This window comes from Chryseobacterium jejuense (genome assembly GCF_017877355.1).
In the GTDB taxonomy this organism is placed as follows: domain Bacteria; phylum Bacteroidota; class Bacteroidia; order Flavobacteriales; family Weeksellaceae; genus Chryseobacterium; species Chryseobacterium jejuense_A.
The window spans coordinates 1-115343 of record NZ_JAGIPR010000003.1 but is presented as its reverse complement, the minus strand read 5'-3'; the positions used below and the strand labels follow the sequence as shown (position 1 = coordinate 115343).

Below are 115343 nucleotides of genomic sequence, written 5' to 3'. Positions count from 1 at the left end.
GGTAGGCCTAATGGCAATATTTCCTGAAAGCCCTCCGGTTCCGATCAGCATATGATTGGCTGAAATACCGATAGTCTGTTGGGTATTTCCTTCTGGATTTTTCTTTTTAAACCATTTTTTAGGAAGGAAAATCTCAGTGTATTCCATATAGACGCCCATAAATTCCTTGGGTCTTCCGTCTGCATCGGCTTCAGCAATATTTTCCGTTTTGCTGAGGTCAATTTTAAGGTTGTGAATATCGATTATAAAGCCTGTGTTTCCAATCTGAGCAGGATTACTCATATTCAGCACCAGGTCCATATTATATCCGAAACCTTTTTCAGTATCCGCATAGAATAAAGCTTCACCGAAGCTGAGGGTTACTTTTTTAGTTTCATCTTCAATGACTTCCAAAGGAGCAGTCGGGTGCTTTAATGGGTTTACAGGCTTTAAAATACTTCTTGGAAACTCAATCGCTGCCGACAGCATTAAGGTTGCTTTAAATTTCGGAATGGCTACTTCTTTGATGAACTCATCAATATCCTGCGGCATTAAAGCTTTGAAGAAGGTTTTTACCTTTTCTGATGTCTCCTGCATGTCATTGGAAAGCAAGTAGGTTGCAAAAGCAACTAATGAAGCATACTTTCCTGCCGTTTTATTAAAAATATCCTGTACGACTTCTGTAACTGTCGTAGCATCGGATGGTAATGTAAGTCCCAAACTATGTGAGTCATTAATATCCTTCACAAACTGCATCAGAGGCGTGACATTCTGATTAGCTGGTGAGACAAATGTGTTCACAAAGTGCGCGATGGCCTGTTCTTCCGTTACGTTGAGTACCCTAAGGGCTACCTCGAAGATCTGCTGAGGTTCAAAGGAAAAGTTTCCTAAGCTGAAGTAGCGTAAATACGCCAGGATCTTCCATTGGTATTCAACGGTAATAGGAAATGCGGAGATAGCGGAATCATCTGTTCCGTTCAGGACCAATGAAATCCCTGTTCCCGGAATTTCAATATCGATTCTCTTGGAAACGACAGATAAGCTGTAAAACGCTGAATCTCCTTTCGGCCCTTTACTATACTGTAAATCTTTATAATAGATTTTATCGAGGAGGTTAGTAATCCCCGGTTTTAAGAATCCCAGAATATCCGGGATGTCGTCTTTTGTAACCACAGAGGATAACCTCGGGTAATACCTGTGTGTTACCGGTGTTTGATTTGACATAAAAATAATTTTGTGTTTGGGTGAGTGGAAGGCTTTCGTTTAGGCAAACAAAAGCCTTATTAAGTAGGGTTTACTTAATTTCCCGTGGGGTTTGACTGTTTTCCGATAAGCTGACTATTTTATCAACTTGCTAGAAATAGCATTTATAATTTATTATCATAGTTATATGATATACTTAGTAATAACTAAATAATCAATCTTTCTTGTCTTAAATAGAATTACTCGTTGGTAAAAAAGGTAATGCTGAATGAAAATATGGGTGTTGATCCCATGGAAATAACCCAACATTAGTATCTACAATTATAAGCTCTTCTTTATCCATTGGCCATCCTCCTCCAAGCCCCCAACTATCTTTTCTATCTAATATATATGATAAATTGTTTTGCTCATTATATTCAAACAGTAAAATGGGCTCTGTATCATCACCTTTGAAATACCTTTTTGTTGCCCTTCTCATTTGATTACTTGATAAATCAATAGAACAATTAAAAATTTCTCTATTTTTTACATCAAGTACTCTTTTTCCTTTAAATATTATAGCCCCAGTATTATCAATATCGACCCAATTCCATAAACTATAACCAAATGAAGAAAATTCTTTTGTATGAAAAATCCATCTTTGTCCAGCTTCTACACAAAACTCTTGTATTTTTGATTGAAGATTTTCAGTATCATCTAAATAATATGTTCCTATAAAATACTTAGAAGTAATATCTTCAATCTTTTTAAGTTTCCCATCAAGCAAATATTTAATATAAAAATCATTTATCTGACTTGCTTGTTTTTCGGTAATTTCTTGGAAATATTGGTTGTAAAATTTTTTTTCTAAACTCATAACAATAACTTTTAATCAATATATGGTAATTTGGGTTTCATATCATATTTTCCAATGATTTTATTACCCGTGATTTGCCTTTCATTTTTTATTATTTTATTCTTCTTAACAATTGCAAAGTTAATTTTTTCCTCACCATTAACTGGTATAAAATCAGTATACTGCTGACATGAATTTCTAAATCCTTTTGTAAAATTAGAATTACCTGTTGGGAGCAGTTTAAAAAATTGATAGGTAATAAAATCACCTTCCTTTAAATGAGCTGCTAATGAAGCATAATCATCAGCATCTATAATCCTTCTGTCCTTTAAGTCTTTGATATATTCCTCCATTACTTTGCGGAAATCATCATAATCATTCGCATCTAACATAATATCAATATCAATATCATCAGCTCTCCAGGTAGGTAATTCAACGTTATTTATATTTGGATCATTAATTGTCCTCGGTGCTCTTACAGAACTTCCTTTAACATAAAATTCAAATTTCTCTTCAAAATCGATAAATGATTCATCTAAATTATTTAATGTTTCTATAAAAAAACTTTTAGACTCTTGGCAAAAAGCTCTGTAATTTGCTTTATTTAGAAAGCCAGCAGGAAAGCCTCTTTTTACTACTTCATTTATGTAGTAATTAACTTGTTTTCTTAAGTCAGCATATGAAATAGGCTTTTTAGGTCTATTGGCAGTCACTAAAAAGTCTTCTATTAAAATATTATCGGTTATCCTTAATTCAGTTCTGCAGAAATTAATAAAAGTAGTTAGAATAGCATCTGTATATTCTGCTTGTAAAATGAAATTTCTTTTATTTATTAATTTTTTGACCGCCGCTACAACAGAAAATGTAGGAAGGATCGCCATTTGGGTTGTTCGATAAATGTTTACCGAAGCTTCTGCAAGTACACTATCCGCAGTATTTGGATGAAGGTTCTTTAATTTATTCTTAACATTCTGAATTATTTCAGCTTCACTAGAGCCGCCCGCACTATATACAATTTTATCTGCAGAATTCTTTAATGCAAATGTTGTTATATTATCTGCAGCTGTAACAGATAATGTAGCTAGCTGCAATAACATGATATAATTTTTCATATTTATGCAGAACTCGTCATTCGTACTGCATTCTACAAAATTTGCAAAAAAACCTAATACACCAGAAGTAAATTCAATTCCACCTAAGACTACTCTAAGTCCGGCCTTTGTTAATAATCCTGTTGTTTCCACTCCCATAGCAGCCCATCTTAGATGTCGTAATTTTAAAGCATTTCCAATTCCTGAAAATGTAAGAACCCCATCTAGCATATAGCCAATCACTGTTTCCACATCACTTCTATCACCAAGGTCATCTATCATTTTTAAAACAAAGATTGGAATCAAAGAGTTTATGGTAAGTGAACCATTTCCAATCTGTGTTGGATTACCATACAAAGTTGGTATTGGTACTTTTGTTTCAACATTATTATTTATCAATGTTACAGGTTGATAAATATGATACGTCCCAAATAATGCGTCCTTATAAGCATTCTCATATTTATTTATGATATCTGCTGGAAGTGTTGGTAAATCTTTGTGATAAGCTTCTATCTTACCTTCCTTAAAATTAAATGAAAAATTATCAAAATAGATCCCAATACTTTTATCTGATGTATAAGGCATTGTAATAGGTGCAGCATCTGGATAATCAATTGGATATTCAAATGATGGAGGACTTGTAGAGTTATTTTTCTTCAACTGATATGCAGTCTCATAACTATATTGATAAACTACTGAAGGAGGGACAGCTGTAGTATGGTCCTCTACAAAAAATTTATCACTATTTGCAGGTTTACCAGAAGTTGGATTTAAAGATTTTATATAGAAAATATTCTGCTTGTATGATCCGTCTAAGTTATAAGGGTTATATTTACTATTTAACCAAAGCCCATAGATTGCATGAGTGAAAGCACTTTTAGTCTCTGTAGGTTTAAAATTAGTTTTAAAAATGACATTGGAAAATTCTAGTAATCCAACCGAAATATTATAACTCTGGCTAAGGTTCTCATAAATTACTTCATATAATGTTTTCTTCTCTTTAAAAATAAGTCCATCTTCTAAGGTATTTAACATTTTATCCAAAAACTCATCTACCTCAGTATCTTTTACAGAATAAACCAAGTTCACTATAAATTGTTCTAGAACTTCCCCACTAAACGTTCTACCATTGGCAAATAATCCACCAATATGAATTGGACTATTGTTATTCTCATTACTTAGAGCATTTCTAAAATTATTAATATATTTTTTACTGCAAAGATATTTGAGAATCTTAATTTTTAAGTCCGCAGGAATTAGCTGAAGTACTACAGGACTAAAAGGGATTGCTATATGGATAAGCTTTTCGATATCCTCAGCTTTTGAGTTGTTGGGATCACTATGATTTAATATGAAGTTTCTGAAATTACAATATTGATCATAGTATTGATCTAAAATTACATAATTTTTAGTGTAAATTTCCAATAACTCTTTTAGTGTATGATTCCCCGCTACATTTACAAATACATTTCTCCAAAATATGTCCTGTCTATTTTTGATATTTATAAAAACATCTTTAATTAAAGGATTATTTATATCAATTTCTATAAAAGCTTTAAAAACACTATCTCCAATATTCTTTATTAACTGTGTAATATTAGCAATTGTTTCAATTAATTTTTTATTTATAATAGGTTCAGAATTGGTAACTGAAGCCATTACGATATTTAATTTAAAATATGCTAATGCTGTAGAATTAGCTCCGAAATATGCTTCGTTTGCAAGTTCTGATTTAATTTGAAATCCTGCTGTTGGAATTCCATTTGGGGAATAGCTTTCTCCTGAATAAGTTTTTTCACACTCTAACCATTTGTATTTATTATCATTAGCATGGTTATTATAATCAGCAGAAACATATAAAATTTCTCTTTTTCTTATTTTTATGAAATCTCCCTTTTGTGCAATTCTCCAACTATTAAAAATTTCTACATTTTTAAGGTCTCTTGTCTGGTTTCTATATTCTACGTATTCTTTGTAGTTAGCATAATTACCTTCGTCTGTATAATGAAAGTAAATACCACTTTCTGAATGAAATCCAATCAGATATCCACCAGAATCTGGAATAGGATTTTTAATTCCTTCAAGCCTAACTACTATACCATCTTTTCTTATTACTGCGTCCATATTGCTCCGGTAATTATTTTAAAATCATTATAATTCAATTCAGGCAGCCACTTCGAATAATCATTAGAAGCAAAAACCAAATTATCAGTAGTCGTTACAAAAATTTCTTTATCAGGAAATACTATAATTAGTTTTCCCTCCTGATCTTCTCCCAGTATAGATAAACTGTATCTTTTATATGTAATACCTTCTGAAGATGTAAAATATTTTTCACCACCATCCAGATCATTCTTGAAGTAAAATTTTGGATTATTAATATGATTGTCTTCAATTTTCGTAATCAATTTCAAATTTTCATCATTCGTAATACCCAATATTTTTTTGCTTGGTAAACCACCTCCCGAAACTTGTAGAGATAAACCTGTAATTGTATTTCCTTCTGTATCTGTAAAAATTTCCGTTTTTAAATAATATGGTTTTTCTGATTGATAAAAATTATTTCTTTTGTCATTATAAGTTACAGTTCCACTATTAGAATTATCTAAATATGCAGTTCTGCTTTCAAAATATCCTCCTGCATTTTGTCTTACATTATTCAGCAACGTCTCATAAGTAACTCTCTTCAAACTGTCTGTATCATTTTTCATGATAAGATCCTCTACCTTCTTTGTAGTCACTGTTGCAATGTCTTTCACTCCTGATTTGCTTTCAAAATCTATAAGCAACAGGTTCTGATCAATAATATAGGTAAGCTCATTTCCACCTTTAGACTGAACTTTAGGGGTCACATTAATCAATCCAAAGATGTCATCAATGTCTTTCAAATCATAACTTGTGCTTATAGCAGGATCACCCGGATTTGGACCAGGAGTTTCAGAAGTAATTTTCACTGTCTTTCCTTCATAAATCAACTGTATAAAAGAAGCAACCGTTTTACCGGCATTTGTTTTATCTAATCTGAAAGTAATAGGCTTCGTAAAATTGGTATCTGCTCCATTTCCTTCTTCCTGCAATAAGTTTTTACCTCTGATAAAATAATCTTCATTGGCTGTATCTGCATGTAAAACACCTTGTTTTACGTACATGGCAGCAGCATCGTTATTATCGGTTGTAAGCTGAACTACCAATGATGGCTGTGCAACCAGCTCTTTTACCGGCCAGCCTGCTTCGAACTGCTCTAAGGAAAGGTTCGCAGTGGTTGATCCAATTTTAATATTCTGGGTACTTCCTTCCAGGTTCTGATTTCCATAGAAATTATAGGATCTTTGTCTGCTGCCCTGGATGTACAGATAGGTTGTATCGGCTGTTTTAAAGCCTGAAATCTGACTGGCAATTTCTTCTACCGTTTGCAGAACAGAATTATCACTCATATGAATCTTCCCTTTTCCCTGCGTATGTAAACCATAAAACGCTGCAATATCTAAGAACTGAGTGGCTGTTTCTCTGATCAGCTTCTTTTTAAAAGCAGTATTTCCAATAGCCTGATCTAAAACGTGGTCAGCACTTCGGGCAAAAGCCAGATTCAACTGAAATGGGCTGGGATCGTTCGCTACTGTATAATCTCCCTCGTTCAATACGATATCAATTCCTACACTTCCTGTAACATTTCCAAGATGGGTTCCTCTTGGGATCATCGGCAGTTCAAAAGCTTTCTTTGTATCTACTTCAGTAGTTGTAGTTCCAGTAGTCTGAACTTTAGAAATCTTAAGGAAATAGTCATCAATAAGATCATCTGGTGACTGAGAAGTTCCTGACGGATATCCGATATGTTGAGCGGTAAACGGAGGCACAGTAATTCCCAACATATTATAAAGACCTGTGAACTCTTTTTTGATAATGTCTACAAAGGCTGTTGGTGTTCCTGATGTGATCAGATCACCTTGGAAGAAATCTGATCTGTTCAGCCCTCTGTATACGATATATTTGATCGCCAGTCCTTTAATCGGTTGATTAAAAGGCTTCAGGATCGCATTTACTTTAGTGGAGCCATCTCCACAAGGTTGTAAAAATACCTGTCCCTGGCAAATAGTATATACTTTGCCAGTATAACCGTTTATTTTGGAAGTGGTCCTGAATACGGTACCATTGGCTCCAAATTTTTCGGCTGGGCTCTGCGAGAACGTTTTTCCTTTTTCCAGGAAAAAGAAAGACTCCGGCAACAGATCTGGCCGTACGTTAAGCCCTTTGCTGTCGAGAGCTGTTGATAAGCTTCCCGATGGAATATTTTGTGGCATTTTTGTGATTTTTGGTGTTAATAAAAGATAAGACGGTGGTAATGATCAGTCTCCTAAAAACTGAAAAACATTCTGAATCATTAAGGTCAATAAGGGCTTTAAGAATACTAAGCCTGGCTGCTTTTTAAGTAATGTTTCCTAAAAAAGGCAATATGATTTTTCTTCATGTATCTTAGCTGCTTCAATAGTTTTATTATTCAGAATTTTTTCAGATTTTACCCACTGTTCAATAAGAAGAGGTCTATTTTTTTTCCGGTAAAGACAAACCCCTTCCTGTACAATCATTCCGGTTGATTGCATTATTGATTTTCACGGTGAAATAATCCCGGGATTATTTGGTGAAAACTACATATCCGTCTTTATCTTTTGGTAAATTTTGTAAGTTTCTCCAGGATGCTTTGATCTTTCGCTCGCCTTTCCAGATGGAGCTTCGTTCAAAATGTGGCAGGTCTTTAAAGGTTTTCCAGTTTCCGCCCCAGTCCCAGCCGTGTCTTGCAAAGATCTTTACACATTCGTACCAGTCGGCTACGCCATCATTATCCCAGTCTTTCGCAGTATCCCAGCTTGCTACTTTTCCGTCGATAATCAGGCAGATATCTACCGCTAATCCGTAATTGTGAATGCTTTGTCCGGCTTTGGCATTGGTGACTTTTTTTCCGGCTTTTGTTCTTCCCTGCGCATATAATGCATCTTGGTCTTTAAAGGATCTTAACCCCTGGGTAATCCTCACTCTTGCTCTCCCGGTAAGGGCTTCATCACATTCTTTTACAATTTGTGTGACTTCTTGCCTTACCAATGGATGGAGATTTCTTATTCTGTTTTCACTTGGTTTATCCATGGATGATTACTATTTTGTGATTTGGTGTTTGATTCTTAAGCAAAGCTATTTCAGGCTGACGCCAAAACTTGACGTGTTATTTTGTATAATTAAAAAATATGAAATTTATTTACTGCCAGGCATGAATCATCAGATAGGTTGGAAATAGTAAATATCATTGGGATAAGCAAGTGTACAGTCATTTATAGTTCGTTGTTTAATTCTGAAACAAAAGTATAGGCCCTCAACGTCAAAACTTGACGCATTATATTTTTTTTCCGATTTTCTAACAGATTCATCAACCACATTTCTAGCTGTTACTGGGGATTCATTATACTAGTCTACTCCCCACAGGCTCTCATATTCCTTACAAGTAGTTTGAAAGATAGACCTATAGAAGATTAAGTATGATAAGGGATAAACAAAAGCCTAATGAAACCGAGGAGAAAAAAAGTGAACTGATATTTCATTTCTCTGAATTAAAGTATAATTTTCCAGAAACAGTTCTATTTTTTAGAAGTCATTTTTATTAAAACGCAAAGAAAAATATTCAGATGTTTTATTTTAAGGGGGCTAAGGTTTGCGGTAAACCGCTGATGAAGCGACAGACTATGCATCTGCGTAATCAGTAGAGTGAAATTATTGGGTAATTATTCGCTTAAAATATGCTTCCATTGTTGTAAAATATCTATAAACTCTTCCAATGGCATATCAATAACAGCTTCATTAGGAAGTAGAGAATTTTCCAGATAAAAAGTTTTGGTATCAACATTAATATAACCTCCGAGATCTTCAAATTTAAAAAATGTAAACCAGTTTCCTCTTACCTTAAAATCCAGGAGATCCTGCCAATCCCAGTAACCACCTTCTTTTTCTATAAATGCTTCTATAACCGCTATATCTTCCCAATTTTCAATCAGGCTTATCAGTTCGGTTAAAAATTGGTTTACAGCTGATATAGTTTTAAAATCGTTATTCAATAAGTTTTCCAGATTGGCATAGTATGGATTTTTAAAACTTATTTGGTGATTGATAACGGTAAAGTCTTTTAATTTCATCATCATTAAAACTGTGCTAAAAATTGATTAAAATGGATCACGATACTTCTTCTTCATATCAATCCTATGATTTATAAAAGCAGATAATCTGCACAAGCACGAAATAAAAGAAACATTGTATTCTTTGCAATACAATTCAGCATGCCGAACTATAGGATCATCATCTTCATCAAGATGAACAAATAAGAAAGATTCTGCAAAATCACAGATTTCAATCACATAGAACGGGTGGTTAATTGCTTTATTATTCTCTTCCATCCATTCTCTGGGCTCTTCCTGAAATTCATTAATTTCAAGAATATTATGTTCCAGCACATAACAGTATTTCCCAGCCAGCAACAAAAGCTCCCGTAATACTTTAGGAAAAGGATTCCCATTATTATAGAGCATCTCATGGTTTTGAATTTCGGAAAAAGATATGGGTTGTATTCTGCCTTCATATTCCTTATTCCCTGGGTAAGCTGCCGGATTGTCTTTTAAATAAGTTAAAATTTCAATTTCCATAGTGTTTAACTTTTAAAATATTCAGTATTATTGAATAGATGAATAGGCTGGTAAGCTACTTTTCAAATTCCCAGTTTACATTTTTTTTCTTTAATCTTAGTCCGACAGTTCCAAACCTTACCTGGTCCTTGGGAAGATCAATCTGAATGTAGGCTCTTTCTCTGCTTTTGTCGAACAAAACTCTGTGGAATGTATAATGTCCTACATAATTCTCATTCTTGACTGCTTTCGTTACTTTTTTTAGATTTTCAGGATATTCTACCTTGCTAAAATCGATCGGAACAGCCTTGTCTGATCTATTTTCAATCTCATTAAAGACATAAGTCTGACGAAGAGCATCCCAGTTATCTTTTGAAATATTCACAGGAACAAGTGTGTCGGACATGGTGAAAGTATATTTCTCATTTTTTCTATAGCTGTCTATAATCGATATAGCCTCAAGGCCGCTTACTTTATATTTGGTTGCCGTATCCGATATTGCTTTTGGATCTAATTCTTTAAAGACATATTTACTTATCGCTAAGTTTAAGATCTTGTATTCATCCTTATCCAATGAATGACAGGAAAAAAATACTAATAAAAACAAATAAAGCCATCAATTTATTTATTCTACTTTCTTTTGAAATTCTCATCTTATTTTTTATAGTTTTCATTTAGTATGAAAGATTTATTTTATCTAAAAATTGGGAACAAGGGGTTCTGCATGGGTATAATAGTATATTTCTTCTTCAGAAAGACCCATTTCCTGAAAGAAATTCCCAGCTGCACGAAAGAATTGGGTAGCAGTATAGGCAAAATCATTACTGAAAAGAAAATCACTTACGTGCACAGCATCTAATTCCCCATCTTCACCAAATCTGAAAAAAATTTCAGAATCTTCATCAAATACTGCTCCTGGTTCTCCCCATGGAATAGATTGATTTCCGAATTTATAGATTTTAAGCCCGCTTTTTACCTGATGAGTAACGCTATCATAAGTTATAATAGCGAGTTCAATTCCTTCAGTATCTGAAACAGTTTTTGAATATTTTGCATCTTGCTGTAAACCAGAGTAAGATTTACAATCCCAAACCGTATAGCCATTGATGATCTGTTTATTATCCTTTAGAGTCCAATTCAGATTTTGCCCCAATGCTATCAACACCTCTGTAACATGCTCTTCAGATGATAAATAATAAACTCCGCCCCAAAGCTGATGTTCTCTATAGGATTCCTCTTTCTTTAAAGCATTGCTGATCCATATATGTTTTGTATAGTTTCCTACCTCCAATGCTTCTTCTTCAGTAAGAAACTCTTCATCATAGGCAGTGGTAAAAAAAATCATTTTTGCGCTCATTTCATTAGTTTTTTATTCGTTGTAGTTTAAGGCTCATTATTCAGGAAGCTCAATTCATTTAAGGGGGCTCTCTATCCTAAAAGTTTTTTTAAAAATAGACGAACTCTCAATCCGCCAGATGGAGTTGTCTTCAGGAAATTCCTCCATTCTGTTACAATTTCTTTAAAATCCTGCAATGGAATACTGATCACATATCCTTTTACATCATCATAAAAATCCACCTCATTCTTGTGCATGATAATATCTACTGTAACAGAATCACTTTCTATCTCCTGACCCGGATTATTCAACGCATCATTAATATCCGGTAATAACGAGTCCGTGATCTGTTCCGCAGAATTCCAACTGTTTAAAAAAGCAGTTAAATATGGATTATTTGTACTTACAATTTTAGTGATCCAGTTCCAATCGTGCACTTTATCTTCAAAGGCAAGCTTATATTGATCTGCTATATTCTGATCCATTATGTTTACTAGTCTTTAATGGTTATTTAAAAAATTTCGCCATGCCAATACAATAGTCTTAAAATTTTGTAAGGGTACTTCCATATCAACATTTCCAGTATTCATGTTGATGAACTTTACACCATCTAATGTCACCTCAATACGTTCTCTTAATGCTACTGTAAGGTCATTATCGACAGAAAATGGATTTCCATTCAGATAATGATCAATTAAAGGTAATACTTCCTCATCTATATCATCCACAGCATTAAAAAATAAAAATAGTTCTTCCATTTCATCTCCTCCTAAAAAATAAGGTGTTTTGCCAAATTGTGTAGAAACATAAAAATTGATATTGTAAAAATCTAAAACTTCTTTTGTTGTCATCATGATAAATCTTTTCAGTTTTAAATACGATCTGTCTCCGGTAAAAAAGGGACTGCCGAGTGAAAATAAGGATGCTGATCCCACGGAAATGCTCCTATACGAGCGTCCATAATAATCAATTCCTCCTTATCCATTGGCCAGCCGCCATCCAATCCCCAGGTATCTTGCTTATCATAGGCATAAGTCATTTCGTTTTGAGAATTATATTTTATACTCAAAAGAAGAATATCGTCACTATCATAATACCATTTTGTAGCTTCTTCCATTTGATTAGTCGAGATATCTGTTGAGCAATTAAAAATCTCTCTGCTTTTTGAGTCAAGTACCTGCTTTCCTCTAAATTTAAGATTCCCTTTCTCTCCAATATCCTCCGAATTCCATAAAGTATAACCAAATGCATCAGATTCCTGAGTATAGAACACCCATCTGTGACCACCTTCTATGCATAATTCCTGTATCTTTTCCTGAAGATTCTCTGTGGCATCCAGATAATATTCTCCCATAAAATAATCAGGGCTGATATGATCTGTTTTTTTAATTCTTCCTTCTACGAAATAGCTGATATAAAGCTCCTCCAATTGATCAGCCTCCTGTTCTGTAATTTCTTCGAAGAATTTGTTATAATATTTTTTATAGTTCATGAGTGTCTTTTATTTCTTGTTCGTACCAGTTTAATCAAAATAAGTCCAGTTCAGCTCCATCTGATAATCTTTATGTTCCCAAGTTCTTTCCAGCATCTGAATAAGGGGATCTATTACGCAAATCAATTCTGCAGCAGGAAAAGGTTTTTTATCAAGAATATATTTTAAAGCAAGGTCACGAGTCGGAATATTCATTAATTCTTCCACAGAGATGAGGCTTCCTTTATTTTGTAATGTTTCTTTTACACTATTCAACAACCGTATAATAATTTGTTCATCAGCCAGTGAATCGATCTCATCAAATAATCTCACAGACATATGGCCTCGGGTATAGTCATCAATATCCCATCTTAGCATCATCAGTAAATCTGACTTATCAGAAATAGGATGTTCATTTTTTTCAATCTCTTCAACGATGTAATGCAGCACCAGCTGCATCATCGATTCGGATATCCAAAATCCTTTATCTTTTTCGTATTCTACCAATGTCTTCCCCATGGTCTAAAGATTTATTTTTCTCATTGCAGCAACTCTGAGTTTTGTATTAATGACCATCTTCTATTTCAGGAAATAGGGGGAAGGCGTAATTATAGTAACTTTCAGGAAATTCTCCGGAAAATCTTCCTCCCTCACATTCCTCAATAATATATACTTTACCAGATAAATCATAATAATATATATATGCAACATCCCCGAAAGCATCATATTTCGTTTTAACAACACTATTTTTTTTTACTTCTCCGGTGTCTGAATCATAAGAGCCAAAGCAAATACACTGTTCCGTAATATGATGTACTATACTAAATGCATTAAGACCACTCACACGATCATTATAAGTAATAATCTCTTCTCTCAGGTAATTCCCCTGTATTTCCTTTCTATGAATAATATCAACAAGTATTGGCGGCGGATATAGATCTAAAATATTAGCAATGGTTTCTGTTTCCTGGTAATAGCTGACCTCAACAACTTCATTTTCCTGATATCCTTCTACGATCTTTGTTCGTCCATTGATCTTGATTTTTTTCACATATTCATTGGAAGCCAACGCCTCTTCTTCTGTGACAGGTTCAAAATATTCGTTTTCGTAACTTATTATTGTGCTCATTTAGATTAATATTATTTCAGGAAATAGGGGTAACACATTATTATAATATGATTCAGAGTATTCATTATATCCTCTTTCACCACTTACCTCTTCAATACGATCTATTTTGCCTGAACTATTATAATAGTAATGATATGCAATATTCAAAAAATGGTCGTATTGTATTTTCATGACACTTTTTAGTATTATATTACCCGTCTGCAAATTATAATCCCCAAAACAAATAGTTTTTCCCGTGAAGGTATTGTCTATATTAAATGAATGCAGTTTTAATCCTTCATTTCTGTGATGACCAAAAATTTCTTCCCTTAAATAATTACCCTGAACGTCTTTCCTCTTTACTATATCAATCCCTTTGAGTTCCGGATACTGATTGAATATTTCATCAATAGTTTCGTCTTCCTGATAAAATAAAACATTATGCAATTCTCCATTGAAAAACTCTTCCTTAGTTTTTATTATAGAATTGATTTTAATAATTCTGGTAAAAACTTGAGTCTTTTGAGTTTCTTCCTCCGTAAGGAACTGACCATGTTCATTTTCATAACTTATGGTTCTCATCTCTATTTTTTACACTTACTGTAATCAGAAATAATCCTGATCAGATTTTCCTCCTTCTTAAGATCAAGACTTTCATTTTTCAGCTGATCGGCAACAGACTTACAGTCTTTAAGATAGTCTGCCAACTTTTCTGAAAGTTTATCGTTTGATCTGTTATCAAGCATCTGCCCTTTGGGCTGAAGGTCTGTTTTGATGACATATTTTTGCAATTCCACAGGATCCTGAAGCAGCATGATTTTATTTTCTTTAGCAATAAGCCTGTAGAAATAAAAATTATTGCCGTGCATGCTTCCATAGTTCTGCAATTTTTTCATGAACTCTCCTTTTACATCCAATCCATAATAACATTCTTCATTTCCATTTGGAGAAACACAGAAATGCACACCGGAATCTGCATCATAGATCTTAGTCGCCATACTGTTCATTCCCGGTAATTGTTTTTTGATGGTAACACGCTGTCCAAAAAAGTCTGCTCCGTCTTCAGGAAGCTTTTGCCCCGTTCTTTCAGTATCCAGCATTTCAAACCAGATGGTGATTCTTCCCTCTGTTTTCTTTCCTGATTTTTCTACCAGGTATCCTGGAACATCATATAAATTGATGCTTCGATTGATGGCATCAGCCACCTTTGCATCCTGCAGTTCCTGATTTTTATAATAAGCCTGGTGTTCCAGTGTATACCCCTGAATAAAAAGATTCGCGATAAACTCATTCACAAAAGCGTAATCCGATTGAGCATAGGGTCTCGTAGCTGTAAAAGTAAACTCGTTCTTATCAAAAGTTCTTACAGCATATGTCTTGATGCCCTGGGTCTGGTACATGGAGGCTACTTTAATCCCATCCAGATCACTTACTTCAAGGCATGGCCCGACATTGCTGAAACCAACACAATTATATCCTTTGGCATAGCCTATTATTTTAGCGGGGTAGGAACCATTATTGATCAAAATCTCCCCTCCTGATCCTAATCTTGGGTTATAAAGACTTCTGATATTTTCCAGTCTACTTTTTCTTGCGTTATCTTCAATAATGCTGTTAGCTTTTGCAGCCAGATATTTATCACCCAGATTTTCTCTTGGGGTAGAAAAGAATTTTTCCAGTTCTGCTTTATCAAAACCATTTTCATTGAAAAGATGGTATTTTGCGGCCAATTGATGAGCTACAATTTTATCCACCTTAAATGAGGTAACGAGTACTTCATAAGGAATCTGAGTCGTTTTTCCATCTGCAGACTTCATATCCAGATAATACAGAAACTGTTCTTTGGCTAGGGTAACTCCTTTTAAGTCGGCATCAAAAACCTTTTCGTTAGCCAGATTATAGAACTCAAAATGATCTCTGTAAGGCGATTTCAGGATTCCTACCTCCTTTTCATTGAATAGAATTTTATCTTTTTTCAGTTGTATTTTTTGTGAAAACACTATACCCGAAAGCATTAAAGTAAGAAATAAGTATATTTTCATAGTCTCGAGTTTAAACAATTAGTTTTAGACATGGAAAATACGAAAAAAAAAGAGAGAGAGGCAGAGGTTGGAAGCTGGAAGAATGAAGCTGGAGGTTACTGTTGCACGGTGAACTCTTATTTGTTGTTTGATGGGATTATTGGATTGTGTATTTTTTCACGCAAAAGTTTATTTTTGTGATGTTTTATTTGGAGAGAGCAAAGGTATCAACTTTGCTACTAATGAAGCTTTATAGATATGAAGTTTGTTTAGAAAGATGAGATTCCTCCTTCGTCGGAATGACAAAGTGCAAAAATAAAAAGACTGAATCATATATTCTGACATCAAGAACTTCCCTCTTCCAGCATCAAGCTTCCTGTCTTCTTAATTCTTCAGCCAGTTCAGACATTCTGTAATCTGCATTTTACTGATAAACACCTCAGCACTCACTTCCGGTTCAGGAGATAGCTTTAGTTCTATTTTCTGGCTTGAATGTTTAATAATTTCCGTAATCGCGTCTTTATTGATGATAAACTTACGGTTCACTTTAAAGAAAACCTGCGGATTCAGCTTCTGAATAATATCCTTTATAGTATCATCAAAAATATAGGTTTGATTATCCATAGTAGTAAGGAAAAGGTATTTTCCGGAAGCAAAGAAATAGGCCGTATTCTGCTCGTCTACAGATTTCAGTTTATTACCTTCTCTTACCATAAAACGTTTCATCATCTCTGCATTTTCTCCCTGACGTAAGGTAGAAATAGATTTCAATAAAGGTTCCGGATCAAAATTATTTCTGATGGAAACAAATTTCTGTAATGCCTGATGTAGATCTTCTTCTTCAAAAGGTTTCAGTACATAATCTATCGTAAAATGCTTGAAAACCCGCATCGCATATTCATCGAATGCCGTGATAAAGATGATGGGGGTAAAAAGCTCTACCTGCTCAAAGATTTCCAAACTCATCCCGTCGCCAAGATGAATATCCATAAAAATAAGATCGGCAGCATTATTTTCAAAGAATTCTATTGCCTTTTTTTTGGAACGAAGAACTACTATTTCCGTCACAGGAATAATGTTTTGTTTATCCAAAAGATCTTTCAGATAATTAACAGCCAGCAGCTCATCTTCTATAATGGCAATTTTCATAAATACAAAAGTACAAAAAAACCGCTAGAACGGTTAAATTCCAGCGGTTTCAAGGGGTGTTAATATGAAGTGTTGTTATAAATTAGGATTATTCTTTCTTGCACTTTGCGGATATGCTATCGTATATCTCGGATCATTTTGTTCAAGAATATATTCTTTTCCACCAACTGTATGAATGATCTTCTTCTGGTTAGCCCTTCTTAGATCAAACCATCTGTGCCCTTCCACTGCAAATTCTCTAAACCTTTCATCCAGAATAAAATTCATGAAATCTGTAGTACTCATTAGAGCAACTTCATTTTGAACAGATGCATATCCTTCTGGAGTATATCTGTTTTTTAAAACTTTCAATAAAGTTTCTTTAGCTTCATCAAGTCTGTTCAATTTCACTAATGCTTCAGATTTGATAAAATACATTTCTGCTGTTCTAAAGGTTACTCTAAAGTCAGAATCTCCTTTTTTAATCACATTATAACGATCAGGAGCTTTTTCAAAATAAAGTCCGAATCTCTTATCTGTTGTTTTGTTATATGCTGAAATAAGCTCTGGAGCAGCAAAAGATAAATTATTCTTTACAGAACCATTGAATGCATTATCCAAAGCCAGAATTGATTCTACAGAAGCATAATGATGAGGAGCTACATTGGTTGTATTTAAATTAATCAAACCATCTTTGATGGCAAGCGCCTGCTGTGAATAATCCAAGGCTTTATTCCAATCTCCCTGATACAGTGCAATTCTTGCCTGTAAAGCTTTTAAAGAAATTTTGGAAAATCTGTAATTATTTCCTGTTGGCTGCTGTTGTTCCTGCATCAATCCTTCTGATTTTGCAATATCAGAATGTACCTGATCATACACTTGTTGCACGGTAGAAGGCTTCAATACTGCTTCCACATCAATTTCTAAACTAATTGGCACTCCCTTGTCGGTAGATGCCGTAGCAGCATTATATTGCTTACCATATAAATTAACCAGATCAAAATATGAATAGGCACGCAATGCATATGCTTCGGCTAATATTTGTTGTTTCTCAGGAGAGTCCGCCATTGTATTCCTCCCTTCATTGATGATCTGATTCAAGTAAAAAATCACTGAATAAAATCTTACCCAAGGGTATTCCCCAGTGTTAGAATCATAACCGGTATCTTTCCACATGGCAAGTTCACGATTATAAGCAAAGCCACTGGCATTTTCATCCAAACTAAGTTCATCTGTACGTAACGCCAATAAAGATCTGTGTTCCGGATATTTTGAATAAGCAGAGGTAAGTACCTTTCTGTAATCTTCTACATTTACAGGAACTACTTTACCTTCTGGTTGTATATCTAAAAATCTATCACATCCTATGCTGGTAAAACTAAGAGCTGCCAACGCGATAAATGTTGTTATTTTTCTCATTTTTTTCAAGTTTTAAAAAGAAACATTAAATCCAAGTGTAACTGAACGGGTAATAGGCTGTGCATAGATATTTCCATAAGTTTCCGGATCGAAATATCCTTTGTATCCATTACTGAATACAAACAGGTTACGTCCTTCTACACTTAGTCTAAGACTGCTGATTCCCATAGGGGCTGTAAATTGCTTAGGAAGTGTATAGCCTAAACGGATACTGCTGATTCTTACATAGCTGATCTCCTTAGCCCAGATATCTAACAAATTGTAAATATTATAGTTGTTATCTGTAAGCCATTTATTTCCCATCCATCCGGGATTGCTATCCATTTCAGGACTTGTAATTCCCGGAAGTGAAGTTCCTGCCTCATAGATATCTCTTGTATAATTTCTTCCCCTATCCAGCTCCATTCCTTTATATGATGGTGTTTTCATAACCGTCTGTTTAAAGTTGAATGTTGCAGAGATCGTTAGGTCGAAATCATGTACTTTAAAGGTATTAATGATACCTCCTGTAAATTTAGGATCTCTATCTCCTACATATGTAAATAGATTTCTCATTTCTTCATTTGATAGCTTTGACTGTGCAAAATAACCAGGAAGGAAATCTACATAAGGATCATACAACCCGAAGAAATCTTCAATTTTTACTTTTTCATTCCCTTTCCAGAACATTGGGTTTCCATTTTCATCTATTCCTGCAGTCTTCAATGCAAAAACAGCATTTACCGGAAGACCTTCTCTGGTAGGAAGACGAGCGTTGTCACGAGGTTGTTCACTCACCACATTGCTTTTGTTATGGGCAAAATTGATTGTGGTTGACCATTTGAAATTATCTTTATTGATATTTCTGGTAGAAATTGCCAATTCAAAACCTTTATTGGTAAGACTTCCCCAGTTTGCCATTGTATATTCGAATCCTGATTCAAGCGGAGTTTCTCTCATACTAATCATATCCGTACCTTTTCTGCTGTAAACATCTGCGGTAAGGTTGATACGGTTTTTGAATAACCCTAAGTCTAGACCAAAATTGATGTTGGTTGTTTTTTCCCAACGAAGTTTATCATTTGGCGGACTGATTACATTAATTACATCTTCTCTCATTCCCGGAAGAATATTAGCATAATTGTATTCACCAATAAAGAATGGTGAAGTATTACGGTCAATATTTCCCTGAAGACCATAAGAAGCTCTCAGCCTAAGATTGGAAACAGGAGTGATATTCTGCATGAAATTCTCCTTCGTTACCAGCCATGATCCGGAAACGGCCCATATTGGTAAATATCTATACTTTTTATTGACCCCAAACAAATTAGTACCATCATATCTCACACTTCCGAAAAAGGTATACTTCTGATCATAGGTATAAGAGGCTGTAGCAAACATCGAAGCATAGGCGTTTTCTACACGAGGCATCTCACGGTAAGTTTCATATTTCTTTTCTGCAGCGTCATTGGAGCTTGGGAAAACAATTGGTGTTCCGGTTCTTGTGGAAGCATTATAACCAAATGCTCTGGTAAGCGTTGTATTATCGTCCGTCTTACGAAGCTCTGTTCCTGCCATCAAATCAATTTCATGTACGGAATTGATTTTAGTACTGTATGTTCCCTGTAACTTCCAGTTATATTGGAAGAAATCATTGTCCCAGTTTTGTTTTATTCCTCCTACAGGCAAATAATAACGGTATTGTCCGTCCTTATAATAACGCGTTCCTTCTCTAAACTTTCTCGTAAAATAAGTATTTTCTGTAGCGTATTTTTCCGTTTTATTGGTATCATATTGAATACCCAACTGAGAAGTAAATTTCAGGCTTTTTGAAACCTTATATTCTAAATCCAGTATCGCTTTCAGAGAGTGATTTTTCAGTGTATAATTGGTATTTTCTCTTTCCTCAAGGAAGTTGAACGGAACATATACATCTTTAAAACCATCTATATCTTTATCATATCTGTAGCTTCCATCAGCATTGTAAGGTGACAGATAAGGATTGGCATTTCTTGAATAATTAACAGGACTTGCCGCAGCATCTGCATCCGTCATAAATGATTCTTTCTCACTCTGAGTACCGAAAACAGAGATCCCAGCCGTTAATTTATCACTTAACTTATAATTGTTTTTTAAAGTCAGGTTATAACGTTTGAATCCTGTACCAATAGTTGTTCCCTGTTCATCAAAATATCCTAAAGAGAAATAGTAATCTGCATTTTCCCCTCCTCCGGAAACACTTACCCCATATTGTCTATTGATTGCATTTCTGTACAACAGTTTTCCCCAATCTGTACTGTTGTTTCTTAATGCATTAATTTGATTACGTGTGGTTGGAGTTAAAGCATCAAGACCACCATTCCTAAAGTCATTAAGCTGGCTGTTTTGAGTTAAAATTCTCATCACTTCTCCTCTATCTGAACGATAAGTAAGATCTGAACGCTTGGCAAGCATTAATTCAAGATCTACTTTCTCTGATGCGTTCATTAGGTTTAATTTATCAAAATCAGGACGGGCTGTTACGAAAGTATCAGCAGAGAAATTTATTCTCATGCTTCCCTTCTTTCCTTTTTTTGTGGTGATGGAAATCACCCCGTTTGCCGCTCTTGCTCCATAGATTGCCGTTGCTGCAGCATCTTTCAGAATGGTAATATCTTCAATATCATTCGGGTTCAATCCTGCAATAGAAAAGTTCTGAAGCTGATCGATATTATCCTTATCGCTGAAGTTAGGAACATCATTTCCTTCCAATGGAAGACCGTCAATTACCCATAGCGGATCCTGCGGACCAGACAAAGAAGCTGTTCCACGGATTCTGATTTTCGCCGGCCCACCCGGAGATCCTGTTTCCGGAGTAACTACTACCCCGGCAATCTGTCCGGATAGCATCTGGTCTACGCTCGCAACACCAGCCTGGCTGATATTATCCATTTTTACCGTAGCAACCGCTGAAGTCTGTTTACGTTTCTCAATCTTCTGATATCCTGTAATGATAACTTCCTGAATTTTATTTTTATCTGAAACTTCAGGCACCAATCTTACAGTATAATTGGTTTTATCTTCATTGATCAGAATAATACGGGATTCATACCCCGGAAAGCTTACCAGGATAGATTTCGTATCTACCGGAATTTCCAGTATAAATTTTCCGTCTTTATCGGCTACTGTACCTACTGATACACTTTCGATAATTCCGGTAAGATCCGTTTTTGTAGAAACTGACTGGGTTTCTATTTTTATAGATGCTCCTGCAATTACGCTGGAAGTATTACCGTCTTCTATCTTTCCTGTAATGGTCTTTTTTTCCTGAGCCAACGCAACCTGGGCCGCTAAAAGAGGTAAAAGGATTAGAGTTTTTTTCATTGCTGTTTATTTGTTTAAAGCCTCTTCAATACGAATGATTAAGTCTGTGTAATGCGCTCTTGAAGCGTCATCACCTCTGTATCTGGTTCCATTCAGAAAGTTCAGAACCTTTTGTAATTCTGCTCTCTTGTATGTTGTTACTTCAGATACTCTCTTCATGGATGAATAATTGATGTTTCTAAGGTTTTTACCTTCTTCATGATAGTTGCAGATCATTGGCATATGTAATGTCTGATCTGTCTTTAATGTTTTTACGGCTGTTTTTTCGAATAATTTGTTCACCGAAACAATCAATGCATCCACGTAGTTCTTCTGTGCCATTTTCTCAAGCACCGTAAGGCTTCCTTTCTTGTTAAAAATGGCTGTTCTTACCTGTTCAAACAGGTTTTCAACAGTATAAATTTCCTCTTTGGATCCTGAAACCTCATGCTTTAACTCGTTCTCAAGGAGTCTAAGCAATCGGTCATCCATAAACAGGGAATAGATATTGGCATACTGCATTCCTCTTGCCAGGGTATATGGTGTTTGTTCAAATGGCCCCATTGGTGAGTTTTTCACCGAATATGTTTTCTCTGTAATGGGGTTAAAGAATAACCATTTCGGAAGGTTGATTGAATTTTTAACCAAATAATCAACCGCTCTTCTCTGGGTTTCAGCAGGAACTGCTTCATAGGCTTTTTTCTTGTTTCCAAAAACCGTATTATTCAAATAAATCCCACCTACATTCGCCATTACATGTCCTGTATACAGATCCCATTGCCCAATAACACCCATGTATAATTTACCTGCATCCGTATAATCTTTACCGTCTTCATAAGTCCATTTTAAAAGATTATTGGCTACAACCTTCAGGTTTTTCATTCCGTATTCACTGGCTTTCATGGCATCATCTCCCAAATCTTCTGACTGCGAACGCGGATCTATGGTTTCCAGGTAGCTCTGCTGTTCACCGTAGAAATACAATGGATCATCTTCATGCTTATCAATCAGGTTTTTTAATGCTCTTTTCTCAACGAATTCATCCGGATACCAACGGTACCCCCATTCAATAGCATATTTATCATAGATTCCGATTTTTGGAGTAATGGCTGTAACACCGTCTTCCGGCTGTGCCACGTAGTTGTAACGTGCATAATCCATAATGGAAGGTGCAGTACCACCCATTTTATCCGTAAATTCTTTGGAACGGAGCGATTCTACAGGGAATGCAAAAGAAGATCCCATATTGTGCTTCAGTCCAAAAGTATGCCCCACTTCGTGAGATGATACAAAACGGATGGCTTCACCCATATATTCATCACTGAATTTATTGGCTCTTGCCTTTGGATCTATTGGTCCTATCTGAATTCTCATCCATTCCTGAAGAGAAGTCATTACATTATGCCACCAGATGATATCTGCCTCAATGATCTCACCACTTCTCGGATCTATTACAGAGGGTCCCATCGCATTAGACTTAGGGGAAGCAGCATAAGTAATCACAGAATATCTTACATCATCAATATCAAAATCTTCATCTTTTTCATCCGGCATCTTAGCAATCACCGCATTTTTGAACCCTGCCTGTTCAAAAGCAACCTGCCAGTCATGAACTCCTGCTATGATCTTCTCACGCCACTGTTTAGGTGTTGCAGGATCTATATAATAAACAATCTGTTTTTTAGGTTCTACCAGTTCACCTCTCAGATATTTTTCCTTGTCTTCATCTTTAGGCTCCAGATTCCAACGAGTGATGAAAAATTTCTCATCCATTTTCTGCTGCTGGTCATTAAAAGACCAATGCTTTTCACTGAAAAATCCTACTCTTGCATCAGCAACCCTTGGTTTCATAGGAACTTTAGGAAGCAATACCAGATTGCTTGTTACTCCAAGTGTTACCGGAAGGTCAACACCTCCTTCATTCACTGAAGTGCTCAGCTGAGATTTCACCACAAGGTTTTCCGGGAATGTTTTTACTCCTTCAATAAAGGAAAGACTTGATTTCACTGATCCACCAAGACCTACATTAGCCAACACATCATTAAAACTTTTCTGATTTCCGTCAAAAACCTTATTCACTTTAATGGCTACCGAAGTAGAATCATTGTTCTGAGCTTCAATATCAAAAACCTCGATTACAGATCCTGAAAAGTTATCTTTAACAGATTTTGTAATGGCATCATTTTTAGGAGAAGACACTTTCGCTTCAGATGTTCTTACCCATACCTTTTTAGCAACTGTGTCTCTGTGAAAAGAAATAATCTTATTTTCATAGTTCATTCCTTTGTTCAGACCCGCCTCATTTACCTGCAATGGTACCTGAGACAACTTGTTCACTACCAAAAACTGGCGTCCCATCAAACTGTCAGGGATTTCAAAATAAAGATCTGTTTTTACCTGAATGGTATTGAAAAGTCCTTTTTTATAAGTTCCTTTCTTAATCAGCTCGTCAATTTTTTTCGCCTTCTTTGATGATGAAACATCTGCTTTTTCGGTTTTGTCCTTGGTTGTTTTTACAGTATCTTTTTTCTGTGCGAGGACGGCCGGCGATGCCATGGCTAATCCAAGATACAGTGCAAGCCTGTAATTCTTCATTAAAATAGTCCGATTCATTCCAAATAGTAAATATCTTAGTTTCAGCTGGCAAAGCTATAGGTATAGTGAATTACATAGTGTGTATTAGGGAGTGAAAGGTGATTATTCGGGAGTGAATGGATTTTTTCATTTTATTTCATTAATGGCAAAAAACATATAAAGTTTTCACCATCTACAGAAATATGAAGCGGATTTTCTCTAAAATACTCATAAACCTGATTCAAATAGTCAATTCCGAATTTCTCTCCCTGCACTCCTTCCGTTTTGGGCTGATATGTATTCTTTACCGTGATCCCTTTCCCTTCTACTTCAATTGTAATTTTCAAGGGTTGATCTATCGTTGCAACATTATGTTTTATAGCGTTTTCTGTCACAATCTGTAGGGATAAATAAGGGATTCTTTTTTTTAAACTTTCAGGATCTTTTATAATGAGCTGGAAATTCAGTTCTTCATCAAACCTGCTTTTTAGAAGCTCCATATATTTCTGAATGAAATCAATTTCCTTGGAAACGGGTACGATATTCTCTTTTGGCGGAACAATCAGATACCTGTAGATCTTGGAAAGGTTCATGGTAAATTTCTGAGCGTTCTCCTTATTAATTCCAATCAGCATATATAAAGAGTTCAAAGAATTGAACAGGAAATGCGGATTGATATTATTCTTAAGCTGCTGCAGCTGATTAATCACTTCTGCTTTATGCATTTTTTCATTCTCTACCAGCAACAGGTTTTTTTCAGACTGTATCTTTTCTTTCTCCCTGTACGCCATGCTTGTAGACCGTTGGAACAGGATAAAAACAGTAACAATCATAAATAAGGCCGCCAGAAATATGTAAACTGTATAGGTTTTTACTTTATTTATATTTTCATCTGTAATAAAGTTGACATAATTAACCACTGCATATCCATCAAAATTATCTGTTTTCAAAGGCTTGATAAAGCGTGTGACTTCCATCGCCAAATATTCTGAGTTGGCAAGCCCTTCTGTATATCCTGATTTCACCTTACTACACAAAGTATCTTTTGCTTTGATATCGGTGAAACTGAAAACATTCTTTCCAATGTATTTTTTTTCAGGATGGGTAATACAAATTCCTTCCTTGGTGAAAACATAAGCATAGGTATTCGAGCTTTTATCTACATTGGTAAAATATTGATGAAGATCATCCAGGCTTACAGTAGAACCATAATACAGCACATTTTTTTCAGGTAATACGAGAGAATCATAACTCACCCAGAACATACTGTCTTTACGGCTTATTAAAAGGTCTTTAAAGTGACCGGAACCCGTATTTTTTATAGCAATAGATCCTTTTTCATCATTTCTCTCTTTGAAAACACCAGACAGAGGATTATTACTTTCGTATTTTCCTGTTTTATTATTGTCGTAATAATACCAACTGTAGGTTAGCAGGTTTCTTTTTTTATTTAAATCATTTAAAACCAAAGAATAACCTCTATAGTTTTTCAATCCGTCTTTTTGAATCAATTCACGAAGCAGATACTGATAATCTTCAATATTCCTAAATTCACTTTCCACAGATTCATACTTCCTGAAGAACGTTTTTTTCGCAAAGTCTTCATTATTTTTACGGTTATCTTCGGCAATTAAGTGACTTAAAACAGCAAAGGCCACTACTGCAATCAGGCAGGTGGACAAAGCGGCAACGTAAATAGATTTTTGGGATAAGGCGTGTTTAAAGCTAATATTCAATTTCTTCTGCATCTTTATTTCCACAAAAAAAAACTGCAATACCTGAAGTAAAGCCTATATTTTCACGATCTCTTTTGTGGATAATTTATTCGTTTGCAAAGATATAACAAAGATCTCAGGACCATTTAGTGAATTAAAATTATCTTAAAATTCACTCTGAATATCACTTATTTCCGATCAAAAATTCAGAATAAAATTACTTTCTTTCTAAAAAACAAAAACTGCCGCACACACAACAGTTTTAAAACATTCAGGGTTTCAGGACTTTCTACAGGTTTTTTAATAATTCTTCAGCATTCAGAATGGTTGCAAACTCTTCATTCAAATTGGCTAATGCCATGAGATGAACCAGTTCCGCTTCATATTTTTCGCCATGTATTCCAATTCTGTCAAAAGCTGCTGTAGCATCCGAAATAACATAGGTTTCATATCCAAAGTTTCCTGCCATTCTTGCAGTTGTAGAGACACAATGATTGGTTGTAATTCCTACAATTACCACAGTATTTATTTTCTGAGCATCTAATTTTTCTTTCAGATCTGTTCCTATAAAAGCACTGTTTACATTTTTGGTGATAATACATTCATCATGCTGAGGTAAGACGTTCTTATTAAATTCAAATCCCGGATCCGATTTATGCAATTTAGACTGCGGATTGGTAGAGCTATGCCGAATATGAAATATGGGTAAATTCAGTTCCCGCCATTTTTCCAGTATTTTTCCGCTTATTTTTTCAGCATCTTTATTATTTCTATTTCCACCCCAATAGTCTTCATCAAGAAATCCTTTTTGAATATCTATAAGAATTAAAGCTGGTTTTTTATCTCGTAATTTCATGTGTTTTATTTTTATTTGAATAGTTTACTCATCAAAAACTTTTTGTATTCATCAGTCAAAGGGCAATCAAAAAGATCGAAAACATGCACTGCTCCGGGAACCACCCATAACTCAGTGGCAACGCCTGCCTGATATAAAAGCTGAGAGAATTCAATACCTTCATCTCTTAAAGGATCAAGCTCACAGGCTACGATGGTAGTTTGGGGCAATGCAGAAAAATTACGATAATGAGTCAGATCTGAATAAGTAAAACTTTTACCCATATTCTCTTTGCCCAAAAAATGCTGCCATGCTATTTCAGCATATTTCCTGCTCCATAATGGTGAATCTGTAAACTCCCGCATAGAAGGAGTATTCAATCCGTTATGAATAACCGGATATAATAAAAACTGATGTTTTATATTATCAATATCCTGGTCTGCTGCCATCTGAGTAACTGCTGCCGCCAAATGCCCACCGGCACTCGCTCCGGAAACAGTAAGGTTTTCAGGATCTATTCCCAATTGAACTTCACCATTATCAATCACCCATTTTAAAGCATCAAAACCATCCAACACAGGTATAGGAAAGCGGTGTTGAGGAGATAATCTGTAATCTACCGATATAATGGTTGCCTGCAATCCGTCTGCTATTTCAAACATTTGAATATCCACCTGCTCTGGCAAACCAAAAACATAACCACCACCATGAAAATAAATCAAAGTTTTATTCCTGTTGAATTTTTCCGGCTGATAAATATGTAATCGTATTTTCTCGCCATCCATTGAACTCGGAATGAAAGTGTCTTTCACTTTAATATGATCCGGCCGTGTAACAGGATTAGCTTTTGTAAATTCTATCCTTTCCTTCTGGATTACTTCAGGAGCATTAAAAAATATATTTTCATCGAGTTCCAACGAATAGAGAATACTTTCAATACTTTCTCTAAGCTCTTTATTAATTCTATTTAAATCCATAACATTACCATATAAAAAATCTATAATAAAAGGCTATCAAATCAGGCTATACATCCTATATTTCATCTTTTATTTGTAAATTTAAATCATCAATGCTGTACAGTACAAGTGTACAAAAGATTGTATGGAGCGAACAAAAATGTTAGTATGAGTATTAAAGAATCATCCACCAATAATGAGAATAAAAAAACAATGGAATCCTGTTGTTCCGAAATATATGCTGTCAACCTGATTAGTGGACGATGGATTCTTTCCATCTGCTACCAACTCAAACGAGAAAGATTGAGATTTTTTGAACTGAAAAACAGAATTCCCAACATTTCTGAAAGAATGCTGACACTACAACTAAAAAAAATGGAACATGAAAATCTTGTTATAAAAACAGTTTATGCTGAGGTTCCGCCCAGGGTGGAATATGAATTATCCGAAATAGGAAAAAAATTACTTCCAGTGCTCAGCCAGCTTGAAGTTTGGGGGATGGAGCATAAAGAATCTAAGAAAAAGAATTCATGATTTTTACTGTAATAGAAAAGTGAAGAAACTAACTTCACCCTGCTTTAAAAAATCACGAACCAAAGATGTAAGTCTTAAAATTAGTTAATATCAACATTCAAATTCCGATTCCATCCTTTATATTTTGAAAATTATTTATCTTCGCTTCAAATCTTATTTGAAAATGAAGAAGATCATCTCCGGGATATCTATTGTTTGCTCTATTGTCATCTCTGCTCAAGAGACTATACAGTTTCAGGAACTACCATTTAAAGAAATTATAGCAAAAGCCAAAAAAGAAAAGAAATTGGTTTTTATTGATGCGTATGCTTCCTGGTGTGGGCCATGCAAAATGATGGAAAAAAATGTTTTTCCTCAGAAATCCGTGAGAGAATATTTCAATACCAACTTCATTAATGCAAGATTCGACATGGAAAAAGGAGAAGGAAGAGACCTTGCTGCCAAATTTGGAGTTCGATCTTACCCTACTTATCTTTTCCTGAACGGTGAAGGCGAGCTTGTTTCCAGAAATACTGGTTATATGGAAGAAAGTATGTTTGTAGCAATGGCTCAGGACATCAATTCGCAAGGGAATAAAAAAGGTTCTCTTAAAGAAAGATTTGCCAGCGGAGAAAAAGATCCGGAATTCCTGATCAATATTATGAAGCTTAACTCTGATACAGATTACGAGTTTGCAAAAAAAGCCTCTGAAAGATATTTTGAAAATAAAAAATCTTCTGATCCTCTTTCAAAAGAAGAAATAGGTTATATGTTATTTTTTCTGAAATCTGCTGAAGATTCCAATTATAAAGCCTTTACTTCCAGAAAAGCAGAGATCATCAAATACCTTCCTGAAGAGACATATAATGAATTTGATGGCCAAATAAAGCTATCAAAAATCGTAGAACAGTCCATTGATGATAAAAACAAAAAAATCAATGATGACTATTTTATGAAAATGGCCGAACCATTGGTAGGGAAACAAACAGCAACGACTAAACTGAATCAGACCAAGCTTAACTATTACGAACAAAATGCCAATTTCCCGGAATATGAAAAAGCAGCTTTGGATTACTACAAAAATCCGGATGGATTTAATCCTGATGAGCTTTTAAGAGCTGCATGGGTATTTGTAGATCATGTACAAACACCATCATCACTAAAGAAAGCAACCGAATGGGCGGAAAAGTCTGTAATGAGAGGAGAAACATCAGAAAACACCTACATCTTAGCTAAGCTTTATTTCTTAACAGGAAATAAGGATATGGCCAAAAACTATGCTGAGATGTCTAAAAACATGGCCGTTCAGGCTAACAGAGATTCCAAATTAGCAGAAGAATTATTAAAACAAATAAAATAAACACTTGATGAAATACAGAGTATTAATGGGTGCTTTAGCATTTCTGAGCATAGGTTCACTAAAGGCTCAGGAACAGGAACAAAGCGATGAAAAAAGTTTATATGTAAAGGGTAATGCTCTTTTTTTACCAATAGGTATTTTCAATTTGGGTATAGAAAAACAAATTAGTCCTAAATATACCCTACAGGGAGATGTTTTTATCTCACCTTGGAAATCATTTGCAGGACATGAATTGCAGTTTTATTCTGTTTCTGCTGAAGGGAGATATTATTTCAAAGAAGCATTTAAGCATTGGTATATAGGAGCCAATATTGCTTTTGCAGCTTACAATGCTCAAAAATGGAACTATTGGAATGATAATATCACTCAAAAAGATGACGGAGAATACCTTATGAATTCTAATCTTTATCAAAAAGGCTACTCTGTGATGCTGGGTATTACCGGCGGATATCAGTTTCAGTTGTCCGACCGTTGGAATCTTGACCTTTATGCTACCATAGGAACTTCTCAAAGTTTTTATAAAGGATATGACAGAACAACCGGAAGACGTTATGACGATGCAGAGAAATTTAACAAAAGTGGGGAAATCATCCCTTACAGAGGAGGTGTAATGATCTCTTACAAATTTAAATAATACAATGAAGCCATTCGGAAAAAATCATATTATCATTTCAGTGATCACTTTTTTGATCCTTTTTTTAATGAACTACCTTGGAAATGATCTTCCAGATAAATTACAAAGAGCTTTATTAACTGCCTTTGCAGGAGTGGTAGGCTTAACGATTGGGCTATTTATACTCAATAAGGGCAAGAACGATAAAACACCGCCTCAAAATTTTGATTAAAAAGCTGGAACTTGGAAGCACAAGGCTGGAAGTTACTTTAAGTCGTATTACTGCAAATGGTATTTAAAAAGAATAAATGTCATTCTTTATGACCTTGATAACTTCCAGTTTCCATCTTCAAACCTCCTGTCTATCCTCATTAATCTTCGTATACCACATATCGGTTTCTGATCTTTTCAAACTCTTCCAGATCCTTTTTCCATGAAGCTTTAATTTCCGGAATTGATTTCCCGGCAATAATCTGTTTTCTGAATTCATCGGTTCCGGAAAGCGTATCAAACCACAAATTTTTTAAAAAGAAATCCAACTGAGGGTTTTTATAGTTTTGATAAGCTTTGATTACCCATTCAAGGTTCAGCTCTCTTAAATCCTTAGGATAGCTGGAAAGATCTTCGCCATAACACAATTTTCCATTTAGGAATGGATCTTTAGCACCATAACTTGGCTTAGGAGTAAACTTGTAGGGAAGATTTTCAGTCCATGGTGAACCGTAAATCTGAAAAGGTTGTTCTGTACCTCTTCCCACAGAAACCTGAGTTCCTTCAAAGAAGCATAAACTTGGATATAAATTGATTGCTTTATCGTTGGGCAGGTTTGGTGACGGCTTATCCAACATCGCATAGCGCTGTTTTTTGTGATAGTTCTTCATCTGGATTAGGGTATATTTTGCCTGAACTCCATTTTTCAGCCACTTTTCTCCATTCACCATTTTTCCGTACTCACCAATAGTTAGTCCGTATACCACTGGAACTTCGTGCATTCCCACAAAACTTGTCCATTTTTTTCTTAAAACAGGTCCATCTGTATAGCCATCATGTGGATTGGGACGATCCAGAACCATTACTTCAACATTATTTTCAGCACCCGCTTCCATCAGATAAGTTAAAGTAGAAATATATGTATAGAACCTCACGCCCACATCCTGAATATCAAAAACCACAAGATCAATTCCTGCCAATTGTTCAGGCTTCGGTTTTTTATTATTGGCATATAGGGAAACAATTGGAATTCCAGTCTTCACATCCACTCCGTTTTTTACTTTGGCTCCCGCATCAGCATCTCCTCTGAAACCATGTTCAGGTGCAAAAATAGCTTTGATCTTTACTCCGTTTTTCACTAAAAAATCCACCAAATGGGTTCTGTCGCTCATCAAACCTGTCTGGTTCGTTACTACTCCAATGGTTTTATCCTTTAATAAGGGTAAATAAAGCTCGGGCTGATCTGCCCCGGTTTTAAAATCCGGTTGAACTTGAGTTTGAGAATAATATTGGTTGAATACTCCTAAAAAAATTAGGCAAATCAGAAGTAAATTTTTAATTTTGAAATCTAAATTCATAAGCTTGAAGTTTCCTTTATATTTCTCTAGAAAAATAGCATTTTCCAAAGATAACAAAAATAACCTTTCCCGGGTTATCATCTTCATTGGCAGGCTTTCTGTAGCACTGGGAATCATTGTTTCTCTGATTACCGTAGCCACCGGATTCGGTTCCAAAAAAGCTATTAAAGAGAGACTCGCAGATTTCAGCGGCCATATTACGGTACGGTCTACCCGATCTAATTCTTCTTATAATACCTCGGTTTTAGATAATCAGGGATTAAATATTGCCAAGATTAAGGAACTTCCGGATGTAGAAAGTATCCAAAAATATGTAACCGTTACCGGAATTATGCGTAATGAGCATAATTTTGCAGGAATTATATTTAAAGGAATCGGAAAGGACTTCGACAGCGTAAGGTTTAAAAAATTTCTGATCGCCGGAACTACCCCTAAGGTAACAGAAGTTGGCTTCAACAATGATGTGGCTGTTTCACAAAAAATTGCCAATGATCTTCATCTTAAAGTCAATGACAGTATAGTTACGGTCTTCTTAAAGGCCGATCAGAAACCCCTTTATCGTAAGTTCAAAATTATTGGGATTTATAGAACAGACATTAAACTCATTGATGAACAGTTTGTGATTGGTGGAATTAATCATGCAAGAAAGATTCAGGATATGAAACCTGATGAGATTGGAGGCATTGATATTTTCCTGAAAAACGTTAATGATATTGACAAGGATTTCCCAGACATTGAAAAACTGATCGGTTATAAAAACTATGCTGAAAAAGCTACTGAAAAATTCCCACAAATTACAGACTGGATCAGTATCTTCGACACCAATATCGCTCTTATCATCATCATTATGCTAATAGTAGTGGTCATCAATATTATTATGGTTCTTCTTATCCTTATTATTGAAAGAACCAATTCCATTGGTTTGCTTAAGACCTTAGGAGCAAGTAATGCACAGATCAGGGCTACCTTTATCAATTATACCCTTATCATTATGATTCCGGGACTTTTATATGGAAATGCCATCGGATTGGGATTAATTCTTATTCAAAAATTCTTTGGGGTTATTAAACTTAATCCAGAAAATTATTACGTAAGCACGGTTCCGGTAGACCTTAACCCTATTGCTATTGTTTCCATTTCATTAGGAATTTTGGCTATATCTGCTCTTGCCTTAATTATTCCGAGTTATCTAATTAGTAAGATTTCTCCGGTGAAGGCCATTAAGTACAATTAACGTTATTATTGGATTTAAAAAATTAAGCTTTTAATCATTTGTTTTGAGCTGCAATCACACATGATCTCAATATGGATAATTTTAAAAGCATTATCTTTGCACCGCATATAAAACATTTATGAAATACGCAAAAAATATCCTTGAAACTATAGGAAACACACCATTGGTAAAACTTAACAATGTATTGGGTGAAGATTTTCCAGCATTAGTTTTAGCAAAAGTTGAGACATTCAACCCTGGGAATTCTGTAAAGGACAGAATGGCTCTTAAAATGATCGAAGATGCCGAAAAAGATGGCAGATTAAAACCTGGAGGGACTATCATTGAAGGAACTTCCGGAAATACAGGAATGGGATTGGCATTAGCTGCTATCATCAAAGGCTACAAATGTATCTTTGTAACCAATTCCAAGCAATCTAAAGAAAAGTGTGACATTCTTCGCGCTGTAGGTGCTGAAGTAATTGTTTGCCCTACTGATGTAAAACCTACTGATCCGCGTTCTTATTATTCAGTATCTAAAAGACTGGCTAAGGAAACAGAAAACGGATGGTATGTAAACCAATATGACAATTTATCTAACAGAACAGCTCACTATGAGTCTACAGCACCTGAGATCTGGGAACAGACGGAAGGAAAACTGACTCACTTTGTAGCAGGAGCAGGAACAGGAGGTACCATTACAGGATGTGGAACATTCTTCAAGGAAAAAAATAAAGATATTAAAGTAATTGGGGTTGATACCTATGGATCTATTCTTAAAGAATTCCACGAAACCGGAGAGTTACATTACGATCACGCTTATACTTATATCACTGAGGGAATTGGTGAAGACATCATTCCTGAAAACTATGATATGTCTGTTATCGATCACTTTGAGAAAGTAACGGATAAAGACGGGGCGATCTATGCAAGGAAACTGGCTAAAGAGGAAGGTATTTTCTGCGGATATTCGGCTGGAAGTGCTATCGCCTCATTGGTTCAGATGAAAGATCAGTTCACTAAAGATGATATTATCGTAGTATTACTTCACGACCACGGGTCAAGATATGTAGGAAAGATCTACAATGATGAATGGATGAAAGAAATGGGCTGGCTGGAATAAGCGAGAAGACAACATTATAAAATAAAAAATCAGAGCGTTTGCTCTGATTTTTTTATGACTGGATTTTATCTTTTAAAATGGTCTTCAGCAAAGAATAATCCCTTTCGCTCATTGACTTTCGGGGAAACATATAGCTGTATTTCCCTTCAACAGAAATGAAATCATGATTACTGTCAAAAAACTGAAAGTCTTTCCATTCACTGGTTTCTTTTTCCCCATCGATATTGACTGTAAAAAAGTTCTGTTCAATTCTTATTTCGTAGATCTTACATTTTTCTAAAGTGTTCAGGTAATAATTAACCTGTTTTTTCCATCTTGAAACTTTATTAACGCTTACAGATAAGAAAACAGCACAAAGTAAAAGTATAAAACTCAAAAAGTATAAAATTCCCTGGCTTTCTTTACTCAAACTGCCTTTTAACAGAAATGCAATCAATAAAATAACCGCTGCAGCAATAGTTGTTATGGTTTTGCTTTTTGTAGTAGGAGAAAAAAGCAGACTGCCCTGATTTCCGCTAAAATAAATATCTTCAAAAATTTTTCTCTCAGGTTTTAATGTAATCACTTTTTCTTCACTCATAATACATGGTTGCTTTAAAAAGCTACAAAACTAAGCTAAATATCTTCATATTGGTCACTGATTGCTGAAAGTTTGTTCATAAGCTCTCTGTTTCTTCGTTTTAAAGCCTCCAGTTTTTTCAGCATATTATGAATAACTTCTAAGCCCGGAAGATTAACTTCAAGATCATAATACCAATTGGCAAATTTTTCCAGATCCGGCAGGTCTTCATACATCAGATAATGAATATCATCTTCAACATGAATAGTCAGCAGACCATAATCTACAAGCTCATCAAAAAAGGTGATTTCTATATTGTATATTCTTACGAGTTCTTCTCGTGATATTCTTTCACTCATCGCCTAGGAATTTTTAAGTTGTTCAAAAAGTTCTTTCTGCTTATCGGTAAGGTTGGTAGGCAGTTTCACTTCATAGGTTACAAAAAGATCGCCATGCTCTCCTTCTTTCTTATAGACAGGAAAACCTTTTCCTTTCAGCCTTACAGTCATTCCGCTTTGGGTTTCCGGCTTTACTTTAAGGTTAACACTTCCATCAAGCGTATTTACCTTTACGTCTCCTCCTAAAACTGCGGTATACAAATCAATAGTAACCTTGGATTTAAGATCATCCCCTACTCTTTCAAAATCAGGATCTACAGGAATATTGAACATGATATAGAGATCCCCGTTTGGACCGCCATTCACTCCCGGATTTCCATGACCTTTTAATTTTATTTTCTGCCCATCATAGACTCCGGCAGGAATCGTAATTCTTACTTTTTTGCCATTGATTTCAAAAGTTTGTTGATGAGTTACGGCAGCATCTCTCAGATTCAGGGTTAATTCTGCCTGTACATCCTGCCCTTTGAACTTTCCTGAAGCTCTTCCTCTTGTACTTTTTCCAAAGCCTCCTGCTCCTGCTCCACCAAACATATTTTGGAAGAAATCTGAAAAGTCTTCGCCCTCACCAAAGTTTGCACCAGAATAACCATCATTGTAATTCTGCTGTTGATATTGTCTTTGCTGCTGTTGAGCTTTTTCATATTCCTCACCATGCTTCCAATTTTCTCCATACTTATCGTACTTTGTACGGTTTTCAGGATTACTGAGAACTTCATTGGCTTCGTTCAGCTCTTTGAATTTTTTTTCTGATTCTTTATCATCAGGATTAAGGTCCGGATGCAGCTTTCTGGCCAATTTCCGGTAAGCCTTTTTGATATCATCCTGGGTTGCGCTTTTATCTACGCCTAAAATTTTATAGTAATCTATATAAGCCATAGAAACGATGTTTACTCAAATTTATGAAATTAATCTCTGAAATCCCATAAAATAATAACAAACAAAATATAATCTTCAGTAGGAAATCGGCCTTTAAAATAACAATTGAATTTCTTTAAAATAAAAAAGAGATGAATTACTTCATCCCTTTTTTATTTTAAATTTATTAAACATTACCTATGAATAATATTGTCAATTACACCGTCTTTATCATTACGGTAGTCTGCTAAAGCGTAAGTATTTGTCGATCCATATTTACCTGTATAATATTTGCCGAATGTTCCGTTAGTTAAAAATCCGTATTTATATTCCCAATAAGCAGATTTCACACTACCGTCTGCTTTTGGTGTCCCCAGAAGCAACACACCCGCAGCATGTGGTGACGCCATAGAAGTTCCACTAATGGTATTGTAACCACCATTCAACCATGTTGATTTTACTTGATAGCCGGGAGCTGCATAATCCACACAAGTTCCATAATTAGAAAAATAAGCCCAGTAATCGCCTTGGGCTATAGCAGAAATCGTATAAATATTAGCATGATTAACAGCTGCTGGCGAATAATAATTAGCATCGTCATAGGAATTCCCTGCCGCTATTGCTGTTTTAATCCCTTTTTCAGCAACTTTTAACACGGCCTGATCGGTAGTAGAAAGTCTAAGTCTTCCGTTTGCAGGGCCTAAACTCATATTCACTACATCATTTACTGAAGCATTGGCATATACATAATCCAAAGCAGAAACAGTCCATGAAAAGTCACCAAATCCATCATTTTTTAAAACCTTTAATGCAACAACTTTTGCTCCAGCTGCTACACCTACCACTCCAATGTTATTATTAAGAGCTGCAATAGTTCCTGCAACATGCGTCCCATGCCCGTTTCCATCATCAGGATTATTATCTCCTGCAAAAGAAACACTTCTCTGTGTATCTACATTAAGATCTGGATGATCTAAATCTATACCTGAATCAATAACCCAGGCTGTTTTTCCTGTCCCGTCGCCTGCCCCACCAATTCTGGTAATTCCCCAAGGCGTTTCTTGCGAAGAAGCAGCTTGTGTAACAGCTCTGGTTGACGTCCCTAAAGAAACTTGATAATCTTGTTCAACACTTTTGATTCTAGAATCTTTTTTAAGTGCTTGAACCTCTGCATCTGTAAGGTTTTTAGCTACAAAACCTTCCAAAGCATAGCCGAAAGCATTAGAAATTTTTTGATTATCAATACCTAGTTTCAAACCATCACTATTTTTTAATTTATCTAATAGTACTCCTGTTTGTCTTAAATAGCTCTCTCTGCTATTATTCGTCTCTTTAGAAACAGCAAGTCCATTTTTTTCCAAAACACCATCATTTAAAACAACAACATATTGTCCGGGAATAGGCTTAGCATCACCAGAAGCTGCATCATCAGAATTCACAGCAGCATTTGCATCAGGATTAGATTCAGGAGTATCACTAAGTCTGTCAGAGTTACAGCTTACAGTGATTACTGCAGCAAGCAACAATAGCGAAATTTTGTTTTTTCTTTTCATAATTTACAATATTTTTTTTAATTTGTGTTTTGTAAAAATATTATAAATATTCGAAATAAAAAAGAATTAATCAAAGTTTTTTGAAATAAATTAATAAAAACTAATAATATTAACATATAAATTGAATATTAGATAATTTAAATATTTTCATTAATTTCGATTTTTAAAGAAAAAAATTTTATAATTAATAATATTAACTATCCAATTTTATAGAAATAGATAAAAATCATTCAACAGGAAAATTCAGGTTAAGTTCTAGTATATACATTAAAAATAAACTTATCTTTGATAAAAAGCACTCTATGAACGAGGTACTGAAAAACTACTCCGGAATCATATTTTTACTTCTGGGAATCACTATTGGAAGCATTATAGGTATTGTTGCTCCGGGTTTTGTAGAATACATTAAACCTTTGGGAGATATTTTCCTAAATCTTCTTTTTGTAAGTGTTGTACCTCTGGTATTCTTTGCAGTATCCAACTCTATTGCTTCTCTGGAACAGCAATCTAAATTCGGAAAGATTATTCTTATTATGGCGTTTACCTTTCTGTTTTTTATTCTGACCGCTGCTATTTTCACCATCTGTGCAGTTTATCTGTTTCCGGTTTCCGGGGTTTCCGGAAGTTCTGATATGATTACAGAAACCGCCAATGAAGACAGCTGGGGAAATAGAATTGTAAGCTTCTTTACCGTGGGAGAATTCACTGCTTTGTTTTCCAGACAGAATATGTTGGCACTTCTTATTTTTGCTTTTATGACAGGTTTTGCAGCCAGAAAAACGGGCGAAGTAGGAAAGCCTTTCAGGATTTTTATAGCCTCAGGATATGAAGTAATGAAGGAACTTCTTCTATTAGTAATGAAGTTGGCGCCTATTGGTTTGGGAGCTTATTTCGCCTATCAGGTTGCTACATTAGGACCACAACTTTTTGGTTTTTATGCTAAACCTTTAGGGTTGTATTATATTGCCGGAATTATTTATTTTCTCGTTTTCTTTTCCCTTTATGCATTTATGGCAAGTGGCCAGAAGGGTGTTAAAAGTTTTTGGACCAATGCCATCTACCCTACTCTTACAGCTATAAGTACCTGCAGCAGCTTTGCAACTATGCCTGCTAATTTACAGGCCGCTTCTAAGATCGGAATCCCGAATTCCATTTCCAATTTGGTAATTCCTATTGGGACAACGCTGCATAAGAATGGATCTTCCATGTCTTCAATTATCAAAATTTATGTGGCTTTTTTAATCATTGGAAAAGACTTTTTTGACCCTGCCAACTTGCTTTTAGCCTTGGGAATTACAGTATTTGTGAGTATTGTAGCGGGTGGAATTCCTAATGGCGGATATATTGGGGAAATGCTCATGATCTCGGTGTATAAATTACCTCAGGAAGCTATTCCGGCAGTAATGATTATTGGAACTTTGGTAGATCCTTTGGCTACAGTTTTAAATTCTGTGGGAGATATTGTCGCCGCGATGTTTGTCAACCGGTTTGTTAAGGATTGACGATTGAAATAAATGCTGGTATACATGAAATTCTTCTTTCGTCAAAATGACAACAGATGTGAAATGATCCCCCACTTTTAAATTTCATTCACTGCGTTGTACGGGCTCGAGATTTCCATATTCTTCGGGAGTAAAAAGTCTATACTGCACTTTGAATGTCTTTCCTAGAGGAGTTTCTAAAGAGAAACCTCCGGGTCCGAAACCATCCGTTACATCAAGGGTGAAATGGGAGTATTTCCAGTACTCAAAAAGATCGCGGTCTATCCAGAATTCATGTCCGTTGATGGTACCGATCATAGCATCATTCATTCTTGGGAAAAAGCCTCCTTTTTCGAAGCATTGCGGTTGTGTCCCTTCGCAGCATCCTCCTGCCTGATAAAACATCAGTGCACCATATTTTTCTTCAAGCTCACGGATGACTTCAAGGGCTTTTTCTGTTGCGGAAAGTCTTGCTGTTTTTGTTTTCATCTCTATTATTTTAGCCTCATAAAAACCTATTTTTATAAAAGATCCCGGTAAAATATTTTTTAACCGGGATCAATAACATCATTATTTAATTTGAGCCTGCAATATCCAATACTATTCTGCCATCAATCTGGCCTTTTTTCATTTTATCAAAAACGTCATTAATATCTTCTAATTTCGCAGAGGTTACTGTAGCTTTTACAAGACCTTCATTAGCAAAATCCAATGCTTCCTGCAAATCTTTTCTGGTTCCTACGATAGATCCTCTTACCGTAATTCGTTTTAAAACAGTTTCAAAAATTGGAAGTTCAAATGATCCGGGAGGCAGCCCGTTAAGAGCAATTGTTCCTTTTCTTCTTAAGACATCTATTCCCTGCTTAAAAGCTATGGGTGAGACAGCAGTAATTAACGCACCATGCATTCCTCCTACCTCTTTATGCAGATATTCACCTGGATCTGTATTTTTTGCATTAACTACCAGATCTGCGCCTAATTTTTTGGCCAAATCAAGCTTGTCATCTGCAACATCAATGGCAGCAACATGCATGCCCATTGCTTTTGCATATTGAACTGCTACATGGCCCAGACCTCCTATCCCTGAAATAGCAACCCATTCACCGGGTTTGGTTTCAGTTTCTTTTAGTCCTTTATACACTGTTACTCCGGCACATAATATAGGAGCAATTTCAAGAAAATTCACATCAGATTTTAGATGCCCTACATATCTCGAATCTGCTATTACATATTCTGCAAATCCACCGTCTACACTATATCCTCCATTTTTCTGAGCTTCACAAAGTGTTTCCCATCCTGTAATGCAGTAATCACAACAACCACAGGCACTGTAAAGCCATGGAACTCCTACTGCATCTCCTTCTTTTACAAAAGCTTCAGGCCCGCATGCAACTACAATACCAACACCTTCATGCCCCGGAATAAGCGGCATTTTGGGCTTGGCAGGCCAATCTCCATCTACAGCATGTAAATCTGTGTGGCAAACACCACAGGCAATCACCTTTACAAGCACTTCATATCTTCCGGGTTCTCTTACGGGAACTTCTTCTATTTTCAGGGGCTGTCCGTAGCCTTGAACTACTGCAGCTTTCATCGTTTTTGGGATCATATTTTATTTTTTGAAAGAGTTTTTATCAGGGTTATTTTGAGTCATTATCCAGTTGTCATTTAAAGAAATTCATATTTTTTCAGTTTAAAAAGCAGGCAAGAACGCTATACTTCATGCGTGAGGGATAGTATGGGCGGCGAGGCACGAGCCGGTGCGGAATGCAATGAAGCACCGAAACGAAGTGAAGCCCTGCATAGCCCGACCGTTTGCCTTGGGAAAAGCCAAGGCAATCGGGCACGTCCTACATAATATTAAAAGAAACCTAACTTATTTTTATTATAGGAGATCAGCATATTTTTGGTCTGGCGATAATGGTCCAGCATCATTTTATGATTCTCCCTTCCGATTCCAGATTGTTTATATCCTCCAAAAGGAGCTCCTGCAGGATATGAATGATATTGATTCACCCAAACTCTTCCTGCTTCAATCTGACGCGGAATATTGTACAATTGATGAGCATCTCTTGTCCATACTCCTGCTCCCAGACCATAAATAGTATCATTGGCAATTTTTACGGCCTCTTCTTCATCCTTAAAGGTAGTGAAGGCCAATACAGGACCGAATATCTCTTCCTGGAAGATTCGCATTTTATTATTTCCTTTGAAGACCGTAGGCTGGATATAGAATCCATCTTCCAGATCTTCTCCAAGATGATTCACATCTCCTCCTACCAACACTTCAGCACCTTCATCTACCCCAAGTTGGATATAGGAAAGTATCTTTTCTTTTTGAATTTTTGAAGCCTGAGCTCCCATCATAACAGTTTTATCCAGCGGATTTCCTACTTTGATTGCTTTTACCCTTTCAATTACTCTTTCGATGAAAGCATCTGCTATTCCTTCCTGAACCAATAATCTTGACGGGCATGTGCAAATCTCTCCCTGATTTAGTGCAAAAAGAACAGCACCTTCAATAGCTTTATCCAAGAATTCATCATCCGCATCCATCACGGAGTTGAAGAAAACATTAGGTGATTTTCCACCTAACTCCAACGTTACAGGGATAATATTTTCGGTAGCATACTGCATTACCATACGTCCTGTAGCTGTAGATCCTGTGAAAGCTGCCTTAGATACTTTAGGGTTAGTTACCAGAGCTCTTCCCAGTTCTGCTCCAAAACCATTCACAATATTCACTACCCCTGCAGGTAACAGGTCTCCAATTAACTCCATTAAGATCATGATAGAAACCGGAGTGCTTTCTGCAGGTTTTAAAACAACACAGTTTCCGGCAGCTATTGCCGGAGCAAGCTTCCAGGTTGCCATAAGAATCGGAAAGTTCCACGGAATGATCTGTGCTATTACTCCCAAAGGTTCATGAACGATCAAGGAAACGGTATCTTTATCCAGTTCATTGTGTGATCCTTCTTCTGCGCGGATCACGGATGCAAAATACCTGAAATGATCAATAGCCAGCGGAATATCTGCAGCTAATGTTTCTCTGACCGCTTTACCGTTATCAATGGTTTCCACAGTAGCCAGGTATTCTAAATTCTGTTCTATTCTGTCTGCAATTTTATTAAGAATAATACTTCTATCTGTAGCTGAGGTATTTTTCCAGGTCTGGAATGCTTTATCTGCAGCATCTACGGCAAGTTCCAGATCTTCTTTGGATGAATGAGCTACCTGGGTAAAATTCTTACCGTCAACTGGTGATACTACATCAAAATACTGTCCTTTAACGGGGGGAGTAAATTTTCCGTCAATATAGTTATCATATCTGCTTTTGAACTCGGGACGCTGTAAAAGCGTGATTGATTTTGGTTCTGTAAGAGTGCTCATATTAGTATGTTTTAATTTTTCTATACAGCCAAATTACACGGATGTGTAAAAAACCTATAGCACAATCGTATAAAAAAAGTGCAGAATAGTACAGAAGTCTAATTTTAGTATTTTATTAACAGCAACGTTGAGTCAAATTTTCTATATTTGAGTTACCAGTTTTATAAAAATATTTAGAAATGAATAACAATAGTAATATTTTATTAAATACTCCTGAATTACGCAAAGAAAACCAGCTATTGAGTCTTGTTGAAAACCAGACGAAATTCAACCTAAACAATTGTGAATTCAGTATCTACGAAACGCATAAAGCTGCTTTCGGAGTGAAACTTCATTTTGAAAATATTGCATTTACAGCCATGCTGAGAGGTAAAAAATACATGAAACTGGATAACAAAACTAATTATTTTGATTATTTCCCGGGAGAAAGCATTCTGGTAGCACCCGGTGAAACCATGGTGATTGATTTTCCTGAGGCTGATGAAACTCCTACACAATGTATTTCTTTAAGTCTTAACCCTGATTTTATAGAAAATTCTCTGAATCACTTAAACTATCATCTTCCTAAGGTAGATGAAGCATCCCAATGGAATATTCAGCTGGATGAGTATTTTCTTTTTAACAACCAAGCATTGGCTTCTGCAACCAATAATATTATGAGAATAGCCATGGATGATAATTCCCAAAAGGATATTATGGCTGATTTTGCTCTGAAAGAACTTCTAATACGGCTTATGCAGACACAGGCCAGAAGTATGGTGGAAAGAAATATTGTAAAAAATAAATCAAGAATTGGATTTGCTGTTGATTATATTAAAAGAAACCTGCACCAGAAACTGTCAATAGAAAGTATTGCAAAGCTTGCCTATGTGAGTAAATCGAACTTCTTTAAGATGTTCAAAGATGAATTGGGAACTTCCCCTAATGACTTTATTTTGCAGGAAAGAATCAATAAGGCTAAAGAATTACTGGCTACCCAAAACAGCATTAAAGAAACGGCTTACCAGACGGGATTTTCAGATACCAATTATTTTACCCGGGTTTTTAAACAGCTGGAAGGTATAACACCTAAGAGTTATCAAAACAGGATGATTGTTCGGGAGTAAATCTGAGTAAAGAATTTAACTTATTATACGAGCTACGGGATTCGTGTTCCGGAAACATATAATTACTTCTAAACTCAAATAAAAAAGAGCCCCATTTTCATGGGACTCCTCTTATATATATTAAAAATGTTATTTCTTAATAATTGTCATTTTGCTTAATGTTCGGGTTAGCCTGAATAGCATTGATCGGAATTGGCCATTGCCATAAGTCACTATTTGCATCCAGAGTCTGAACAAGCGCTTTTGATCCGCTACCATCAGCAATATCTCCTTTATTGGATCTTTTAATAGACTTTCCTAATCTTTTCAATGTATACCATCTGTCATTTTCAAAAGCAAGCTCCAATCTTCTTTCTTTCAGGATAGCGTCTAAAAGAGCTGTTCCAGCTTCTGTTCCAGGAGTAAATGAAGTATATCTTTCTTTTCTCAACTGGTTTAACAAAGTAAGAGCTGCCCCTTGGTTTCCTGAGTTGTAAGATGCTTCAGCTACGTTCAGTAATACTTCAGCAGTTCTCAGATACTTAATTGGAACAATGTTAACCGGTCCACCATTACCTGCATATTTTGTAATGTGGTTATACATTTTTTTGTTGTATAAAGCTTGGGTGAAGTAAGTCGTTTTTCTTACATCATTATTAGCAAAAGAGTTGTAGAAATCATAATCTGCAACAAATTCCGATCTGTATTGACCGTCAATTAGCTGATTATAAGCAACCCCTACTGTATTACGCTCAGGTGCAGTATTTGAGATCTGGAATAAAACTCCATCAGTAATTTTAGCCAATCCTTCGTTTTCTTTCCAGATACTGTTAAAGTTAGCCAATGTTGTAACACTTGGTGAAAGACCTAAAGCTAACTGACCATATTTTATAGTATTAGCATTGTCTCCCTTATAAAGGTATACTCTTGATAATAATCCGTATACAGCAGCTTTGCTGAATCTTCCTTTATCAGCATCATTCTGTGTAATTTTATCAGCGGCAATTAACAAGTCATTGATTACTTTATCATATGACTCACTTACACTAAGACTTCTGGAAGAATCATTATTCAAAGGTTTGTAAGATTCAGAATAATAAATACCATATTGGTTCTTCGCTGTTGAGTTTTGTGTTGGGATTACAGAGTAAGCTCTTAAGATATCAAAATGAGCTGCAGCTCTGATAGCTCTTGCTTCTGCTTCAACATTATCTTTCTGAGTACCAGATAACACCCCATTTCCTAAATAAGAAAGAACAAAGTTAGCTCTGCTTACCACAGCATATGCTGCACTGAACAAGCCTGTAGTCTGTGAATTATCTGAAGAGAATTCAAAGTTTGAAGCTGAAGCGTTAGAGTTTCTTCCTCCATCTGAAATGATAAGGTTATCTGTAGTAAGGTCACCCATAATAAGCTGGTTACCTGTATCACTAGTATAATAACCACCTCCTTTAAATGCTGTATAAGCTCCATCTAAAGCCTGTCTGAATGATTCAGGTCTGGTCATTGCCTGCTCCTCTGCTTCATTCACTGATGAAATCTGATCTAAATTTCTCTCACAAGACGTTAACGATACAAAAACAGTCAACGCAGCTAAACTTATTTTTATTATATTCTTTTTCATAAAGCTATTCAATATTAAAATTCTAATTGCATTCCTACCATGATCGTTCTTACAGCAGGATAAGTATAAAGGTTATATGATCCTGGAACGAATAATGATGTAGATTCAGCAGATCCTACAGAAATTTCAGGTTCTCCGTGGAAACTTGTTACTGTAAATAAGTTCTGCCCCTGTACAAACATTCTCAGTTTATTAATTGGAGAATCCTCTCCAAGAACTTTTTTATCAAATGTATATCCTAATGTAAGGGATCTTAATCTTAAGTAGTCTGATTTCTCAATCCACTGATCAGAATCACGCATACCGTTAGAGTCTACTCTTTGGAATACATCTGTATCACCTGGTTTTCTCCACATGTTGGAAGCAGCTTGCGCCATGTTTCTTCCAGCCTTAGCCTGAGTTGGGTCAACAGCAAGTAAATACATGTTGTTATATGTATAACCTCCTAACTTGAATGTAAAGTCTGCACTGAAATCGAATCCTTTATATTGAAGTGTAGTTCCGAAACCTCCGAAGCTTGTTGGGAAAGGAGATTTATCTGTAAGTGGAACAGCATCAGAAGCACTGTATTTTTCTGTAATGTTTCCTGCTTTATCGTAATATTGAGCATTTCCATTAGCTGAGTTTACACCTGCAAATCTAACACTATAGAATGCGTATGGAGATTCACCTACTTTAAGATAAGTATATCCAAGGTTTCTTTCAGTTTGTCCATCTGCCAGCTTATCAAGAGTTGATTTCTGGAAAGAGATGTTAGCACGTACCGTCCATTGGAAATCTTTCTTTCTCATAACGTCTACGCTTAATTCAGCTTCAAGACCTTTCTGAGTCATATCACCAGCATTGATATATTGGTAATATGATCCTTCCTGCTTATCCAATGGTACTAACTGTACGAAATCTTTTCTCTTGTTTTGATAAACTTCTACGGATCCACGGATTCTTCTCTTCCACATTGTAAAGTCAACCCCTGCGTTAGTTACCGCATTAGCTTCCCATTTCAGATTCGTGTTACCAATGATGTAAGCTTTTTCGGTACTGTTATAAGTTCCAGGAAATAAAGCGGCGTTATTTCCGTATAAATCGAAACCAACATTCGCTACGTTGTAGTAGTCAGATAATGAACCGTCATTTCCAGTTGTACCGTAAGAAGCTCTCAATTTCAAGTCGTTGATGAAACCACCTTTCATGAAGTCTTCCTTCGCAATGTTCCAAGCAGCACTGGCAGACCAGAAGATCCCGCTCTTGTTATTAGCTCCAAATCTGGAAGAAGCATCTCTTCTTAATGATCCTGTTGCTAAATATTTACCTTCATAATCATAGTTTACCATACCAGCTAAACTGAAAAGAGTATTTCTAACTTTAGTTCCGGTAAATGTATTTCTGTCTGAAGGAGTCGTGATAGAAGGTACGCTAAGTGTAGTAGATTTTAATCCATAAGCACTTGCATTCACATTTTCAGTGAAGTTATCGTTATATTCGATAAATCCTAAGAAATCGAAATTATGTTTTCCGAATGATTTCTTATAATTTAATGAGTTATTCCATGTGTAGTTAAATGCATAGAATGAGTTTTTCGCCAATGAACCTGTAGGGATTTTGTTGGTAGTTAAATCCAGGTTAGATCCCTTTTTCATCCAAGTGGTATTCATGTACCAGTCGTAAAGTCCGTTGAAATTAGTTTTAAATTTCAATCCGTCCATGATTTTATATTCACCGAATAAAGTTACCGGAATTCTTAATCTCTGGTCTTCTGCTCTGTTATTACGGATCTGCTCTACAGTGTTGGAACCTGCTCTCATTTTCTGATTGTAGCTTCCGTCTGGGTTATAAATCGGCTCGTAAGGAGCATATTTATACATTGCCGCGAATGGGTTCTGTGTATTGTTTCTGTCTCTAAAGTTCTGCGTAACCTGATACTGAACTCCTAAGTTAACTCCAACGTTTAACTTTTCGCTCAATTTGTTAGTAAATCCGAAATTACCTGTATATCTCTTAAGTCCGTCTACATCTTTAAGAATACCATTATCAGCATCATATCCTAATGAATAGTAGAATGTACTTTCTCTGGATCCTCCCTGTGCACTGAACAAATAAGACTGAATGCTTGATGGTCTCAACAGATCTTTTTGCCAGTTGTGATCATAAACAGCAAGAGCATTAATTTCAGTTTGAGATCTTGGAGTTACTCCTAAGTAACCTAATTCATTCTGATAGTTCATTAACTCTCTGGCGTTCATCATTGTAAAGTTCTTATCCTTCAGCTTTTCACTGAAACCAAACTTACTTTCAAATGAATAGTTAGTTTTTCCAACTTTCCCGGCTTTAGTTGTTACTACAACTACCCCGTTTGCTCCTCTCGCACCATACTGAGCCGTAGCTGCAGCATCTTTAAGAACGGAAATTGATTCTACGTCTGCAGGGTTGATTGCACTGAACTGTCTAGCAGACATATACATACCATTCACCACATAAGTAGGCTCAGAAGAACCACCAACACCGGCAACCCCTCTTACCATAATGGTAGCAGCAGAACCTGGCTGTCCCGTAGCACTTTGTACATATACCCCTGAAGCTTTACCCTGTAAAGAGTTTCCGATAGATGTTGTAGGAGAAGTTCTTCTGATAGCATCTCCACTTACAACGGCCTGAGCCTGGGTAATTTCATCTGCTTTTTTCTTCTGATATCCAGTAACGATTACCTCATCGATCTTATTCTCCTTCAGAATAGAATCATTCTTAGATTTTTGTGCATAGGCAGCTTGTCCTAAAAAAAACAAAGCTCCAGCACTTAATACATGTAACTTCACATTCATATTAACAGATTTTAATATATTCAAGGGGACAAATATGTTAATAAATATTAACACCATCAATTTATTAAAACCTGAAAACAGTCCATAAGAAAAGGATTATCTACATATAACTCTAAAAAATGATAAAAAAAAACTTTAATTATATTTGAAATTTTAAATAATATCAAATCATTTTAAACATTAATGGAATTTTAACGAAAAGTGAAATAAAAATTAACGTACATCAATTCAAAAAATAAAGTGAAAAAAATTAATAATAAATAATTAAATCAGCGAAAAAAATAAAACAACACTCTCCCTTTTTTTAACTAAAATCAGCAAAAAGATGAATACTTTTTAGCGAAAAAACATAAAAAACAACCTGATAAAAATCAGGAAGACCGCCTAAAAAGGCAGTCTCCGTGAAAATAAAATTAAAAATCTGTTAATATATGATCTCTAAAAATCCGTCTAAATCAGTATATTTTTGAGAATATCTCCTGACTTTATTTTTGCCATTTATATTCTATTTTTTACAAAATAAATTAAACTATTTTATCTCTAAACCGTAATATTTTATCTTTTCAAAAAGCTATAATCTGAATAAGCAGATATCACATTACATACTGCTGTTACTATCTTTTAACAACAATACTTAACTGGGACAAAAAAAGCATTCCAATTTTTGGAATGCTTTTTATATGTTTTAATTTTAAAACTATTTTTGATAACCATAATACCTAGCTCCTGCTAAAACTGGACTCTCAGTCTCTATAGAAACAAGACCGAATCCTTTATAATTTGGATTTACAGATTGGCTCAATTGCTTTCTGTGAAGCTTTTCATAGGTTTCAAAATCAATAACCTTTCTATGAGTCAGATTTTCGAATAAATTCCATTTCCCTGCCACAGTTTTCCAATTGGGAGATACCTTACCGGCAAATACTTTGGACTTGGAACCACTACCATACCCTAAGAATCCAATTCCTTTTCCAGATAGATCTTCATTTTCGTTAAAAGAAGTCTGTAAACCGGAAAGGAATGCCATAAAAATAGAAGCTGTATACATATTCCCTATTTCTGAAGAAGCTCTTTGGGTCTTTTCAATAGCTTCATTAATCAGTTGTATATAATTTTCAGATTTAGCAACTGCTTTCTGATCCTCAGGAGTTTCATAGGAAATTCCATTTTCCAGGCTATAGATTTCTGTAAAGACTCTTTTCCCATGAAAAGCATAAGGTAAATGGAAAATAATATACCTCCACGCTTCATAAGGCTTTTCTTTTCCCGTAATATCTTTATAATGCTGGTAAGCTTCTCTGATCCTATCCTGATAGCACTGATTGGAATACTGCCCATCAAAAACCGGCTCATCTGTAAAGATCTCAATCTTGTCAGGATACATTTCAGGTGCTCCGTTCAGATCTTCTTTTTGATATTGTCTTCTTGGTTTGAAAAAATCAAAAACACTTTCTGTAGCTACTCCCCAATTATTTTCAATTTCAAGAAGATCAGGTTTTGCAGAGATCAATAGCGCAACAGCTCCACCCCCTTGTGTATATTCTCCTGAAGAATCCAATTCATATTTTGCATAGTCACTGGCAATGGCTACCGCTTTTTTCTCAGGATTTACTCTTACAAAATCTAAGGCATTATGCAAAGCATCAACTCCACCTACACAGGCAAAAGTCATATCTACTACATCACAGTTTTTAAAAACTCTTTCTCCAAATTCTCCTTCCAATACCTTTTCAACCATCTGCATTGCATAAGAAGCGGTTGGTTTTGCTGCATCTACAGCACTTTCCGTACCCAGATAAATTCTTGAAATTTCTTTAGGATTGATCTGATAATCCTGAATCAACCTTAATAATGCTTCTGCTGCAAAGGTTGCCGCGTCTTCATGCACATCAGGCAATCCCATTTTATGAAGTCCTAGTCCCTTCTCCAATTTCGCCGGTTCTATACCTCTTTTTTCCGCTAAATCTTTAATTTCCAAATATAAAGATGGCACATAATAGCTTGCCGCTTCAATTCCAAAACTCATATTTTTTAAAATTTTAAACGAATTTATGAAAGATAACGCAAAAAACAGCAGTAAAAACAACTGATTTTTGTAATATTATTAAAAATTAATAAGATCGAAACAGATATCATTAAAGACCTTTTCTACACTTTAAATCCTGAATATAGAACCCTATCAATACATGTAAGCTATCCCAATTATTCATCTATAAAAAGAAAGCCAGCAAATTTGCCGGCTCTATATCTTACTTATAATTTTCAATGGTTTTATTGATAACATCAATCTGTTTATTAATGCTTGCCGCATTTTGTGGGTTCTGTTTCAGTAATTCCATTTTCTTACCTAACCCATCCTTCAGTATTTGCACCACCATCATTTTAGCTTGTGGATTATCTCCTATCTGGTTTTTAGCGTATCCTAAAATTTTAGTCACACTTTCGGTAGCTTTTAAGTTATCAGATGACATGATCCAGTTATATCCTTCTTCTGCAGATTTCCCTAATTCAGGATTCTGGAATTTGATAAACGGGTAAAATGCTGCCAATGAAGCAATTTTTGGCATTTGAGAAACTACTTTATTTTTTACAATAATTGGAAGTAACTGAGCCTGCAACTCATCTGAAGCACCATCCAAATCGATTTTATCAGCTAATGAATTAGCCTTTGACGGATCAATAGCAAGAACAGCTCCTAACGAACTTCCTTTTACGGCATTCGAAACAGCACTCATTCCTTTTTCAAAAAGAGGAAGGTATCTTTTATCTTTTGTTTTAGCCAAGGCTGCAATTGCTGCAGCTTGTGTTAATGTTTTAGGATCATTGGATGCTAATTTTTCAACTTCAGCTCCTAATGCCTTCATTTGTTCAGGGTTACTAAGATCTACTAATTCCAAAGCCTGAATTCTTACTCTGAAGAAAGGATCTTTTAACGCTGCCGCCAATAATTTGGTTGCTGCAGGGCTTTTACCTGCCTGATCTTTGATTCCAGCTAAAGCATTATATCTGTTTTTAAATTCTTTAGAATTCGTAAACTGTAAAAGATTCTGTTCCGGAGTTTTTATATCAGTAATATCTGCCAATAGAACACCATCTGCATTAATGTTTACTAAATCCGGAGCTTTAGAAACATCAAAATTGAATGTATTCTTCGCATCAGCCTTTACCCAAACATTATATCTCTTTGGTTTTCCATTGTCATACACATCAATTGCCAGAGAAAATTCAAACATCTGATCCTGGGTCTGATTGATTGTAACAGCCACCTGTTTTTTCACAGGTTCAAATGTAAATGAATAGTTTACCTTTGGATTTCCGCTTCCAAAATACCATTGATTAAAGAACCAGTTCAGGTCTTTTCCTGAAACTTTTTCAAAGGAAAGTCTCAACTGATGGGCTTCTGCATTCTGATATTCATTTGTCTTCAGGTAGTCATTCATCCCAGCAAAGAAAGCATCATCTCCTAAATAGCTTCTCAACATATTCAAGATTCCGCCTCCTTTCTGATAGGTTACCAGATCAAATACATCTTCACGGGACTCATAATTGAATCTTACCAGATTTTTATTAAAATCAGATGGATTATGGATGTATCTGTTCACATCAGTCATCAGGTGATAATCGGCCTGATCTTTTCCATATTTATGTTCATTCCAAAGGTATTCAGAATAATTAGCAAAGGATTCGTTTACCGTAAGGTTACTCCAGCTTTCTGCGGTTACCAGATCTCCAAACCAATGGTGAAATAGTTCGTGAGCAATGGTATCTTCCCATGTATTTTCATCGATAAGCTGTCCCGGCTTTTGAAGAATATCACTTCCATGAAGCGTTGCTGTTGTATTTTCCATCGCACCACTCACATAGTTTCTACCGGAAATTTGGGCATATTTAACCCACGGATAATCGTAATTCATTCTTTTAGAGAAAAAATCGATCATTTCCGGAGTATTTCCATAGATCTGTTTAGCGTAAGGCTCGTATTCTTTTTCGATATAGTAATCAACAGGAATGTTCTTCCATTTATCTTTTACAATAGCATACTCTCCTACTCCCATGAAAAAAAGGTAAGTAGAATGTCTTTTATCCATTACCCAATGATCGGTTCTTAATCCGTTAGATTCTTTTTGAGAGTCTTTCAGGATACCATTTGATAGAGTAACATATTTATCAGGGACTGTCATGTAGATTTCCTGAGTTGTTTTTTGATTTGGTTTATCAATGGTTGGAAACCATGCAGAAGAGGCTTCTGTTTCTCCTTGTGTCCAGATTTGCGTCGGAAGTTCCGGATCTGTTCCCTGAGCATTAATGAAATAAAGTCCTTTGGCATCATTGATGGCCATACTTCCTTGTTGTTTCACTTCGTTTGGACGGGAAGTATATTTGATATAGACTGTATAGTCCTGATTTTTCTGATAGGTTTTATCCAGTGTGATTTTCAGGATATCATCTTTGTATTCGTATTTTAAAGGAGATTTTTTACCATTATTATCAAGAGCTACCTCATGAATCAGCATTGCTTTTGCATCAAGAATCAGCTCATTGGTAGGATAGAAATAGGGTGAAGCAGTCAACCATTCTTCCCCATTCATCTGTTCTTTCTGATAATCGAAGTTTACCTTCAGCTTTGTGTGTTTCAGCTCTGTTACTTTAGTATGGGTAGCTCTGTACACTTTTTCTCTTCCTGAAGTTTCGGTTTGTGCTGATACATTGGCGGAAAATAAAATTCCTAATATCGCAATCGATAAAATGGCCTTTCTCATCTGTCTACTTTAATAATTTTAGAGTTATTTTTTTATTATTATATCGAAAATATCATTGACTAAAGTTTCGTAATCCCCGGTTTTCAACTGTTCTTTTGTTTTGGCAAAAGCTATTTTCAGTTCACTTTGCGGGTTTTCATCGTCAACAATTTCTGCTGAAGCAACACCTTTTAGCTGAAGAACAATATTTTTCAGTACCTCAGGGTCGGCATTTTCTTCAATATTTATCTTTAAATACTTCATAATTTTTGGGATTGGATTTATAATTATCCCTTTTGTTAAAGGGCCAGAGTCAAGTTCTTTCAAATTTAAAACTTATTTTAGAAACAATGGGTCTGTTAGTGTTTTTTTAAAGGAGATTTTTATAGGAAGAATGAAGAGACAGGAAGCTGGAGGAGGGAGGCCGGAAGTTACTTTCGGACGAAATATGAACTTTAATCATTCTAAAAAATAAAAAGTTTATGGGAAAAGAAGGAGTGAAAAGATTGGAAGCAGGAAGATACTTTCAGGTTTAATAACACTAGTAAGTAGTTAAATATTTTAGATCAATATCTTATTTTCTCTATAGCAAAGAGCCCCAAGAATAAAACGTCAGTAATTTGCTGGCTGAGAGAACTTCTCTCTTCCAGCTTCTAACTTTCTGTCTTATCTACTATTCTTCTCTCACTATCTTCCCATTTTTATATAAAAATACCCTCTCACATTTCGTCTGTCTGTCAGCATTAAAAATAAATACTTTTTTAGGATCAATACCATTCATTTCAGACAGCATTCTACATTCCCAGTTATTGTAAAAGATAGGTTCTCTAAGGATAAAATGTGGATTAGTCTTCAGTTCGGTGAACATATCATATCTTAAACAAACCACACCATTTTCAATATTTTCAGCCTTTAATGTTTTACTCAGTTCGTGAAACATTTTATAATTAAACTGACTGGTATAGATCCAGGCATTTTTCACACTCATGTTCGTGATAAGTAAAAGGAAAGCGAGTCCTGCAAAAAGGGAACTGATTGTTCTATTCCCAAACTTCAGCTTAAAGGACAAATAAATGATTCCTGAAATGGTAAAGAGTGTGTAAAAAAGTCTTATTGCTCCGAGACTGCGGTTATCAAACCCAAAAAGTGTCGGAATATAGGATGAAACATAAAAAACGCATACTGCAAGTATTATTGAAATAAGCGAAATAAGCCCTATGCTTTTAATGTCTTTTAATTTGCTTTTAAAATCATAGCCGGAGAAAACTTTATAGATAACTGAAGACATTATCAAAGCCAAAAATATTTCTACAATATGAAGATTTTTAAGATTTATTAATCCTTTATATATTCCTATAAAAATATCTTTGAAAAATAATTTTGCTGTAAAAATAGTCACCTGCACTACTCTTTTCAATTCGAAAATTTTCCCGACTTCATCTCTTTGGTAGGAATGAGCAAATATTGCCGGCTGAATGACTTTTCTGAAAAGAACAATGGATCCAATAGTGAGTAACAGAAAAACGATTCTATTTTTATTTTCCTTGATTAAATAAAGATTTAACAGAATCAATGGCAGAAAAATCTCATAGCTTAATATTGAAAGTATAAAAAATAAAGCACTGAACAGAATGTTTTTATGAACATAGACATAATAAATGCTCAGACTAAAAAATATTGTTGCCAGGTTTGAATTCAGCATGATTGGAGAAAACTGAATACTTGTACCGATTAAAGAGCATGAATACAGCAAAGTGATCAGACTTGCCAGTTCTTTTGACAGAATTTTTTTTTGTGCCACCCAATAAACAGCAAACAATGAAAGTGGAAAAAACAGTATTCCTAAAAGATAAATGGACTCGTTATACTTTGAAAGAAAAACCAAAGTTCCCGTCACAAATCCGGACACCGGTCTTGCTGCCATATTGGAAGAATCAAGATAGGAATAGATATAACTAAAATAAGGCTTAGAAATATGCCTGGCGCTATAAGCTTCTTTTAAATCATCTGCCACAATGACCTTTTCCGTAAAAACAGACAGCCATATATAAAGGTTGTAAACAACGATCAGGATATTCAGAAATATCAGATATATATTGTTTAATTTTTTTCCCATATTATTTTTTCAAAATTTGTGGTGAAAATTAAATTCTCACAAACTTCAAAAATAATAGAAATCTGTCAATTACAAAAGACAATAAAAGAGTCTGTATGATATTAAATCGCTACCGGAGCCTTAATTCCCGGATGTGGATCATAGTTTTCCAATGTAAAGTCTTCAAAATCGAAATCGAAGATATTTTTAACATCAGGATTTAGTTTCATGGTAGGAAGCGCCCTTGTTTCTCTTGAAAGCTGCCTGTTCACCTGCTCAAAGTGATTATTGTAAATATGAACATCACCAAAACTATGAACATAATCTCCTACTTCAAGATCACAAACCTGTGCTACCATCATCAATAACAAAGCATAACTTGCAATATTGAAAGGAACACCTAGGAAGACATCTGCACTTCTCTGGTATAACTGCAGTGATAATTTTCCGTCTGCTACATAAAACTGAAATAATGCATGACAAGGAGCCAAAGCCATATTTGGAATTTCAGCAACATTCCATGCAGAAACGATCAGCCTTCTGGAATCCGGATTCTTCTTGATCTGATCTATTACTTCTGTGATCTGATCTACAATTTTTCCGTCTGCCCCGTTCCAGCTTCTCCACTGCGCTCCGTAAACAGGTCCTAAATCACCGTTTTCATTGGCCCATTCATCCCAGATGCTTACTCCGTTATCTTTAAGATATTGGATATTGGTATCTCCTTTCAGGAACCAAAGCAATTCATAGATAATGGATTTTAAATGAACCTTTTTGGTGGTTACCAATGGAAATCCTTTAGACAAGTCATATCTTAACTGATACCCGAATACACTTCTTGTTCCAGTGCCGGTTCTATCGGTTTTATCAGTTCCGTTGTCTAAAATATGTTGTAAAAGATCCAGGTAGTTTTGCATTTTGAAAAGGGATTTATGGGTCAAATTTAATAAAAAAAAAGCACCCAGCCTATGGATGCTTTTTATAAGACGTATATCTCTTTTCTATTAAACAGGTGTATATCCTACACCTTCAAGCTATTAAGACAACTGAAGAATTATAATATAGAGACATTAACTTTTTCACTGTTTCCTGTGATTGATTTCAGTTGGCCATATCTGTTTTTATCAATGAATTTATCATTTGAATACTCCAGTCTCACCGGACCAAATTTGATAAGCTTTTGAAATTTACTTTCATCAATAATATCTTTTGTTCCGTAATCTATTGAAATATCCCCTATCACTTTCAGTTTTCCCAACCTGCTGTTATCAATAACATCATTTGACCAGTAATCTACGGTAAGATTTCCAATTTTCTTTACCTTACCAGCTTTCTCTCTGGTAAAAGCAGAATCTTCCCAATAGTCTACAGAAACATTCCCTATGCTTTTCAGTTTGCCTGCTTTCTCGCTAGTAAATGCAGTATCATCCCAATAATCTATTTTAACATTTCCTATGCTTTTAAGCTTTCCATATTTAGCTTTATCGAAGACCTGATTATCATAATACTCAAGTTTACCATTAAGGTCAGGAGCATTAAAATCGGAAATTGATCCATCAGCATTCAGCGTAATTACAAAACCGTCTACCGTAAGTTTTATCGTTTCCAGATCATATGTTCTTGAGGAAACTGTAGCATGAACCTGCGCATTGATAGCCAAACTGCCAAGTAAAAAGACAAGGAGAATTAAATTTTTAAATTTCATATTATTAAAGATTGATTTACCAAATATGTTCAATATCCTGATTGGTATTGTTGATGGTAAAAGCCTCTCCCATTTTCTTGCCAAACATAGCCTTTACTAAAGGGGATTCTGCAGAAACGGTCATAATCTTTTGATTTTCAAAAAGAATTTCTCCCATAGAAGCTGAAACATAGAATAATCCCTTATTGGTTTTCACTAAAGCCCCGATCTGAACTTTCTCTGAAGGATCAGAAGTTATTTTCTGTAAAATTGCCTGTTGGTTCAATACTTCATTAAGCTGTCGTTGCAGATTATTGATTTCCTGCTGAAGCATTTCTCTGCCGGTTTCATACTTGTCTCCCATTGAGCTTTTCGTGTCATTATTGGAAGCACGGGTTTCTGCAATCAGATTTTCGAAATACTGAATTTTGTCTGTTAGTTTAGCTTTAACGATGTCTATTATTTCCTGTTTGTTCATTGTAATGCAGCTTTTATTGAGAGTGGAGAAAACCACCCCGTCAAAATCATAGATTTTGACACCCCTCCAGCGGAGGGGAATGTAGTACCATTTAATAACTGGTGATTGATGTTTTATAATTTCAGATCCAAATTATTTTTATTTTTCAAATACTGAGTAGTCTGAAACTTTGAAATTAAAATCTTTGCTTTCTTCGAAGTTTCTTTTTGTTTTTTCGAATACATTTCTGAAAGTTCCTGATAGATTTCCGTCTTCAATACTAAAGTTCACAGGTTCTTTTGACATGTTTAAAACAACCAGGACTTCATCTTTTCCATTTTTTCTTATGTACGCCAGGATCTTGTCATTAGCAGTTGTATTCAATAAATAAGTGGTCACATTCGAATCTCCGCCTCTCAAAGCAGGATTGAAAGCTTTGAGATCTAACAGTGTTTTATAGAAGTCGGCCGCCTGATAGGTTTTGGTCCATTTAATCGGGTCTTTTTCAAAAAATTCGAGTCTCTTCATATTGGGAAGTTCCTGACCTGAGTACAATAACGGAACACCATTCCATGTAGCGGAGAATACAGCCATTGGTTTGGTAATAACGGCATATTTTTCATATTCTGTCCCGTTCCATGAATTTTCATCATGATTAGCCGTAAACCAGGCTCTCATTGACTTGTCCCCGATATTGGAATATTGCACCAATAAATCCTTCAGCTCCTGAAGCGGCTCATTCTTTTTATAGTAATCTGCGGATTTATGCATCCATTTCCAGGAGTAACTGGCATCGAAGACTTTTCCATATTCCGGACTTTCCAATTCATCAAATTCTCCTAGCCAGAAAAGTGGTTTTACTTTTTCTACTTCCGGGCGTGCCTGTTCCCAGAAATCTACCTCCACCCATGAAGCAAGATCACATCTGAAACCATCAATGTCTGTTTCCGTTATCCAGAATTTCATAGCATCAATCATAGCCTGGCGCATTTCCGGGTTTTTGTAATCCAGTTCAATAATATCATCCATTCCGGAAGCAATATGGAATTTCCCATCAGGATCTTTCAGGTAAAATTCAGGATGTGTTTTGGTCCAGACATGATCCCAACCAGTATGATTGGCTACCCAATCAATAATTACTTTGAAACCTAATCTGTGCGCTTCATTCACCATCGCTTTAAAATCCTCCATGGTTCCGAATTCCGGATTAATGGAAGTATAGTCTGCTGCTGCATAAGGACTTCCAAGGCTTCCTTTTTTATTTTGCTGGGCAATTGGAGTTATAGGCATGAACCAAAGTGTTCTTACTCCCATAGCTTTCAGTCGGGGCATTTCTTTTGCAAATGCTTTGAAAGTTCCTTCCTGAGTATATTGTCTGATATTTACTTCGTAGATATTCGTGTTGTGTTTCCAGTCTTTTGGCAGTTCTGTCATCCTCTTTGTATTTTTTTGAGTGGTACAGGAAACAATTCCCAGACCAATTACAGCTAATAAAATTAATTTTTTCATTAATCTATTTTTAACAAAAGTAAGGATTGTTTTTCAGGGAAAGGGGCTGAAATGGAAAATTACGGGTACTCTTTTTGAAATAATACAGGTTATAAAACAATTGGCTTATGGTGAATTTTCTGTTATCTAAAATTAACAGGTTGATTGAAGTAAATTGACAATAAAGTCATAAAAATATTTGAACCATTAAAGTTTTTAAGAGGATAAGAAAAGTTAAAGGAACAGTTAAAGCGAGTGATTAAGCCATATTCTCAATTCATCTTTGATGAAACTTACCTTACAATCTTCATTGTTCTTAATGGTTTAAATTCATTTTGTTTTTTCACACAAAGTTTTTAGTAAGTTCTGTTATATTTTGAGGGAGCAAAGGGTGGAATCAATTTCATTGATTCTTTTTAAGCGGATGTATAAACATCTAGTTCCATGAACAGGTTTAGCTTAATCTGATTTATTGTAAAAAGAATACCAGAGGATCAGATCATTTTAATTTTCAATAAAAAGCCCCGAATTCTTAATCCGGGGCTGTATTTTTTATGTATCTACATCTTATCTTTCGTCATCGTTATCATCTTCATCATCAAAGACATCATCGTTGTAGTCTTCTTCTTCCTCATCATCGTAGCTATCATCTTCATCTGAAAAGTTTCCGCCTGCTACAAAATCATCATCGAAACCAAACTCATCATCTGCCAAAGGCATTGCTGATTTCTTTTTAGATCCTCCACTTCCGTTTTTGCTAGGCGCTTTTAATGGAACGTTTCCAAATCTGTACACAGTAATCGGATAATTCACTCCTTTTGTTTCATCAATGATTTCTATAAGCTCACAGAAGAATTCCCAAAGGTCAAGAAGTCCATACTGGAATTGTGCCTTGTCTCCTTTGTTTCCAAAAGCTTCATCAATGTATACGTCTGACATAATCTCACCATCACCATCATCGCTCATATCTTCCAATGGGACACTTTTTACGATTGTTCCGTCTTCTTCTAACAGATTAAAAGTAGAAAGCTCCTCTCCCTGCAGACTGAATGCACTTTTAATTCCTAAATGTAAGTTCCATAACGTTTGTTTTCCCTTAACTTCAATATCACGGAAAATATCCTCTTTCGCATCTAATATTACGCGGATTTTGTAAACCATATCAGTTTCTTAAATTACTTTTTTGCCTTTATAATTATGATAAATCTCTGGTGCAAATATATAATAAATGACATGTGACAAAAAAATATTTCAGGATTTTTTAAAATATTTTTTTTTCTTACATTTTGCCGGAATTATTTACTTTTTTCGAGCATAAAACTAAACTTCGTTCCTTCAAGATAAACACTTTCTACGGTAATGTTTTCGTTATGAGCCTCAAGGATATGCTTTACAATGGCCAATCCTAATCCGGAACCGCCTTCCCTTCTGCTTCTGCTGGTTTCTACACGGTAAAAACGTTCGAAGATTCTTGGAAGAATTTCAGATTTGATTCCCATTCCGTTATCAATGACTTCAATCAATACTTTATTTCTTAAAATACTGGTCTTAACAATCACTTTTGCTTCCTGTCTATTGGCATAGTGAATGGCATTGGAAATAAGATTAATAAAAACCTGGGAAATTTTTTGCTTATCAGCCTCTACAAAAATTTGTGGATGTAAAGTCTGGATCTGTAATGTGGTATTATGTTTTTCAGCTTCAAATTCAAGAAGGTCAAAAATTTCCTTGATCAGAAGATTGACATCAAATTTGGAAACAGTAAGGTTAATTTCTCCTGCTTCGAGCCTGTTAATCATATCAAGATCTGTAACAATGGCAATAAGCCTTTCTACGGATTTATCAATTCGCTCAAGGTATTTATCACGAATGGTAAGATTATCCACCCCTCCATCTCTTAAGGTTTCTACGTAACCCTGAATAGAAAACAATGGTGTTTTAAGCTCATGAGAAACGTTACCGATGTATTCTTTACGATAACTTTCCATTTCCTTCATCATATCAATTTCGGTAGCCCTCTGCTGATTAAGGTCCGAAAATCTTTCTCCCAGTTCTTTAATGGTTATATTCTCATCATTATCCTGAACCATTTCCTGAGGAAGAATCCCGGAAAGTCCCTTCACCTGCTTTCTTCCGTAATAATTGAAAAGAAGCTCCAATACTACACAGTTGATAATAAAGATAAGAACAATACAGATTAAAAGACCCGTCTTAAATAAAGGGGTCTCATAATAGATATCTTTAAGTGAATCGAAAACGACCACCAGAAACAGCATCACCAATGTCAACAGACAAGAGGCAACAAGCGTAAGCCTGTAAAATTTCAATTTTACAAAATTTTAATAATTGTAAGTAAAGATAAGGTATTTAAATAGTTAAACGATAAGTTTATACCCAATCCCTTTTAAAGTCTGAATTGTATTAATTCCTAACTTTTCTCTTAATCTTCTGATGTGAACATCAATAGTTCTTTCTCCTACGATGACATCATTACCCCAAACTTTTTCAAGAATTTCTTCTCTTTTGAAAACTTTTTCTGTATTGGATGCTAAAAGATAAAGTAAGTCAAATTCTTTTTTAGGAAGAAGAAACTGCTGTCCGCTTTTGGAAACTCTGAAGTTATCTTTATCAATGATAAGATCACCAATTTCGATTAATTTAGCATTATCAGAAACCTGAGAGGTTAATTGTAGTAATGCGTTTACTTTAGAAGTCAGAATTTTCGGTTTAATCAGCTTTACAACATAGTCGTTAGCTCCTGCCTGGAATCCTGCCAACTGAGAGAATTCTTCGCTTCTTGCAGAAAGAAAAACAATAAGTGTCTTTTGAAGTTCTTTTATTTTACGAAGTTCCTGACATGTTTCAATACCATCTTTTTCAGGCATCATTACATCTAGTAGAATAAGATCCGGAACAATTTCCTTTGCTTTTTCTATTCCTTCATTACCGTTGTTAGCGGTATAGATATCATATCCTTCCTTTTCCAAGTTGTAAGACAGAATCTCTAAAATGTCCAGTTCGTCGTCTATTAAGAGTATTTTCTTTTGACTCATTTCAAATTTTTACTGTTTCAAAGTTAATCATTTTTGAATGATAGATTAATAAATTAGTTATCGTTCATATAAAGTTAACAATAATACCCTTTTCTTAATGTTTAGTTAAGAAAAAATTAAATTTTACTAAACCATTTACCCCATCAATCTTTTATTCCTTTGCACCGAAAGAAATCTAGTAATAAAGCAAGTAAAGAGAATGAAAATTAATAAACTTAGCATTGCAGTCTTATTTTTATCCGGATCTGTATTTTACGCGCAGGAAACGAAGCAGGATACAGTAACGAAGGAGAAAAAAATTGAAGGCGTAGTAATCCAAGGAAGCAGCAACAAGAAAACTGAAACTGCGGTATTAGGAGAACAGAAGAAAGCGATTATTCAAAAACAGGCTGTAAGTGCTGAAGAGATTTCCAGAAAAGGGATCTCCAATGTAGAGCAAGGACTTACGAAGGTAACAGGGATCACTACGGTAGAAGGAAGAGGTCTTTTCGTAAGAGGTCTTGAAGAGCGATACAACTATTTATTAATTAACGGTCTTGGTTCACCATCTAACAACCCTTTCCAGAAGATTATTGCCTTAAAGCAGTTTCCAACGGATGTTGTAGGTAAACTGAACATCTATAAGACTTTCAACTCCAACCTTTACGGAGATTTTGCAGGAGCTACTTTTGACATTGAAACCCTTACCATTGACAAGCCTTTTACTAAGGTAGAATTCAGTGTGGGAGTAAATACGTTGAGTACTTTCAGAGATAACTTTAAAGTAGCTGAAGGTGCAGATGGAATGAATGGATATTTGGGATTGAACTCTAGGGATAGAAGACTTCCTGAAGAGGTTAGGAATTCAAAACCTACTAACCATAAGTTTACTACTAACGAGTCTTTGAATTCTTTTAAAGATTCTTGGAATGTGGATAACGTGAAGGCGATGCCTAATACCAGTATTGGGTTTACGACTGTACAGAAAATTAAAGCTGGAGAAACCGGAAATTTAGGAATTTTATTCTCTTTGAATCAAGGAAATAAATACAGTTATAAGGAAGGTGCTAATAATCAGTACAGGCCACTTGATCAGGATGGAATTGTTTTTAACAATTTTCTTAAACGTAAACAATATAATTTTGAAGTTGAATCTTCAGCATTACTAGGTTTAGCGTATAAAAATAAAGGAACTAATATTAACCTTAATGCCATATACCTACAGAATGTCAATAATACTATTGAAGATAATTATGGGTATAAGGATCAAAAAGTACAAAATATTAATAATGGTTTTTTCAGAACGAACCAGTTGGATATTTCAAGATTTTTAGACCTTCAATTAACGGCGTCTCAAAAAATTACTGACAGACATCAGGTAAAAGGTGGTATCAGTTATGTAATCAATAACTATAGCCAACCTGATAGAAAAATCATTGATGGGAGTCTTGAGGATGTCAATTTAAATAAGTTACCAGCCAATCAACTATTCTTAAGATATGGTGGTAATAACCTTATCAGACAGTATCTGGATGTTGATTCAAGATTTTATGGTTCTGCTTTTGCAGAATATTCAATTAACCTAGGTGAAAAAGGAGACAAAAAAGAATATCCCTTACAAATTGCCGTTGGTTACAATGGATTCTCTGATTTTAGAAAAAACTCTTATCGTTTTATTTTTGGAACCCCAGCTAATACATTACAAAGTACTACTGATGTTATTATTGATATAGATCGTCCACAATCAGTTTTTAATCAATCTATAGCTAATGGTAATCTAAATTATACAGAAGGTTCAAACCCATCTCAGTATTACAGTTCCATTTATCAGATTGTTAATGCAGGTTATTTAAATATCAATTACAAACCTGATGAAACCTGGGATATTTTACTTGGTGGTCGTTATGAAAAGGATATGACATTGATTCGTTATTCAACGCAAAGTGCAACGAAAAAAGAAAATCTGGATAAAGTCCGAGATTTATTCCTACCATCCATTTCCATAAAGAAAACACTAAATAATAAAAATAACTTAAGGTTTTCATTCAGTAAAACGGTTACCAGACCAGTCCTGATAGAAACAATGCCGATAGAATATATTAGCCCTGATAATGTTTCTATTATTGGAAATCAAAACATTCAATCTAGTGACAACTATAACCTAGATTTAAAATGGGAATATTTCCCTACAAATAAGGAAATGTTTGCTGTTAACTTATTTGCAAAAAGAATAAATAATGCTATTGAACGTTCCTTAACACCTTCTGCAAACGCAACCGGAACTACTATTACTTTCTTAAATGCTGATAAAGCAGAAATTATTGGAGCAGAAATAGAAGGAATCTTAAACTTAGGCAGGATTTCAGAATCATTAAGTAAGTTCACGCTAGGCGCAAATGCAACCATTATGCATTCCAATGTTGAGAGAAGTCAAAAACAATTGGATACTGAAAAACCAGGTTGGATTAATAAAGAAGACCTAAGAAAAAGAGGACTACAGGGGGCTTCACCATATACGATTAATGCAGATTTAAAGTACGAGTATAAAAACAAAGACAATCTAAGCAAAACAATTTCATTAGTTTATAATGTATCTGGCAGCAAGATTTATGCAACAGGAGGAAATGGTACTGATAATTTCTATGAAAAGCCTTTCCATCAACTTGACTTAGTTTATCAAAATCAATTAACAAAAAATTGGAATATCAAGTTTGCAGTTCAGAATATCTTAGATAGTAAATACAAAATCGTGTTAGGAGATCATAATTACACTCCTTTAAACACCGATGGTATCAATACTTTAACAGACTATTACAGAGGGGTGAATTTCAACCTTACTGTAGGATACACATTCTAAATAACAATATAAAAAATAAAAAAAGTATAAAATGAAAAGGAATCTTTTAACCCTATTATCACTTACAGTATTATTAAGCTTAGCTTCATGTACTATTGAAGTAAATGATGGCAACGGTAGCAATAATAATTCTGAGCAAATATCAGGAGTTCTACCTGAAGGAGGAAAATTATCTGGTATAATTACCTCTAACTTGTTAGTTAAAAAAGGTAATTATACATTAGAAGGCATCGTAAAAGTTGCTGACGGAGCTGTTCTTACTATTGAAGCTGGGGCTACATTTACAGTAAATACTACCACAACCTCAAGCTTAGTGGTTCTGCAAGGTGGAAAAATATTTGCAAGTGGTTCTGAAACTCAACCAATTGTATTTACAGCAGCAAACAAAACGTCTGGTGCATGGGGAGGTATTACTATTTATGGTAAAGCTCCTATCAAAGCTGTAAATGGCAATCTTACTGCTGTATCTGAAGACGGAAACTTTATCACTTATGGAGGGAATGATGCCAATAACAGTTCTGGTGTTTTAAAATTTGTTCGCGTTGAATATGCTGGTAAAAAGATTGGAGATGGTACATCCGAAACTAATACTTTCACATTCTACTCTGTAGGAGATGGTACAACTTTAGAAAATCTAGTAGCTTACAAAGGAACTGATGATGGCTTTGAATTCTTCGGTGGAACTGTAAGTGCTAAGAACCTTGTTTCTTACGGAAATTTTGATGATTCTTTTGACTGGCAAGATGCTTGGAGCGGACAAAATAACTCCAACTGGTATGCTTTCCAAACTGGAATTGGTAATTTCGGAATGGAAATTGAGGCATCAAGTAATGCAGATAATACACCTCCAAAAATTTCAAATATTACTTTAATCAGGGATGCTAATACAAATCCAGAATCACCAAACTCTCCTGAAATTTCTGCTATTCAATTTAAAAAACATGGAACAGGAATCTTTTCAAATGTTTATATCAGTGGATATAAAAACATTGGTGCACAAAAGGCTTATTCTGTTCTTATCCAAGATTTAGCTACAGAAACAAGTCAGGTAAATGCAGGGAAAATAAAAGTAGAGCCTCTTACTTATGTAAATTCTGATAACCTTGGTGTTTGGGGATATGCTTATACACCAGCAAGTGCTAAAACATTTACTAATGCAACTGTTACAAAAGTTTCTCTAGTACCGGGAGCTTGGGCTACCGTAGACGGAGTAAACCTTTTAGCAGCTTTACAATAACTAGTTTCTTCATTTCAAATAAAAAAACCATCAGAATTTTTCTGATGGTTTTTTGTTATTATACGAATGCTTAATATTCATAGCCATTCGTAAGTATTACTCGTCTTATTTTATGCCTTACAGGTTGGGTAAAAGCTTTATTATTTTTAGTTTTCAATAGAGCCTTAACCATCTCCTGATTTAACACATCCATTTCGACAATAAAATCCACACATAAATCTAACCAATAGTTTCGCTGATGTTCAATTAATTCTTCAAGGATTAACTGAATCGGGAACATATTGGAAAGTAGTATATTATTTGTTTGAATTTCCGTTTTGAGTTGGGTAACTACAGTTTCTATATTTTCAAAAATAATATAAAATGGAACTCCATAAAAGGAGACTAAAACAACTTCTCTTGTTATACCTTTACGAATTACCTTCCAACTCTCTCCAAGATAGTAACACTCATATTCCTGTTCTGGAATCACAATTATTCTCTTTTCCATTATTAATATCAAAAATTGAAATGTAAAGACTACTCAAACCTTAACCATCTTACTATTTATAAGGAAGGGATACTAAGATTTCATCATGCTTTAAATTCATCTGATGATTAAAAATACGATCGTCTAATCCCCACTTATTAGTTCCTATCAATAAACTATAAGCCACAATATAAGTTTTCTCTTTATTAGATTTGATTTCAAAAATTTTCCCTTCGTATGAACCAAATTTTTCTTTTAAATCAGATGTCAGATTTTCTTTTTCTACAGTAGAAACTGATATAGAATCCCACACGGTTCTTATATCCATATATTCTACAAATGAAAACTCAAGGTCAATATTATAGGAGGTTCCTTCTGAATAACCTTCCTCATCATCATACTGCATAATACTTCTTATTAACAAAGAGTTATGACTTACAGTATATGCCCAGATTTTGAATTTTCTGTTTGAACAAAATATCATAATAAAATCATTATTTAAAATTCACCTTATCCATCAAAAATTCATCAAAATTATCTCCAAATTCAGATTCCTTTCCTTTTACAAAAACAATTCCCCTTGAAATCAATTCAAAATTATTATTCTCATCTATAATCTTATACATATTTTCTAAACTTACATTATTTAAAAATTGACTTATAGAAAAAGTTGGATTGTCAACAGAAAAAAAACCTTGAATGTATTCACAGTTTACCATTATGATATAGGCAATTTTATCATTTTCATTAAAATAGAATCTTATCGCTATTCTTTTATGACTAATATCAAATAACCAGATTTGAGCCCTGATAATATTTAAAGCACCCAAACTTTCATTTATTTGCTTAACGTTTGTTATAATTTCCAGACTCTTTCCAAAATCCGAATTCCTTATACACGGTTCATTACTTTTTCAATGGACTAAATTTAATCATTTCCATTTACGTTTAGCAGCTCTTCATCTCATAAATATTCATTATTCCAAACAAAAACAACCACCAGAAAACTCCGGTGGCTGATTCACAAAAAACAAGTGTATAAAAAATATATACTACGTAAAATTTAATTTCTCCAGAACAGATTCCCGTTGTGCATCAGGGCTTCTATCGTAGACATTCTGGAAACGGCTTCTGCTGAGCATGAAGCATCTGCTAAAACCACAGCAGCTTCATCGCCGGTTTTAGGCCATTGTTGTTTTCCTTTTTCATCCAAAGGAAGAATACTTTGAGTGGCAAACTGTAATGCTCTTGATAAAGCAAATTCAGTGGCATAGCCATATAATTCAGCAATAAGATTGGCCTTCTGCAACATACTTCCGGATCCGAAAGTACTCCAGAAATCCTGTACGTTATCATTCCCAATCAAAACATTTACCCCATGCTTTTTCATGGTGGGGATCGGCATGATGGTCTTTTTAAACGGTACGGAAGAAGCAATTCCTACTTTTCCGGCAGCCAGTCTTTCTGAGATTTCTTCTGTTTCTTTTGGAGAAAGGTGAGCCAGCACAAAAGCGTGACTTACAAAAGTTTTTCCCTGAAGCACAGGGTTCTCAATCGCTTTATCAATCAGATAGTTGATAGTCTTCATTCCGGACTCTCCTACTTCATGAAGGTGAATATCAATTCCTTTATGATGATCCAGTGCCAATTGTACGGTAAAATCCATTACTTTTTCGATGCTTCCGTCAATGCTCTGCGGGTCTAATCCACCAATAAAAGCAACATTATCTAGTTTTGCAGCTTCTTTCATTAAAGGAGCTGATTCTGTATAATATACTCCATGTTGTGGGAAAGCAACCAACTCTGCATTAAAGGAAGCTTTTTTATTTTGAAGCGCCTGTTCCAAATTCTCCAATGATTGTAATCCTGAAGTAGGATCAATATTGAAATGGGTTCTCACAAAATGAGTTCCGTAATGCTGTAACAGACTGATCAGTTGCTCAGCTCTGTCCACTGAAGTTTTTAACAGTTCAGGAATAATTTGCTGTTCATAAGCAATCATGTCCTTCACGCTTTTTCTTTTGGGAGAGAGCGCCTGCCAGGGAAGACCATACAACGTTTTATCCAAATGGATGTGCATATCCCTGAAAGCAGGAAGCATCAGATATCCTTTAGCATCAATGGCTTTGGAAGAAGGATCATTGGCTTTTATCGATTTAATTTTTCCGTTTTCAATTTCGATACTGAAAAGGTCTGTTTTGGTTCCGATAACCTCTTCATTTTCATATTCAAAACCTGTTTCCAGGCGTACATTTTTAAGGGAATAGTTTCCTTTCGCAGTTAATTGATAGGGAAATTGCATTTTTTAATATTTTAACCCTACAAAATTACACCGGCTTCTTCTGAAAACCGGTGTATCAATTATGTCTTGTTTTGTATAAATTATTCCTTGAATTGAGACGGTGTCATTCCCGTTTGCATTTTAAAGAATTTCGAAAAACTGGCATGATCATAGAAGCCCAGATCATACACAATATCTTTTACAGACATTTCCGAAACTTTCAAAAGACGTTTCGCTTCCAGTAAAATACGATCCTGAATGAGAGATGATGCAGAAGCATTGAGATTCTTTTTACAGACAATATTCAGGTAATTGGCGGAAATATTCAGCTTATCAGCATAAAAGGAAACAGATCTTTCGGTTCTGAAATGTTCATCAATCAGGTTTAAAAATTTAGAGATAATGGGATTTGAATTGTAAACTTCAAAATCCTTGAAAGCTCCTTCCACTGTTTGGCTGACCAGCAAACCGATCAGCTCACTTCTCTTCTGAATCAGTTCCCAAAAAACTTTTTCACTCTTCAACTCTTTCTGGATGGCTTGAAATTCATATAAAAATGTTTTAAAAACGTCTTCAGAAAGATTAATTACGGGGTGATTCTGATAATAGGAAGCTGAAAATCTCAACGATGGCAAAAAGCTTTCAAACCAATCTCTGCTGATCATTAGCTGATATCCTATTGTTTCTTTTTCAATTACCCACTGATGTACCTGATCCGGAAAAACAAGATGAATCTGGTGATCTTTCACCTCATATTTCGCAAAATCTATGGTATGGGAACCTACTCCGTGCTCAAAAAGGTTGATGATAAAAAAATCATGTTTATGGGGATCATCAATAGAGCGTGCCCCATAGAGTTCATTAAACAGTAAATTACAGCCCTTAAGCTGGTTCTCGCTAAACTCCTGAATTCCTAAAATGGGAAAATGATCTGTATGATAACTCACACTACCTGAATTTCTCTTAAAATTAATAAAATTTATGAGAGAAAAAATTAAAATAGCCACAAAAGATACAAATGCATCTTTTATGGCTAAAAACACCAACTAAATTATATATCTGAATTTTATATTCTTAGTAATGTTGGAAAATCGCAACGGCGCAAAGATTTGGCTTATAACACTACTTTTAGGGAGCAAAGATTTTATCTCCGATAATATTGAATGCTGCTGATTTTATGACAGTTTTGATCCAGACCTTTACAGCATTCTTTTCACGATTTCAGGATAAGAGCGATTTCTTTAAAGCCTAATGATTCCGCATGTTGTAAAGGTGTTATACCTGAATGATCGGGAATCGTGAGGTCTGCACCATTATCTTTAAGAATCTGCACAATTTCCTGATATTTCCGGGTTCCATTTCCAAGAATTACGGCTTCCATTAAAGCCGTCCAACCTAATTTGTTCACATGATTAATTGGGAAACCTTTTGTCTTAACCAACACTTTCACGGTTTCTACATGTCCGCGTTCACAGGCAGGAATCAAAGCAGTTCCGTTGTAACGGTTGAACACATCGAAGCGGGCACCATTTTCCAGGTATAATTTCACCAATTCTGTTTGTCCGCTTGCTCCGGCATATAAAAATGCACTGTCCAACTGCTCATCCTGAAGATTAACATCTGCTTTATAAGAAACCAATAGCTTAGCCATTACGGTTAGTTTCTCTACGGTTGCAATCAGCAATAAAGAACGTCCTTTTCTATCCCGAGTATTCACATCTGTTCCGCTTTCCAGAGCAGATTTTACAGCAGAAATATCATTTTTCTTTATTTGGCTGATAATGTCTTTTTCCTGCATAATCTCTTCGTTTGGAAAATCACCAGATTTCTCCTGACAGGCACTCAAACTTCCGAATGCTAAAAGAAATACCAATATTTTCTTCATTTTAGGTTGAATTTAAAAAACTACATTTCCCTGATGTACCAATGATTCTACATTGGAGATTCTTGATACAGCTTCTGCGGAACAGCTTGCATTCAACAAAACAAAATCTGCTTTATCTCCTGTTTTAGGCCATTGCTGAGTTCCTTTATCATCCAATGGAAGAATATTTCCTGTTGCCAGTTTTAAACTTCTTGATAATAAAAATTCAGTTGAATACCCGTACAGCTGCGCCATTAAATTGGCTTTCTGAAGTACACTTCCCGTTCCGAAAGTATTCCAATGGTCTACAATACTGTCATTACCCGTTAATACTGTTACATTATGTTTATATAAAATCGGGATCGGCATAATCAGTCTTCCGAAAGGGATCGTGGAGACAATTCCGATCTGCGCTTCTGCCAACTTAGCGGCAATATCTTCCTGTTTTGCTTCGTCTAATTTTGCCAGTATAAAACAATGACTCAGGTATGTTTTACCTTTTAAAGACGGATTTTCATTTACTTTTTTAATTAAATATTCTACAGTTTTCAATCCCGAATCTCCGGTTTCATGCAGGTGAATATCTATTCCCTTTTTATTGTCTAAGGCTAATTGAACCGTAAAGTCCATCACTTTTTCGATATTGCCATCTACATTGAAAGGATCTACTCCACCGATAAAATCAATATCCATTTTGGCAGCTTCCTTCAGATAGGGTGCTGAATCTGTATAGAACACTCCGTGTTGTGGAAAGGCCACCAATTCTGCCCCAAAGCTTTTCTTTTTATTGTCTAAGGCTTTCTGTAGATTCTTTAATGACTGAAGTTTTGAAGTAGGCTCAATATTGACGTGACTTCTTGCAAAGGATGTCCCTTTTGATTGTAATAATTCAATCATTTTTTCAGCCTTGGATGTTGAATTCTTCAGCATTTCCGGAAGCATTTTCTGTTCCAGATCAATCATTCCCTTTACGCCACCGGTTCTTTTTCTTACTGCCTGCCACTTATCCCCATAAAAAGTTTTATCCAAATGAATATGCATATCTTTAAATGCAGGAAGCATCAATAATCCTTTTACATCTATAGCTTTTACGTTAGGCTGGTTGGGAGCGATCTTAGTAATCTTTCCGTTTTCAACTTCTACATAAAACAGATCTGTTTCTGTAGCAGAAACTTCTCCTTCATCATATTGGAAACCGGTTTCCAGACGAACGTTTTTAAGACTCAGTTTTCCTTTTGCTGAAACATTTTTTTCATCCAAAAAAGGAGATGCTGTCATTATATTCGGTAGTAAAGTTAATCCTGCCATTGCCAATGCTGAATTTCTGATAAAATCCTTACGGGAGATATTGTTGTCTGAAGTCTTCATTTCCAATCTATTTACGACAAAATTAAAAAGAAGTATTCTGAACAAAGTGTATGGTTTATTACAAAATCTGTATCATTTATGCTTTATTCACAACTGTAATAAAAACATTTACAATAATACATTATTCATTATTTTCTTATCACATAAACTTCATACACATACTATATTTTACTATCTGCAAGCTTCTTTAACACATTTCGTATAATTGAACCTGTACTGCATTTTTTTTATTAAAATTTATATTTGCAAGAAAAAAAGAACCTATGAAAAAAATAGTAAGTATTATTTCAATATGTATAACTTCTATTGTATTTGCACAAACAGGAATTAACACAGAAACTCCTAAAGCTACCCTTGATGTTACTGCAAAAAAAGAAGTTTTAACTATTGATGGATTATTACCTCCCAGATTAACACGTGCTGAACTTACTGCAAAAGGCAATACATTATATGGTAAAGAACAGGATGGAGCCATTATCTATATTACAGATGCTTCTGGAGGTGATGCCCTAAGCCAAAGAGAAAATATTGAAAGTAAAGGACTCTATATTTTCGATGCTGAAGCAGCCAATAATGAGGGACGATGGATGTGTCTGTTCTGCTATGGTGTTGTTTAATCAACTTAATAAACAGACAAAAAAAAGACTGCCTATTAATTAAGACAGTCTTTTTTTGTATTATAAATTAGAATATTCAAATTTTCTAACGGCTTCCAATGTCATATCAATTTCTTTCTCTTTGATAGCATCGCTGATGAAGTAGGTTTCATAACCGCTTGGCGGCAGGTACACTCCATTCTGAAGCATCTGGTGGAAGAAATTGTTAAACAATGAATGATTCGCTTCCTGCGCCTCATCAAAGTTAGAAACTCTGTTGGTATGGAAGAACACAGACATCATAGAACCTTTTCTGTTGATCTTATGAGTAATTCCTTTTTCATTTAAAATCTTTCCGATTTCAATGTCCAAGGTTTGTGTTGTTTTGCTTAATCTGTTGAAGAATTCAGGATCATTTTTAATCAGCTGAAGTGTTTTTAATCCTGCTCTCATCGCCAATGGATTTCCACTTAATGTTCCAGCCTGATATACTCCACCTTTTGGAGCCAGGTGATCCATAATTTCGTTTCTTCCTGCAAAAGCACCTACTGGTAATCCACCTCCGATTACTTTTCCGTAAGTTACCAGATCAGCTTTTACATTAAAAAGTTCCTGTGCTCCGCCAAATGCTAATCTGAAACCGGTCATTACCTCATCAAAGATCAATAAAGCACCGTTTTCATCACAGATTTTTCTTAGGTTTTGTAAGAAGTTATTCTCAGGCAAAACACAGCCCATATTTCCGGCAACCGGCTCAATAATGATGGCTGCAATTTCGCCTTGGTTATGACGGAATAAATCTTCAACCTGCTCAATATCGTTGTAACGAGCTAATAAAGTATCTTTTGCCGTACCTTCAGTTACCCCCGGAGAATTTGGATTTCCGAAAGTTGCAGCTCCACTTCCCGCTTTAATCAGGAATGAATCTGAATGCCCGTGATAACATCCTTCAAATTTTACAATCTTATCTCTTCCTGTATATCCTCTTGCCAGTCTGATGGCACTCATACATGCTTCTGTTCCTGAAGAAACCATTCTGATCTGATCGATATTCGGAACATTTTCAACGATGAATTTTGCAATTTCAGTTTCAAGTTCTGTAGGAGCTCCGAAAGAGAATCCTTTTTCTGCCTGAATTTTCAGTTCTTCCAATACTTCAGGATGAGTATGTCCTAAAATTGCAGGTCCCCATGAATTGATGTAATCGATATATGTATTATCATCGGCATCAGTAAGGTAAGCTCCTTTTGCTGATTTCATAAAAACAGGAACACCTCCTACTGATTTGAATGCTCTTACCGGAGAGTTTACTCCTCCCGGAATGTATTTGTAGGCTTCATCAAACAAAGCCGAACTTCTTTGATACTTCATTTTTTATTTTTTATTGTTTAACCCTCAAAGTAAAGGGTACCATCTTCTCCTGCATAATTTTTCTGCCCATTAATCATTGTATAATACAATTGAAAGGGATAGCCATTTTTCAAAATTGTTGTAGCTGGCTCAAATTTTCCGTCTAATACTTTATTGTTAGGAAGAATTGTTCTAAAAATTAAATTATTCTGGTGATTGGGATCAGGCTCTGAAAGATATACCAAATGATACCCATCTACCAAAGCAATTTCATGATATTTATTAGGATATACCTCACGGGAATATTGATCTACAAGTCCCATTAAATTCGAAGTATTCACTGTATAAATATAAGGAATCCCTCTATAATACTGCCAACCTACATGCGCCAGCTCCGGTGTATTTAAAAATATTTTATTGAGTTTAGGAATATAAATCCCGATATATGTACTAGCATCAGCAGATCCTATTTCTATAAAATCTCTTTTAAAAGTTAGGTCATACTGGTCATTATCGTAGGGATTCAGCATTTCAATATCTTCATCACTAAGATCATCCCAGCTTAATACTATTTCTTTTATATCTTTACTATACAATGCATTTATTCCAAATCCTTTATCATTAACCGGAGGCCTTTCAATTTGCATTTGTTTTTCCAGACGCATTCTTGTTATTGTGGAATAATAATAGTAATCCCACCCATCAAAAACCAAATATTTATCATCATTTACTGATATAGGTATATTTGAAATAAAGGGCATCAGAATGATTGCATTATTGTCTATAATTCCAAATTTCCCATTTTGCTCTGCATGAAATCCTCCAACAGAACGGTCATATCCACTTATACTATTATATTGAGGCTGTACTGCAATAAACCCGGTCGCATCACATAATCCCCAAAAATTTCCCTTTCTGTAGGGTATATATTTTTGTTCCTGAGAAAATATTGTACATGACATACATATCAAAAATATCCGGAGATATTTAGAAGTCATATTTAATATTTTCATGGGAGTAAAAGGGGGATTAATTTCTTGGTTTCTTGTCAATCAAATAAATTAGCTGCCCTGCAGATGGCTGTTGACCTTCATCCATTCTGTTTTTAGCATATAACTTATGTAATTTGATTCCGAATTTCTGAGCAATAGCATGCATGTCTTCTCCTGACATTGCTTTGTAAGTTGCTGTATTTCCTGAAGAGTTTTTAGATTCAAGGAAGACAATATCATTTTTCTTCAAGGTCTCGGTTTCCAGCTCATTCCACTTCATCAGGCGGCTTTCACTGACCTTGAATTTATTGGCAATAAACCTTACATCGGTATCTTCAGGAATGACAATATATTTCAGCCCGTCATTCGGGTGACTTTTAATGAGAATGGAATTCAGAATCTCAGCTTTTGTTTTGATTCTCTCTACTCTTTTCTGCTGTTGTGCATAAGAAGTTTGCTTATAAGGAACTTCTACAGTTACCGGTTCTTTGGCTTTCTTTGTTGTTTTTGAAGGCTCCAGTTGTGCCATGAAAGTTCTGTCGTCTTTCAGATCCGGATACATTTTAAGTACGGCATACAACACTTCATTAGAATTGGTGTTGTCGTATTCGTATAGTTTATACTTTTCAATTTTAGTGATTAAGATGGAAGCATAACGTGGATTGGTTGCATATCCGGCTTTTTTTAAACCGTAAGCCCACGCTCTGTAATCCTTCATATCCAGATTGAAAAGATTTGCGTAATATTTTCTGGTGGATAAAAATATAGAATGATCTTCGTAAGACTGTCTTGGGTCATCATATACACGGAAACATTCGTTTGGAGCATCGTCCGTATGTTTCATCGTTTTACCCGTCCAGTCTTCTTTACATTTTATTCCGAAGTGGTTTTTACCTTCCTGTGCTAATCTGCTTTGCCCGCCTCCTGTTTCAAGAAGTCCCTGAGCAAGAGTAATAGAAGCTGGAATTTTATATTTTTCCATTTCTTCTACTGCATATTTAGCAAATTTCTGAATGTATTGATCTTCGGTTGCCCAGCCTTGGGCAGAAAATTTTGATAAAACTAAAAGGCTTATGGCTAGAAAAAGTCTTTTCATGTTTTTCAATTTTACTTATATAATTAAATTTCTATTCTGTTTTTCTAAAAGCAGATTAGCTCCCTCAATCCCCTGTAATCCACCAGTATGAAAGCACAATATTCTGCTGTTTTCAGGAAAGTAGCTTTCTTCAATAAGTTCAAAAACTTTCTGCATCATCTTTCCTGTATAAATCGGTTCCAGAGGAATGTCGTATTTCTCTTTGAAATTATTGATAAAACGGATATTTTCATCACTTATTTTACCATAACCTCCAAAACATGAATCTATTAGATTAAAATTCTGCTTCAAAGTTAATTCAAAAATTTTATTTTCAAGTGAAGCATCGTCAACGACCTTTAATCCTATAACTTTCTGATTATCTTCACAGAATTTTGAAATTCCGGCAATGGTTCCTCCTGTTCCAACTGCGGTGCAAAGATAGTCAAAATCTTTTGTTTGCTCATTGAGCATCATTTTCACCCCTTCCACGGCTTCTTCATTGGTTCCTCCTTCCGGGACTATCAGTGCTTCGGGAAACTCCTGCTGCAGGAATTCTGTCAGTTTTTCTTTATGACGATATTCTTCACGGGTGACAAATTTCAGATTCATTCCGTTTCTTTTTGCAAAAAGTAAAGTGGGATTATCGCGCCATTTATGTTGTAATTCTTCTCCCCTGATAATTCCCAGCGTTGGAATACCAGCCAGATTACCTACCGCAGAAACGGCTGCAATATGATTGGAAAACGCCCCACCAAATGTAATGATATATGGTTTCTCCGGATTTCCTTCCAGATAACGGTTAACATTATAAAACAGTTTCCAGTATTTATTACCGGAAATCTGAGGATGAATAAGGTCTTCTCTCTTGATAAAGAGTTTTACATTTTTATGAATCAGGATTTCCTGAATGGGAATAGGTTCTGTAGGGAATTGTAATAACATTTTAGTTTTTTAAACTATTCATGGTTTATGGAGTACAAAAGTAGGAAAAGATTAATTATCGGATTTTTTAGTCGTGACTACAGGTTTTTATAGATAAGGTTGATTGTTTCTAACCACAGATGACACGGATTTGCAAAGATAATTATGTGTTTGATGACGTCCAATTATGTTGGTCTAATTTGTGAAATTATTGGTGATGTTTGTATTTTAATTCTTAGGTTTTGGCTAAAGCCGTTGAATTTTGGGTTCTTTTAATTTGGTCGGGCTTCCTTCGTGAACTTCGTTCGTAAACCTTCTGTTTATGCTCAGGATTATAACCCACCCCTATTGATGTTAATATCCGTGCCAATATACTAGGAGAAAAATAGTTGTTTAACGACAAGATCTTTTATCTTTTATCTTTTATCTTTTATCTTTTATCTTTTATCTTTTATCTTTTATCTTTTATCTTTTATCTTTTATCTTTTATCTTTTATCTTTTATCCTCTACAAATATTTCCTAAAGTTCCAGAACTTTCTTTTTTTAAGGTAATTTAAATCGTGTTCGTTAGTATAGGCTTCTCTTTCAAATGAAATCCTTCTGTATGCCTGATACCCGTTTTTTAACTTAAAAAACCAGTAATAATATTCAATAACATAGAAAATGTAGAAAAATATGACAAGCATCTCCAATTGTTGTCTCAAATGGATCTTTTCGTGATTGATAAGTGTATTATTTTCCTTATCTTCGGGTTTCCTAATGAAGATAAAGGGAAAGAGAGCAATGCCGTTAATTTTTAATTTTTTTAATGGCTTTTGGCATACAATTATCATACTAACAAATATAAAAAGTTTTTTGACTTGCATTTAACTTATGGCCCATTATGACATCAAAGAAGGTGAAGACTTTTATTATAATGAACAGGGATATAAAGTTTTTACAGAGAAATTCCATCTGAAAAGAGGATATTGCTGTAAAAGCGGCTGCAGACACTGTCCTTACGGGTACGATAAAAAAACTGATACATTCATTAAAAATGACAAAAAAAAATAAATAAAATGAAAAAATATATTTTTATTTTGTTGGCAGCAGCTACATTAGGTTTAACTTCTTGTAGCCCGTTTCAGGTACGTTCAGATTATGCTGAAACCGCCAATTTCAATTCTTACAAAACATATAAAATAAGAATTGATGATCTAAAATTGAATGATATTGATAAAGACAGAGTTCTGAATGAGCTTTCAAGACAGCTTCAGACCAAAGGACTTCAGTCCGGAGAGAATCCTGATCTTATTATCAACGTAAAAGCAAATCATAAAAAGATCACTGATATACAAAGTTCTTCTCCTTACGGAATGTGGGGTTGGGGCGGCCCATTCGGATGGGGTGTTGGAATGAACAGAACATGGACAAGCAATTATAATGAAGGAGCTCTTATTGTTGACCTTATCGATGCAAAATCCAATAAATTGGTATGGCAGGGTATCGGAAGCGGAATTTCTGTAGATTCTCCAAGATCTAAACAGAGACAGATCCCTGAAATTATGGCTGAGATTATGAAAAATTATCCGCCACAGAGAAAATAAGATTGATAGCTATTATTATATGAGCCGGCACTTTTGTGCTGGCTTTTTTATTTTTATGAGTGCTGACTTTCGGGATGCGGACTGGGAAATTAAAGCTATTAAATTTCTTTTCTTATTGAGTTTAACATACAATATGAATAACGAAGTTTAGATTATTACAGAATGACAAAGATACGTGGATAGGTTTAACCAACTGTATTTCTTCATTGAGTATCAATTATCGCTCATCAATCATCATTTATCATTCTCCAATGAAAGCAAAATGTTCTACATTCAAAATTAATAATAATGTAATTTTTTATTCACAAAAATGTAGTAATCTTGTGGGAAATTATATTAATATGAAAAAAATTATCTTATTCTCTTTATTCTCGGGACTTGCCTATGCTCAGGCTCCTACAGGATACTATAACTCTGCCAATGGATTGAGTGGTGCGGCTTTAAAAACTGCTTTGAGCAGCATTATCACCAGCGGACATCAGGATAAAGGCTACAACGGATTATGGATAGCCTATAAGACCACTGACATTGATAAAGACTACGAAAATGATGGGTCTATCCTTGATATCTATTCTGAACAACCTGTAGGTACTGATCCTTATAAGTATACACCGGGATCTAACCAGTGTGGAACTTATTCTACGGAAGGAAACTGCTATAACAGAGAGCATATTGTCCCTCAAAGTTTATTTAGTCAGTCCTCACCTATGGTTTCGGATGTTCACTTCATCAGAGCTACAGATGGTAAAGTAAATGGAATGAGAAGTAATTATCCATTCGGAAAAGTTGGAAGTGCTACTTTTACTTCCCAAAATGGATCAAAATTGGGTAATTCTGCTTCTTCAGGATATTCAGGGACAGTTTTTGAGCCGATTGATGAGTTTAAAGGGGATGTTGCCCGTATGATCTTCTATTTTGTAACGCGATATCAAAGTAAACTTTCTTCATTTTCTTCTGGAAATATGTTGGGTAGTTCTACATTTCCAGGGCTTCAGACCTGGGAACTGAATGTTCTTTTGGCATGGCATAATCAGGATCCGGTTTCTCAGGCTGAAATCAAGAGAAATAATGCTTCCTATACTTATCAGGGTAACAGAAACCCTTTTATTGATAATCCAAGCTACGTAAATCTTATCTGGGGATCTCAACAACCTACAGGCGATACTCAGGCTCCGACAGCTGCTACAAGCTTAGCCGTTTCTGCCAAAACATCCAACAGTATTTCTCTTACATGGAATGCTGCTACAGATAATGTTGGAGTGTCTGCCTACAATGTTTATATGAACGGAAGTCTGCAAACTACGGTAAGTTCAACTTCTACAACAATTTCGGGGTTAACACCATCTACAACTTATAGTTTCTATGTAGTTGCTAAGGATGCTGCAGGAAATTCGTCTTCTAACAGTTCTACCGTTTCAGGAACAACAAATGCAGGAACAACCAACCCTAATCCATCTACAGATTGTGTCAATGAAAATTTTGAATCAATTCCAGCTGCAAGTTCTACCTATTCTGCCAAAACATGGAGCAATGGTGGTATTTCCTGGACTGCTACAGATGCAAGAACCGACCAAACGATCAATAATAAAGCGATTACTGTAAGAAATGGATCTTTAACATCAGGAACTTCTTCTAATGGTATTGGTTCTTTAACAGTAACTACACAGTTGAAATTCTCAGGAAGCAATGGCGTTTTTGATGTTAAAGTAAATGGAACTACAGTAGGAACAATTCCTTACAGTACTACAGCAACAACAACGACTATCAACAATATTAATGTTTCCGGAAATATAACGGTAAGCCTGGTGAATACTTCAACCAGCAACAGAGTGGCTATTGATGATCTGAAATGGACATGTTATTCCGCAACTTCTGCCAGACAAGCTCAAAGTGTTACCTCAGAGACCACGCAAAGCTTTAAAATCACCCCTAATCCGATTATAAATCAGGAAATCACAGTAAAAGGTGATGTTCAGAATATCAAAAGAGCTGAGATCTATACCTTACAAGGAAAAGTGCTGCAAACGATTGACAGACCTTTCAGAAATGGAAATGTAATCAGAACAGGAACTCTTAATCAAGGAGTTTATATTTTAAAACTGGATGGAACTACGATACAGTTTTTAGTAAAATAATTCAAAAATATTTATCATAAAAAATGGTTGGCCTTCTTGTAAGGCCAGCCATTTTTGTTCCTGTAGGGTTTTCTGGATGTTTTTTTGACACAAAGTTTTTATTTTCTGAGCGCATTATTTTAGGGGCGAAGAATTAATCAGCAAGCTGATTTGATGAAGCGAAGGACAGAACTCTGACGTTGGGAAACGCAATGACGCGAGGGTTTATTTATCTTTTTGGAGAGTAAGACGTAAAGATTGTATCTGCGATAAAATTGAATGATTCAAATTATTTTTGTTAATCTGTTCCAATGAACCCCTTTATTTATCAGGCTTCGGAAACCTCCTGTTTCCATCATCCCTCTTCCCTACTTTCTACTTTTATCTTTTTGTTCAATGATTTTAGACCAGTCGGTAAACATTTTAGTAATGGTTTTCTCATTCATCAGGCAGAAAAAAAACATTCCTGCAAAAACAGTTAACCAGCAATACATTAACTTAATACCATTCTTATCTGTAATAAAATACAGAACGAAAATGGTAAGAATTCCCAATAAAAAGGTAAACATCAGGGTATACAATAATACATTGATGATATACATATTGAACTTAAGTTTTCTGAAAACCCAGCCAACTAAAGCAATGGGAAGCATTAATAATATTGGGGTAAGAAGTGCTGCAAAAATCAGCATTTCGGGGTGAGCCATCAGGTCTTTCTCGAAACCGAAAAAGGTGTTAAAACTGAACTCCATGGTATTGTTTTTCCTGTTCTATTACTTCTAGCAGGGTTTTATCTTTATACCCAAGCATTTTTGCCAATATCACATTTGGGAATTCATGGATTCCTATGTTGTAAAGATTAACACTATCATTAAAAAACTCTCTCCTGTCTGAGATCTTATTTTCCAGTTCCGAGATTCTTTTCTGAAGCTCCAGAAAGTTATTATTGGATCTCAGTTCCGGATAATTCTCCGATACGGCAAAGAATGAAGATAAAGCTTTTGAAGTTTCATTAGCTAATTCTGTTTTCTTGTCTGAATCTGTGGTGGTATTGTAAACGGTTCTCAGCTCTGTCAGCTTGGTAAGAATCTCTTTTTCGTAGTTCATGAAATTTTTGGCTACGCTTACAAGATTGGGAATTTCATCAGCCCTTTGCTTCAAAACAACATCAATATTGCTATACGCTTTATCAACATTGAATTTGAGCAACACTAATTTGTTATACAGGTTAATCAGAAAGCTTATCACTGCTACAATCAGCAATGCGAGTAATATGATGGCTACAGTTTGATTCATTATTGTATGAGTATATAAATGATGATTAATAAAATGATTGAACAGGTGAAAAGAAATGATCTCAACAACGGCTGGTATTTGTTCCACACAGTGATTCCTGATGATGAGGTAATCCCAAGAACTTTATGCTGCTCATCTTTTCTGATGAATGGAACTCCGTTTTTTGAATCGGCATAACCTACCAAAAGCATTTGCTGACCATGTTTTAAAAGGGTTTCTTTATATCTTTTGTTATAAGTACTACTGATATTGGTTTCTCCCAATAAGACTAACTCAATTCCTTGGGGCTGGATTTCGATGGTTCCAGTAGCATCTTTCATTCGAAAGGTATTGCATTGGGTTTCTCTATGAACTGTTGTATAGGTATTCTTACCATCCGAGTCTTTATCAATGTCTTCAATGGTATAATAATATCCGATACATTCTTCATTATTCACCGGTGAACGTAAAGGCGTTTCCATGAGCAGCGTTCCTTCTATTTCAACAAGTCCTTTGGCCAATGATGCTATTTTGGAAGTAGGTAGTGAAGCCTGTAATCTTAAAAAACGTTTGGTGACAGAAGGTTTCATAATGGTAAAAAAGACCAGAATAAAAATCACCAAAGGAATGCAATACAAAACACGACCTGCATAGTCGTCATAGTTTGTATTAATATCAGAGAGGTATTTATGCAGCGGCATTTTTTCCTTAAAGATCAGCCATAGTATATAATAGAGAAAGCAAAACAGTACTGCTCCTAAAACAGCATAGCCTGCGGGTGACATTTTTTTCTTATTCTCCATATACAATTTAGTATTTGAAATCTCTTTTCAGGTTAGTGTTATCTCAAAAATACATTTTTATTTCAGAATCATTCTGCTTTTTCTTTTTATGGACTTGCATCAATGTTTAAGTACCATCAGTAATATACATCCTGCGTTCAATACAATGATTACAAGAGCTCCATATAAAGAAAGGGTAATTCTTTTTTTAAAGGTTTCATTTTTAATATACGTGGTGAGTAAACATGCGAAAAAGGCTCCTAATCCAGTAAAAACACATCCGAAAACAAGCATTATCCAATCAAGTTCAATGCTGTTGGCCTCTTCACTGGTTTCAGAGTCTGTAATTTTCAGAGTCTGCCCTATTGCAGGCGGATGGTCATCGGTAATATCCAATGTTTTTATTACTTCATCTCCCTTGAAATTGGTGTATTTTACCCTTGGAAAGTATGCAGGATTATTGTAGTATCCGGAGGTCGGAAAATTTCTAGTAGCAATATTTTCTTTTTTATAACCAATGACAACGGCTTCATATTGTTTTTCCGACACACTTCTGTACGCTTTCTCCCAAAAGAAACTATAAGATAAAACCATTGTTATGCAATTGAGAGAAATCATTAACAGACTTATAAAAAACAACATAAATCCCTTTTCTAACAGTCCAGATTTACCTTTTACGGTACTTCTCTTTTTTAGAATTTTATCAAAAATTCTATACGCAATGTAGAGTGAAAATAAACATACGGTTAAAAAGAAGTATCCGAATAAGGTCATATTTATTTTGATGAATCGTTAATATCCAATTTATTGTTCTTTATTGGATACAAGAAGTCTCGTCAGGTATTGGTTTCCAAACTCAAGACGAACAAAACGGTTATCCATTTTAAAAGTAACTACCGTTAAAGCGCTTGAAGTATTGGCGTCAACCTCTACTGTGGTCTGGTAAAGCTGTGCATTATATCTTGCAAACTTGGCTTTACATTCTGAAGCTGAACTTTCATTGAATACTAATCCATAAGGTAAGCCGGAAACTTTTTGGTCTCCATAATACTGAAGGGCATAATACTCTTCACCATCATTCATTTTGGCATAGATCAGATTGAAAACCTCATCGATATCCCAGCTTGAGTATTTTCCACCTTTGCAGGTCTCACACTCCGGCTCACTTGGCTGTATTTGCAAAAGTTTTGTAAAGGTATCAGCTGTTGTTGGCAATGTAATAAATTGTTTCTTGCTGAATAATGCCTGTAACTTTTTGGAGGTTGTTTGTTGTATAAGTTTTCTATTATCCAGTTCTTCCATTTGAGCAACAGCCTGTGCTTCCGCTGCTGCCATCTGCTCTTCCGTAGGTTCTGCTGCGGCATCTGCTGTAGCCTGTGCATAAGACTCCGGTTTCTTATAGGTTAACAGGAATTCTTTGATTTCATTTTCTACTTTTCCTGTTGATTTGGTAAGTTTTACATCTACATCCTTCTTTGACCAGCGATCAGGAACAATAGATTCAATATCTATAGTGACTTTTGTACTTTTTTTAGAGATCTTCTTAAAGTTCACCATCCAGCTTGCCCGTTCAATAAACTGCTTGTTTTTCGCTCCTTTATTTAGCGCAAGGTTCAGGTAAGGATTTTTATTTCCTGTGTCATACTTCAGATTAAAAAGATCAACGGTGGTTGAAAAGTTATCCTCCATAGCAGCAGCGTCTGCTGCAATTTCCTTTGTGTAGTCATTTTTAAAATCAAAAATGATATTTTCAAGGACATCAATACTTTTAGGGACGGTAAATTCTACTTTTTGTGCAAATGACAAACTGAAGCACAAGGTACTCACTGCCGTAAAAAGTTTATAGTTTAAATTGATTTTCATTGTATTCGTTTTTTATAATTATAAGGTGTTATGATAAAAAAGACTGCCTTACAAGGACAGTCTTTTTATTTTAAGTGATGAAGACTTAGCTGCTTGGCCAAAGTCCCGCATATTCAGAATTACCGTAAGTAATGGTTTCAGCGCTTACTACAAAGCTAATCAGCATATTATTACTGTCTATTGCATCAAAGTCTACTTCGTGCTGGATTACATATCCGTTTTCCCACTTCAAAGTAATTAATGTTCCTTCTTCATGAGATTTATTAAAATTAATTTCTCCACTTGTAGGCTTATATTTGCTGTTCAGTAAACTTTCCAGAACATCAGATTTCTCTGTTGCTTCGATGGTTACTTTAATCAATGCGTTTGACGGATCTGATGCTACACGTCCTGAAACATCGGTAGCTCTTGAAACGCTGTAATTAAGTTTTAATAACTTCTGACCTTCACCTCCATTGAATTTTAAAATTCCTCTTGAATTTCCTGCCATATTCTTAAATTTAAATCATTAATGATAGCCCTGTTTAAAGGATTTTCTATAACAAAGATAGAGTTCATGTTCTAATGTAAAAAGTTTTAAGGCCACAGTTTCAAAAATTGTAGTAATTCTACGACTTTATGATTTATAAAATTATATAGTTTTCAAAAAAAGACATTGATTTTTAATCTTCTGTACCATATAATCAGAAATGTTTGTAAACATAGGAAATGACCATAATCACAAGATTGATAACAATCAGCGTCAGAATAACAGACGAATATTTTCTTTTCTTATCTATAAAACTTAATCCCAGAATAAAAAAGAACAGCAGTACAGTGTATACCGCGGGATACATTTTAAACGCTTCTGAAAACTTTCCTTCAAAGACCAACACAATAGCCCGCTGGGCACCACATCCCAAACATTCCACACCCAGAAATTTCTTACTGGGACAGGTCAGCATAAAGTCTTCTAAATTCATTTCTGCAGAATTATGATATTCTAATTATTATGAGGAGATCTTCGCTCTGGTATACTGATGGGGAAAAAAGCAATCTTCTTTCATTTCAAAACTTCCCTGAACTGCAATATAGGGATTTCTTAAAATTTCCCTTGCTACAAAGATCAGATCAGCCTCTCCATTCTGTAGTATCTCCTCAGCCTGTTCTACTTTTGTAATTAAGCCTACAGCTCCGGTTTTCACATTAGCTTCGCTTCTTATCTGAGAAGAGAAAGGAACCTGATACCCATTGAAAACTGAAATTTTTGCGCCATGAATATTTCCGCCACTTGATACATCTACAAGGTCAACAGAATGTTCTTTCAATACTTTTGCCAGTGCTACACTATCCTGAATATCCCAGCCATTTTCTGCATATTCAGTTCCGGAGATCCTTACAAAAAGGGCTGTATTTTCACTCAGTTCTTCATTTACAGCATCTACAATTTCAATAAGAAAACGGATTCTGTTTTCAAAACTTCCGCCGTATTCATCGGTCCTGATATTGGATAACGGTGACAGAAACTGATGAATAAGATAACCATGTGCTCCATGAATTTCAATCAGATCAAATCCGGCTTTTACTGCTCTTCGGGCTGCTTTCTTAAAGTTTTGAACCTGTTCCTTTACCTCATCAGTACTTAAAGCATGCGGAATTCTTTCTGAAGGATGATAGGGAATAGAGCTTGGTGCAATAGTTTCCCAGCCTTCTTCAATAGAGATCTGTAAATTATTCCATGTGGAACCTTTTCTTCCCGCATGAGCTAGTTGGATTCCTATTTTGCTGTCTGAATTTTGGTGAACAAATTCTACAATTCGCTGTAGTTTTTCTGCCTGTTCATCATTCCAGATTCCCATACAGTGGTTGGTAATTCTTCCTCTCGGTTCTACTCCTGTTGCTTCCACAACAAGTAAACCTGTGCCGCCCTGTGCCCTGCTTCCGTAATGCACCAGATGGAAATCATTCGCTATCCCGTTTTCACATGAATACATACACATGGGAGACATTACCCAGCGGTTTTTTAATTCTACATTCCTGAATTGTATTGGAGTATATAACATTTTATAGTCTTAAAAAATTGAACTTTATACCAGAAGAATAAAATATTGCCCACCTCATTAAAAAGAACTAATTTTACCCCCCTTTTTTACTGTACAATATATGAAAAAAGACATACAGATCAGTTACGAATATTTTAAAAATAGCAGCGAACTGAGCGATATAGAAAAACAATTATTCGAAAGAGCCAAAGCGGCCCGCGAAAATGCTTATGCACCCTACTCACAGTTTTTTGTGGGATGTGCTGTATTACTGGAAAACGGAGAAATATATTCCGGAAATAACCAGGAGAATGCAGCGTTTCCGTCAGGGCTTTGTGCAGAGAGAACTACCCTGTTCTGGGTTGCAGCCAACTTTCCTGATGTAAAGGTAAAAAAGATCTTCGTTGTGGGAGGTCCGAAGGAATTTCACGAGAAGAATCCACCGATTCCACCTTGTGGAGCCTGCCGTCAGAGCTTAATAGAATACGAAACCAAGCAGCACGAAAACATCGATCTTTATTTTTCAAGTATGAATGAGGAAGTTGTAAAAGTACATGCGGTGAAGGATTTGTTGCCTTTCTATTTTGATTCGTCATTTTTATAAGGCGGATTTATAGAATTGCAATCCATGATTTTAAAATAAATATTCAGTTTTTGCTGTGGTATTTAAAATAATACGGACTTACATTTTCTTATAAGTTCTATCTGATTAAACCAACAGAAGTTCTGTTGGTTTTTTTATTTTGATACTGTGGTTGTATGGTTGGAAAACGCAAAGACGCTATTTTTTCATTCTACACGTTTTTAAGGCGCAAAGATTTTATCTGCGATAAAATTAGTGAGTGCATACTAATTGCCACTAATGCACTAATTATTTTGGAAACCAGTATGATATTTTAATCTTCTTTGCACCATTTCAGTTTCCAACAAACAGCATCAGATAAAAATCTGCGAAATCCGCGGGAAAATATTCTACGTGTGATTTTAAACTCTCGCAGATTATGCTGATGAAGCAGATCTTTGAAAGGTGTAAATAAAAAAGGCTGCTTTATTTCTAAAACAACCTTTTTATTTTTTACATTACCAATTAGTCTTCTGTTTCCTCTTCATCTTCATCATCTTCATATTGCTCCAGGTAGTAGCTGAAAGTGAAATCTTCTACTTCTTCCTCTGCATCTTCCAATGTTGTTAAAAGATCTTCAAAGATTTCAAGCTGATCTACCGTCATGTTCACGAATTCAATGTGAAGTGGCATTTCAAGGTCACCGGTAATGGTATCGAAAAGCGCATCAAGGTTATCTCCGAAATGTTCAGGAAGCTGAACTTTTTCTTTTAATTGAGCATAGAAATCCTCGTAATCGCCTATGTCTGTAAAATCTATATATACTGTCTTCATATTGAACTAAATTTCCAATTTTTACTGATTAAAAAAGTTTTGCATTTTTTGCAGAAATCCGTTTCCTCATTAGTAGGATTTTTACCTTCTGCATTTCTCATGAAGCACATTTTTTCCGGGCAATGTGGCAGCCCTTGCGTATGGCCAAGCTCATGAATGGCAATTTTATAAAACTGCTCATCCGAATTTTCTCTGCTTAGCCTAAAGCTTGAAGCTACACAAGCTTTACCTGGCCTATATCCTAAGCCCATGATCCCAAAATCCTTTATCTTCCCTTTGGTTGCACTGATATCCTTTGACGTAAGTCCAATGGTAACAAAACCTTCTTGTGTCCTATTGTTTAAAAACTTAATCGTCGAATCGGCTCTGTAGCGATTTCTTTCCTTATAATAAGCATTTTCCGGAAAGTCGATGGCTTCAAGCACTTTAACATTAGGATATACTTTTTTAATTCCCATAGCTACTGTTTCCACTTTTTCAGGTTTTATGTCTCTGAATGGCTGGATCAGTATAGTGATCACAGGTTTTTGTTCCGGCTCTTTCACTGTCATTTTCTTTTCTGAGCATGAGAGTATCAGAAATAAACACAGTAAGTAAACAAAACTTTTATTTTTCAAAATTACTACTTATCCTTATTTAAATGCAAATTATACTCTTCTACTTTTTATACTTCGTGTTTTGTCATTGCGAGGAACGAAGTGACGAAGCAATCTCAAAAAACATCCATAATATCCTGAATAGAGTCTGTTAGATTATTCCACTCTGGATTTATACTATTAATTAAGTTAAGCTTCTTCTGTCTTGATCCTGCTTTTATTTGTTTTTCTCTGGCAATGGCATCTCCTATTTCCTGAAAAGCTTCCCAATACACAAGTATATACAATTTATATCTTGATGTAAAACTTTGAGAATAATGGGCTTCTTTATGTTGCTGAACACGTTTAGGCAGGTTTGAGGTAACTCCGGTATAAAGAGTTGTATGGTTTTTATTGGTCATTAGGTAAATAAAACCTGCTTTCATCAACCTATAGAATTTATTGTAATGAAGAGATTGCTTCGTCGCTCTGCTCCTCGCAATGACAGTTACTGTTTTTCAAAACTCTTATAATGGTTTTTGGTAAGGTAAACGTCTCCGTTTTTAGTATAGATAATACGGTCTGCATTTCTTCCACCGCAATCATAGTTGACATCAGCTTCAAAATATTGATTTCCATCCGGAAGTCTTCCTTCTCTGTTACCAAATTTGTCTCCGCCAATAGCCCTTCCGGGAAGTATTTCACAAAGGTTTCCCTTGGAAGGATTCCAACCCTGGTTTCTTGCCTCTCTTTTAGTGATATAGTAATCCGGAAGCTTATGATTTTGTTTTACATAGCTGATAACCGTTTTTTCTTCAGTTAGTTTTTCAATAGAAACCTGAGCTGATGAACTTCCTGCATTGTACTGATCTTCTGTAGAAGCACTACCATAACTTACTGCCTCTGTTTTAGCCGAAGTTGCATGGTCTTTACTTTTAATAAAATTATTATAAATATACATCACAGACATTCCGAAGAGAAGTCCAAGACAAATAAAAAATACAGATCTTATTTTACTGTTCATAGTAACGATTGTTTAGTGTAACAATGTATCAGTTTAGCAATGTAACAATTATTATAAGCTGTTACATTGCTAAAAGAGTACACCTATTTATGATTCTCTCCAGTCTTCAGGAATATCACAAACCGGAATAGGATCCATTTTATGTTTTGCAGCCTTATGCATTCTATCAAAGATCTGGAACACTTCCTTATCTCTTCCTTCATAATCTTCAGCTGTTTTGGTTCCGTATTCTTTCTGAATTTTTTCCAACTCAGGATACGTGGCACCAATCTGCTGTTCATCTGTACGGTCTACATCCCAAAGTCCATCTGTAGGAATAGCTTCCTGAATACTTTTAATCAGATTTAATCCTTTTGCCAATGCATAAACTTCAGTTTTATAAAGGTCTCCGATTGGCGAAACGTCTACTCCACCATCACCATATTTGGTATAAAACCCGATTCCGAAATCTTCCACTTTATTTCCGGTTCCACACACTAAAAGTCCGTTAATCTGACCGTAGTAGTACAAGGTAAGCATTCTTAGACGGGATCTTGTATTGGCAAATGCCAGTTTTTCGTTTGGATACAGGTCATCATGTACATCAAAAGTTTTGTAAAGCTCTTCAAAAGCCGGTGTTAAATCCACAGACATAATCTCCACGTTTGGAAATCTGGATTTCAGGTCATTCATGTGGTCCTGTGCGCGGTCTACCTGATCTGCTTTCTGTCGGATTGGCATCTCGATCAGTAATGTTTTCAAACCGGTCATAGCTGCCAGTGTAGAAACCACTCCTGAATCCACTCCTCCTGAAACCCCTATTACATATCCGTTTACTCTGGCTTTTGTGGCATAATCTTTTAACCAGCCAACGATATGATCTATCACTTTTTGTGTCTGCATCGTTTATATTTTTTTAGTCTATTCCAAATTCTTTAGGATATTTCACCATCCCTTTTTTATTTTTTAATCCGTCTTTTAACAGCTCAATAGCCATTCCGTTGACTTCCGGAATTTCAAACGGAAATGAGATCCCAAAATTACTTGTTTTTTCGTAACCAAACCTAGGATAATAATCTTCATGTCCAATCAGGATCACCGATTGGTATCCTAATTTTTGAGCTCTAAGATGGCCGTCACGAATTAATTGCCCTCCAATTCCCTGATTTTGAAACTCAGGTTTTACAGAAACAGGAGCTAGTGCCAAGGATTCGAATGTTTCTGAACCATTTTCAATGATCAGTTTTGTAAACAAAATATGTCCGGCAATTGCTCCATTTTTATCTTCTGCAACCAAAGATAATTCCGGAATAAATGCCTCGGATTTTCTTAATTTTTCAACAAGAAAATGTTCCTGATGGTCACTATGTTCCATATCTCTGAAGGCTTCTTCTGTAAGTATAAAAACCTTCTCATAATCTTTTTCCTCTTCCTCTCTTATTGTTATCATTAAATATATTTTTCACGTTTAAGTTCATACCAAGAACACTTTACCCCTGAGTCTTCAAATTCTCCTGTATTTTCAAAACCCAATTTGGTTAAGATATAATTGGATCCTGTGTTTCCTGAATCAGCATAAGCGTATATCGTATTTGCTTTCAATTCGTTAAAACCATAATCTAGTGTGGCATTTGCGGCTTCCCACGCATATCCTTTCCCCCAAAACTCAGGAATAAAACGATAACCCAGATCTAAGGTTTCAACATGTCCGTTGATAGGTTCTTTTAATAGTTTTAATCCGCACCATCCTATTAACAGTCCGCTTTCTTTTTCAATAACAGCCAATCTTCCTACTCCGTTTTCTTCATATTGTTTCTGAATCATTCTGATCACGTTCTTTGATTCTTCCTTGCTTTTTACAGGAGGTTCAAGGTATTTCATCACCTCAGGATCAGAATCCATAAGAAACATGCGTTCATCATCAGTTTCTTCAAGTTTTCTTAAAATCAGTCTTTCTGTTTCCAGTATCATAGTTGTTTATTTTTTCTCTCTTCTTAATTCATACCAAAAGCAAATGCCATCTGGCTCTTCAAATTCGCCAGTTTTCTCAAATCCCAGTTTTCTTAAAATATGATTGGAAACATCATGCTCAGAATGTGCACATGCATAAATTGTCTCTGCATTCAATTCATTAAACCCGTAATCCAGAGAAGCTATTCCCGCTTCCACAGCATATCCTTTACCCCAGGATTCTGGTAAAAAACGATATCCCAGTTCCAGAACATTCTGATAACCATTTATCTCTTTGGTCAATAATTTCAATCCACTCCAGCCAATAACATGCCCACTTTCTTTTTCAACAACGGCCAGCCTTCCCACTCCGTTTTCCTCATATTGCTTTTGGATCAGTTTGATAATATTTTTAGATTCACCAATATTTGTAGATACCGGTACACCAACATATTTCATCACTTCAGGATCAGAATCCATAAGGAATATCTGCTCAAAATCAGCATCTTCAAATTCTCTTAAAATCAGTCTTTTTGTTTCTATTATCATATTATTAGTTTTGTTCATTAGTTCCAAAAATGGTAATATCTGTCTTTAATCCTTTCTTGATATCTGCTTCTTTCATTTTATTTCCGCCTACATTTAAAGTCTGTAGAGCTGGGTTTCCGGAAATATCAATATGTTGGATTTTATTGTGTTCTACATTCAGTCTCCTTAGATTTTTAAGCTGAGACAGATCAATTGTTTTTAGCTGATTTAAAGATAATGTTAATTGGTCAATTTTTGGAGCTGCCTTCAGGGAAATCGTCTCCAAAAGGTTATTATCCATGTACAAAGAAGTAAGGTTTTTCAGATTTTCAGCCTTAAATGATGCTACTTTACATCCTGTACATGAAAAAAGGTTCAGTTTGTCCATATCCTTCAGAACAATGGAAGGTACCGCATTATCATCCAACATAATCATTTTTACATTTTTAAAGAAATGAAGATCCTCCCCGGAAGTAATTCCTTTTTGAACCAAAAACAGGTTGTTAACTGCTTCTGCTTCAGCCTGACTGATTGTTCCATCTTTATTTACATCAAAATTTTCAATGACTGTCTTTTCAAGGTTTTTATCTTTAAACTCAAGCTTCTGTCCCTGTAAAAAAGCTAAGCCGAAAATCCCCGTGAGAACGGTAAATATTTTAAATTTCATCATAAAATATCCATTTAATCCTTACTTTTGTAAACTTAATGTAAAAATAATGAAGATTTTCAGATATATTGCCGTTTCTTCTGTTTTAATTATGGGACTAAACTCCTGTAAAAAAGAACCTGAAAACCAATGGAAAATAGAGGTAAAAGACACCGCCGAAAAAATCGAAATGACGGATATTTCCAAAGAGTTTTACAATCCAAATACTCCATTAGATCAGTTTAAAGCTCAGTTTCCATGGTTTCAGGGAACCGTTTCTGATGCTGATTTCTCTAAAAGAAGAGCTGATGCGGAAGAAATTAAGATCTATAAAGAAGCTATTGGAAAAATAGACCAGCCTAAATTACAGAGAGATCTTCAGGGATTATTTTCACATATCAAACATTATTTTCCACAGTTTAAAAGTCCAAAGGTATATCTGTTTTCATCAGCATTACAAATGGTTCAAGACCCAATTTTTTACGATGAAAAAGGAAATCTTTTATTCATAGATATTACTGGTTTTATGGGAGATGGTAATGCTCACTACAAAGGGTTGGAGCTATATTTCCAGAAGTCGATGAACCCACAGAATATTGTTCCGAAAGTTTCTCAGCTTTTTGCTGAAAATATTGTAACGGAATCTCCGGATCATCAGAAATTTATAGATCAAGTGATTCTTAACGGAAAAGTGATGATTCTGCAGGATGCATTCCTTCCTGATACTCCAGATTATCTGAAAATGAATTATACCAAAAAACAACATGAATGGGCTACGTACAATGAAGCCAATATCTGGAATTATTTTGTGGAAAGTAACCTGCTATTTGGTGATGATCCAAGATTGGGAGAGCGTTTTATTGCTCCGGGACCCTTCTCAAAGTTCTATACTGAAATAGACAATGAATCTTCCCCACAAATCGGAATTTTTACAGGCTGGCAGATCTGTAAAGCCTATCTCAAGGAAAAGCCTGACACAAAACTTACAGCATTCCTGAAAATGGACGCTACTCAAATTTTTAACGAATCCGGTTATAAGCCAAGTGTAACAAAGTAACCGTTATTTCATACCTATCTAAGACTTTTTGTAACTACAGAAAGTCTTTTTTTATTGACGCCAATTACACAATATCTATGGAAAACCTAATTAGCATACGGAATCTAAGCTATGGATTCACTCAAAATAAACTCATTCTCAAAAATGTAAATATTCCCGATTTTATCAATCCAGCAGACAAAGTTTTCACCCCAAATAATCCATTTCCTGATGAAGATAATTTCGTAGAAATTTTGGATAAGCTGAAGAAGTATTAACTTTGCTGAAAAATTTTAGATTGGTATGAGAAAAACTCAGATTACGATAGATGTAGAGCTTGATGAAAACCACGTTCCGGAAAACATTACATGGAATGCTCAGGATGGAGGTGTTGAAAAGGAGGAAACAAAGGCTACTATGATCTCTGTATGGGATGATAAAACAATGGAAGCTTTAAGAATCGATCTTTGGACAAAGGAAATGCCTGTAGACCAGATGAAGATGTTTATCCATCAGATTTTAGTCTCTCTAGGAAATACTTACCAAAGAGCAACCGGAGAGGAAGATGTGGCACAATGGTTGGAAGAAGTTGCAGAAGAGTTTGCTGTAAAATCGGCTATAAAGTAAAAACGTTCACAATAAATGTAACAAAGCAGCAATTTAACAGTGTAACAATTCTAAAACATTGGTAAATTGGTACACTGTTAGATTGATAAATTATAAAATATTATGAATTTTAATACCAAAGTAATTCACGGAGGGCAGCATCATGAGTCTGCAACGGGATCTGTAAACGTTCCTGTATTTTTAACCTCTACATTTGCACAGAAAAGCCCTGGAGTACACTCCGGATATGAATATTCAAGAGCGGCTAACCCTACAAGACAGGCGTTAGAAGATTCTTTAGCTAGTATTGAAAACGGAGCAAGAGGTTTAGCCTTCGGTTCTGGTCTTGCGGCTATCGATTGCGTTTTGAAGTTATTAAACCCTGGTGATGAAGTAATTGCTGTAGATGATCTTTACGGTGGTACTTACAGAATGTTTACCAGACTTTTTGAAAAATATCAGCTGAAGTTCACATTTGTTAATTTTGATGATGTTTCTAAAATTGCAGATGTAATTACTGATAAAACTAAACTGATTTGGGTTGAAACTCCAACTAACCCATTGATGAAATTGGTAGATATCAAAGCTGTAGTAGACATTGCAAAAGGAAAAGATATTTTAGTTGCTGTAGACAATACTTTTGCAACTCCTTATATCCAAAGACCAATTGATCTGGGAGCTGATATTGTAATGCATTCTGCTACCAAATATTTAGGTGGACACTCTGACGTTATTGCGGGTGCTCTTATCGCTAAAGATGCAGAATTAGGTGAAAAACTTCACTTCATTCAATTTGCAAGTGGTGGTATCTTAGGACCTCACGATTCTTACCTTGTTTTAAGAGGGATCAAAACATTGGCATTAAGAATGCAGAGACATTCTGACAACGGACTTGCTGTAGCAAAATATCTTGAAACTCATCCTGCAGTAGATAAAGTAATTTATCCTGGATTAGAGTCTCATCCTCAGTATGAGCTTGCAAAATCTCAGATGAAGGAATCTGGAGGAATGGTTTCATTCACTTTCAAATCCGGAAAGAAAGAAGATGCCATCAAATTCCTTGAAAAAGTAAGGGTATTTACTTTAGCTGAATCTTTAGGAGGTGTGGAATCTTTAGCGAACCACCCAGCTTTAATGACCCATGCTTCTATCCCAGCTGAAAAACGTGCTGAATTGGGAATCACTGATGACCTTGTACGTTTAAGCGTTGGTATTGAAGATGCAGATGATCTTATTGCAGATCTGGAAAAAGCATTTTCCTAACCACTACCATAAACTAAAAATGAGAAGGATTTAATATCTTTCTCATTTTTATTATCACCACCAAATACCTATGAAAAACATTAGAAAAGCAGTTATTGCAGATTTACCTCAATTAGCTGAACTGTTCGATCAATACAGAATATTCTATCACAAATCATCTGATATTCCTGCTGCTTCAGATTTTCTTCAGGAAAGAATTGAAAATAAAGACTCTGAAGTTTTTGTTGCAGAAGAAAACGGAATCCTGACTGGTTTTGTACAATTATATCCTATATTTTCTTCCACCAGAATGCAGCGTTACTGGCTACTAAACGATTTGTACGTTAATACCAACCATAGAGGAAAAGGCTACTCCAAAGAACTTATTGAAAAAGCAAAAGAACTGTGCAGAGCTTCAAATGCCTGCGGAATCCTTCTTGAGACAGGAAAAGGTAATGATGTAGGTAATCAGCTCTACCCTTCCTGTGGATTTGAACTCTATGACTCCGTAAATTTCTACGAGTGGAGCAATTCATAAGCAATAAGTAATGAATAATAAAATACTGCAGCTAATATTTTCATACCTTGAACCTCATTAATCTGAATCCCATTAACCCGTATCTCTGACCACACATTTTAACGTATAACCCCAAAACAACATGACAGATTTCCAAAAATACATTCAAAGATATTTAGACCAGATTCCATCAGGAGATTGGTTAGCTGAATTAAAAATATCGGAAGAAAAAACAATAGGAATTTATTCTAATCTTACTGAAGAACAATCAAGATTCGCTTACGCTGAAGGAAAATGGACACTGAAAGGATTACTCCTCCACTTATCTGATACAGAAAGAGTTTTCCAATACAGAATCTTAGCGTTTGCAAGAGGTGATAAAAACAACCTTCCGGGATTTGATGAAAATGAATATGCGGATCAGTCTTTTGCCAGTGAGAGATCGCTGGAATCTTTACTGGAAGAATATAAATTGGTAAGAAAATCCTCTCAGATTTTAATCGAAACCATGAATCCTAAGGCTTTACAAAATATTGGAACGGCAAATGGTCATGAAATTTCAGTAGAAACCATAGCAAAATTGATTATTGGACATAATTACCACCACCTGAATATTATTGAAGAAAGGTATTTATCTAAGTTGGGGTGGATGTAAGAAGATAATAAGTTTTGGCTAAAGCCTAGTCGTAGTCGAAAGAAAAATCCGCCCACGACTAGGCTTTAGCCCGTCTTTTAATTTTATAAACCATCCATTAGCTTTAACCAAAGCCTAAAAAACACCATCCTTTTTATCTCCAATTTTTTGTTCAAAATTCACAGATTCTCTACCTTTATCCACTATTTTGAATCTAGATAAAAATATGGAACCTATTATTGAAATATTAAAATCCGGCGGAACCATTCTTTACCCTACAGATACCATTTGGGGGATTGGTTGTGACGCTACCAATATAGAGGCTGTCAATAAAATTTTTGACATCAAAAAACGTGAGAAAAACAAATCGATGATTATTCTGGTAGAGTCTGAAAAAAGGCTTCAGGACTTGGTAGATGTTCCCGAAATGGCCTGGGAAATTATTGATTTAAGTGAAAAGCCGGTAACTATTGTTTATGAAAATCCAAGAGGTTTACCGAAAGAATTGCTTGCGGAAGATGGCAGCATCGGAATCAGGTTGGTAAAGAATGATTTTTGTAAAAAGCTTATCACTAAGCTGAACAAACCTTTGGTATCTACTTCTGCTAATTTTAGTGGTGATAAAAGTCCGCTGAAATTCTCTGATATTTCATCAGAAATCATCAATCTTGTGGATTATGCAGTGGAAGAAGACAGAGATAAGGTTTCGAAATACTCCGGATCTTCGGTTATCAAAATATGGAACGATAACAGGATTAAAGTTCTTAGAGAATAAAAAATCCAGTATTAATCTGTTTATTTTTTTAGAGTCTTGTCTGTATATATCGGCAGGATTTCTTTTTTTTAATTCTATCTTTGCAAAATCCAACTCGTAAAATTATATGCTATGAATCATCAAGAATTCGCTCAAATATGGGTAAATACCTGGAACTCTCATGATTTAGAGGATATCCTTACCCACTATTCTGACGATATTGAGATAACCACACCTATGATTGCTATGGCTACCGGCGGAAAAAAAAGTTCTTTAAAGGGAAAAGAAGCCGTTCGTGAATACTGGAGAAAGGCCCTGGATAAGTTTCCGGATCTGCACTTTGATCTGATTCATTCCACAGCAGGAGTAGATTCTGTAGCATTATTTTATAAGTCTATCATGGATAAACACGCTGTAGAAGTGATGTTTTTCAATGAAGAAGGAAAAATAAGTAGAATGTACGCTCATTATGACTAATGATCTACATTGGTAGAAATTGACGCTATTATAAACGATGAAAATTAATCTTACTCAAAATAAGAATTTAAAACTTTTTAAAATAATTTCTGAAGCTGCAGAAAGGAATAACCAGTCTGTATACATTGTTGGTGGATATGTTCGTGATCTTTTGATGAAGAGAAAAGCTTCCACGGATATCGACTTTGTAACAGAACAGAGCGGTATTGAACTAGCTCAGAATGTGGCTCAGGATATTGACCCTAAATTAAAAGTTTCTGTATTCAAAACCTATGGAACAGCCATGATAAAGTATAAAGATCTTGAGCTGGAATTTGTAGGAGCCAGAAAGGAAAGCTATACGGAAAACAGCCGAAAACCTGAAGTAGAAGGCGGAACTTTAGAAGACGATCAGAAAAGAAGAGATTTTACGATCAATGCAATGGCTATTTCTTTAAATAAAGATAATTTCGGGGAACTGATTGACCCATTTAACGGAATTGAAGATCTGGAAAAAGAGATTTTAAGAACTCCGTTGGAACCTGCTCAAACCTATTCTGATGATCCATTGAGAATGATGAGAGCAGTACGATTTGCTTCCACTCTACATTTTACTATTGAAGAAAATTCCTCAGAAGCGATTAAGCAGGAAGCCGAAAGAATCAAGATTGTTTCCATGGAAAGAATCATGGTGGAATTCAATAAGATCATGCTATCTGAAAAACCTTCTGTAGGCTTGAAATTAATGGAACAAACAGGACTTTTAAAGCTTGTTATTCCTGAATTAATTGAACTTAAAGGAGTTGAAGAGGTTGAAGGACAAACTCACAAAGATAACTTCTACCACACTCTTGAGGTAGTGGATAATATTTCCATCAATACAGATAACCTTTGGCTGCGTTGGTCTGCATTACTTCATGATATAGGAAAAGCACCTACGAAGAAATTTGTGGAAGGCACAGGATGGACATTCCATGGGCATGAATTCTTAGGTTCTAAAATGGTAAAAACTCTTTTCCAAAGATTGAAATTACCATTGGGAAGCGATATGAAATATGTTCAGAAAATGGTAAAGCTTTCTTCCAGACCTATTGCCCTGATTACAGATGACGCCTCAGATTCTGCCTTAAGAAGGCTTTTATTTGATGCCGGAGAAAACCTTGAAGATCTGTTTACACTTTGTAAAGCAGATATCACCACTAAAAATTCTAAAAAACAGGAAAAATTCAAGAAAAACTTTGAATATGTAGCGGTGAAAATCAAAGAGGTAGAGGAAAAAGATCAGGTAAGAAACTTCCAACCCCCTATTACAGGAGAAGAGATTATGGAGATGTTTAATCTTCAGCCGGGCCGTGAAATCGGTATTTTAAAGGAAAAGGTAAAAGAAGCCATCCTTGAAGGTGAAATCGCTAATGAAAAGGAAGAAGCTACAAAATTTGTCATTGTCGAAGCAGAAAAATTAGGATTAAAAATAAACTAATTTTCACTCGAGAGAAAAAGCAAAGCTAGATATTTTTTATCCAGCTTTTTTTGTGCTTCAATAAGGTATATACCAAAGCCGGGCGGGTTCTAAGAACCCACCCGGAAAAAAACACAAATGATGAAAAAATAAAAAATTATATTATATACGCCGAAGCGTAATTTTTAGTTTTTATAGAAACCGTTTGTTCCAACACCTGCAGTAAAGGTTTTCAATAAAGTACCATCCAACGTACTGTAAACATTTACCTTACCATCTTCACTAAAGTTTGCTTCTGAAGCAAAGATTTTCCCATCAATAACATCAAATCCATAAACATTTCCTACCGCTGTTGCAAGAGGCATTATTGGCGCTATAGTCCCAATAGGCATTTCATATATTTTATTATTCTTGGCAATAAAATAGAATTCGTTATTATAAGCTCTCAATTTCTGTACATTAGAAATTCCGGTAAGTGTAGTGGTAGTATAGTTTCCTGCTTTTGAATTAATTTCATAAATGTATGAATCTACTTTATCAGCAACTAATACATAAGCAATTCCATTGTGAGCAATAAGGTCTTTTATGATTCCTTTAGCAGGTAATGTAATTGTCGTTGGATTAACCATCGTAGAAGGGTTTACAACAGTAATTGTGTATCCTGTTGGAAGCTCATTATAAGCAGCATCATAACCTACCCCATCTGTCTGCACGATGATGTTACCTTCTGCCTCTACAACTTTTTCGGCTAAACGCGGAAATTCTATACTGCCAAAATAAACATTATCTGAAATATTATAAGCATTTAATTTCTTTTTGCCGGAAAAATTATTATTTGTTACAAAATATTTATTTCCGGAGAATGCAATATATCTTGGATTATCAAGATTTTCCGTTACTGTAGTTTGTAATTTAAATGTCGTTCGGTTTACAATATCAATTTTGTTAGGAATATTGGCAACGAGATATGCTTTATCTCCACTGAAACCTATACTCTGAAGTACTTTTCCGAAAGCTTCTCCCCCATTATTATTAGAATAGATATTAGTATAAACTGTTCCCAGGTTGTTGCTTATAAAAGTAACATCAGAAGTTGGCTTTGTAAACCCACCTTCATTAGCAACAAGGATTCCGTTTCCGTAATTTACTTGTGTTCCACCCGTTTCAGTATCGTTATCACTACTACAAGAAACATTGAAAAGTAGTATAGAAGCAAATGCAAGAGGTAAAATTCTTTTGATATTCATATATTAAATTTTATTTTTAAAAGTTGATATTTAAATTGACACTGTAGTTTCTTCCAGGTAACGGATAAGCATACATTGTATAATAAGTCTGATTGAAAATATTATTGACTTTAAAGCCCAGGGTATAGTTCTTTAAAAAAGTTGCTCCAACTCCACCATTCATTACAAAATATTCTTTCAGAGCTTCACTTTTCTTTTCGTTGGAATCTGTATAGGTAAGCCCGGTAAACAATCCCTGAACATACACCTTTATGAATTTATATTGATAATCAATATTTCCCGTAAACTTATGGAATGGTACATACATCAGTTGTTTTTTCTGCTCCAGATCCTGAGAATTTGTGTACGCATATCCTAAACCAGCTTGTAAAAGGTGCTTTCCAAATCTTTTAGTAAACTCCGCCTGAGCTTCTACTCCATAAGATCTCACATGAGCTGTATTTACAGGTGTGTAAAGTCCTAAGGAATTAGGAATCCAGCGTATCATATCTCTGATATCCATATAATAAGGAACCAGTGAGGCTTTAAAATCTCCGGCGTTAAACTGATTTCTCAATTCAAACTGATAAGAAGTCTCCGGCTTTAAATTTTTATTTCCACCTGGTCTCCAATACAGATCATTGAAAGAAGGAGCTCTGAAATTTCTTGAGACACTTAAACCTAGATTATACCAACTTAAGGCATTCCATTTTCCTGAAAAAGAAAATAAAAGAGGAGACTTGGTTACTCCCACAAAATCCTGTCTTATTCCGGCTTCAAGACGTAAATCAGTGGTAGGGAAATATCTTATTAATCCCGCCACAGAACCCATATTCCGGCTTAATTTATCTATTCCGGATCCATATCCTTCACCTTTATTCAACTGGTATTCTCCAATGATGTTGAAATTCCACTTTGGGTTAAGAAAATAATTAAAGTCGTTCTTTAGGATATAATTCTTTCCCGCACCACTACTTAATTTAGGTCTATCAATATCATTAAAATACTCAAAATTCTCTTCTGTATAAGCTGCTTTAAAAGAGTTATTAAGCTTTGTTGTATTCCAATCCCAAGAAATCAAACTTCTTACATTTTGAGTCTGGTATTTAGTTTTTGTTTCGCTTTCAAAAATAATTGGAAAATGCTGTTGTCCGTTAAACCATTCAGAAATCCACGAAATCTGATGATGTGGAGCTAATTTGTATGCGGCAGCAATATTAAAATTTGTATTGTAATACTCCCCGTTACGGTTGATATAATTCTGAGGCTTTTTATTCACCTCATACTCATTCTCACTGACAGAATAATTCCCGGAAGCCTTAAAGCTGAATTTATCATTGCTGTAAGACCCTTTAACGAAATTATTAAAAGTATTAAAAGATCCTGCTTCAGAAAATAAAGTTCCATGGAACCCTTTATTAAAATTAAGACTATTGTCCAGGTGAATACTTCCACCAATAGCTCCGGAACCATAAGTAACACTTCCACCACCTGCTTTTATTCCGATCTGATCATATCCGAAAAGAAAAATATTGTTTACATCTCCCTGGCCCAGAAAATTAGAATTAATATTAATCCCATTCCATACAAAAGAAGTCTGTTGAGCGGTAGTTCCTCTAAATGATGGTGAAGCTGTTCCACCACGTCCGTTTTCTTTAATATAAATGGAAGACTGAAACCTTAGTAGTTCAGAAAGATTATTGGAATTTTTTTCTACATCTTCAGTATTAATTGTTTTTACAGGGTGAAACTGCTTCACCTTGTTCATCTGGCTGTCGAAAATATAAATAGTATCAACAACTTTCTCCTGTCCGAAAAGAAAGCCGCCACAAGATGACAAAAACAGTACTAGAGATCTTTTTATATTCATATCCTTCTACTTTTCCTCCGAAAGCAATATGTTTTTTGATTATTATTCTGGCAGGTCTCCTGACTTTCGCTTTCTGCGCCTTCCCGTTTTTATACAGTGGCTGTGTACAGAAGTTTTTATTGCGATTTACAGTTGCGGGGACAGTTTGGGAGTTCCACCCAATTCCCTTTTCATTCCAATATACTGGAAACCAAAATTTTTGCAAAGATAGCTTTTTAAATGTATTAGACAAAAAGTGATGACATAGCTAAAAATAAAGAAGATAGAAATTGGAACATATTAAAGTATATATTAATAAAAATAGCTGTTTCCCATCTTGGAAACAGCCATTCATTGTATAACTATTATTAAAATTTGCTGAATTTTACTTCTTAATGAATTTATAACTCTGCTGCTTCCCTCCTTTCTCGGAAAGCTGTACTATATAATTTCCTTTTGGTAAAGATGATACATCAATCTGATCCTCTATGGATGTAAATGATTTCACTATTTGTCCTACCATATTATAAACTTCTGCCTTTTCAATTTTTCCAGCTCCTTTACAATATAAGATATCAGTAACCGGATTAGGATAGATACTTATTGTCTCTTTATTTTTACCTTTTTCTACATCACTCACTGATAAATATCCAGTGAGGTCCAGATAAAATGCTACCATTTGATTGGAAGCATTCATTCCTATCCCTGCAATTTTTTTCCCATCCTGAGAGATAGCCAGAGGAAGTCCCATAATTACCCCATTGGTATTAATGCCTAAGCTTGTTGCATAGTCATTGAGATTAACACGTCCATCCGTTTCCGTCCAGATAAAACCTTCTCCAGACATTGGCGGAGCTCCAAACGCCCTGTAAAATCCAATAACCTTTGTTCCATCCCCAGAAACTCCGGTTGCTCCTCCTTTAAAAGAGAATGAAGCATTGGGGTGTGTTATATACGTCAGTCCAGTTGCAGCCTTCCATACATAAGGATTTGGGTTTGCCGAACCAATTATCGTATTGCCATCTGCGGAAACAGCTCCAGCTTCTCCTACGTTGTTTCCGTTGCTATCTGTAATGAAACTTTCCACACCATCTATCCACTTAGCACCACTCCTGGTTCCCGTGGACTCATCTTGCCATCCTACCACAACAGACCCGTCTGCACTTATGGCGTTCGCTCTCGAACTTCGTCCACTTACCATACTTCCAAGATCTACCATTCCATTTGTTTCATCCCATTTTACAGCATGGGCGTTTGATGCAGTAAGCCAGCCCAGTCCTACAATTGTATTCGCATTTGGAGACATTCCCCATGTAGAGCTTACGCTTCCATCCCAACCGGTAGAAACAAGACCTCCTTTATTTACCCAGGTTGAAGAAGTTACATTATACATTGAAATTTCATTAAAACCTGTTGCTGTATTGGTCACAGAGGATGCAATTGTATTTCCATCGTTAGATACAACTGTTTTCCCTGTCGCCGGATATCCGTTTGAGATAGATCCTATCTGTACAATTCCTGTATTGGCTGTCCACATATAGATCCCACCACCACTGGTATGCATACTTACTACTCCTTTATCAGAAACCGCACCTACATTATAATTTCCGAGTCCCATTACCGTAAGCTGAGCCTCAGCTACACTAAAATTAAAAAAGAAACAAACAGCAAGTAATTTAATTGACATTTTGTAAAAATTTTTCATATATTATTATATTTAATTTTAAAAACCAACAGAAACAATATTAACATTATATTTGACTATACAAAAGAAATAGGCTTTCACAATTCGTGAATTTCAAAAGAATAAAAAATATAAAATATTAATAACCAAATATTTAAATAAAATAAATTTTGAAGACGGTTTCCAGGCAGATTGTTAAGAAAAACATGAAAAATAAATTGTTATTCAGAAAGATGATTGAAAACAGTGGAAGAATTTTTCTGCTGATCTTCACATTATGCTTCTTTATTATCAGTGGACAATCTGGACCTGACTTTACTGTTATTGCTGATAAAGCATTTCAGAAATTGTATCAAAATCCTGACGACTGTATAAGCTACACCCAAGGGCTTCTGGTAAGTGATCAGGATGTAGAGGATAGAATCGTCCTTCAAAACATTATTTCACAAGCTTTTGCAATGAAGGGAGATTATATGCAGTCTGTCAACAGCTTTTCTCAGAAAGAAAATCTGGATCGGAACCGAGATCTTTCTTATTTTATGCGGGTTTTTGGGGATTATAATCTCGCAGACCAATATCAGAACCTTGGATTATATAATCAGTCTAAACAGATTATTACTCATCTTTTATCTGATCAAAAGCTTCTGAAAAGCAATGATCCTAAATTAAGGATTACCACTGCAAAACTTTATCAGCTTCAGGCTTTGAATCTGGGAATCAGTAGAGATTATTCCAATGCCTTAAAAAACCTTAACAAAAGCGATCAGTATATTGATCATGATAATGAGGAAAATAAAATTATTAAAACAGAAAATAAGATTTTCCGCTCTTCCTATTTAATGAAACAAAATAAACTGGCAGAATATAAAAAAATTATAGAAAATGTAATTTATGAACTTGAAAAACAGAAAAATCAGCCATTTTTACTCAGTTTAGCGTATGAAAACCTATCCCGGTTTTATTTCTTACAACAGGATTATAAAACTTCAGCTCAAAAACTGGAACTGGGACTGTCATTGATTCAAAATCTTCCTTTTAATAATATAAAGATTAAAATCTACGAATCTTTATCCCGGACTTATTTTGCGCTCCATGATGATATCAAATACCATCAATACAACAAATATTATAATGATCTAAGATCAAAAACAGATTCCAGCACAAAAGAAGGAATACGGTATATTGTAAAACTGGTTGAAACCAATCAAAATAAGACCCTTGAATTTGAAAAGCAGAATTATTTAAAATCATTCTGGACTTTCACTTTGATTTTATCTGTAATTGTCATTGGACTATTGATCTATTTTCTGGTTATTAAAAACAAAAATAAAGATTTAAAAAAGCAATTTGATTTCTTTGAAAGACAGAATAACCAACAAAAACAAGTTATTTATCCAGTTACCGACTTAGCAAAAAGTACTGAGACAGAAAGGAATTCCAATAAAATTTCCAAAGAAAAAGAAGAAGAAATCCTTCAAAAACTAGAGGAATTTGAACAGTCTGACCGATATCTGAACAAAAATATGTCATTATCTATGCTTTCTGCTCAAATGGAGGTTAATACCAAATATCTTTCAGAGGTCATCAATAATAATAAGGAAAAAAATTTCAATGGATATATTAATAAGCTAAGGATCAACCACATCGTACAACTATTAAAAACAGATCCGACTTTTCTTAATTATAAGGTAAGTTATCTTGCAGAGTACTCAGGCTTTTCTTCTCATAGTGCATTTACCACCGTTTTTAAATCAGTTACCGGAATATCTCCTAATGCTTACATTCAGGAAATCAGTAAAAGTAAAGTATCATGAAACTAAAATTGAAAGTATTCTCATTCATCTTTTTGTCCTTTATTTTTATAAATGGCCAGAACACTTCGTATACTTCCCTGTTAAAAAAAGCCAAACTGGAAATTTATGACAATCCTGATAAAGCCATTCACATTGGAAAACAGCTACTGAAAAAAGATAATGATCTCAAAACATCTATTGAGATTTATATGCTTCTTTCTACGGCCAATGTTGCCAAAAGGAATTTCGAAGCATCTTTGATGTACATTTTAAAGGCCAAAGAACTTTCACAAAAAACCAATGATACCAAAAGCCAGTTGAGTGTACTTGTCTCTGTTGCTATACAATATCAGCAAATGGAGCTTTTCAGCAAAAGTCTTGAGACACTGAATGAAGCAGATCAATATCTGGTAAAACTACCTGACGGAACAACTGAAAAATATACCGAAACTGCTACAATCTATGCCATAAAAGGAATGATTTATAAAAGCCAGTCCAATTCTGAAATTGCCCTGGAAAAGTTTCTGATCTCCATAGAAAATTTTGAAAAAGTACCTGTAAAGAAAACCACCTATTCCAATATGAGTGTGGTTTATTATAATATCGGCTATTGCTATCTTAACCTTAATCTCATTGATAAGGCCCAACGGGCATTTTTACAATCCATAGACTGTGCTCAGCGAAATAATGCCAAAAGTCTGGAAGCATTCGCTTTAAAAGGAATGTCTGAGGTCTATAAACAAAAACATGATAATAAAATCGCTATCCATCTTTTGGTAAAAGCTGAAAACCTCAGTAAAAATATAGGAGACATTATCTTGAATGAAGGAATCTACAACGAAATGGCAAACAATTATCTCGCCATAGGGCAGCAGGATTTATATCAGCTATACAATAGGAAATATTTTGAAATGCGGTTTAAGAGAAAGCAAAACGAGTTATCTTCTATTAACCAGGTCATAGATAATCATAATAAAGAAACCTCCGCAAAAAGCCAAAAACTGAAATCCCAGTACCATGATATGAATATTCTGTCCTTTGTTATTGCTGGAATTTTGATTTCCCTTTTACTGTACTTTATTTTAAAAATAAGAAAGCAGAATAAAAAGTTTCAAAAGAGGATTCAACAAATTATAAAAACTTCATAATTTGTATAAAACAAAAAAACATTCCAAAGTGGAATGTTTTTTTGTTTATGTTATTCGGTTTATTTACCCATAACTTCAGTGATTGGATTTCCAACATTTCCACTTGGGAACTGGATTTTCAGTAATGAAGAAACAGTAGGTGCAATATCAGTCATATGATACGCCTTGTTGCTTTCTCCGTGCTGAACTCCCCAACCCATAAAGATCAATGGAATGTGTGAATCATAAGAGTTCCATACACTGTGGGTAGTTCCTGTTTTAGAATACGGCGGAAGCATAGAATCGTGAGATATCAATTGAATATCACCACTTCTCTGTCTATTGATTCCGTTGATAATTCTTTGCTTGATTGGTTCGGGAATGCTTGATTCAGCAACTCTGTCTACAGAAACCGCATATAAAACAGTAGGATCTTTTTCCAGTTCTTTAACAGCAAAGTTTCTTACATCATCCAACTCAAGTTTACTGTCTGCCAATACTTTTCTGTCAAAATAAATCTGATAGTTATCGATAGCATTGATTAATTTATCAGCTCCGAATTTATCTTTCAACTTTTGGTTAAGGTTCTTTTCAGCATCTTCTCCAAAGAAACCTGTCGGGATTTTATGTTCTTTCAGGAATCCTACAGAATGTGCTCCACCGTGGTCAGCAGAAAGGAAAACCGTATACTCTCCTTTTCCAACCTTAGAATCCAGATAATTAAAGAACTGTGCTAAATCCTGATCCAATCTGATATAAACATCTTCCACTTCAATGGAGTTAGGCCCGAATTTATGTCCTGCATAATCCGTAGAAGCAAGGTTAATTGCTAAGAAGTCTGTAATATTATCACCACCTAATTTTTCACCTTCTACAGAAGCTTCAGCCAACTTTAGTGTCAGTGTATTTCCGAAAGGGGTATAACGGATATTGTCTTTTTTCGTCTGATAATCTTTTGCAAGATCATTATAAGGGAATGTAGGTGTTTTTGCACTTCCTAATAGTCCTTCCCAAGGAGAATTGTCTGGTGCACTTTCTGTATACTGATTGATCGGAAGTAAAGTATTCCAACCGTTAGCGACCAATTTCTCAGGTAAATTCTGAGAGTTGAATGACTTTACCCATTGAGGAAGATCATTCATATACCATGTACTTGTGATAAAGTTTCCTGTGCTGTCATCAAACCAGAAAGCTCCGTTTGGTGTGTGACCTGCAGGGAGAATGGAAGCTCTGTCTTTTAAAGAAACCCCGATCACTTTTCCTTGGAAATTCGTTGCCAGTCTCAATTCATCCGTTACTGTTGTAGACCAAAGATTTTTCGGAGAGTGGCTTCCTGTTTTGGTATTGGTTGTTCCTACCGGCTGAACGCTGTCATCTGCAGTACAATATACTCCTTTACCTGTTTCCTTATCTGTCCAGTCGTTTCCGGCAATCCCATGAATGGCAGGTACCGATCCTGTATAGATACAAGTATGTCCCAAAGCTGTAATGGTAGGAACATAAGGAATGTGTACATTATTTAAAGAATATCCTGTATTCAAAAGTCTTTTGAAACCGTCATTTCCATATTTGTTGTAAAAACGGTATAAATAATCCCAACGCATCTGGTCTACTACCAGACCAACTACCAATTTGGGTCTTTCCAGTTGAGAATTTCTGTTCTTCTGCGCATTGATTGTAACTACGGACAAAAAAGTAGCTGCCGCAATTGAAATGTTCCTAAGCATCCAAGTAAAATTTTATTGTTCACAAATTTAGGGGTTTTGAATGTTTTAGAACGTGAATTTTTATTTAAATTTGATCTTTATTCAATTCTCAACACAATTCATCATGATTTTAGGAGTCTATTGGTACTTTAAATTTCCTGAAAATTTATATCATTTCAAGTTTTTTAAATTTTTCGAAGGCTATGGAGGCCATGCTGATAATACGGCTGAATTGGTAGCAAGAATTCAGGTTGACAACACAGATCATTTTATTGGAAAATTGGAAGAGCTGAAAACCCAGTTTAAAAAAGCTTTTTTACATCTTAATATCAACGAGAATCAACTCATCATCAATATTGGAGGATATGTTCTTTTTGATTTTTATTTTCAGTTTGCTCTTGAAATAGAAGAATTATTGATTCGTGAAAATGCTATTATATTAGATTTCAGTATCCCATTTAAATCACTCTCTACCAAAACCTTTCATACTGAAGGAGAAAATTTGGAAAATAATGAACACCGTTTTCTACAGATTGTAGGTTCAGATTTCAAAAAAAATAATGCTGAAAATCTTTCCATAAGAATTGACTGTAATCTACCTTTATCAGATAAAAAACACTTTATTAATGATCTGATTCCAATATGTAAAGATGAAAATATCAATGTATTTTATTATAAAGATCAAGATTTCAACAACCATTGTAATCTGATGCTTTTCTTTACCAATGGCCGTCAAAAGACGGATAGCATCCAAACAGTCAATCTCAATTCATTTGGAACTAAAGTAAGACAGCTTACTCAAAAATATCCGGTTCATTTTGGTCACCTTGAGGGATTAAAATATTATCCTCAAAATGGGCCTAATGTTGAGTTGATGGTGGATGAAGAATATATTTTAAGTAAAAAATAAAACAAGTTTAATTCAAAAAACACCTCTAAATATAATAGTTATGATTAAGTTTAAATATGTTATCCTGTATGTAGAAGATGTAGAATCATCCATGAATTTCTACCAAAACACTTTCGATGCTGAGATCAAATTCATCACTCCGGAAAAAGACTATGGTGAACTGATTACAGGAGAAACTACGCTGTCTTTTGCCTCTATCGAATTAGCCGGCTCCAATATTAAAAAAGGATTTATGCTTTCAAAAACTGAAGAAAAACCTTTTGGAATTGAGCTGGGATTTGTAACAGACGATGTAGAAGCCTTAGTAGAAAAAGCAATAAAAAACGGAGCTGTTCTGTACGAAGATATTACTGTAAAACCTTGGGGACAAAAGACAGCATACATCAAAGACCCTAATAATTATCTTGTAGAAATCTGCACTGAAATTCAATAAAATATTCTTCTGTGGAAATAAAAAAACTACAACAGCTAACTTCCAACCCTAGTTTAAACTGGGGTCATAACGGGTATTCAACAGATATCATCTACTCTGTTTCTTCAATAGAATTCAGTGGCACCTTTGAGTTCAGTCTGAGAGAAAAAAAATTATCCTACGCCAAAGTATGGGAAACCAGTTCTGATGATATTGAAGAACTCAACACAATTATTGAAAAAGACTCTTCTTTCGGAGCTTTTGCAGATGGCGAACTTCAGGGTTGGATCATTTGTGAACACAGAATATGGAATAATAGTTTCTATATCGAGAACATTCTGGTTAATGAAAAATACAGAAGAAAGGGATTAGGGATCATGTTGATTAAAAATGCCATCAAAGAGGCCAGAAAACTGAACTGCCGGGTGATTGAACTGGAAACTCAGAATACCAACTATCCTGCGATACAGTTTTACAGAAGAATGGGTTTCAATATCACCGGAGTGAATATGAGATTATATGATCAATCCGAAGAAATTGCCCTTTTTATGACGTTAGACATTGAATAACTGATAAATATTTTAGACAGGTTTTAACTAAAGCCAATGGATAGTTGATTAATGATGAAAGCGGGCTCCTTTCTACGAAGTTCAGGATAATAGCCCGCTCCTATGGATGTTAAATTCTTGCTGTCTTTATTTTATTTTCGGCATAACGATCAGACTCTCATTCCCGGAAGCGTTTACAGCCTGTACAGCAAAGAAATAATTGTCTTTAGAATAAGGCAACTTAATGGCAGTTTCTTTGGTAAAGATTTTTTTCTGCCACACAGAAGCATCGGTCTCACGCATTAACACATAATAACCTGTTATTTCTCCCGATTTAGGTTTTTCCCAGGAAAGATCTGTAAAATTGGTAAGTTTACTGACTTCTATTTTTACATTTTCCGGTTTTGAAGGTGATTTGGCAAGATTGGCCAGAACGGCAATATTCACACCTACATTCTTTTTAAAATATTCAAAATCCATAAACTCCGGTAAATCTCCATACTGCAATCCATTTTCTTTTCTGATGTCCTGATGCTGATGATTGAAGTTTTCGTTGAATTCCGTCAATCGTACAGCAGAAAATCCCTTTTCAACAAATGGGGTGTGATCTCCCCCTCTCAGAAACCGGTCATTTCTATAGATTAATTTAACCTGTAGATGATCAACATACCGCTCTCCTATCTCTTTAATATACCTGGCCAATTGTCTTGGTTCTCCATCATTTTCTAATCCGAATTTTCTGATATCCTGTGCTTTTTTATCCAGTTCATATTGAGGAAGACCTTCGGAAAAGACTCTCAATTGATGGGTATTGGTTAAATGAGTATCACTGCTTAGATTATTGGAGATCATGTCATTATTCAGCAATGCTTCCAGCTTCCAACCTTCATTAGCTGCTTTCTCAGCCAGCATTTTTGATCCCAACAATCCTTGTTCTTCTCCGGAAAAAGCCACTAATACAATATTTGCCGGAAATTTAGATTTGCTTAATATTCTTGCGCTTTCAATCAGTGCGGCCACTCCGCTTCCGTCATCATTGGCTCCCGGAGCATTATCTTTACTATTCATCACATCACTTACCCTTGAATCCAGATGTCCACTCATCATAAACAGCCTTTTATCATTGGGATCTGTTCCATGAATAATAGCAATAGCGTTGCCTAAATCGGTAGGACGGTCAATTCTTTTTCCATCCGGCTGGATCGTTTGATTTTGCATAAAAACTTCCATTCTTCCACCTGCATTTTTTGCATAATCATTAAACTTTTTCAACACCCATCTTCTTGCAGCTCCTATTCCTCTTTTAGGATCTGTGGTAGAACTCATGGTATGTCTCGTTCCAAAACTCACCAGGGATTTGATGTGGTTTTTCAGAGAATCTGTACTTACCTGTGAAACATAATTGAGAATTTCAGGATCCTGAGCAACCGTTTGCTGGGCATGCAAAACAACAGGAATAAAGAACAAAGTGAATAGGATTTTTTTCATAATGGATCAGGCAATTAATCTTTTTGCAGTTTATCTTGATTGGATGAAATTACAAAAAAGGCAATAGACTTTATCTACAAAATCTTTAAATTAAAATTTTACTATTTTCGTGAAAAAATAACCTTACATCAGATGGATACAAAGAAAAATGTTTTGGAAAAAATGTCTGACCTAGAACTTGAGCAATACATCAAACCTGACAGTAAATTCGTACCTCAAGCTATACAGTATGCTTATGAGATTTTACAGTCAAGAGGAAGAACCTTTACAAATGAAGAACAGGACCGCATTAATTCTCTTGTTTCTACAGTTGGAGATAGCGACACCATAATACATCCCAATCATACAAAGGCTTCCAACCTTATCTATTTGTCTGGAGCTATAGGAATTGTCGGTTTAATCTGGACATCAGAACAATTAAATTCAGGGCTGGCAATTTTTATTTCTGTTGCGGTAATTTCTTTTATTTTTGGAACCGGTTATATGATCGGAAAGGGAAATGCAGTAGCAAAATATCTGTTTATCTTTCTTTTTGTGATCGGTATCCTTGGAATACCTATAATAATAACTCATTTAAGTACTGATCCTATTCTCGCAATCATCAATATTTTACAACTCATTCTTCAAACATGGGCTGTTGTTCTTCTTTTGAAAATTCCTAAAAATAAAAAAATATAGGCATTTCACATGGAAAACCTCCTTACCTACATTCGCTCTCTTACTCCATTTTCGGATGAAAGCTGGAATTTACTTCACCCTGCCCTCACTAAAAAGCAGTACAAAAAGAATGAATTGATACTGAAGGAAGGTGAAATATGTAAATCTTTGTTCTACATTGATAAGGGATACTGTAAATCTTATTACGAAATAGATGGTGTAACAAAAAACACTGATTTCTTCTTTGAAAATGAAATGGCCACCAATATCGGAAGCTTCGGAGGCGGAATCCCTTCGGAATTCAATATAGCTGCCTGTGAGGAATTACATGTTGTCGTTTTTGATAAAGAAATACTCTTTACAATTGCACAACAATACATTGAAATAGAATCTCTGGGGCGTCACTGCATCCGTCAGTTTGCTACTAAACAGGAAGAATTCGCCAATCTGTTCAAGCTGTATTCAGCTCAGGAGAGATTAGAATATCTTGAAAAAAAATATCCTCAAATGTTACAGCGTGTTCCTCTTACCCAGCTGGCATCATTTCTGGGAGTAGCAAGGGAAACTTTAAGCAGGATCAGAAAACGGAGAATTTCCCAATAACCGAAATTATTTAAAAATACAACCACACTAAACCAAAAACAAAATGAAAACATTGATCTGGCAAGGAATTGCTTTTCAATCGCTGGAATATTTCAGCCTTACAAAAAATGATACAGCTATAAAAGTAATCTCCAAAATTATCGGCTTCTACGAAAGCAAAATATATGCTGTGGATTATCAGTTAACTATTGATCCTGACTGGAATATTCAGGAATTCACGATTGAATCTGAGATCAATACTGTTAAAAACACACTCACAGGAAAGAAATATCAGGATGAATGGGAAATCAACAATGTGATTAACTCTGATTTTAAAGACTTTAATTTCATTGATATTTCTTTAACTCCTTTCACCAATACTTTACCCATCAACAATTTAAAATTGGCTGAAAATGATTCCCAGGAAATCAAGGTCATTTATATTGATGTTCTGAATAGTCTGGTAAAACCGGTTACCCAACAATATACGAGAACGGCTCCCCATACTTATCATTATGATAACCTGCAAACTGATTTTAAAGCCGATATTCTAGTTGATGACAGTAGTTTGGTCGTCAATTATCCTAAGTTATTTGATAAAATTGCTGAAATTTAAAGCTCAATTCCATTAAACATTAATTTCTTTATCCTTATTCAATTTTTTATATTTGACTCAACATCAACAATCATTATGACTATTCCCGAAATAAAAGAAGCAGCCCTTACTTGTGGAGTTCTAAGCCAACAGGAGCTGAGTAATAAAATAAGAGAATTAAAAGACAGCGGAGTTTCATGTCTTGGATGTTTTGCTTTTACCCAACATAATCAACAAATTTCCACTTTAGAAGCCAAAAATCTGACATTGGAACTTGATGCATTTACAGAGGAAGAAAGAGCTGAATACAATGGATATTACAATTTGATGATGGATGATTTTAAAGAAGACGAAGACTAAAGCTTATGGAAAAAACAGATAACAGAATTCAGGAAATTAAAGATCAGATAGAAAGACCTGCTACAGAATTTTTCACCGGCGGCTTCAGACCTCTGAACGTTTTGGAAGAATCATGGATCGGACGGGTATTTGCCTATGCTGAAGATGAAGAAATCCCTTTGGATAAAAATGGCGACCCAATGATCCCGCTTATCCAGTTTTATCTTCCCAACCAGCCTTTTGTACCGGAACTGATAAAAGATAAAAAAATAATTACTGTATTTATTTCCCAGGATTTTCCGGAAACTTTTGAAAAAATGGGTAATAATTGGATCATCCGGGAATATGATAACCTTGAGAACATTATCATCAAAGATTTACAAAGTCCCGTTTCTTATTTAAAACCATTTCCACTACGCTCTGAATTATATCCTAAAGACGCTCCTTTATGGGATGGCGGTGGAATTGAAGATATAAACTATAACTTAATTTCTGAAATCGTCAAACTTGAAAGAGAAGGATTTTTTGACAGCTACTTCAGCATAATTTCACATTGCTACAGTACTAAATTAGGTGGCTATCCATCATTCTGTCAACCTGGCATCGGCTTCAAAGATGGTTTTGGAGAAGGTTTTGAATTTGTTTTCCAGGTTTCTTCAGATGGTAAGGCCAACTTAAATGTGATTGACAGTGGCAGTCTCATGTTTGCAAAGAATAAGGAGACTGGGGAGTGGAGTTTATATTATGACTTTTATTGAGGTCATCTCCTATTTTAAAATTCACCTAATCTATAATCAATCAGTAAGGATTGATTTCACTTAAATTTTTATACTATGAAAACAGATTTTTTTCTAGAAATTGACCATTACATCAGTGATTTGCTTGCACCTGAAGATCAAGCACTAAAAGATACTCTTACATCTCTAGACGCTGAAGGTCTTCCTCAACACAGTGTGTCTGCTAATCAAGGAAAATTTCTACAGGTAATGATGATGGCATGTAACGCAAAAAAAGTTTTGGAACTGGGAACTTTAGGGGGCTACAGTACAATTTGGCTGGCCCGTACTTTACCTGAAGAAGGTAAAATCATTACAATAGAAGTAGATCAGCATCATGGAAAAGTTGCTCAACAAAACATTAAAAATGCAGGACTTTCAGACAAAGTAGAGTTTAGAATTGGTAAAGCATTGGATATTTTGCCCCAAATGGTAAAGGAAGAAAATGAAAAATTTGATATGATTTTTATTGATGCAGATAAACCTCCTTACACAGAATATTTCAAATATGCCCTTCAATTATCACGTCCCGGAACAATTATTATATTGGATAATGTAATCCGGGAAGGAAAGATTCTCGATTCCAATAGCCAGGATGAAAAAGTACAGGGAGTTCAAAGGCTAAATAAATTACTAAGTACCACTGAAAACGTCACAGCCACAATTCTTCAGACCGTTGGAGCGAAAGAGCATGATGGGATGGCTATTGCTGTGGTTAATAGGGTTGATTGATAAAAACATTGAACTAAAACGTCTTGAATATCAGTAATAAGTAGTTTCGGGGGGGGGGGGGGGGGGGGGGGTGGGGGGGGGGGGGGGGTGGGTTGGGGGTGGGGGGGGGGGGGGGGGTGGGTTGGGGGGGAGGATGCGGGACCTCGAGGGTAGCCGATACGAGGC

General features: G+C 35.2%; 113 protein-coding genes and 1 riboswitch (1 of these 114 running past the window's edge). Of the genes, 35 read left to right on the top strand and 78 right to left on the bottom strand.

Features of this window, described 5'->3' with window-relative positions:
- The 23 genes from J2772_RS07735 to J2772_RS07625 all read right to left on the bottom strand — a co-directional run.
- Positions 1–1203, bottom strand: the beginning of a protein-coding gene (locus J2772_RS07735) for a hypothetical protein (protein WP_209915349.1). 5694 nt of this gene lie to the left of the window's left edge; the window shows 1203 of its 6897 coding nt (coding positions 1–1203); the start codon lies at positions 1201–1203; its stop codon lies off the left edge, out of view.
- Positions 1204–1411: 208 nt separating this feature from the next.
- The gene (locus J2772_RS07730) at positions 1412–2038 is read right to left on the bottom strand and encodes a hypothetical protein (RefSeq protein ID WP_209915347.1); all 627 of its coding nucleotides are present in this window, start codon (positions 2036–2038) and stop codon (positions 1412–1414) included.
- Between the two features lie 11 nt (positions 2039–2049).
- Positions 2050–5232 (bottom strand): hypothetical protein, encoded by a 3183-nt coding sequence (locus tag J2772_RS07725; RefSeq protein ID WP_209915345.1) that lies wholly within the window; start codon positions 5230–5232, stop codon positions 2050–2052.
- Positions 5220–7406, bottom strand: coding sequence for a hypothetical protein (locus J2772_RS07720; RefSeq protein WP_209915343.1), 2187 nt, complete (start codon positions 7404–7406; stop codon positions 5220–5222). Before J2772_RS07720 ends, J2772_RS07725 begins: the two co-directional genes overlap by 13 nt.
- 331 nt (positions 7407–7737) lie before the next feature.
- A complete protein-coding gene (locus tag J2772_RS07715; RefSeq protein WP_209915341.1) occupies positions 7738–8244 on the bottom strand; it encodes a M15 family metallopeptidase in 507 nt (168 codons plus the stop codon).
- Between the two features lie 629 nt (positions 8245–8873).
- Positions 8874–9284, bottom strand: a complete 411-nt coding sequence (locus J2772_RS07710) for a hypothetical protein (RefSeq protein ID WP_209915338.1) — start codon at positions 9282–9284, stop codon at positions 8874–8876.
- Between the two features lie 24 nt (positions 9285–9308).
- Positions 9309–9785, bottom strand: coding sequence for a hypothetical protein (locus J2772_RS07705; RefSeq protein WP_209915336.1), 477 nt, complete (start codon positions 9783–9785; stop codon positions 9309–9311).
- A gap of 55 nt (positions 9786–9840) precedes the next feature.
- The gene (locus J2772_RS07700) at positions 9841–10371 is read right to left on the bottom strand and encodes a hypothetical protein (protein WP_209915334.1); all 531 of its coding nucleotides are present in this window, start codon (positions 10369–10371) and stop codon (positions 9841–9843) included.
- Between the two features lie 90 nt (positions 10372–10461).
- Positions 10462–11121, bottom strand: a complete 660-nt coding sequence (locus J2772_RS07695) for a hypothetical protein (RefSeq protein ID WP_209915332.1) — start codon at positions 11119–11121, stop codon at positions 10462–10464.
- Positions 11122–11192: 71 nt separating this feature from the next.
- Positions 11193–11585 carry a hypothetical protein gene (locus tag J2772_RS07690; protein WP_209915331.1) on the bottom strand — a complete coding sequence of 131 codons (393 nt, stop codon included), beginning with the start codon at positions 11583–11585 and terminating at the stop codon, positions 11193–11195.
- 15 nt (positions 11586–11600) lie between these two features.
- Positions 11601–11954, bottom strand: coding sequence for a hypothetical protein (locus J2772_RS07685; RefSeq protein ID WP_209915329.1), 354 nt, complete (start codon positions 11952–11954; stop codon positions 11601–11603).
- Between the two features lie 17 nt (positions 11955–11971).
- The gene (locus J2772_RS07680) at positions 11972–12592 is read right to left on the bottom strand and encodes a hypothetical protein (protein ID WP_209915327.1); all 621 of its coding nucleotides are present in this window, start codon (positions 12590–12592) and stop codon (positions 11972–11974) included.
- Between the two features lie 30 nt (positions 12593–12622).
- A complete protein-coding gene (locus J2772_RS07675) occupies positions 12623–13090 on the bottom strand; it encodes a hypothetical protein (protein WP_209915325.1) in 468 nt (155 codons plus the stop codon).
- 46 nt (positions 13091–13136) lie between these two features.
- Positions 13137–13700, bottom strand: a complete 564-nt coding sequence (locus J2772_RS07670; RefSeq protein WP_209915323.1) for a hypothetical protein — start codon at positions 13698–13700, stop codon at positions 13137–13139.
- Entirely contained in the window at positions 13701–14261 is a 561-nt protein-coding gene (locus J2772_RS07665; RefSeq protein WP_209915321.1) for a hypothetical protein, read from the bottom strand.
- Between the two features lie 2 nt (positions 14262–14263).
- Positions 14264–15721, bottom strand: a complete 1458-nt coding sequence (locus J2772_RS07660) for a hypothetical protein (protein WP_209915319.1) — start codon at positions 15719–15721, stop codon at positions 14264–14266.
- A gap of 363 nt (positions 15722–16084) precedes the next feature.
- A complete protein-coding gene (locus J2772_RS07655; RefSeq protein WP_209915316.1) occupies positions 16085–16849 on the bottom strand; it encodes a LytR/AlgR family response regulator transcription factor in 765 nt (254 codons plus the stop codon).
- 75 nt (positions 16850–16924) lie between these two features.
- Positions 16925–18247: a RagB/SusD family nutrient uptake outer membrane protein gene (locus tag J2772_RS07650; protein WP_209915315.1), complete on the bottom strand. Its 1323-nt coding sequence runs from the start codon at positions 18245–18247 to the stop codon at positions 16925–16927.
- Positions 18248–18259: 12 nt separating this feature from the next.
- A complete protein-coding gene (locus J2772_RS07645) occupies positions 18260–21589 on the bottom strand; it encodes a SusC/RagA family TonB-linked outer membrane protein (RefSeq protein WP_209915313.1) in 3330 nt (1109 codons plus the stop codon).
- Between the two features lie 6 nt (positions 21590–21595).
- Positions 21596–24181: a zinc-dependent metalloprotease gene (locus J2772_RS07640; RefSeq protein WP_209915310.1), complete on the bottom strand. Its 2586-nt coding sequence runs from the start codon at positions 24179–24181 to the stop codon at positions 21596–21598.
- Between the two features lie 113 nt (positions 24182–24294).
- The gene (locus J2772_RS07635) at positions 24295–25890 is read right to left on the bottom strand and encodes a histidine kinase (protein WP_245365176.1); all 1596 of its coding nucleotides are present in this window, start codon (positions 25888–25890) and stop codon (positions 24295–24297) included.
- A gap of 256 nt (positions 25891–26146) precedes the next feature.
- Positions 26147–26713, bottom strand: a complete 567-nt coding sequence (locus tag J2772_RS07630) for a cysteine hydrolase family protein (RefSeq protein WP_209915309.1) — start codon at positions 26711–26713, stop codon at positions 26147–26149.
- A gap of 11 nt (positions 26714–26724) precedes the next feature.
- Positions 26725–27669: an alpha/beta hydrolase gene (locus J2772_RS07625; protein ID WP_209915307.1), complete on the bottom strand. Its 945-nt coding sequence runs from the start codon at positions 27667–27669 to the stop codon at positions 26725–26727.
- 147 nt (positions 27670–27816) lie between these two features.
- Between J2772_RS07625 and J2772_RS07620 the strand changes: the two genes are divergently transcribed.
- From J2772_RS07620 to J2772_RS07605, 4 genes are all read left to right on the top strand, one after another.
- Positions 27817–28182, top strand: a complete 366-nt coding sequence (locus J2772_RS07620; protein WP_209915305.1) for a winged helix-turn-helix transcriptional regulator — start codon at positions 27817–27819, stop codon at positions 28180–28182.
- 163 nt (positions 28183–28345) lie between these two features.
- On the top strand, positions 28346–29521 hold the full coding sequence (locus J2772_RS07615; RefSeq protein WP_209915302.1) for a thioredoxin family protein: 1176 nt from the start codon (positions 28346–28348) through the stop codon (positions 29519–29521).
- A 7-nt stretch (positions 29522–29528) separates the two neighbouring features.
- Positions 29529–30155 carry a DUF3575 domain-containing protein gene (locus J2772_RS07610; protein ID WP_209915300.1) on the top strand — a complete coding sequence of 209 codons (627 nt, stop codon included), beginning with the start codon at positions 29529–29531 and terminating at the stop codon, positions 30153–30155.
- Between the two features lie 4 nt (positions 30156–30159).
- The gene (locus tag J2772_RS07605; RefSeq protein ID WP_209915298.1) at positions 30160–30366 is read left to right on the top strand and encodes a hypothetical protein; all 207 of its coding nucleotides are present in this window, start codon (positions 30160–30162) and stop codon (positions 30364–30366) included.
- Between the two features lie 139 nt (positions 30367–30505).
- Here J2772_RS07605 and J2772_RS07600 read toward each other — a convergent pair whose 3' ends face one another.
- Positions 30506–31702: an exo-beta-N-acetylmuramidase NamZ domain-containing protein gene (locus J2772_RS07600; protein ID WP_209915286.1), complete on the bottom strand. Its 1197-nt coding sequence runs from the start codon at positions 31700–31702 to the stop codon at positions 30506–30508.
- A gap of 4 nt (positions 31703–31706) precedes the next feature.
- Here J2772_RS07600 and J2772_RS07595 point away from each other — a divergent pair, with 4 nt between their 5' ends.
- Positions 31707–32936, top strand: coding sequence for an ABC transporter permease (locus tag J2772_RS07595; protein WP_209915284.1), 1230 nt, complete (start codon positions 31707–31709; stop codon positions 32934–32936).
- A 118-nt stretch (positions 32937–33054) separates the two neighbouring features.
- Complete coding sequence (locus tag J2772_RS07590) at positions 33055–34038, top strand: PLP-dependent cysteine synthase family protein (protein ID WP_209915282.1); 984 nt, start codon at positions 33055–33057, stop codon at positions 34036–34038.
- A gap of 52 nt (positions 34039–34090) precedes the next feature.
- Here J2772_RS07590 and J2772_RS07585 read toward each other — a convergent pair whose 3' ends face one another.
- From J2772_RS07585 to J2772_RS07570, 4 genes are all read right to left on the bottom strand, one after another.
- A complete protein-coding gene (locus tag J2772_RS07585) occupies positions 34091–34618 on the bottom strand; it encodes a hypothetical protein (protein WP_209915280.1) in 528 nt (175 codons plus the stop codon).
- 35 nt (positions 34619–34653) lie between these two features.
- Positions 34654–34956, bottom strand: a complete 303-nt coding sequence (locus J2772_RS07580; protein WP_209915278.1) for a chaperone modulator CbpM — start codon at positions 34954–34956, stop codon at positions 34654–34656.
- Between the two features lie 3 nt (positions 34957–34959).
- Positions 34960–35874, bottom strand: a complete 915-nt coding sequence (locus J2772_RS07575; RefSeq protein ID WP_209915276.1) for a DnaJ C-terminal domain-containing protein — start codon at positions 35872–35874, stop codon at positions 34960–34962.
- Between the two features lie 173 nt (positions 35875–36047).
- Positions 36048–37406 (bottom strand): S8 family serine peptidase, encoded by a 1359-nt coding sequence (locus J2772_RS07570; protein ID WP_209915274.1) that lies wholly within the window; start codon positions 37404–37406, stop codon positions 36048–36050.
- Positions 37407–37708: 302 nt separating this feature from the next.
- On the opposite strand from J2772_RS07570, the gene J2772_RS07565 reads away from it, so the two are divergent.
- On the top strand, positions 37709–38908 hold the full coding sequence (locus tag J2772_RS07565) for a dicarboxylate/amino acid:cation symporter (protein ID WP_209915272.1): 1200 nt from the start codon (positions 37709–37711) through the stop codon (positions 38906–38908).
- An 84-nt stretch (positions 38909–38992) separates the two neighbouring features.
- Here the strand turns inward: J2772_RS07565 and J2772_RS07560 are convergent, their stop codons facing one another.
- The 3 genes from J2772_RS07560 to J2772_RS07550 all read right to left on the bottom strand — a co-directional run bounded on the left by J2772_RS07560 (position 38993) and on the right by J2772_RS07550 (position 42277).
- Positions 38993–39376 carry a DUF779 domain-containing protein gene (locus J2772_RS07560; protein ID WP_209915270.1) on the bottom strand — a complete coding sequence of 128 codons (384 nt, stop codon included), beginning with the start codon at positions 39374–39376 and terminating at the stop codon, positions 38993–38995.
- Between the two features lie 85 nt (positions 39377–39461).
- Positions 39462–40496, bottom strand: coding sequence for an alcohol dehydrogenase AdhP (adhP, locus tag J2772_RS07555; RefSeq protein ID WP_209915268.1), 1035 nt, complete (start codon positions 40494–40496; stop codon positions 39462–39464).
- Positions 40497–40747: 251 nt separating this feature from the next.
- Entirely contained in the window at positions 40748–42277 is a 1530-nt protein-coding gene (locus tag J2772_RS07550) for an aldehyde dehydrogenase family protein (protein WP_209915266.1), read from the bottom strand.
- A 179-nt stretch (positions 42278–42456) separates the two neighbouring features.
- On the opposite strand from J2772_RS07550, the gene J2772_RS07545 reads away from it, so the two are divergent.
- The gene (locus J2772_RS07545) at positions 42457–43383 is read left to right on the top strand and encodes an AraC family transcriptional regulator (RefSeq protein ID WP_209915264.1); all 927 of its coding nucleotides are present in this window, start codon (positions 42457–42459) and stop codon (positions 43381–43383) included.
- 136 nt (positions 43384–43519) lie between these two features.
- On the opposite strand, the gene J2772_RS07540 is transcribed toward J2772_RS07545, so the two are convergent.
- From J2772_RS07540 to J2772_RS07480, 13 genes are all read right to left on the bottom strand, one after another.
- Positions 43520–44986, bottom strand: coding sequence for a RagB/SusD family nutrient uptake outer membrane protein (locus tag J2772_RS07540; RefSeq protein ID WP_209915262.1), 1467 nt, complete (start codon positions 44984–44986; stop codon positions 43520–43522).
- A gap of 14 nt (positions 44987–45000) precedes the next feature.
- A complete protein-coding gene (locus tag J2772_RS07535) occupies positions 45001–47802 on the bottom strand; it encodes a SusC/RagA family TonB-linked outer membrane protein (protein ID WP_209915260.1) in 2802 nt (933 codons plus the stop codon).
- A gap of 697 nt (positions 47803–48499) precedes the next feature.
- Positions 48500–49828, bottom strand: a complete 1329-nt coding sequence (locus tag J2772_RS07530; RefSeq protein WP_209915258.1) for a hydroxymethylglutaryl-CoA synthase family protein — start codon at positions 49826–49828, stop codon at positions 48500–48502.
- 223 nt (positions 49829–50051) lie between these two features.
- Positions 50052–52562, bottom strand: a complete 2511-nt coding sequence (locus J2772_RS07525; RefSeq protein WP_209915256.1) for a M1 family metallopeptidase — start codon at positions 52560–52562, stop codon at positions 50052–50054.
- 24 nt (positions 52563–52586) lie between these two features.
- Positions 52587–52868 (bottom strand): hypothetical protein, encoded by a 282-nt coding sequence (locus J2772_RS07520; protein WP_245365175.1) that lies wholly within the window; start codon positions 52866–52868, stop codon positions 52587–52589.
- Positions 52869–53214: 346 nt separating this feature from the next.
- Entirely contained in the window at positions 53215–54657 is a 1443-nt protein-coding gene (locus J2772_RS07515) for a hypothetical protein (protein WP_209915254.1), read from the bottom strand.
- Positions 54658–54758: 101 nt separating this feature from the next.
- Positions 54759–55553 (bottom strand): thymidylate synthase, encoded by a 795-nt coding sequence (locus tag J2772_RS07510; RefSeq protein WP_209915253.1) that lies wholly within the window; start codon positions 55551–55553, stop codon positions 54759–54761.
- A 137-nt stretch (positions 55554–55690) separates the two neighbouring features.
- Positions 55691–56341 (bottom strand): hypothetical protein, encoded by a 651-nt coding sequence (locus tag J2772_RS07505; protein ID WP_209915250.1) that lies wholly within the window; start codon positions 56339–56341, stop codon positions 55691–55693.
- Between the two features lie 16 nt (positions 56342–56357).
- Entirely contained in the window at positions 56358–56798 is a 441-nt protein-coding gene (locus J2772_RS07500; RefSeq protein ID WP_209915248.1) for a hypothetical protein, read from the bottom strand.
- A 138-nt stretch (positions 56799–56936) separates the two neighbouring features.
- On the bottom strand, positions 56937–58286 hold the full coding sequence (locus J2772_RS07495; RefSeq protein WP_209915246.1) for an alpha-amylase family glycosyl hydrolase: 1350 nt from the start codon (positions 58284–58286) through the stop codon (positions 56937–56939).
- Positions 58287–58832: 546 nt separating this feature from the next.
- Complete coding sequence (locus tag J2772_RS07490) at positions 58833–59426, bottom strand: IS1096 element passenger TnpR family protein (protein WP_209915244.1); 594 nt, start codon at positions 59424–59426, stop codon at positions 58833–58835.
- A gap of 134 nt (positions 59427–59560) precedes the next feature.
- Positions 59561–60592: a sensor histidine kinase gene (locus J2772_RS07485; RefSeq protein WP_209915242.1), complete on the bottom strand. Its 1032-nt coding sequence runs from the start codon at positions 60590–60592 to the stop codon at positions 59561–59563.
- A gap of 48 nt (positions 60593–60640) precedes the next feature.
- Positions 60641–61318 carry a response regulator gene (locus tag J2772_RS07480; protein ID WP_209915240.1) on the bottom strand — a complete coding sequence of 226 codons (678 nt, stop codon included), beginning with the start codon at positions 61316–61318 and terminating at the stop codon, positions 60641–60643.
- Between the two features lie 199 nt (positions 61319–61517).
- Here J2772_RS07480 and J2772_RS07475 point away from each other — a divergent pair, with 199 nt between their 5' ends.
- Both J2772_RS07475 and J2772_RS07470 read left to right on the top strand, forming a co-directional pair.
- Positions 61518–64154 carry a TonB-dependent receptor plug domain-containing protein gene (locus J2772_RS07475; protein ID WP_209915238.1) on the top strand — a complete coding sequence of 879 codons (2637 nt, stop codon included), beginning with the start codon at positions 61518–61520 and terminating at the stop codon, positions 64152–64154.
- Positions 64155–64185: 31 nt separating this feature from the next.
- Positions 64186–65391, top strand: a complete 1206-nt coding sequence (locus J2772_RS07470) for a hypothetical protein (RefSeq protein WP_209915236.1) — start codon at positions 64186–64188, stop codon at positions 65389–65391.
- A gap of 70 nt (positions 65392–65461) precedes the next feature.
- On the opposite strand, the gene J2772_RS07465 is transcribed toward J2772_RS07470, so the two are convergent.
- From J2772_RS07465 to J2772_RS07435, 7 genes are all read right to left on the bottom strand, one after another.
- Positions 65462–65881, bottom strand: coding sequence for a hypothetical protein (locus J2772_RS07465; protein ID WP_209915234.1), 420 nt, complete (start codon positions 65879–65881; stop codon positions 65462–65464).
- Between the two features lie 52 nt (positions 65882–65933).
- Positions 65934–66344, bottom strand: coding sequence for a hypothetical protein (locus tag J2772_RS07460; protein WP_209915231.1), 411 nt, complete (start codon positions 66342–66344; stop codon positions 65934–65936).
- Between the two features lie 10 nt (positions 66345–66354).
- On the bottom strand, positions 66355–66690 hold the full coding sequence (locus J2772_RS07455) for a hypothetical protein (RefSeq protein WP_209915229.1): 336 nt from the start codon (positions 66688–66690) through the stop codon (positions 66355–66357).
- Between the two features lie 233 nt (positions 66691–66923).
- Complete coding sequence (locus J2772_RS07450) at positions 66924–68162, bottom strand: amidohydrolase (protein ID WP_209915226.1); 1239 nt, start codon at positions 68160–68162, stop codon at positions 66924–66926.
- 80 nt (positions 68163–68242) lie between these two features.
- Positions 68243–69088, bottom strand: coding sequence for a helix-turn-helix domain-containing protein (locus tag J2772_RS07445; RefSeq protein WP_209915223.1), 846 nt, complete (start codon positions 69086–69088; stop codon positions 68243–68245).
- A gap of 266 nt (positions 69089–69354) precedes the next feature.
- The gene (locus tag J2772_RS07440) at positions 69355–70026 is read right to left on the bottom strand and encodes an ankyrin repeat domain-containing protein (protein ID WP_209915220.1); all 672 of its coding nucleotides are present in this window, start codon (positions 70024–70026) and stop codon (positions 69355–69357) included.
- Positions 70027–70038: 12 nt separating this feature from the next.
- Entirely contained in the window at positions 70039–71373 is a 1335-nt protein-coding gene (locus J2772_RS07435) for an amidohydrolase (protein ID WP_209915217.1), read from the bottom strand.
- A gap of 263 nt (positions 71374–71636) precedes the next feature.
- Between J2772_RS07435 and J2772_RS07430 the strand changes: the two genes are divergently transcribed.
- On the top strand, positions 71637–71990 hold the full coding sequence (locus J2772_RS07430; protein WP_209915214.1) for a hypothetical protein: 354 nt from the start codon (positions 71637–71639) through the stop codon (positions 71988–71990).
- 60 nt (positions 71991–72050) lie between these two features.
- Here the strand turns inward: J2772_RS07430 and hemL are convergent, their stop codons facing one another.
- The 5 genes from hemL to J2772_RS24165 all read right to left on the bottom strand — a co-directional run bounded on the left by hemL (position 72051) and on the right by J2772_RS24165 (position 77144).
- Positions 72051–73340 (bottom strand): glutamate-1-semialdehyde 2,1-aminomutase, encoded by a 1290-nt coding sequence (gene hemL, locus J2772_RS07425; protein ID WP_209915211.1) that lies wholly within the window; start codon positions 73338–73340, stop codon positions 72051–72053.
- 17 nt (positions 73341–73357) lie between these two features.
- Positions 73358–74281, bottom strand: a complete 924-nt coding sequence (locus J2772_RS07420) for a hypothetical protein (protein ID WP_209915208.1) — start codon at positions 74279–74281, stop codon at positions 73358–73360.
- A 67-nt stretch (positions 74282–74348) separates the two neighbouring features.
- Positions 74349–75407 (bottom strand): glucosaminidase domain-containing protein, encoded by a 1059-nt coding sequence (locus tag J2772_RS07415; protein ID WP_209915206.1) that lies wholly within the window; start codon positions 75405–75407, stop codon positions 74349–74351.
- Between the two features lie 15 nt (positions 75408–75422).
- Positions 75423–76331: a 1-aminocyclopropane-1-carboxylate deaminase/D-cysteine desulfhydrase gene (locus J2772_RS07410; RefSeq protein ID WP_209915202.1), complete on the bottom strand. Its 909-nt coding sequence runs from the start codon at positions 76329–76331 to the stop codon at positions 75423–75425.
- Between the two features lie 486 nt (positions 76332–76817).
- The gene (locus J2772_RS24165) at positions 76818–77144 is read right to left on the bottom strand and encodes a hypothetical protein (protein ID WP_245365173.1); all 327 of its coding nucleotides are present in this window, start codon (positions 77142–77144) and stop codon (positions 76818–76820) included.
- Between the two features lie 40 nt (positions 77145–77184).
- Here J2772_RS24165 and J2772_RS07405 point away from each other — a divergent pair, with 40 nt between their 5' ends.
- From J2772_RS07405 to J2772_RS07395, 3 genes are all read left to right on the top strand, one after another.
- On the top strand, positions 77185–77364 hold the full coding sequence (locus J2772_RS07405) for a DUF5522 domain-containing protein (RefSeq protein ID WP_047387294.1): 180 nt from the start codon (positions 77185–77187) through the stop codon (positions 77362–77364).
- A 5-nt stretch (positions 77365–77369) separates the two neighbouring features.
- A complete protein-coding gene (locus tag J2772_RS07400; RefSeq protein WP_209915199.1) occupies positions 77370–77897 on the top strand; it encodes a DUF4136 domain-containing protein in 528 nt (175 codons plus the stop codon).
- A 341-nt stretch (positions 77898–78238) separates the two neighbouring features.
- Positions 78239–80032, top strand: coding sequence for an endonuclease (locus J2772_RS07395; protein ID WP_209915196.1), 1794 nt, complete (start codon positions 78239–78241; stop codon positions 80030–80032).
- 347 nt (positions 80033–80379) lie between these two features.
- Here the strand turns inward: J2772_RS07395 and J2772_RS07390 are convergent, their stop codons facing one another.
- From J2772_RS07390 to namA, 8 genes are all read right to left on the bottom strand, one after another.
- Complete coding sequence (locus J2772_RS07390; protein ID WP_209915193.1) at positions 80380–80763, bottom strand: hypothetical protein; 384 nt, start codon at positions 80761–80763, stop codon at positions 80380–80382.
- Positions 80747–81307 carry a LemA family protein gene (locus J2772_RS07385; protein ID WP_209915191.1) on the bottom strand — a complete coding sequence of 187 codons (561 nt, stop codon included), beginning with the start codon at positions 81305–81307 and terminating at the stop codon, positions 80747–80749. The genes J2772_RS07390 and J2772_RS07385 overlap by 17 nt, the downstream gene beginning before the upstream one ends.
- A complete protein-coding gene (locus J2772_RS07380) occupies positions 81307–82089 on the bottom strand; it encodes a hypothetical protein (protein WP_209915187.1) in 783 nt (260 codons plus the stop codon). Before J2772_RS07380 ends, J2772_RS07385 begins: the two co-directional genes overlap by 1 nt.
- A 99-nt stretch (positions 82090–82188) precedes the next feature.
- Positions 82189–82662, bottom strand: a complete 474-nt coding sequence (locus J2772_RS07375; protein WP_209915184.1) for a hypothetical protein — start codon at positions 82660–82662, stop codon at positions 82189–82191.
- Positions 82663–82872: 210 nt separating this feature from the next.
- On the bottom strand, positions 82873–83931 hold the full coding sequence (locus J2772_RS07370; protein WP_209915182.1) for a hypothetical protein: 1059 nt from the start codon (positions 83929–83931) through the stop codon (positions 82873–82875).
- Positions 83932–84016: 85 nt separating this feature from the next.
- Positions 84017–84421, bottom strand: a complete 405-nt coding sequence (gene tssD, locus J2772_RS07365) for a type VI secretion system tube protein TssD (RefSeq protein ID WP_045499934.1) — start codon at positions 84419–84421, stop codon at positions 84017–84019.
- 193 nt (positions 84422–84614) lie between these two features.
- Complete coding sequence (locus tag J2772_RS07360; RefSeq protein ID WP_209915180.1) at positions 84615–84893, bottom strand: DUF2752 domain-containing protein; 279 nt, start codon at positions 84891–84893, stop codon at positions 84615–84617.
- Between the two features lie 27 nt (positions 84894–84920).
- Positions 84921–85973 carry an NADPH dehydrogenase NamA gene (gene namA / locus J2772_RS07355; protein WP_209915177.1) on the bottom strand — a complete coding sequence of 351 codons (1053 nt, stop codon included), beginning with the start codon at positions 85971–85973 and terminating at the stop codon, positions 84921–84923.
- 100 nt (positions 85974–86073) lie between these two features.
- On the opposite strand from namA, the gene J2772_RS07350 reads away from it, so the two are divergent.
- A complete protein-coding gene (locus tag J2772_RS07350; RefSeq protein WP_045499942.1) occupies positions 86074–86556 on the top strand; it encodes a cytidine deaminase in 483 nt (160 codons plus the stop codon).
- Between the two features lie 483 nt (positions 86557–87039).
- Here J2772_RS07350 and J2772_RS07345 read toward each other — a convergent pair whose 3' ends face one another.
- The 9 genes from J2772_RS07345 to J2772_RS07305 all read right to left on the bottom strand — a co-directional run bounded on the left by J2772_RS07345 (position 87040) and on the right by J2772_RS07305 (position 92074).
- Positions 87040–87348: a barstar family protein gene (locus J2772_RS07345; RefSeq protein WP_045499946.1), complete on the bottom strand. Its 309-nt coding sequence runs from the start codon at positions 87346–87348 to the stop codon at positions 87040–87042.
- Positions 87345–87899, bottom strand: coding sequence for an archaemetzincin (locus J2772_RS07340; protein WP_209915174.1), 555 nt, complete (start codon positions 87897–87899; stop codon positions 87345–87347). Before J2772_RS07340 ends, J2772_RS07345 begins: the two co-directional genes overlap by 4 nt.
- A gap of 161 nt (positions 87900–88060) precedes the next feature.
- Complete coding sequence (locus J2772_RS07335) at positions 88061–88369, bottom strand: GIY-YIG nuclease family protein (protein WP_209915171.1); 309 nt, start codon at positions 88367–88369, stop codon at positions 88061–88063.
- A 62-nt stretch (positions 88370–88431) separates the two neighbouring features.
- Positions 88432–88947 carry a ribonuclease domain-containing protein gene (locus J2772_RS07330; protein WP_209915167.1) on the bottom strand — a complete coding sequence of 172 codons (516 nt, stop codon included), beginning with the start codon at positions 88945–88947 and terminating at the stop codon, positions 88432–88434.
- An 87-nt stretch (positions 88948–89034) separates the two neighbouring features.
- On the bottom strand, positions 89035–89829 hold the full coding sequence (nadE, locus tag J2772_RS07325; protein ID WP_209915164.1) for an NAD(+) synthase: 795 nt from the start codon (positions 89827–89829) through the stop codon (positions 89035–89037).
- 13 nt (positions 89830–89842) lie between these two features.
- A complete protein-coding gene (locus J2772_RS07320; RefSeq protein WP_209915160.1) occupies positions 89843–90376 on the bottom strand; it encodes a GNAT family N-acetyltransferase in 534 nt (177 codons plus the stop codon).
- The gene (locus tag J2772_RS07315; RefSeq protein ID WP_209915157.1) at positions 90376–90897 is read right to left on the bottom strand and encodes a GNAT family N-acetyltransferase; all 522 of its coding nucleotides are present in this window, start codon (positions 90895–90897) and stop codon (positions 90376–90378) included. The genes J2772_RS07320 and J2772_RS07315 overlap by 1 nt, the downstream gene beginning before the upstream one ends.
- Before the next feature lie 6 nt (positions 90898–90903).
- Positions 90904–91425 carry a GNAT family N-acetyltransferase gene (locus J2772_RS07310; RefSeq protein WP_209915154.1) on the bottom strand — a complete coding sequence of 174 codons (522 nt, stop codon included), beginning with the start codon at positions 91423–91425 and terminating at the stop codon, positions 90904–90906.
- A 4-nt stretch (positions 91426–91429) separates the two neighbouring features.
- Positions 91430–92074 (bottom strand): leucine-rich repeat domain-containing protein, encoded by a 645-nt coding sequence (locus J2772_RS07305; RefSeq protein ID WP_209915151.1) that lies wholly within the window; start codon positions 92072–92074, stop codon positions 91430–91432.
- A 46-nt stretch (positions 92075–92120) separates the two neighbouring features.
- On the opposite strand from J2772_RS07305, the gene J2772_RS07300 reads away from it, so the two are divergent.
- From J2772_RS07300 to J2772_RS07260, 9 genes are all read left to right on the top strand, one after another.
- Complete coding sequence (locus J2772_RS07300; protein WP_209915148.1) at positions 92121–93107, top strand: gliding motility protein GldB; 987 nt, start codon at positions 92121–92123, stop codon at positions 93105–93107.
- Positions 93108–93184: 77 nt separating this feature from the next.
- The gene (locus J2772_RS07295; RefSeq protein WP_209915144.1) at positions 93185–93364 is read left to right on the top strand and encodes a hypothetical protein; all 180 of its coding nucleotides are present in this window, start codon (positions 93185–93187) and stop codon (positions 93362–93364) included.
- A 25-nt stretch (positions 93365–93389) separates the two neighbouring features.
- The gene (gldC, locus tag J2772_RS07290; RefSeq protein WP_045499959.1) at positions 93390–93713 is read left to right on the top strand and encodes a gliding motility protein GldC; all 324 of its coding nucleotides are present in this window, start codon (positions 93390–93392) and stop codon (positions 93711–93713) included.
- A 102-nt stretch (positions 93714–93815) separates the two neighbouring features.
- A complete protein-coding gene (locus J2772_RS07285; protein WP_045499962.1) occupies positions 93816–94955 on the top strand; it encodes a cystathionine gamma-synthase in 1140 nt (379 codons plus the stop codon).
- A gap of 70 nt (positions 94956–95025) precedes the next feature.
- Positions 95026–95472: a GNAT family N-acetyltransferase gene (locus tag J2772_RS07280; RefSeq protein ID WP_209915141.1), complete on the top strand. Its 447-nt coding sequence runs from the start codon at positions 95026–95028 to the stop codon at positions 95470–95472.
- Between the two features lie 121 nt (positions 95473–95593).
- Positions 95594–96106: a DinB family protein gene (locus J2772_RS07275; RefSeq protein ID WP_209915137.1), complete on the top strand. Its 513-nt coding sequence runs from the start codon at positions 95594–95596 to the stop codon at positions 96104–96106.
- Positions 96107–96311: 205 nt separating this feature from the next.
- Entirely contained in the window at positions 96312–96860 is a 549-nt protein-coding gene (locus J2772_RS07270) for an L-threonylcarbamoyladenylate synthase (protein WP_068944281.1), read from the top strand.
- A 111-nt stretch (positions 96861–96971) separates the two neighbouring features.
- Positions 96972–97316 carry a nuclear transport factor 2 family protein gene (locus tag J2772_RS07265; protein WP_209915135.1) on the top strand — a complete coding sequence of 115 codons (345 nt, stop codon included), beginning with the start codon at positions 96972–96974 and terminating at the stop codon, positions 97314–97316.
- 37 nt (positions 97317–97353) lie between these two features.
- Positions 97354–98775 (top strand): CCA tRNA nucleotidyltransferase, encoded by a 1422-nt coding sequence (locus J2772_RS07260; protein WP_209915130.1) that lies wholly within the window; start codon positions 97354–97356, stop codon positions 98773–98775.
- A 164-nt stretch (positions 98776–98939) separates the two neighbouring features.
- Here J2772_RS07260 and J2772_RS07255 read toward each other — a convergent pair whose 3' ends face one another.
- The 3 genes from J2772_RS07255 to J2772_RS07245 all read right to left on the bottom strand — a co-directional run bounded on the left by J2772_RS07255 (position 98940) and on the right by J2772_RS07245 (position 103516).
- Positions 98940–100001: a DUF5074 domain-containing protein gene (locus J2772_RS07255; protein WP_209915127.1), complete on the bottom strand. Its 1062-nt coding sequence runs from the start codon at positions 99999–100001 to the stop codon at positions 98940–98942.
- A 16-nt stretch (positions 100002–100017) separates the two neighbouring features.
- A complete protein-coding gene (locus J2772_RS07250; RefSeq protein ID WP_209915123.1) occupies positions 100018–101850 on the bottom strand; it encodes a TonB-dependent receptor plug domain-containing protein in 1833 nt (610 codons plus the stop codon).
- A gap of 31 nt (positions 101851–101881) precedes the next feature.
- A riboswitch (cobalamin riboswitch) is annotated at positions 101882–102060 on the bottom strand.
- 154 nt (positions 102061–102214) lie between these two features.
- The gene (locus J2772_RS07245; protein ID WP_245365172.1) at positions 102215–103516 is read right to left on the bottom strand and encodes a T9SS type A sorting domain-containing protein; all 1302 of its coding nucleotides are present in this window, start codon (positions 103514–103516) and stop codon (positions 102215–102217) included.
- Between the two features lie 203 nt (positions 103517–103719).
- On the opposite strand from J2772_RS07245, the gene J2772_RS07240 reads away from it, so the two are divergent.
- Positions 103720–105327, top strand: coding sequence for a helix-turn-helix domain-containing protein (locus tag J2772_RS07240; RefSeq protein ID WP_209915117.1), 1608 nt, complete (start codon positions 103720–103722; stop codon positions 105325–105327).
- On the top strand, positions 105324–106454 hold the full coding sequence (locus J2772_RS07235; protein WP_209915115.1) for a tetratricopeptide repeat protein: 1131 nt from the start codon (positions 105324–105326) through the stop codon (positions 106452–106454). Before J2772_RS07240 ends, J2772_RS07235 begins: the two co-directional genes overlap by 4 nt.
- Positions 106455–106513: 59 nt before the next feature.
- Here J2772_RS07235 and pafA read toward each other — a convergent pair whose 3' ends face one another.
- Positions 106514–108160: an alkaline phosphatase PafA gene (gene pafA, locus J2772_RS07230; protein WP_209915112.1), complete on the bottom strand. Its 1647-nt coding sequence runs from the start codon at positions 108158–108160 to the stop codon at positions 106514–106516.
- A gap of 103 nt (positions 108161–108263) precedes the next feature.
- Between pafA and J2772_RS07225 the strand changes: the two genes are divergently transcribed.
- The 3 genes from J2772_RS07225 to J2772_RS07215 are packed head-to-tail and all read left to right on the top strand — an operon-like array spanning position 108264 to position 110030.
- Positions 108264–109049: a hypothetical protein gene (locus J2772_RS07225; protein WP_209915109.1), complete on the top strand. Its 786-nt coding sequence runs from the start codon at positions 108264–108266 to the stop codon at positions 109047–109049.
- Between the two features lie 40 nt (positions 109050–109089).
- Positions 109090–109482: a VOC family protein gene (locus J2772_RS07220; protein ID WP_209915106.1), complete on the top strand. Its 393-nt coding sequence runs from the start codon at positions 109090–109092 to the stop codon at positions 109480–109482.
- Positions 109483–109493: 11 nt separating this feature from the next.
- On the top strand, positions 109494–110030 hold the full coding sequence (locus J2772_RS07215) for a GNAT family N-acetyltransferase (protein ID WP_209915103.1): 537 nt from the start codon (positions 109494–109496) through the stop codon (positions 110028–110030).
- Positions 110031–110156: 126 nt separating this feature from the next.
- Here J2772_RS07215 and J2772_RS07210 read toward each other — a convergent pair whose 3' ends face one another.
- Positions 110157–111497 carry a M28 family metallopeptidase gene (locus J2772_RS07210; protein WP_209915100.1) on the bottom strand — a complete coding sequence of 447 codons (1341 nt, stop codon included), beginning with the start codon at positions 111495–111497 and terminating at the stop codon, positions 110157–110159.
- A 132-nt stretch (positions 111498–111629) separates the two neighbouring features.
- On the opposite strand from J2772_RS07210, the gene J2772_RS07205 reads away from it, so the two are divergent.
- The 6 genes from J2772_RS07205 to J2772_RS07180 all read left to right on the top strand — a co-directional run bounded on the left by J2772_RS07205 (position 111630) and on the right by J2772_RS07180 (position 115178).
- Positions 111630–112175, top strand: a complete 546-nt coding sequence (locus J2772_RS07205; protein WP_209915097.1) for a hypothetical protein — start codon at positions 111630–111632, stop codon at positions 112173–112175.
- A gap of 9 nt (positions 112176–112184) precedes the next feature.
- On the top strand, positions 112185–112757 hold the full coding sequence (locus J2772_RS07200; RefSeq protein WP_209915093.1) for a Crp/Fnr family transcriptional regulator: 573 nt from the start codon (positions 112185–112187) through the stop codon (positions 112755–112757).
- Between the two features lie 43 nt (positions 112758–112800).
- Positions 112801–113352, top strand: a complete 552-nt coding sequence (locus tag J2772_RS07195; RefSeq protein WP_209915090.1) for a putative glycolipid-binding domain-containing protein — start codon at positions 112801–112803, stop codon at positions 113350–113352.
- Between the two features lie 75 nt (positions 113353–113427).
- The gene (locus tag J2772_RS07190; RefSeq protein WP_209915087.1) at positions 113428–113691 is read left to right on the top strand and encodes a hypothetical protein; all 264 of its coding nucleotides are present in this window, start codon (positions 113428–113430) and stop codon (positions 113689–113691) included.
- A 5-nt stretch (positions 113692–113696) separates the two neighbouring features.
- Positions 113697–114428 (top strand): hypothetical protein, encoded by a 732-nt coding sequence (locus J2772_RS07185; RefSeq protein WP_209915084.1) that lies wholly within the window; start codon positions 113697–113699, stop codon positions 114426–114428.
- 75 nt (positions 114429–114503) lie between these two features.
- Positions 114504–115178, top strand: a complete 675-nt coding sequence (locus tag J2772_RS07180; RefSeq protein WP_209915081.1) for an O-methyltransferase — start codon at positions 114504–114506, stop codon at positions 115176–115178.
- Positions 115179–115343 lie beyond the last annotated feature (165 nt).

Excerpts from the sequence above, each read along its gene's own strand:
- J2772_RS07730 (WP_209915347.1), bottom strand. The coding sequence starts at position 2,038 with ATGAGTTTAGAAAAAAAATTTTACAACCAATATTTCCAAGAAATTACC.
- J2772_RS07725 (WP_209915345.1), bottom strand. The coding sequence starts at position 5,232 with ATGGACGCAGTAATAAGAAAAGATGGTATAGTAGTTAGGCTTGAAGGA.
- J2772_RS07720 (WP_209915343.1), bottom strand. The coding sequence starts at position 7,406 with ATGCCACAAAATATTCCATCGGGAAGCTTATCAACAGCTCTCGACAGC.
- J2772_RS07715 (WP_209915341.1), bottom strand. The coding sequence starts at position 8,244 with ATGGATAAACCAAGTGAAAACAGAATAAGAAATCTCCATCCATTGGTA.
- J2772_RS07710 (WP_209915338.1), bottom strand. The coding sequence starts at position 9,284 with ATGATGAAATTAAAAGACTTTACCGTTATCAATCACCAAATAAGTTTT.
- J2772_RS07705 (WP_209915336.1), bottom strand. The coding sequence starts at position 9,785 with ATGGAAATTGAAATTTTAACTTATTTAAAAGACAATCCGGCAGCTTAC.
- J2772_RS07695 (WP_209915332.1), bottom strand. The coding sequence starts at position 11,121 with ATGAGCGCAAAAATGATTTTTTTTACCACTGCCTATGATGAAGAGTTT.
- J2772_RS07690 (WP_209915331.1), bottom strand. The coding sequence starts at position 11,585 with ATGGATCAGAATATAGCAGATCAATATAAGCTTGCCTTTGAAGATAAA.
- J2772_RS07685 (WP_209915329.1), bottom strand. The coding sequence starts at position 11,954 with ATGATGACAACAAAAGAAGTTTTAGATTTTTACAATATCAATTTTTAT.
- J2772_RS07680 (WP_209915327.1), bottom strand. The coding sequence starts at position 12,592 with ATGAACTATAAAAAATATTATAACAAATTCTTCGAAGAAATTACAGAA.
- J2772_RS07675 (WP_209915325.1), bottom strand. The coding sequence starts at position 13,090 with ATGGGGAAGACATTGGTAGAATACGAAAAAGATAAAGGATTTTGGATA.
- J2772_RS07670 (WP_209915323.1), bottom strand. The coding sequence starts at position 13,700 with ATGAGCACAATAATAAGTTACGAAAACGAATATTTTGAACCTGTCACA.
- J2772_RS07665 (WP_209915321.1), bottom strand. The coding sequence starts at position 14,261 with ATGAGAACCATAAGTTATGAAAATGAACATGGTCAGTTCCTTACGGAG.
- J2772_RS07660 (WP_209915319.1), bottom strand. The coding sequence starts at position 15,721 with ATGAAAATATACTTATTTCTTACTTTAATGCTTTCGGGTATAGTGTTT.
- J2772_RS07655 (WP_209915316.1), bottom strand. The coding sequence starts at position 16,849 with ATGAAAATTGCCATTATAGAAGATGAGCTGCTGGCTGTTAATTATCTG.
- J2772_RS07650 (WP_209915315.1), bottom strand. The coding sequence starts at position 18,247 with ATGAGAAAAATAACAACATTTATCGCGTTGGCAGCTCTTAGTTTTACC.
- J2772_RS07645 (WP_209915313.1), bottom strand. The coding sequence starts at position 21,589 with ATGAAAAAAACTCTAATCCTTTTACCTCTTTTAGCGGCCCAGGTTGCG.
- J2772_RS07640 (WP_209915310.1), bottom strand. The coding sequence starts at position 24,181 with ATGAATCGGACTATTTTAATGAAGAATTACAGGCTTGCACTGTATCTT.
- J2772_RS07635 (WP_245365176.1), bottom strand. The coding sequence starts at position 25,890 with ATGCAGAAGAAATTGAATATTAGCTTTAAACACGCCTTATCCCAAAAA.
- J2772_RS07630 (WP_209915309.1), bottom strand. The coding sequence starts at position 26,713 with ATGAAATTACGAGATAAAAAACCAGCTTTAATTCTTATAGATATTCAA.
- J2772_RS07625 (WP_209915307.1), bottom strand. The coding sequence starts at position 27,669 with ATGGATTTAAATAGAATTAATAAAGAGCTTAGAGAAAGTATTGAAAGT.
- J2772_RS07620 (WP_209915305.1), top strand. The coding sequence starts at position 27,817 with ATGAGTATTAAAGAATCATCCACCAATAATGAGAATAAAAAAACAATG.
- J2772_RS07615 (WP_209915302.1), top strand. The coding sequence starts at position 28,346 with ATGAAGAAGATCATCTCCGGGATATCTATTGTTTGCTCTATTGTCATC.
- J2772_RS07610 (WP_209915300.1), top strand. The coding sequence starts at position 29,529 with ATGAAATACAGAGTATTAATGGGTGCTTTAGCATTTCTGAGCATAGGT.
- J2772_RS07605 (WP_209915298.1), top strand. The coding sequence starts at position 30,160 with ATGAAGCCATTCGGAAAAAATCATATTATCATTTCAGTGATCACTTTT.
- J2772_RS07600 (WP_209915286.1), bottom strand. The coding sequence starts at position 31,702 with ATGAATTTAGATTTCAAAATTAAAAATTTACTTCTGATTTGCCTAATT.
- J2772_RS07590 (WP_209915282.1), top strand. The coding sequence starts at position 33,055 with ATGAAATACGCAAAAAATATCCTTGAAACTATAGGAAACACACCATTG.
- J2772_RS07585 (WP_209915280.1), bottom strand. The coding sequence starts at position 34,618 with ATGAGTGAAGAAAAAGTGATTACATTAAAACCTGAGAGAAAAATTTTT.
- J2772_RS07580 (WP_209915278.1), bottom strand. The coding sequence starts at position 34,956 with ATGAGTGAAAGAATATCACGAGAAGAACTCGTAAGAATATACAATATA.
- J2772_RS07575 (WP_209915276.1), bottom strand. The coding sequence starts at position 35,874 with ATGGCTTATATAGATTACTATAAAATTTTAGGCGTAGATAAAAGCGCA.
- J2772_RS07570 (WP_209915274.1), bottom strand. The coding sequence starts at position 37,406 with ATGAAAAGAAAAAACAAAATTTCGCTATTGTTGCTTGCTGCAGTAATC.
- J2772_RS07565 (WP_209915272.1), top strand. The coding sequence starts at position 37,709 with ATGAACGAGGTACTGAAAAACTACTCCGGAATCATATTTTTACTTCTG.
- J2772_RS07560 (WP_209915270.1), bottom strand. The coding sequence starts at position 39,376 with ATGAAAACAAAAACAGCAAGACTTTCCGCAACAGAAAAAGCCCTTGAA.
- adhP (WP_209915268.1), bottom strand. The coding sequence starts at position 40,496 with ATGATCCCAAAAACGATGAAAGCTGCAGTAGTTCAAGGCTACGGACAG.
- J2772_RS07550 (WP_209915266.1), bottom strand. The coding sequence starts at position 42,277 with ATGAGCACTCTTACAGAACCAAAATCAATCACGCTTTTACAGCGTCCC.
- J2772_RS07545 (WP_209915264.1), top strand. The coding sequence starts at position 42,457 with ATGAATAACAATAGTAATATTTTATTAAATACTCCTGAATTACGCAAA.
- J2772_RS07540 (WP_209915262.1), bottom strand. The coding sequence starts at position 44,986 with ATGAAAAAGAATATAATAAAAATAAGTTTAGCTGCGTTGACTGTTTTT.
- J2772_RS07535 (WP_209915260.1), bottom strand. The coding sequence starts at position 47,802 with ATGAATGTGAAGTTACATGTATTAAGTGCTGGAGCTTTGTTTTTTTTA.
- J2772_RS07530 (WP_209915258.1), bottom strand. The coding sequence starts at position 49,828 with ATGAGTTTTGGAATTGAAGCGGCAAGCTATTATGTGCCATCTTTATAT.
- J2772_RS07525 (WP_209915256.1), bottom strand. The coding sequence starts at position 52,562 with ATGAGAAAGGCCATTTTATCGATTGCGATATTAGGAATTTTATTTTCC.
- J2772_RS07515 (WP_209915254.1), bottom strand. The coding sequence starts at position 54,657 with ATGGGAAAAAAATTAAACAATATATATCTGATATTTCTGAATATCCTG.
- J2772_RS07510 (WP_209915253.1), bottom strand. The coding sequence starts at position 55,553 with ATGCAAAACTACCTGGATCTTTTACAACATATTTTAGACAACGGAACT.
- J2772_RS07505 (WP_209915250.1), bottom strand. The coding sequence starts at position 56,341 with ATGAAATTTAAAAATTTAATTCTCCTTGTCTTTTTACTTGGCAGTTTG.
- J2772_RS07500 (WP_209915248.1), bottom strand. The coding sequence starts at position 56,798 with ATGAACAAACAGGAAATAATAGACATCGTTAAAGCTAAACTAACAGAC.
- J2772_RS07495 (WP_209915246.1), bottom strand. The coding sequence starts at position 58,286 with ATGAAAAAATTAATTTTATTAGCTGTAATTGGTCTGGGAATTGTTTCC.
- J2772_RS07490 (WP_209915244.1), bottom strand. The coding sequence starts at position 59,426 with ATGGTTTACAAAATCCGCGTAATATTAGATGCGAAAGAGGATATTTTC.
- J2772_RS07480 (WP_209915240.1), bottom strand. The coding sequence starts at position 61,318 with ATGAGTCAAAAGAAAATACTCTTAATAGACGACGAACTGGACATTTTA.
- J2772_RS07475 (WP_209915238.1), top strand. The coding sequence starts at position 61,518 with ATGAAAATTAATAAACTTAGCATTGCAGTCTTATTTTTATCCGGATCT.
- J2772_RS07470 (WP_209915236.1), top strand. The coding sequence starts at position 64,186 with ATGAAAAGGAATCTTTTAACCCTATTATCACTTACAGTATTATTAAGC.
- J2772_RS07465 (WP_209915234.1), bottom strand. The coding sequence starts at position 65,881 with ATGGAAAAGAGAATAATTGTGATTCCAGAACAGGAATATGAGTGTTAC.
- J2772_RS07460 (WP_209915231.1), bottom strand. The coding sequence starts at position 66,344 with ATGATATTTTGTTCAAACAGAAAATTCAAAATCTGGGCATATACTGTA.
- J2772_RS07450 (WP_209915226.1), bottom strand. The coding sequence starts at position 68,162 with ATGCAATTTCCCTATCAATTAACTGCGAAAGGAAACTATTCCCTTAAA.
- J2772_RS07440 (WP_209915220.1), bottom strand. The coding sequence starts at position 70,026 with ATGAAGAAAATATTGGTATTTCTTTTAGCATTCGGAAGTTTGAGTGCC.
- J2772_RS07435 (WP_209915217.1), bottom strand. The coding sequence starts at position 71,373 with ATGAAGACTTCAGACAACAATATCTCCCGTAAGGATTTTATCAGAAAT.
- J2772_RS07430 (WP_209915214.1), top strand. The coding sequence starts at position 71,637 with ATGAAAAAAATAGTAAGTATTATTTCAATATGTATAACTTCTATTGTA.
- hemL (WP_209915211.1), bottom strand. The coding sequence starts at position 73,340 with ATGAAGTATCAAAGAAGTTCGGCTTTGTTTGATGAAGCCTACAAATAC.
- J2772_RS07420 (WP_209915208.1), bottom strand. The coding sequence starts at position 74,281 with ATGTCATGTACAATATTTTCTCAGGAACAAAAATATATACCCTACAGA.
- J2772_RS07415 (WP_209915206.1), bottom strand. The coding sequence starts at position 75,407 with ATGAAAAGACTTTTTCTAGCCATAAGCCTTTTAGTTTTATCAAAATTT.
- J2772_RS07410 (WP_209915202.1), bottom strand. The coding sequence starts at position 76,331 with ATGTTATTACAATTCCCTACAGAACCTATTCCCATTCAGGAAATCCTG.
- J2772_RS24165 (WP_245365173.1), bottom strand. The coding sequence starts at position 77,144 with ATGATAATTGTATGCCAAAAGCCATTAAAAAAATTAAAAATTAACGGC.
- J2772_RS07405 (WP_047387294.1), top strand. The coding sequence starts at position 77,185 with ATGGCCCATTATGACATCAAAGAAGGTGAAGACTTTTATTATAATGAA.
- J2772_RS07400 (WP_209915199.1), top strand. The coding sequence starts at position 77,370 with ATGAAAAAATATATTTTTATTTTGTTGGCAGCAGCTACATTAGGTTTA.
- J2772_RS07395 (WP_209915196.1), top strand. The coding sequence starts at position 78,239 with ATGAAAAAAATTATCTTATTCTCTTTATTCTCGGGACTTGCCTATGCT.
- J2772_RS07390 (WP_209915193.1), bottom strand. The coding sequence starts at position 80,763 with ATGGAGTTCAGTTTTAACACCTTTTTCGGTTTCGAGAAAGACCTGATG.
- J2772_RS07385 (WP_209915191.1), bottom strand. The coding sequence starts at position 81,307 with ATGAATCAAACTGTAGCCATCATATTACTCGCATTGCTGATTGTAGCA.
- J2772_RS07380 (WP_209915187.1), bottom strand. The coding sequence starts at position 82,089 with ATGGAGAATAAGAAAAAAATGTCACCCGCAGGCTATGCTGTTTTAGGA.
- J2772_RS07375 (WP_209915184.1), bottom strand. The coding sequence starts at position 82,662 with ATGGTTTTATCTTATAGTTTCTTTTGGGAGAAAGCGTACAGAAGTGTG.
- J2772_RS07370 (WP_209915182.1), bottom strand. The coding sequence starts at position 83,931 with ATGAAAATCAATTTAAACTATAAACTTTTTACGGCAGTGAGTACCTTG.
- tssD (WP_045499934.1), bottom strand. The coding sequence starts at position 84,421 with ATGGCAGGAAATTCAAGAGGAATTTTAAAATTCAATGGAGGTGAAGGT.
- J2772_RS07360 (WP_209915180.1), bottom strand. The coding sequence starts at position 84,893 with ATGAATTTAGAAGACTTTATGCTGACCTGTCCCAGTAAGAAATTTCTG.
- namA (WP_209915177.1), bottom strand. The coding sequence starts at position 85,973 with ATGTTATATACTCCAATACAATTCAGGAATGTAGAATTAAAAAACCGC.
- J2772_RS07350 (WP_045499942.1), top strand. The coding sequence starts at position 86,074 with ATGAAAAAAGACATACAGATCAGTTACGAATATTTTAAAAATAGCAGC.
- J2772_RS07345 (WP_045499946.1), bottom strand. The coding sequence starts at position 87,348 with ATGAAGACAGTATATATAGATTTTACAGACATAGGCGATTACGAGGAT.
- J2772_RS07340 (WP_209915174.1), bottom strand. The coding sequence starts at position 87,899 with ATGACAGTGAAAGAGCCGGAACAAAAACCTGTGATCACTATACTGATC.
- J2772_RS07335 (WP_209915171.1), bottom strand. The coding sequence starts at position 88,369 with ATGAAAGCAGGTTTTATTTACCTAATGACCAATAAAAACCATACAACT.
- J2772_RS07330 (WP_209915167.1), bottom strand. The coding sequence starts at position 88,947 with ATGAACAGTAAAATAAGATCTGTATTTTTTATTTGTCTTGGACTTCTC.
- nadE (WP_209915164.1), bottom strand. The coding sequence starts at position 89,829 with ATGCAGACACAAAAAGTGATAGATCATATCGTTGGCTGGTTAAAAGAT.
- J2772_RS07320 (WP_209915160.1), bottom strand. The coding sequence starts at position 90,376 with ATGATAACAATAAGAGAGGAAGAGGAAAAAGATTATGAGAAGGTTTTT.
- J2772_RS07315 (WP_209915157.1), bottom strand. The coding sequence starts at position 90,897 with ATGATACTGGAAACAGAAAGACTGATTTTAAGAAAACTTGAAGAAACT.
- J2772_RS07310 (WP_209915154.1), bottom strand. The coding sequence starts at position 91,425 with ATGATAATAGAAACAAAAAGACTGATTTTAAGAGAATTTGAAGATGCT.
- J2772_RS07305 (WP_209915151.1), bottom strand. The coding sequence starts at position 92,074 with ATGATGAAATTTAAAATATTTACCGTTCTCACGGGGATTTTCGGCTTA.
- J2772_RS07300 (WP_209915148.1), top strand. The coding sequence starts at position 92,121 with ATGAAGATTTTCAGATATATTGCCGTTTCTTCTGTTTTAATTATGGGA.
- J2772_RS07295 (WP_209915144.1), top strand. The coding sequence starts at position 93,185 with ATGGAAAACCTAATTAGCATACGGAATCTAAGCTATGGATTCACTCAA.
- gldC (WP_045499959.1), top strand. The coding sequence starts at position 93,390 with ATGAGAAAAACTCAGATTACGATAGATGTAGAGCTTGATGAAAACCAC.
- J2772_RS07285 (WP_045499962.1), top strand. The coding sequence starts at position 93,816 with ATGAATTTTAATACCAAAGTAATTCACGGAGGGCAGCATCATGAGTCT.
- J2772_RS07280 (WP_209915141.1), top strand. The coding sequence starts at position 95,026 with ATGAAAAACATTAGAAAAGCAGTTATTGCAGATTTACCTCAATTAGCT.
- J2772_RS07275 (WP_209915137.1), top strand. The coding sequence starts at position 95,594 with ATGACAGATTTCCAAAAATACATTCAAAGATATTTAGACCAGATTCCA.
- J2772_RS07270 (WP_068944281.1), top strand. The coding sequence starts at position 96,312 with ATGGAACCTATTATTGAAATATTAAAATCCGGCGGAACCATTCTTTAC.
- J2772_RS07265 (WP_209915135.1), top strand. The coding sequence starts at position 96,972 with ATGAATCATCAAGAATTCGCTCAAATATGGGTAAATACCTGGAACTCT.
- J2772_RS07260 (WP_209915130.1), top strand. The coding sequence starts at position 97,354 with ATGAAAATTAATCTTACTCAAAATAAGAATTTAAAACTTTTTAAAATA.
- J2772_RS07255 (WP_209915127.1), bottom strand. The coding sequence starts at position 100,001 with ATGAATATCAAAAGAATTTTACCTCTTGCATTTGCTTCTATACTACTT.
- J2772_RS07250 (WP_209915123.1), bottom strand. The coding sequence starts at position 101,850 with ATGAATATAAAAAGATCTCTAGTACTGTTTTTGTCATCTTGTGGCGGC.
- J2772_RS07245 (WP_245365172.1), bottom strand. The coding sequence starts at position 103,516 with ATGTCAATTAAATTACTTGCTGTTTGTTTCTTTTTTAATTTTAGTGTA.
- J2772_RS07240 (WP_209915117.1), top strand. The coding sequence starts at position 103,720 with ATGAAAAATAAATTGTTATTCAGAAAGATGATTGAAAACAGTGGAAGA.
- J2772_RS07235 (WP_209915115.1), top strand. The coding sequence starts at position 105,324 with ATGAAACTAAAATTGAAAGTATTCTCATTCATCTTTTTGTCCTTTATT.
- pafA (WP_209915112.1), bottom strand. The coding sequence starts at position 108,160 with ATGCTTAGGAACATTTCAATTGCGGCAGCTACTTTTTTGTCCGTAGTT.
- J2772_RS07225 (WP_209915109.1), top strand. The coding sequence starts at position 108,264 with ATGATTTTAGGAGTCTATTGGTACTTTAAATTTCCTGAAAATTTATAT.
- J2772_RS07220 (WP_209915106.1), top strand. The coding sequence starts at position 109,090 with ATGATTAAGTTTAAATATGTTATCCTGTATGTAGAAGATGTAGAATCA.
- J2772_RS07210 (WP_209915100.1), bottom strand. The coding sequence starts at position 111,497 with ATGAAAAAAATCCTATTCACTTTGTTCTTTATTCCTGTTGTTTTGCAT.
- J2772_RS07205 (WP_209915097.1), top strand. The coding sequence starts at position 111,630 with ATGGATACAAAGAAAAATGTTTTGGAAAAAATGTCTGACCTAGAACTT.
- J2772_RS07200 (WP_209915093.1), top strand. The coding sequence starts at position 112,185 with ATGGAAAACCTCCTTACCTACATTCGCTCTCTTACTCCATTTTCGGAT.
- J2772_RS07195 (WP_209915090.1), top strand. The coding sequence starts at position 112,801 with ATGAAAACATTGATCTGGCAAGGAATTGCTTTTCAATCGCTGGAATAT.
- J2772_RS07190 (WP_209915087.1), top strand. The coding sequence starts at position 113,428 with ATGACTATTCCCGAAATAAAAGAAGCAGCCCTTACTTGTGGAGTTCTA.
- J2772_RS07185 (WP_209915084.1), top strand. The coding sequence starts at position 113,697 with ATGGAAAAAACAGATAACAGAATTCAGGAAATTAAAGATCAGATAGAA.
- J2772_RS07180 (WP_209915081.1), top strand. The coding sequence starts at position 114,504 with ATGAAAACAGATTTTTTTCTAGAAATTGACCATTACATCAGTGATTTG.